Consider the following 113,234-nt stretch of genomic DNA (forward strand, 5'->3'; position numbering starts at 1 on the left):
GCCCGCCGCCACGCCCGGACGGTCATGCGTGTCGGCGGAGCGCTGCTGATCGTTCTGGGCATCCTGCTCCTGACCGGCTGGTGGGACGCCCTGATGATCTGGCTGCGGGCCTGGCTCGGCGCGACGGGGCTCGGCACGTCCTCGCTGTGATCCCCAGCGGACGTCGTCCGCTCGCACGGACACAACAAGCGGCCGTTCCTGCACCGGAAGACCCGACTCAACGGCGCCCACGTGCCCGCCTGGGCCGCACCATTCCTGGCCGGGCATCCAGAACGGTGTTCGGCCCGGGCTCCCGTGGCGAAGCCCGAGCCGAACACCGGATGATCAGGCCAGAGGCGGGCCCCCGGTGCCGGGATTAGTTCCGTCCGCCTGCACGCCCGCAGGCCGTCGAGGAACGCCGTGCGGTGGATGCCGTCCGGAGACTCCTCTGCCAGGACGCAGGCTGGATCGCAGTCCCTTCTCTGCCGCGGCAGAGAAGGGACCCGAGTCGCCATTCCGACCGTCCCGCGACCGGTCGATTGAACATGCGGCAACCAACCGTCGTCGAGAGAAGGGTTGCCGTCGTCGAGGTAACGTCAACCCTTCTCTCGACGACGGCACGCATGCTACCAATGGAGGTAGCCCAGGCCCGGCTTCGCGGGGCCCACCGCCGTTTTCAGGGGTGACGTGTTGGCCATTGTTGGACAGTGTCGGTAATGCACGGCGGGATGAAGGTGTACGCCGGTTCCCCGGCCGCGGCACGGTGCTATGTGGAGGCTGGCCGCAGCCGAGCCGATGATTACTTTCTGGCCGAGGGCACCGGTCTCGCCCGCCGCTACAGCGCCGGGGTCGGCCGTCCGGTCACCGAACTCGTGCCGCTGACCGGGGCCGCCTACGAGGCCTGGGTGGCCGGACACGACCCAGACACGGGCCGGCCACGCGGGCGGCTGCGCACCGACGGGCGGGCGGTGCGGTTCGTCGAAGTATTGGTCAACGGGCCGAAGTCGTGGTCGTTGGCGGCCGCGCTGCACCCGGATGTCGCCGCCGCCTACGACGCGGCCCAGGACCGTGCCGCCCTTCAGGTCATCCACTGGCTGGCGCAACACGCCACCACCCGGGTCGGCCCACGAGGCGGTCAAATGCAACTGCCGGTCGTGCTGCTGGAGGCGGTCACGGTGGCGCACCACACCTCCCGCGCCGGGGATCCGCACCGGCATCTGCACCTACAGATCAACGCTCGGATTCACGCAGCGGGGAAATGGCGCGGGCTGCACACCGTCGGTGTCCGCGACTTCCTTGGCGCCATCAACGGGATCGGGCACGCCGCGGTCGTCTGCGATCCGCGCTTTCGAGCCGCGCTCGCCACCCACGGATACGCGTTGAATCCTGCTGGGGAGATACGGCAGCTCGCGGACTTCGTGGGCGCATTCTCCGCGCGGACGGCGCAGATCGCCCGCAACATCGACAAGTACGAATTGGAGTGGACGCGGGCGCATCCGGGTGAACGCGCGGGGCCGGCGCTGCGTCGGGCGTGGGACGCCCGGGCCTGGGCCGAAGGCCGCCCGGACAAGGTCATCCCCACCTCCGGCGCTGAGCTCAGCACCCGATGGCTGGCTGAGCTGGCCGCTCTGGGCTACCGCGACCCAAGCGGACCGGTCGAGTTGACCCCCACCCCGATCGGTGCGCTGGACCGTGATGAGGCAGTGGGCCGGGTGTTGGCCCGGCTGGCCGCGGGCCGGTCGGCGTGGAACGCTGCCGACGTCCGCGGGGAGGTCGAGCAGCTGATCGCTGCCGACGGGATCATCGCTGCCCCGGCGGCCCGCGCCGAGTTGGCCGAGGATCTCACCTCCCGCGCCCTGTCCCGCTGCGTCTCCATGGTCGACCGCGACGGTGTACCCGAGCACATCCGCGCGTGGACCTCGCAGCCGGTGCTCGACGTGGAGGCCGACCTCGCCGCCCGGCTGGCCGCCCGCCGCCTCGACGCGCATGCAAATCCGCGCCCACCGGGGCCGTTGACCGCCGGACGAGGCGAGGCAGTGGGTGGCTTGGACGTCGGCCAGACGGCGGCGGTCATCGCCCTGGCCGGCGACCGGTCGCTGGTGGTGGTGGAGGGCGCGGCCGGCGCGGGGAAGACCACCACCCTCGCCGCCGCCCGTGACCTGCTCGCGCAGCAGGGGCGGCGGCTGACGGTCGTCACCCCGACGCTGAAGGCCGCGCAGGTCGCCGCCGGCGAGCTCGGCGCTCCGGCGGGGTCGGCGGCGTGGCTCGTGTACCAGCACGGCTGGCGCTGGGACGACCAGCGGACCTGGACCCGGCTGTCGACCGGCGAGGTCGATTCGGTCACCGGCCGGGTGCACACCCAGCCCGAGGAGGGGGCGCGGCTGCGCGCCGGTGACCTCCTGGTGGTCGATGAGGCTGGGATGTTCGACCAGGACACCGCCCGGGCCCTACTCACCGTCGCCGACGAGTCCGGGGTGCGGGTGGCGCTGCTCGGCGACCGGCACCAGCTGCCCGCCGTCGGCCGCGGCGGCGTACTCGACCTGGCCGCCGCCCGCACCGACCCCAACACGCTGCTGACCCTGGACGCGGTGCACCGGTTCACCCGCGCCGACGACGCCGGCGGAACAGTGCCTGACACCGACTACGCCCGGCTGACGTTGGCCATGCGCACCGGGGAGGACCCGGGGGCGGTGTTCGACGTTCTGGCCGCCCGCGGCCACATCCGTCTGCACGCCGACGCCGCCGCGCGGGAGGAGGCGCTGGCCGAGGTCGCCACCGCAGCCCGGGCCGCAGGGACGCTGGTGGTCGTGGTGGTCGACACCCGTGAGCAGGCCGCCGCGCTCAATGCCGCCATCCGGAACCGGCTCGTGGCCGGCGGTCTGGTCGACGACCTCCGCGTCACGAGCACAACCGTGGGGCAGCGAATCGGGTTGGGGGACCGGATCGCCACCCGCCGCAACGACCGCCAGCTGGGCGTCGCCAACCGCGACACCTGGACCGTCACCGCGGTCGCGCCAGACGGCGACCTCGTCATCAGCCCGACCGGCGCCAACGTGGTCACGCCGGCCTGTGACACCCCCGGCGGCGTCACCCCAGGCGCAGGCCAGCAGCGGATACTCCCCCGCGACTACGTCATCTCGTACGTGGAGCTGGCCTACGCCACCACCGCGCACGGGGTGCAGGGTGACACCGTTCCCACCGGGCACGTGGTGATCGGTGAACACACCGGCGCCGCATCGGCCTACGTCGGGATGACTCGCGGCCGCATCGCCAACACCGCCCATCTGGTCGCCGCCGACCTGGCCGATGCCCGCGACCAGTGGATCGCCGTCTTCGCCCGAGATCGAGCCGACCTCGGCCCCGGCCACGCCGCCGAGCTCGCCGCCGCCGAGGCCGCGTGCTACGCCGAAACCCGACCACTGGATCAGGTGCTGGCAGACCTACACCAGGCGTGGGAGGTCGAGCAGCACTACACCGACCGGCTGGCCCTGTCGGAACCACAGCTCGACATCCTGCGCCGGGTCGTGACGGCCGAGGCCGACGACCTCGCCCGGCTGGCAACCCAGGAGCGTCGGGCGGCCCTGGTTGCCGGGCGTGCACTGGACCGAGCCGAGGCCAGCGCGCGGATGGTCGCCGCCGGCGCCGACCGGCTCCGCGACAGCGTGCTCGCCTGCTGGGACGCTGAACGCGACGCGGCCCGCGCCGCTGCTCGAGTCGTGCTCGACGGGCCGGGACGGCTGCGACTGCGACGGGCCGCAGTGACGTCTGCCGGCGAGTATCTGGTCACCTGGGCCGGCCGGTGGCGCCTTTACCTGCCCGACCTGCCCATTGACCCGATCGAGATCGCCAGGGCCGCCGACCGGTCCGACGACCGGCCCACCCTCGAGGCGGCGTTCGCCGCCGCTGCCGGCCGTACCGCCGAACGAGACCACCCCGACCACAGGGACCTGCGCGCCGCCGCCGACACCGCCTGGCACGCCCACCATCGGGCCAAGCGCGCCCTGACCGACGCCGCTCGCCATCACGACCAGCGGCTCGCCGTCCACGGCGCCCTTACCTGCGCAGCGAACCCCCAGCGGCGGCTCGCCGACCTGGAGTGCGACGTCGCCGCCACCCGACAGAAGCTGGGTGCCGCGCAGGCGCGCATCGCCCGACTCACCACTGAGCCGGCGCTGCGCAGCCAACCCGTTGCCCGGTTGGCCGAGGAGCGCGACGCCTGGCACGCCCGCCGCGACGCGCACCGGACCGCCCGCCGAGCGGCGTCCCCGCCGCGACCGACCCAAAGCGTCCGGCCGCCGGAGCCGGTCGCCCATCGGACGCCGCGACCCGGCGTCGGGCCCGGCTTCGGACGATGAGCCGTGGGCCACCGATGCCCGCTCTTCACAGCTGAGGCAAGCGAGACGGGAGAAGAACTGCAGGAGCACCGGAGAAGTCGGCTGTGGGCTGTCACCGATGGCCGTCGAAAGGCGCCTCCCACAAGTGCACCGCGACCACAACCGTCCAGCCTCGGAGTCAGCCATGCCCGACCAGACCGCCGGCCGCAACCACATCAGCGAGCCCGAGCTCGCGCTGCTCACCATCACCGAGGCCGCGCAGCTGTTGCGCGCTCCCGTCGCCACCCTCCGCTACTGGCGCCACCTCGGCACCGGCCCGACCAGTTTCCGTCTCGGCCGGCGTGTCCTCTACCGGCGCGACGACCTCCACGCCTGGATCGACGCCCGCCGCGACCACGGCACACCCGCAGGAACCTGACGCCCGCGACCAGTCATCCGTGACTCGGGAATCGCTCAGCCCAGTTGTTCGAGGACCTGCGCCGCTCCCGTGGCCCTCCTCCTGCGGCCGTAGTAGACGTCCTGCGTGACGGACGGCTTGGCATGCCCGAGCTGGTCGGCCGCGCTCCTGGCGGACAGCCCCGCCTCGTCCATGAGCGTGGCGACGGTCTTGCGGAAGGCGTGGGAGGTGACGCCCGGCATCCCCATCGCGAGGAACGCCTCGCGAAGCGCCCGGCGGGTGTTGTTGGGGTCCCGCAGCTTGCGGCTGCGCGGCGCGGGGAAGACCGGTCCGCTCGACGGCCCGCGCCGCCGCAGGAGCGCGGCACACCAGCTCGGCAGCTCCAACACCCGCTCCCCCGCCGCTGACTTGGGCCGGCTGACCACCAGGCCCTGGCCCTTGACCCGCAGCACCGTCCCGGTGACCGTGACCGTGACGGTGCCGGCGTCGAGGTCCACGTCCGACCAACTAACGGCACATGCCTCGCCGATGCGCAGACCCGTGGCGACCATGAACGCCACGAGGTCCGGCAGATCCCGCTCGCGGGCCGTCGCGTTCTCGCTCAACCACGCCCGCACCGACCTGACCTCGTCCGCGGTCAGCGCCCGCGGTGCCCGCCGGGTCTGACTGGGGATGCGCGCCACGTCCCGACAGGGGTTGGCCTTCAAGGCATCGTGGCGGCAGGCCAGGCCGCACATACCGCTGATCACCGACTTGGTCATCTTCGCCAGCGCCGGGCCGTGCGACGCCCGCACGGCTGCCAGATGCCGATCGAGCAACCCGACGCTGACCTCACGCACCCGCACGCTGCCCAGCGCCGGGAGGACCTGACGATCGAGCCGGTCACGGTAGGCCTGCATCGTCGACGGGCTCTTGCCCTCGAGCTCGCTGAACCATTTCTCCGCGAGGACGGCGATCTTGGTGTCCGGGGTGATCTCCTGGCCCGTCCCCGACCGTCCCCGGTCTCGCAGCGCCACAGCGAGGGCCCGCTCCGCCGCCCCCTTGCTCTTGGCCTGCCGCTGCACCTGGCGGGTGACCCCGTCCCAGTCCCGATACAGGCACACCGCGCGGTACCCGGCCGGATCCGGGTAGACGCGGACCCGGCCGTGGGTGCCGAGTTCCAGATGAGGTCTGGCCACGATCCCCCGCTCGGAATAGTGATCGCGCCGGGGCGGCATTCTTCGGCGAGGCCACAGTTTATCGGCCGGGGCCATGCTTTACCCATCGTTTACTCGTCGATAACGGCCGACGCCTACCGACGAACCTCAGCCCTGAAGACCGAGGAATATGGCCTCTGAGCTGCGGGTTCGCCCCGACGCCCGTCAACAGTCAACGATGGTCAACATCGGCGACTCATAATCAGCGGGTTCGGGGTTCGAGTCCCTGATGGCGCACCCGCTCCACCTTTCCTTCCCTGCTGACCTGCGACCACAGGCTCGATGGGCAGCCGCGCGGCAGCGTCGCGACAGGCCATGGAGCACTGCGGCCACTCAACAGCGCACCCCTCGAGACCCTGCGGACGCGGGGACCTGCGACCTCGCGGCGGTCTGTCGAAACGACGGTCCCGATCCGGCACCGGATCGCAGCCTCTCCACGCCCGCATCCGAGCAGGTCAACCGCCTGTCCGGGGATCTTGCACGAGCCCTGGGGGTTCGGGCGACCGAGGCGCGAAGCCCGGAGGCGGCGGCGTGGCCGCGTCCGGCGGAGTCAGCTGCTCGAAGCCGCCGGTCCACGACTCGAACTCGTCCTCGTCGCGCTCGGCGGCGAAGCCGGGTCCGTCGTGATCACCCAGCTGCTCGCGCTGCGGGACGTGGCGGCCGGCCGAACCGCGGGCCCTGGCGGCGATCGCCCGCAGCGGCGCGTCGCCGGGATCCCAGTGCTCGTTGTCGGGCACGTGCTGATGCCCGCACACGCCGTCGAAGACATGCCACTGCTCCGGGGTCATCCGGCACCCGGAGTTGCGGCCGTAGCAGGACACCCCGCCGGTCGGCTGCACATGATCCAGGTTGATCGGCACCAGCTCGGCCACCGGGCCCAGTAGCCGGTCGGCCAGCCACTCGATCGTCCGCTGGTCCATCTGGCCCATCTTCGCCGCGAACCCCCACATCTCGACCTGGATCGCGCACAACCGGTTGGTCTGCACCGATCCAGGCCGGGCCAGGGCGTACGCCGAGCGGTTCAGCGGGACGGTCTGCAGCAGCAGGTCCGCCGACGGCATCGCCCACAGGTGCGGCGGGTTCGTGTGCTCGGCGGCCAACCGCCGGAACCCGGCCGCGGTCGGCTCGCCCTCGATGGTGTGGAACACGAACCGCCACGGCGCATCCAGGTAGCTGCTGCCGCCCGACCTGGGGTTGGCGATCCGTTGCGCGCCGGGCACCCACAGGTCGGCGCTGCCGACCTCGTCGGCCGCCTGCCGAGGCCCCTCGTGCGCGAGCGGAAGCCGGACCGGATCGGCCGGTGCGAACGGCGACTCGAACGTCTCGTCCAGGCTCCAGGTCGTGGTCGTCCCCGCGCCCTCCCCCTGTTCGAGGTGCACGCCGGCCGGCCGCGCGTTCTCGGCGGCGAGCTTCTGCCCGCACCACGCGCGGAACTGGCTCAAGACCTGCGCCACCTCGCCGGCCGCGGACTCCGTGGACCCACGACGCAGGTCCTCCTTGATGAAGAACGCCCTCGCGAAGCGGGTCGTCTGATCCTGCAGCACCGATCCGGTCAGATGCGAGGCGAAGAGGCGGAAGCGATTGGCGGCATGGACATGGCCCTGGGCGGCCGGCGCCGCCCAGTAGTACCTGGCCAGGACATCGCTGACCCGGCGCCCACCGAGCGAGCCGTTGCTGGCCAGCACACACCCGTCGATGTCGCCGATCAGCTCCGCGTCGGTCGCTTCCGATTGAGGGCCCAGCAAGCTCGACCGCCGTCCGAGGTGGACGAGCACGGCGGACTGGCCCAGATCCCCGGCGATGGTCGTGGCGTAGAGGTTGTCGAGCGTCAGCCCGGCCACGTGCTGCAGGGCCGCCCCCAGCAGCCACCCGCCCAACGTGCCGACGGTCAGGTTGCGATGCTCGCCGGCCGACAGGCCGCACAGGACGTGACCGACGGCGACCTTCTGGCCGAGCGGATCGGTGGCGACTCCCTTCTCGACCACACCCCCGCGGTGCGACGACATCGCCTCGAGGTCGCGGAGGTCATCCGCGGTCAACCCGCCGTCGCCGGCCTTGATCGGGTTCGCTTCGGAGGTGCCGTACAGGATCCGGAACAGAGTCGTATCGTACCCGGCTACCCGGCGCAGAGCGCTCAGGACCTCGTCGGGGGTCCATCGCGGATAGGCGGCCTCCACCCTCCTCACCAGAGAGACGTAGTCAGCGATCGCGTAGGTGCGCGCGCCTTGCGACCCGAACTGCTCGAAGGCACCCGCGGCCTCCCGCTCCTGCCGTCCGCACGTGGAACAGCATCCCTCGCGGCTCTCACCCGCGAAGTCCTCCTCCGAGGGCGCGAGGAGCTGCTCGAACGTCGGTCCCATGCCGCTGGATTCGGCCGGGAGCGGCGCCGGGATCAGCCGGTGGCCGGCCGTGCCCACGATGCCGACGTGCACGTGGTTGTCGTGCGTGGTGCCCTGGGCCTTGTCGGAGGAGAGGCGTCCACCGACGCGCTCGCGAATCGCGGGGTCGTTGTAGATGACCACGCGGGTCAGGGGGTTCTCGACGAAGCAGTCCACGGCGAGGCCCATGAGCAGGCGACTGCATCGCATGTCCTTCCAGGACACGCCCGGCTTCGGGCCGTCATGTGCGAACAGCCGGAGATCGAACTCGAGGCCCTGCTGGTGCCCCAGATGGTTCGTGGAGCAGCCGCCCTGGGGTACGGCGACATAGCTGACGGTCAGCACGATGCGACCGCCGTCGATCGCGGCGACGGTCTCGCCGGCGATGCGGGTGGCGTCCAGCCGGGAGGCCGATGCCGGGTTCACCAGATCGACGGCCACCCGCTGGGCGATCGCTGCGATCCGCTTCGCCTCCTCGTCCGCCGGGCTGGGCGGCCCCGTGCGGGGCAGCGACGGACTCCTCAGTCGTTCGAGGCCGGACGACCCCTGGGACGCGAGGACGGTGAGGACCGGGCGGAACGCCTGCACCTTCCCGCGCAACGCCCGACCGACCTGATCGAGGTACTCCGCCAGCCAGCTCGACATCGCCGGCTCCGCGATGTCGGCGCGGCACCCCGTCTCGGCGCTCCTGTCGTTGCAGCACCAGCCATCGCGCTGGGCCGGGACGGTGCTCAGCCAGCGCGGGGCGCCCATCGACCAGAGCCAGGTCTCCTCGGTGCTGCCGGGCTGGATGGTGCCGCGGTTCTTGCCCACCGGCGTCCCGTAGCACGGGCTGGTTCTCGCCTTCTTGGCCCAGAGCTGCTCGGCTTCCAGCATGGCTCGGAACAACCGGATACCGTGATCGGTCGGGTCGTTGTGGGCGGCGCTGATCGTTCCGCTGTCGGGCACCCAGCTCATCCCGAGGTTGCGCAGCCGCGCCTGCACCCGCCGCACGTCGTCCGGACTGTTGGTCTGCCCCTGGCCGACGGCGGCGGTGATCTGTGAGCCCGGGGCCAGCTGCTCGACGGACGGCTCGAAGTCGAGCTCCCAGCCGACCTCCTTGTCTGCCGACACGCCGAGGAAATCGCAGCGCGCGCGATAGCGCTCGACCGGCACGTCCGACCAGTTCGACCTCGTCTGCATGAGCGCGGCCAGCGCCGGACGGTTGTTGACGGCCGGGCGCAGCAGTTCCCACACCCTCTGGTCCAGGTCCCCCCTGAACCCCAGGTCGACCATGAGCTCGATCGTGGTGACGTCGAGGCTCGCGATGTCCATGGCGGTTGCGGGCGGTCGGGCGATCTCCCAACTGGCCAGCTTTCTGGCGACGGTGTTCGCCTGTCGCACGTACTCCCAGACGAACAGGGTCCACTGCTGCTCGCGGGTGAGCTCGAACGTCCTGTGCTCGCTGTTGAACCTCGTCGTGAACGAGTCGGCGGCGCGCCCCGTCAACGTGGCGGCGCCAGAGAGCTTCGCGATGTACTCGCTCGACACGCCAGCCTGGGTCAGAGCGGAGAAGGTCTCCTCGCGGCTGTGCTGGCCCAGGTCGAAGCCGCGGCCCACCGTCACGCCCGAACTCCCTCCGGGCCAGTGGGGGGTGCGGCTGTAGTACGGATGGCCGGGTACGTCGTTGCCCTCGGCGTTGAAGGTGAACTGACCGAACGGCACGGTCAGCGGATCCCCCATCGTCACCGGGGAGCCCCCAACGAGGTCGGACGGGCCCACGGCCTCCTCGGGCACGATCGCCGCCGGTACGCGGAGCTTCGTCCCGGGCGGCATTCTCGTGAAGTCCACACCGCGGTTCGCCGCCGTGATGAGATTGGTCCACGCGGCGCTGCCGTACTTCTCCCTCGCGATGGCGGTGGGCGAAACGAGCGCGCCGCCGACGGTCACCTCGGCCGCCGCGACGCGGCGGGTCCTGAACCGGATCCGACCCCGGGTCGCGGACGACGGCTCCTCGTGCGCGAACGGGAGCCGGACCGAATCGATCGGTGCGAAGGGCGACTCGAGCGTCTCGCCGAGGTCCCAGGTCGTGGTCATCGCCGTCTCATCGGACCGGGTGGCCGTTGGCGCCGGCCATCGCGGGCGACACCGCCGGCGACACCGATGGCGACATCGCGGGTGGCATCGCGGGTGGCATCGCGGGTGACATCGCGGGTGCGGGCGACGGCAGCCGCAGCGGCTGCGCGTCGGGAGGCGCAACGGCGCCGGACGGCCGGTCCTTGACCCGCTCTCCGGTCGCCGACTGCCACAGGTTGATCAGGTCCCGCATCTCGTTGCCCAGCGTGGTGGTCGCGTTGAACAGCGTGGCAGCGGCCGTCGGGTCGTCGAACAGGCCGAGCTCGATCGAGCGCAGCACGCTGGACATCTTCTCGGCCAGCTCGAACAGTTCCCGCGAGCGCGCGGCCGGGGTGAGCCCGACCCGCTGCGCGATGAGCGCCAGCCGGTCGGCCGGGCTGGTCGCCTCGGCCTTGAGGTCGCGCACGATCGGGCTGTCGGTCTGCAGCGTGAGGTGGAACCAGCTCAGCACGGTGACGTGCACGAACTCCTCGCGGGCCAGCAGCCCGCCGCGGCGGCGGTTGTTCTGCATGTCCTTGAGCGATTCGCACAGGAAGGCGATGTACGACGGGTCGGTCGGGTTGCTGCCAGACGTGTTCGAGAAGTTCTCCAGGCCGTGCCAGACCTGCCGCAGCAGCTCGGCCCACTTGGCCCGGAAGTCCGCGTTCACGCCCAGCCCGACCTGCGCCTTCCAGTCCCGCTGCCGCTCGCCCCCGGGCACCGGCGACGCAGACGGCAGCGGGTGCGGCAGGTCGAAGCCGAACATCCGCCAGTAGGCGTTGCGCCGGGTCACCCGGGACAGCGGCCGCGCCTCGCTGACGATGCCGGCGATCGAGAACAGCGGCGGGTCGCGGAAGAACAGTTCCTCGGTCGTCCGCAGCCAGCGCGCGCCGTCCAGCGACAGGGTGCCGAGGGTCTCACCAGCGACGAGGCGGCGTACCACCTCGGCGAACACCTCGAAGGCGCCGGTGCTCTCGATCAGGTAGGCGTAGATCAGGTGGTGCCAGAGGAGCCCGACCCCGCCCCCGGTCGACGGCTCGACCTGCCCGGAGTAGCTGCCGGCGTCCGGCGGATCGATGCCGGACGGGGCGAGCAGCGCGGACGGCAGCTGCTGGGGCAGGTCGAGCGCGCCGATGATCCCGGCGTCGCCGAGGAACGGCGCGTTGATGGACGCCGTTCCGATCGGCAGCTCCGGGATCAGCGCCGCGCCCGCCCAGGCCTCGTCGAGCCAGCGGCTGAGCTGGATCGGGTGGACCAGCAGGGCGTGGTCGCGGAGGCCACCCGCGTCTTCGAACAGCTTGGCGAGGCTGAGGAACATGGGCGGGAGACCCTTCTCAGGCGAGATCGAGATCGGTGGACACGGTGGACCGGGCGGGAAGCCGCGGGCCGAAGGCGATCAGCGGGCCGCGGCGCGAGCGCAGGAAGACCATCGAGCCGATCGGTTGGTCCGGGCCGAACAGCCGCGGCTGGACGACCCCGCGGTCCGGGCCGTCGTCGGTGCGGCTGATCTGCAGCGACTCGACCCGGGCGCCGGAACGCAGCTCGACCCAGTCCGCGCCCGGCGGCAGCCGGTCGAACTCGATCAGGTCGCGCACCGGCCGGGCCCGCACCACCCGCACATCGAACTCGCTCCCGGAGGCGGTGCTGACCCGCCCGGTCAGCGTCCCGAGCGCCCGGTAGCTGAAGGCCACCCGCTGCTGCACCCGGTCGGCCTCGGTCTGCGCGGGTGTGTCGTCGGCGTCCACGTCGACGATGACCGCGGGCGGGCGCGCCGGCCGCTCGGCGAGGCCCTTGACCGCCTCGGTCAACTCGACCAGCTGCTCCATCAGTTGTTGCTGCATGGTCATCAGTGCTCTCCTCGGTTGCTCACGCGGCATGCGGTACGGCGTCCGCGCCCACATCGCGCAGCCAGTCGCGCAGGCGGGTGTGGTGCGCCGTGGCGTTCGCCGGGTCCAGTACGGCGCGGGTGCTCAACAGGGCGAACAGCGGCAGGGAGTGCCGGCGGCGCAGGTACGACGAGGTGAGCAGGGTGCCGCCGGCCTGCCTCTCCAGCTCCCGCAGCCGGTCGGGGGACACCGCGCGGGGGTCCATCACGGCCGACAGCGGAGCGCCGCGGAAGGCCCGCAGCGGCCGGCGGGTACACACGTCGACCAGGTCGGCGAGCGCATCGACGCTCACCCGCGCGACCTCCCGCGCCTCGGCGTCGGCGGCCCCCATCGGGTGCCGCTGCCTCCAGGCGTTGGCCACGTCGTCCCACGGGCCGGCGCCGTACCAACTGCGGCACAGCGCCGCGTTGAACATCACCCGGATCCAGCCGAACGGGTGCGGGTCGCCGTAGCGGATCCGGAACACCTCGGCCGTCGTACCGTCGACCACAGTGGACAGTGCGAACACCGGGGCCCAGCCGGCCAGGGCGAACGCGTGCACGTCGGCTGCGACCTCGCCGGCCCAGGACCGCCACAGCTGCGCGACATCGACCGATCTCGGCGCGAGTACGCCGTACAGCGCGTCGGCGAGCTCGGCCGTCCAGCCGGTCAGGTGCGCCACCTGGTGCCCGGTCTCGTGCAGGAGCGCGGTCGGGTGCGACAGGTTGTGCCGGGTCAGCTTGATCGCGGCTGCGGGCGAGGGGTGAGCGTGGTCCCACAGCCTGATCCCGGCCCGCAGGATCGAGGCGCCGAGGCCCTTGTCGACGTACACCAGCGCGGGCGGGGCGTCGATGCCGAGCGGGCCGAGGGTGACCGCCATCGAATCGCCGGCCAGCGTGTCCAGCCCGCGCAGGATGCCGCGCAACGCCGGGTTGGAGCGCGAGTTGATCGCGTCGCCGTAGAAGTCCAGGACGACCTCGGCCTGCAGGTAGCGCCTGCGCAGCCGTAGTACACCGGCCCGCTCGGCCGCTGGCTCCGCGCCGTTCGCGGTCAGCCGCTGCACTGCGCGAGCCTCGGCCACCAGTGCGGCGACCATTGCGGCCATCCGGTCGCGCAGCCCGCGCTGCAGGTAGGTCTCCAATCCGGCCCACGCCTCCGGTGCGGCGGCGTCGTCGAGGTCGGCCAGCCCCTGCGCGGCCAGCAGCCAGTGCGCGACCTCGGCCGCGGTCTGCCGGGCCTCGGCGTCCTCAGTCACGGTGCATCCCGGGGTGCACCGACACCTCGGGCGAACCCGCCCGGCCGTGCCGGAGCGCCGCGAGGTCGGCGAAGTCGAACGCGAAGGACATCGTCACCCCTGCCGCGGGGTCCTTGGCCGCCGTGCTCAGTGCGGCCGCGGCGCGCGGCAGGTGGCTCGCGACCGCGCGGACGACCGCCTCGCCAAGGTCGGCGGCCAGCGCCCGGCTGCGCCCCTCGGCCAGCGTGATCCCGTGCTTGCCGAGCTTGCGCAGCAGCCGCTCGGCCAGCGCCTCCCGAACCGGCCCCCCGACGTGGCGGCGTACCGTCCCGACCACCTGGGCCAGCCGGTGCTTGGCCAGGTCGTCGGCGAGTTCGTGCGCGGCCCGCTCGCCGAAGTGCAGGTGCAGTCGAAGCCGCGGCCTCGGTCCGGTCAGATCGAGCCGCACCGAGAACGGCGAGTGCGGGCGCAACGCCAGTCCGGGCACGACCAGCTTGACGACGGTGCGCCGCGGCGGGTGGGCCGGGTGCGCCAGCGGGCGCGGCACCTGCTCGAACTGCTGGGCCGCCTCGGCGTACGGCTGCCCTGGCATCTCGTACGCCGCCAGGTGGCCGAGCTCGGCGCCGGGCAGCAGCTCGTAGTAGTGCGTCTCGGCGGTGACCGGCCACCCGCGGGAGCCAGCGTCCAGCAGCCGGTCCTCCAGAGTCTCGCCGTTGGTGAGGACCACCGACCGGGCCAGCGAGCGGGTGATCTGCACCGGCCGGATCACGGTGTACTTCTTGTACCGGTAGTGCGGCCGGGCCGCGCGCGGGAACATGATCCAGATGCCGCGTTCGCCCTCCTCGCCCTCGCTCGCCTCGGTCAGCTCGGGGCGCAGCAACTCGGCCGGGAAGTGCCGGATCGCGGCGGCCTCGAACGCCTCCTGTACGGCGGCCTCCAGCAGCAGCTCGTTGTCCAGCGACTCCGCGGACATCGACAGGACCTCGCGGACGGTGTCCTCGGTGGCCGCGACCAGGGCCTCGGCGCCGAGCGCCGGGTCGGACCGCTCGGCCTCCAAGCCGAGCAACCGCAGCCCGGCACTGGCGATGTGCCGCGACAGCGTCCGGGCCGCCGGCTCGCCGACCATGCCCTGGATCAGCTTGGCCAGCAGCTTGGCGATGAACCCGACCACCTTGGGCCGGCCTATGACCTTCACGCCGAGCTTGATCACCTTCATCGCGGCCATCACGACCGGGATGAACTCCTCCAGCTCAGCGGTCGGCGGCCGGGACGGATCCGCGGCGATCAGCTGCTGGGTCAGTCGGTGCCGGCCGGCGTCCAGGGCGGCGTACGGTCCGGCCGCAGTGGTGGGCGCGGCCTCTGCCTCATAGCGGGCCAGCAGCTGGTTGGCGGCGCCCTCGTGCCCGGTGAGCAGTATCTCCGCGAGCTGGGCGTCGAAGTCCTCGGCCAGGGTCTGGGCGGTCGGCTCGGCCGCCGCGGCCGGGGCGGCGGTGTCGTCGGTGGGGCTGTCCGGCGTGGGCGCGGCCGGCTCGGCGGGCTTGTCCGGTTGTGCCGCCTTGTCCGGCGACTTGCCACCGAACCGGCCGCGCAGCTTCTCCGCGATCGGACGCTGATCCGGCGGGAGCTTGCCGATCGCACGCTGCAGCACCCGGCTCAGCAGCGGTCGCACCAGCTTGCGCAGTACGCCGAACAGCGGGCCGAGCGCGACCTTGCCGAGCACCTTGCCGACGCCCTTGGCGACCTTGACGACCTTGCCGATCAGCTTGCCCACGAACTGCTCCTGGCCGTCCAGCGCCGACAGGCCGACCACCGCCTCGATCTCGCCGTCGGCGAGCGACTCGACCGGCCGTTGCCCGAAGTGCATCTCCAGCTCGGTGAGCAGCCGGTCCGAGCGGTCCGCGACCGCCTCCATCCACTGCTCGGCCTCCGCGGCGGACAGCTGCATGCCCTGCTCGGACTCGCTCCAGGTCCCGGCTCCGCTCAGGTGGCGGGCCGCGACCTCGTCGGCCAGCGCCTGCAGCGCGGGCACGAAGTCCTCGTCCTCGAACTCCGCCCGCAGCGCCTCGAAGGTCTCCGCCTCCAGTTGCGACTCGTCGTAGGACGCCAGCGCCTCGGCGAAAGGAGAGCTGATCATGGTCGTGGGCGCGACGTACGACTCGGCCTCGGTCGCCGGATCGGACCCGGCCAGCCGAGCGGGCGCGAACGGGCTGGTCTCGTACGAGACGGTCATCGGTGTCCTCCGTGGCTCACAGCCCGGAACCAGGAAGGCCACCGTCTGCGGCGCGTCTGCGGATCGTCGTGCCCGTCGCCGAGCTCGCTCACCCAGCCCTCGACGATCCGGGCGGCAAGTGCCGCGTCGGACGCGGCAGCCTGAACTCGAGTCGGATTCGGCGATGCCATGGCGTTCCAATCCCTTCTGTTCCGTGATCCGTCCCGGACCACGGATGCGTCCCAGACGTCGAACTGTTGCACTCATCCGTCCCGTGCTCGGTCAGCGTGCCAATCCGTTCGACGAAACTGCCGAACGGTCGAATCGCCTCTGGTTCTGCATCCGAAAACAGCAACATGCTCGTCCGCTGCCGCCACGATTTCGACCATCGATGCGACCTCACGCGGGACGCGGACGAGCCCGACACCCAGACGCTCCGCAAGGTGCGTCACCCCACTGTCACCTTCGCGTCACCGGCGGTCCGGAACTCTTGGTTTCTGCCCGAAGAATGTGGACACCCGCTGCTGGATGGTTCTCGTCCCGCGTCAAGCACCTGGCAGATCTCCGGTCCCGGGAAGGTGGGGCCAGCGGGTCGGCCAGGCCGAGGTGGATGTCTCCGGGTCGGTTCCAGGCCAGAGCCTCGGGTGGGCGTTCGGTGTCGTACTCGATGCGGTCGCCCTCGGCGTGAGCGACCACGTCCAGGGCATCGGGGATCTGTCGGGGGATGAGCCTCTCGCACTTCAGCGAGTGGAACCCGCGCTCATGTGAGCCGTTCTGTCCGGGTGTCTCGACGCGGGTGCGCACGTGCCGCAGCTCGGGTGGGGGGCGATGAACGCCTCGAAGCGGAACGACCGGAACGGTCCGCCGTTGTCGGTCACGATCGCAACCAGCGGGACCACGTTGCCCTGCTCGTCGCGCTCGACCAGGCCGGCGCGGTGACGGCGGTGCGATATGGACCTCGTGATGTACATGGAAGATCCACAGCCCTGTGCACGAATGTCCGTGTGACGCGTCATGTATGGCGGGCAGCCTGGACGAGAAGGAGTTTTCCGTGTCGTACGGTCGATCCCTGGGCGCGCACCTGAAGTGTAGGAAGAGTGCCGCAGATCCGACGGGGCTCGAGAAGGCCGCCTACGTCCGAGCCGTCCTGGATCTCGAGGATCCGTCGAAGGCGCCGAGCAGGATCAAGGCTTTCAACGGATTGGCAGCGCGGTGCGCTGATTGCCCTGATGAGCACCGGTCAGCCGCTCGACGGGCCTGTGGCTGCATGAGGCGTGTGGCCCGGCTGATGATGGCGTCGACCAAGAAAGACCCTCATCCGCACGGACCCCCGTGACCACTCAGCAGCGATGGCGCATCGGCCGGTCGGGGTCAGCCGAGGCGCAGCCCGTGCTCGGCCAGCGCCTCGTCGAGGATGCGCAGCGCCTTCGGGCCCACGCCGTGCAGCGCGGCCAGCGTCGCGCGCGGGACGCCGGCGAGCTGCCCCAGACCGGTGTAGCCGGCCAGTTGCAGCGCCCGGGTGGCCGGGACTCCGATCCGGGGCAGCTCGTCGAGCGGGATCACGGCGGGGACCCTGTCAGGAGCGGACGGCGCGCACCAGCCTCCGGCGGTCGCCGCGAGACGGGAGGACCGACGGGGGTCCGCGGCGCCGCCCCGGTGGGATGCTCGGACGATGCCCTCCGCAGCGGCCGACGAGGTCGCGTCGTCGCTCCCGGTCGGGGCCGGCGACCAGCGGTCGCGCCGGGCCGCGGGCCGCGCGGCCCGGGAGCGCGCCCCACGACGCGACGTCGGCCGGGAGGACCCCGAGGACCGCGGACGCGACGCCCTCGCCGTCCTGCTGGCGCAGAACGCGATCCGCGCCGAGGACCTGCTGCCGGTCCGCAACGGCAGGATGGCGGCCAGCCCGTGGACCTACTACCGCGGAGCCGCCGCGGTCATGGCCGCCGACCTGGGATCCCGTCCGCACAGCGGGCTCGTCGTGCAGCTCTGCGGCGACGCGCACCTGCTCAACTTCGGGCTGTGGGCCACTCCCGAGCGGAACCTGTCGTTCGACCTGCGGGACTTCGACGAGACGCTCCCCGGCCCGTTCGAGTGGGACGTCGCCCGGCTGGTGGCCAGCGTCGTCGTGCTGGCGCGCACCCACGGCGTGTCCGCCGGCGGTGCCGAGGAGGCGGTGGCCGCCTGCCTGCGCGCCTACCGGGAGCGGATGAGCGGGTACGCCGCCGCCCGCTGGCTCGACGTCTGGTACGACCTGGTCACCGTCGACCGGTTCCTCGGCGTGTTCTCCGAACCCGACCGGATCCGCGGCGCCGCCCACATCGAGCGCAGGGCCCGCAAGCGGACGCACCGCGGGGCGTTCCGGAAGCTCACCGAGCACCGCGGCGGGCACCTGCGGATCACCGAGGACCCGCCGATCCGGCAGCACCGCGACGACGGCCTCGCAGAGGAGCTGTTCGCCGCCTACCGCGACAGCCTCGCCGACGAGCGGCGCCACCTGCTGGACCGGTTCACGCTCGTCGACACCGTCCGCCAGGTGGTCGGGGTCGGCAGCGTCGGCATGCGGGTGCACCTGCTCCTGCTGGAGGGCCGCGACGGGGGCGATCCGCTGTTCCTGCAGATCAAGCAGGCGGGCGCCTCGGTGTACGAGCCGTTCTGCGGGCCCAGCCGCTACGGCGGGCACGGCCGCCGGGTGGTCGAGGGCAAGCGGCTGGTGCAGAGCGCCACGGACGTGTTCGTCGGCTGGGCCGCGGCCCGCGGGCACGACTACTACGTGCGCCAGTTCCGGGACATGAAGGTCGTCGCCGACGGCGCGCTGGTCGCCCCGCGGCTCCGGGAGTTCGCCACCGCCTGCGGCGCGGTGCTCGCCCGCTCCCACGCGCGCACCGGCGATCCCGTCGCGATCACCGCCTACATCGGGAGGGGCCGGGCGTTCGACGAGGGCATGGGGACCTTCGCCGACGCCTACGCCGACCGGACCGAGCGCGACCACCGCCGGCTGGTCGACGCGCTCGCGTCCGGTCGGCTGCCCAGCGCCCCGGGCTGGTGACCGTGTCCGGGATGTGGTCCCGGGTCGACCGCGCCCGGGTCCGCGAGCACGTCGTCGACACCAACGACGGGATCATCGCCTCGGCGGGCATCGTCGAGGGGCTGCTCGGCGCGGGGGCGGGCAGCCGGATCCTGCTCGTCGCCTCGCTGGCCGCCATGGCCGGGGGCGGGCTCGCCCTGGGCGGCATGCGGTACGCCGAGACGGCCGACGAGCGCGACGCCCGGCAGGCGGTCCTCGAGGCCGAGCGCCGCCGGATCGACCTCGCGCCGGCCGAGGAGGAGACCGAGCTGGCCGGGCTCTACCGGGACAGGGGCCTGTCCCCGCAGCTCGCCCGCGCCGTCGCCGCCGAGCTCAGCGCGGGGGACGCCCTGGCCGCCCACGCCGAGGCCGAGTACGGCCTGTCCACCCGCGACCACCCGCCCGCCCCGTGGACCGTCGCCGTGGTGGCGGGGCTGGGGTTCGCGCTCGGGGCCGGCGTCCCCCTGCTGGTGGTCCTGCTGGCCGCGCCGGCGTGGCGCAGCGTCGTCACGGTCGTGGCGGTCGTCGCGGCGCTGTCCCTCACCGCGCTGGCGATCGCCTCGGTCAGCGGGACGAGCGTCGCCCGCACCGTGCTCCGCACCGTCTCCATCGGCCTGCTCACGATGCTGGTGACGTTCGTCGGGGGCTCGCTGCTGGGGTGATCCCCCGCGCCGTCAGAGCACGACGACGTGGCCGGCGCGCGGGTCGGCGGTCCCGGCCTGCACCTCCCGCCAGACCCGCTCCAGCGCCTCCGGTCCCGCCCCCTCGACGACGTCGACCCAGGTGGCGGCCACCGGCGCGAACGCGCGCCACGACTCGGCGAAGCGCCGGTCCAGACCCGGCCGGCCCCAGTCCCCGATGCGCTTGCGCATCTGGTCGGGGGCGAAGAACATCGCCGGCCCGGTGTCGGCCAGCGTCCCCGCGACCGCCGCCTCCTGGTTCGTGACGCCCACGACGACCTCGTGCACGAGTCGGTCCCCCAGGTGCGCCCGCAGCGCGGCGGTCAGCTCGGGTGAGCCGGCGAGGTCGGCGTAGAGGGCGGGGCGGTCGAGCGGCAGCCGGTCGACCTCGGCGTAGGTCAGCACCCGGTCGTAGCAGCCCAGGCCGCGGACGAACGCGGTGTTGCGCGGCGACGTCAGCCCGACCACCTCGATCCCCTGGCGGTGCAGGCCGAACGCGGCGCCGTAGGCCGTCTTGCTCGACGCCGAGGACAGCACGACGCTCCGCGCCCCCAGGAGGTCGTTGTCGACCAGCCAGTCGACCAGCATGAACGACGTCCAGTACAGCGGGCGGAAGAGCACCTGCAGGTCCTCCTGCGCGGCGTCGTACGCGGGGTCGGCGCCGGTCAACGCGTAGGCGTTGTACGGCGAGGGCAGCGTCGCCCGGTGCGGGCTCGCGTCGCGGAACCCCCGCTCGTCCACGCGTCCCGGCCGCACCCGCAGGTGCGACGCGGTCGGCAGATAGCCGTACAGGCGGGCCCCGACGCCGACACCGTCGGCCTCCGACGCGACGACCTCGGCGAAACCCCAGACCGGCACCGTGCCCCACCCGGGCGGGGCGGGGAAGAACTCCCAGTAGCGGAAGGAGTCCCCGAGCACGGCGTAGGTCACGTTGTTGGCGGTCAGCCCGACCCGCTCCACGCGCAGCAGCGCCTCACCCGGCTGCAGCGGGGCGAGCTCCAGCGCCCGACGGCGCGTCCGGGACAGGTCGTCGCGCGCCACCTGGAGGGTCCAGCCCGGCGGCGTCGGGTCGCTCATGGCCCGGACGGTAGTGCCGGGGACGTGCGCACGGGCTCAGCCGCGGACGGCGCGCACCAGCCTCCGCACGCCGAGGACCGCACCGCCGACGCCGGCGACCCACGGCCCCAGGACGACCACCGGGTCGAGGAGCTGGTGCCGGACGTCGGAGCGCCCGCGCCGCGACCGCACCCCGCCGCGGGTGAACTCCGTCCTCAGCCCGGTGGCCGGCACGTCGGGCCGGCCGGAGGCGAAGGACCGCAGGTGGTGCTCCCACGCGTCCACCCGGTCGCCGACCACCAGCAGCACCCAGTGCGCCAGCCGGCCCTCGCTGAAGCGGGCGTAGGCCAACCGCCGGATCGCCCCGGACAGGCCGCTCAGCGGCTGGGCGGTGCCGAACACCGGCGTGACGAAGGCGTGCTCGATCGAGTGCTCGCGGCCCTCGCCGCCCGGCTGGCGCTCCGGGAAGTCCCAGTGGGCGCCGGTGTCGGACGGGTACTGCAGCCGCGGGTACGACGGCCGGTCGGCCGGGTCGAGGTCGGCGCCCCAGCCGGGGATGCGGGCGCGGAGCTCCTCCCGGCTCGGCGGTGGCGTGCGCTTGTCCCGGACGTACGCGCTCGGGATGTCCGACTGGGTCATCGTGGCTCTCCCTCAGGCCGCGTCGGGCACGATCAGCGGCTTGATGCAGCCGTCGAGCTTGCTGGAGAACACGTGGTAGGCCTCCGCGATGTCCTCGAGCGGGAAGCGGTGGGTGACCACCTCGCGCGGGGTCAGGTGGCCGTTGCGCACGTGCTCGAACATCCGCGGCCACTGCCGCTTCACCGGCGTCTGGTTCATCCGCAGGGTGAGGCCCTTGTTCATGGCGTCGCCGAACTTCACCGCGTTGGGGATCGGCCCGTAGGCGCCCACCACCGAGACGGTGCCGCCCTTGCGGACGCCGTCGATGGCCCAGTTGAGCGCGACCGGCGACCCGCCCTGCACCTTCAGCTTGGTGCCGGTCACCTGCTGCAGGAAGTTGCCGTCGGCCTCCGCGCCCACCGCCTCGATGACGACGTCCGCGCCCAGGTAGTCGGTCTGCTTCTTCATCTCGACGACGACGTCGTCGTACTCGTCGTAGTCGATCGTCTCGGCGTGGGCCATGGTCCGCGCCTTCTCCAGCCGCTCCTGCAGGTGGTCGACGACGATCACCCGGCCGGCGCCCATCAGCCACGAGGACTGCGCCGCGACCAGGCCGACCGGCCCGGCGCCGAGCACCACGACCGTGTCCCCCTCGGCGATCTCGCCGAGCTGGGCGCCGAAGTAGCCGGTGGCGGCGGCGTCGGTGAGGACGACGGCGTCCTCGTCGTGCATCCAGTCGGGGATCTTCGCCGGGCCGACGTCGGCGCACGGGACGCGGACGTACTGCGACTGGCCGCCGTCGTAGCCACCGGTGGTGTGCGAGTAGCCGTAGATGCCGCCGACCGCCGTCGCGTTCGGGTTGACGTTGTGGCAGTTGGAGTACAGGCCGCGGGCGCAGAACCAGCAGGACCCGCAGAAGATGTTGAACGGCACCATCACCCGGTCGCCGACCTGCAGGTTCTGCACCGAGGGGCCGACCCGCTCGACGACGCCGATGAACTCGTGGCCGAACGTGTGTCCGATCCGGGTGTCCGGCATGAGCCCGTGGTACAGGTGCAGGTCTGAGCCGCAGATGGCGGCCAGCGTCACCCGGACGATCGCGTCGTTCGGGTGCTCGATCGCCGGGATGTCCTTGTCCTCGACCCGCACCTTGTACGGGCCCCGGTAGACCATCGCGCGCACGGGATCCCCTTCTCCTGGTCCTGCCGGGCGCTGCTCACCGGCGCCGCAGCAGTGCCCGCGCGCGGGAGCCGGGAAACCGCTCGACCCCGTCCGTAGCGTCGGGCGCATGACCACGTCCCCCGTGCTCGAGCCGGTGCACCGTCCGGAGGACGGCGAGCTCGTCGGTCACGTCTCGGCCGGGGATGCCGTCACCGACGACGGCCGGTGGACGGCGCACGCCGTGTTCGGCGCCCCGCTGCGGACCGTCGGCACCCGCGAGGAGGCGGTGTCCTTCCTGCGCACCCGCGGGCTGGCCCTGCTCGCCGACCGCTGGACCTACACGCCCGCCGACGGCGAGCCGCGCACCGCGTGGCTGGTCGAGGCCCGCCCCGGCGCCGTCGTCGTCCGGTTCGGATACGACCCGGCGTCGGTGCCGCTCACCGGCCCGGAGCTGGCGCGGCTCACCCCGGCATAGCGGACCCTCCCGTCGGCGTTCCGCGGGTGTGAGCAGCCCGCGGGACGTCGACGTCGTGGTGATCGGTGCGGGCCAGGCCGGCCTGTCCGCCGCATACCACCTGGCCCGCCAGGGGTTCGCGCCCGGCAGCGGCTCCGTCGTCCTCGACGGAGACGCCGCGCCGGGCGGGGCCTGGCAGCACCGCTGGCCCTCGCTCACCCTCGCGACGACGCACCGGGTGCACGAGCTGCCCGGCCTGCCCTTCACGCCGGCGTCGGAGGAGCTGCCCGCCGCCGAGGCGGTGCCGGCGTACTTCGCCGAGTACGAGCGGCGCTTCGGCCTGTCGGTGCAGCGGCCGGTGCGGGTGTCCGCGGTCCGCCGCGACGGCGACGGCCGGTTCCTCGTCGAGTCCTCCGCGGGGGTGTGGCGGGCCCGCGGCGTCGTCAACGCCACCGGCACCTGGACCCGGCCGTTCGTGCCGCACTACCCCGGTCAGGAGGCCTTCCGCGGCCGGCAGCTGCACACCGTCGGCTACCGCGGCGCGGCGGAGCTCGCCGGGCTGTCGGTGGTGGTCGTCGGCGGCGGCGCCTCGGCGGTGCAGCTGCTCGGCGAGATCGCCCCGGTCGCGCGCACCACCTGGGTGACCCGCCGTCCACCGGTGTGGCGCGAGGGCCCCTTCGGCGAGCAGCAGGGCCGGGAGGCGGTGGCGCGGGTCGAGGCCGCCGTCCGCGCCGGCCGGATGCCCGGCAGCGTCGTCGGCGTGACCGGCCTGGTGGTGACCCCGTGGGTGCGCCGGGCCCTCGACGACGGCGTCCTCACCCGGCTGCCGGTGTTCGACCGGCTCACCCCCGACGGCGTGGCCTGGGACGACGGCCGGACGGTGCGGGCCGACGTGATCCTGTGGGCCACCGGCTTCCGCGCCGCCGTCGGCCACCTCGCCCCGCTGCGGCTGCGCACCCGCGACGGCGTCATCCCGGTGGACGGCACCACCGCCGTCGACGAGCCGCGCCTGCAGCTGGTCGGCTACGGGCCCAGCGCGAGCACCATCGGCGCCACCCGGGCCGGGCGCAGCGCGGCGGTGGCGCTGCGCCGGGAGCTCGGCGCCGACCTCGCCCGGACCGCCTGACCTCCCCGGGTCCCACCCCGGCCGGTCGTGGGGGACGGTTCAGGGTCCGGTGGGGGGATCGCCCGATGCGGCGTGCACGGCCGCGCCGGGACGCTTCCCGCCATGACCTCCTCGCCCTCCCCCGCCCCGGCGGTGACCCGGTGATCGTCGCCAGCGTCCTCACCAAGCGCTACGGCGAACGGGTCGCCGTCGACCGCGTCTCCTTCACCGTCCGGCCCGGCCGGGTCACCGGCTTCCTCGGCCCCAACGGCGCCGGCAAGTCGACGACGATGCGGATGATCATCGGCCTCGACCGGCCCACCGAGGGCTCGGTCACCGTCGACGGCATCCGCTATCTCGACTGTCCCGCTCCGCTGCGCGCGGTCGGTGCCCTGCTCGAGGCGCGCGCGCTGCACCCGGGCCGCACCGCCTGGGCGCACCTGCGCTGGATGGCCGCGTCCAACGGCATCCCCGCGTCCCGCGTCGACGAGGTGCTCGGCCTGGTCGGCCTGGAGGCGGTGGCCGGCCAGCGGGTCGGCCGGTTCTCCCTCGGCATGGGCCAGCGGCTGGGCATCGCCGCCGCCCTGCTCGGCGACCCGCCGGTCGTCGTCCTCGACGAGCCGGTCAACGGCCTGGACCCCGAGGGCATCCGCTGGGTGCGCACCCTGGCCCGCGACCTCGCCGCCGAGGGCCGCACGGTGCTCGTCTCCAGCCACCTCATGGCCGAGATGGCGCTGACCGCCGACCACCTCGTCGTCATCGGCCGCGGCCGGGTCCTCGCCGACCTCCCGACCGCCGACTTCATCGCCGAGCACGCCGCCTCGTACGTGCGCGTGCGCACCCCGCAGCCGGGCGAGCTCGCCGAGCTGCTGCGGCGCTCCGGCGCCGACGTCACCCGCGAGGGCGACGAGCTGCGCGTGCAGGGCGTCGACGCCGCCGCCACCGGTGAGCTCGCCGCCGGCGCGGGCCTCGTGCTGCACGAGCTCGGCCTCGTCCGCTCGTCCCTCGAGGACGCCTTCATGACCCTGACCGCCGGCAGCGTCGAGTTCGCCGCCGCCCGTCCCGCCGAGGTGACCCGGTGACCGCTCAGACCCTGACCCCGCCGCGCACCGCAGCCGCCCCTCCCGGCGGCGCCGGCCTCCCCCGCGCGCTGCACGCGGAGTGGATCAAGCTCTGGACGGTGCGCTCCACCGGCTGGTCGGTGGCCGCGATGGTGGCGCTCGGCGCCGGGCTGACCACGCTGGTGTGCGCGCTGGTGGCGCCGGAGCTGGCCGGCGGCCAGGAGAGCGAGCCGATCGGGGCGTTCATCACCTGGGGACTGCTGTTCGCGCAGGTGACCGCCGTGGTGCTCGGTGCGCTGACCGTCACCGCCGAGTACGGCACCGGGATGATCCGCGCGACGCTGGCCGCCACACCGCGCCGCGGCACGGTGCTGGCCGCCAAGGCGCTGGTGCTCAGCGGCACGCTGTTCGTGGCCGGCGTCGTCACGGCGTTCCTCGGCTGGCTGGGCGGCAACGCGTTCCTCTCGGCGGAGGGCATCGGCATCTCCCTCGGCGACGACGGGATGCTGCGCTCGCTCCTCGGCAGCGGCCTGTACATGGCCGGGCTCGGGCTGCTGGCGATGGCCGTCGGCCTGCTGCTGCGCTCCACCGCGGCGGCGGTCTCGGTGGTGCTAGCGCTGGTGTTCCTGGTCGGCAACCTGGTGATGCTGCTGCCGGGCTCCCTCGGCGAGTGGCTGACCAAGCTGATGCCGGGCAACGCCGGGTCGCGGATCGCCATGCCGGAGTCGTTCAACCCGCTGCTGCTCGACCCGTGGCCCGGGTTCGCCGTCTTCGCCGCCGAGGTCGCCGTCGTCCTCGCCGTCGCGGCGGTGACCTTCTCCCGCCGGGACGCGTGAGCACCGGCCGGCCGGCACCAGGCACAGTGGAGGGGTGAGCTCCCCCGACCCCACCGCCCTCGGCCGCGAGCGCGCCGACCAGCTGCTGGCCCGACTCGAGGACGGCGACGGCCCCGGTGCCGACGCCGTCCTCGCCGGCGTGGACGAGGTGCGCGACCTCGTCTACGTCGGCGCCGCGCTCACCTCGCGGGCGCGCAGCGAGGCCCGGGCGCTGCCGCCGGCCCAGCGGGCGCAGGCCAACACCCGGCAGCTGAACCTCGGCACCGTCCGCGACGCCGCCCGCGACGACCCGGCCGCGCTGCGGGTCTGGCTGCGCCGTTCGGCCGAGGAGCTGCTCCTGCTGCGCTCGCTGAAGGCGGCCGCCGACCGCATCGCGGGCTGAGGGCTCAGGCGGGGACCGGCGCGGTCCGGGGCTCGAGGTGCACCCCGGCGATCATGCAGCGCACCGAGCCGCCGGCCAGCTCCACGGTCGGCACCGCCACCGGCAGCAGCCGGGCGGAGGCCTCGACCACCCGGCGCTGGTCGGGCCGCAGGCTCGCCGCCGCGCGGGCGGAGAGCGCCAGCACCGGACCGTCGCTGCCCTGCACCTCGATGGCGTTGCCGGCGAACTCGCCCACCTGGGCGGCGGTGAGCGGCACGACGGTGCGCCCGCCCTCGGCCAGCCGCGCCGCCAGCCGCTCGCGGTCGGCGGCCGAGGGCAGCAGGTCCAGGCTGGCCAGGGCGTAGTCGCCGGCCACGCTGAGCAGCACGTTGGTGTGGTAGACCGGCCGCCCGGACGCGTCGACGGCGTCGAAGACGACCGCCTCGTAGCCGAAGCCGCGGCAGAAGCGGTCCAGCGCCACGGGGTCCACCCGCCGCGAGCGGGCGACGTAGGCCACCCGCGCCACGTGGTCGAGCACCATCGCGCCGGTGCCCTCGAGGAAGACGCCGTCGTGCTCGAGGCCGGAGAGGTCGACCACCTCGTGCACGCGGTAGGCGGCCTTGAGGAACTCGACGACGTCGCCGCGCCGCTCCCGCCGGCGGTTGGCCGCGTACATCGGGAACAGCGCCACCCGGCCGTCGGCGTGGGTGGACAGCCAGTTGTTCGGGAAGACGCTGTCGGGCCGGTCGGGCTCGGGGTCGTCGAACAGGTGCACCCGCACGCCGACGCCGGTGAGCGCCTCGGCCAGGGCGGTGACCTCGTCGTGCGCGCGCCGCGCCAGGACGGCGGGGTCCTCCCCCACCACCGCCGCCTGGAAGGCGTTGTCGGCGAGCGTGAGCGGGTTGGGTCGGAAGGCGTGCGGCCGCACCAGGACGACGGCCGCGGGCGCCTGGCCGGGCAGCGACGCCGCCGTCACGAACCGATCGGGGACAGCGCCGAGACCATGCCGAAGAGGTCCTTGGGGTCCTCCGGCTCCGCCACGAGGTCGATGTCGTCGACCCACGGGGTGCCGCGGACGGCGTCGCGCACGTAGCGCAGCGCCGAGAGGTCCTCGATCGCGAAGCCGACCGAGTCGAAGACGGTGACCTGCGACGGCGAGGTGCGGCCGGGCGTGCGCCCGGTGACGACCTCCCAGAGCTCGGTGACCGGGAAGTCGGCCGGCATCGCCTGGATCTCGCCCTCGATGCGGGTCTGCGGCGGGAACTCGACGAAGACCTCGACGTCGTCGCGCAGCAGGATCGTGGGGTCGAGCTCGGTCTTGCCGGGGCAGTCGCCGCCGATCGCGTTGACGTGCATCCCCGGCTCGATCCAGTCGGCCGACAGCACGGTGGCGCGGGCCTTGTCGGCGGTGCAGGTGGTGACGACGTCGGCGCCGCGCACCGCCTCGCGCCCGGACGCGGCCACGTGCACGTCGAAGCCCAGCGGCTCGAGGTTGCGGGCCAGCTTGACCATCGCCGCGGGGTCGGTGTCCCAGACGGAGACCTCGCGGATGCCGAGGGCCGCGCGCATGCCGAGCGCCTGGAACTCCGACTGGCTGCCGGCGCCGATGAGCGCGAGGCGCCGGGAGTCGGGCCGGGCGAGGAGGCGGGCGACCATGGCCGAGGTGGCCGCGGTGCGCAGCGCGGTCAGCAGCGTCATCTCGGCGAGGAACACCGGGTAGCCGTTGTGGACGTCGGCGAGGGCACCGAAGGCGCTCACCGTCTGGAAGCCGCGGGCCGGGTTGCTCGGGTGCCCGTTGACGTACTTGAAGGCGTAGGTCTCGCCGTCGCTGGTGGGCATCAGCTCGATGACGCCGAAGGGCGTGTGGCTGCCCACCCGGGCGATCTTGTCGAAGGACTCCCAGCGGCGGAAGTCGTCCTCGATGTACCCGGACATCCCGGCGATGATCCGCTCGGGACCGGTCTCGGCGGTCCAGCGGACCATGTTGCGCACGTCGACGAACAGCGTCATGGCGGCAGCCCCCTCTCGGCTCACCGGAACGCTATGGCTGGGCGATCTGCACACACAATGAGCGAACAGCGCGCGTTGTGTTCAGAGGGCCACCACCTTGCGAAGATCACCTGTACCTTCTGCGCATGCTCGACCTCAGCGACCTCGACCGCCGGCTGCTCGCGGCCCTGCGCGAGGACGGCCGCGCCCCGATGGCCGAGCTGGCCCGCCGCCTGGGGGTCACCCGGGCCACGGTGACCAGCCACCTCGACCGGCTGGTGGCCGACGACGTCATCGTCGGTTTCACCGCGCGGGTGCGCGACGAGTCGGCGGCCGGCGGCGTGCGGGCGGTGTCGCTCATCGAGGTCGAGGGCCGCTCCACCGACGACGTCATCCGGCGGCTGCGCGGCTTCCCGGAGATCGAGTCGATGCACTCGACCAACGGGGCCTGGGACCTCGTCGCCGAGCACCGCACGACCGACCTCGTCGAGTTCGACCGGCTGCTCAACCGGATCCGGTCGGTGCCCGGGGTGATCAACAGCCAGACGAGCCTGCTGCTGACCTCCGTCCTGCGCTGAGCGCTCAGGCCGGCCGCGTCGCCACCCGCGCCACCGGCAGTCCGGCGAGCAGCAGGCCGGCGACGAGCACGAGCGTCCACGGGAGGCCGACGCCGGCCGCGACCAGACCGAGCACCAGCGCGCCGATGGCGGTGCCCGTGTCGAACGAGGCGTTCCACATCGCGCTGGCCGCCGTCGACCCGCCCTCCCCGGCGCGGGCGAAGGCGGTGACCAGCGTCAGGTTCTGCACCGCGCCGTAGCCGGCGCCGAAGACGGCCGCACCGGCGAGCACGACGGCGTCGGCGGTGCCCAGGCCCAGCGCGACGGCGGCCAGCCCGACCGCTCCGACGGCCAGCGCGGCCGGCATGAGCCGCCGGGTGCCGAGTGAGTCGGCGAGCAGGCCGGCCCGCCAGCGGGTGAGCGCGCCGGTGACGCCGAACAGGAGCAGGGCGGCGGTGGCGAGCACGCCGTCGGGGCGCTCGATCGGCAGGAACGTCATGAGGCCGCCGCCGGCGAGGGTGACCAGCAGCAGGACCGCCGACGGTGCCAGCGCGGCCCGCACCGCCGCGCGGGAGGACCCCCCGGCCCCGCCCTCCCAGTGCACGGAGCGCGCCAGCCGCGGCACCAGCGGCACGGCCAGCACAGGCGCGGCCGCCAGCCACGCGAGCCACCCGGCGTGCCCGTCGAGGACCAGGGCGACGCCGGCGGGCACGGCCAGCAGGTTGGGGACGGCGATCGCCAGTCCGTAGAGGCCGATCGACTCCCCGCGGCGCTCCGGCGGGGCCACCTGCGCGGCGAGCACCGCGCCGAGGACGGTCAGCACCGCGAAGCCCGCGCCGCGCACCGCCGAGACCGCCGACAGCCACACCACGCCGTCGCCGAGGACGTACAGCGGGGACGGCGCGCCGAGGGCGAGCAGGCCCCCGGCGAGCACCGGCCCCAGGCCGAACCGGGCGGTCAGCGCCGGCACGACCGACTGGCCGGCGACGGTGACCAGCAGGAACACGGCGGTGATGACGCCCGCGGTGTCGGCCGAGGCGCCGTGGGCGACCGCGTACGCCGGGAGCGAGGCCAGCGTCAGGCAGTAGCCCGCGAAGCCGAGCCCGGTCGCGCCCACCAGCGCGCGCATCGCCGGCAGCCGCCACAGCGAGCCCCGCGGCGCCGTCGTCCCCCTGGTCACACCACTCCCCTCCGCGGGCGGTCCCGCCCGGCCGCCCAGCATGACCCGGCCCCCGCGGCGCGTGGGTAGGGGGTGCCCGTGCTGCTCACCGTGGGCCACGGGCCCGACGACCGGACCGCGCTGGCGGCCCGGCTGCGCGGCGCCGGCGTGCAGCGGGTGGTCGACGTCCGCCGCTTCCCGGGCAGCCGCAGCAACCCCGACGTCCGCCGCGAGGCGCTCGCCGGCTGGCTGCCCGACGCCGGCATCGGCTACCGGTGGGAGGAGCGGCTCGGCGGCCGGCGCCGGCTGCCGCCGGGGAAGCCGGTGACCGACGGCTGGTGGACCGTCGCCCAGTTCGCCGCCTACGCCGCGCACACCCGGACGCCGGCGTTCGCCGCGGCGCTCGACGAGGTGCTCGCCGAGGCGGCCACGGCTCCGGTCGCCGTCATGTGCAGCGAGAGCGTGTGGTGGCGCTGCCACCGGCGGCTGATCGCCGACGTCGCCGTCCTCGCCCGGGGCGTGCCGGTCTCCCACCTGATGCCCGACGGCCGGCTGGCGTCGCACCGCCCGTCGGAGGGCGCCGTCCTCGGCGAGGACGGCCTCCTCCGCTGGCCGTGACCGGAGCGACCGGGCCGGTCAGCGCGGTCCGGACGAGCGCGCCACCGAGCGGGCCAGCGCCCAGGCGGTCAGGAGCAGGAGCACCGTCGCCTGGGCGGCGAGCACCCCGAGGTCGAGCGCCCAGCGCGCCGCGGTGGGGGTGAACAACGGGTCGGGCTGCGGCCCGGACAGCGGCTGCAGCTGGGACGTGGACGCCATCGCGGCGTAGCCGGCCCGGGCCGGCAGCACCCAGGCGAACTGTTCCAGGCCGGCCCGGCCGGCCACCGGGAACAGGCCGCCGCAGAACACCAGCTGCCCCATCACGAGGGCGACCAGCGCCGGCATGGTCTGGTCGGTGGAGGTCGCCAGGGCCGAGACGGCCAGCGCGGCGATCGCCATCGTCACGCCCACCGCCGCCGCCGCGACGGCGATCTCGACCCGTCCCCAGGGCAGCACCCGCGGGTCGTCGGGCCCCGGCAGCCCGGCGAGAGCCAGGAGCGTGAACGCCACCGACTGGAGCGCGACCGCCCCGCCGACGACGACGACCTTGCTCGCCAGGTACGCGGCGGGCGAGAGACCGACGGCGTGCTCGCGGCGGTAGATCGGCCGCTCCGCGACGAACTCCCGGACGGCGAGCGCGGCGCCCATCAGCGCCGCCCCCACGACCAGCACGATGATCCGCTGCTGCGCCTCGGCGGGGTCCCCGGCGGCCGCGCGCACCGAGAGCCCGGCCTCGCCCGGGAAGGCGTGCGCCATGACCGCGAGGAGCACCGGCATGCCGACCAGCAGGGCGAGGAACAGCCGGTCGGCGGCCACGACGGCGAGGTTGCGCCGGACCAGGGTGACCAGCTGTCGCACCGGTGCCGGGCGCATCGGCGCGGGGGCGTCGCCGGCCGGCGGCGGCATCGGGCTCGCCTGGGACGTCGAGCCGACGTAGTCCCGGCGCAGCGTCGACCCCGCGAAGCGGTCGACCCACCCGGGGTCGTCGAGCGCCCGGAACACCGCCGCGTGGTCGGGCACCCCGAAGAAGGACAGCAGCTTCTCCGGCGGGCCGAAGAAGGCGACCCGGCCGCCGGCGGCGAGCAGCAGCACGCGGTCGCACTGGTCGAGGGCGAGCACACTGTGGGTGACGACGAGGACCACCCGGCCGGCGTCGGCGAGGACCCGCAGCCCCTCCATGACCTGCCGGTCGAGCCCGGGGTCCAGCCCGGAGGTGGGCTCGTCGAGGAAGAGCAGCTGCGGCGCGGTGAGCAGCTCCAGCGCGATCGACGTGCGCTTGCGCTGACCGCCCGAGAGCGAGTCGATCCGCTGGTCGATCTGCCCCGACAGCCCGACCTCGGCGAGGACCCGGCGCACGCGCTCGTCCCGGTCGGCGGCGCTGGTGTCCTGCGGCAGCCGGAGGCGCGCGGCGAACCCGAGCGCCCGCCGGACGGTGAGCTGCCGGTGCAGCACGTCGTCCTGCGGCACGAGGCCGATCAGGTGGCGCAGGTGGTCGTACTCCGCGTAGAGGTCCCGGCCGTCCCACGTCACGCGCCCCATGCCGGCCGGGCGCAGGCCGGTGAGCGCGCCCAGCAGCGTGGACTTGCCGGCACCGGAGGGACCGATCACCGCCACGAGCTGGCCGGCGCGGACGGTGAACGACACGTCGTCCAGCAGGCGCTTGCCGTTCCGGGTGGCCACGGCGAGGTGCCGGGCGCTGAAGGTCGCGGTGCGCGCTGCGGGCAGGGCCGCCGCGCGGCCGTCCCAGGTGACCGTCGTGCTGCCGACACCGATCGCGTCCCCGGCACGCAGGGGCGCCGCCCCGGTCACGCGCGCGCCGTTGAGGTACGTGCCGTTGGAGCTGCCCAGGTCCCGGAGGAACGCGGTGCCGGGCCGGGGGACGTCGATCGCGGCGTGGCGCCGCGACACCATGGGGTCCGCGGCGAGGACGAGGTCGCAGCCGGCGTCGCGGCCGATGACGACCTCCCGGCGGCCGGCGGGGGGAACGGCCGGCGCCGCTCGCGGGTCCGGAGCGGGCGCGTAGTGGACCAGCAGTTCCGGGCCGTCGTCCCCGCCCACCCGCACCCGGTGCTGCGGTCCGGGCTCCAGGGGCCGCTCGACGGTCCCCTCCGGGAGCGCCGTCCCGTCGACGACGGTGCCGTTGCTGCTCCCGAGGTCCCGCAGCAGCCAGGCCCGCCCCTCGCGTCGCAGCGCCAGGTGCACCCGGCTGACCTGCGGATCGGCCAACTGGACGTCGCACTGCGGGTCCCGGCCGACCACCACCGGCCGGGACCCGTCGAAGGTCCACGCCCGGCCGTCGACGGACAGCCGCAGGGCCGCGCCGTCCGGAGGTCCGTCGGGCATGACCGGGACTCCTCGCTGGCGGCGTCGGGTCGGGCCTGGTGTCCCGCGCGCGCAGGGCGGGACCGCCCGGCACGGTCCGCGCCGGTCCCGCTCCCCGTCAACGGCCCGCAGGGCGCCGGTCCCCCCGGCCTGCACGCCGTCACGCTGTGCCCCGGGACGGGTCCGCAGGGGCACCGCGGCCGGCGGTCAGCCCATGTGCGGGTAGCGGTGGTCCGTCGGCGGGTCGAACGTCTCCTTGATCGAGCGGGTCGACGTCCAGCGCTGCAGGTTCTGCGCGGCGCCGGCCTTGTCGTTGGTGCCCGAGGCTCGCCCGCCGCCGAAGGGCTGCTGGCCGACGACGGCGCCGGTGGGCTTGTCGTTGACGTAGAAGTTGCCGGCCGCGAAGCGGAGGACGCGCTGCGCGTGCGCGACCGCAGCGCGGTCCTGGGCGATGACCGCGCCGGTGAGCGCGTAGGGCGCCGCCGACTCCATCTGGGTGAGCACGGTGTCGTAGTCGGCGTCGTCGTAGACGTGCACCGCCAGCACCGGCCCGAAGTACTCGGTGGTGAAGACCTCGTGGCCGGGGTCGGTGCCCTCGATGACCGTCGGGCGGACGAAGAAGCCCTCGGAGTCGTCCTTCTGCCCGCCCGCCACGATCGACAGCGCCGGGTCGTCGTCCACGCGGTCGATGACGCCGGAGAGCCGGGAGAAGCTCTTCCGGTCGATCACCGCGCCCATGAAGTTGCCGAAGTCGGTGACGTCGCCCATCGGCAGCGACTCGGTGACGCCGACGAGGTCGTCGCGCAGCCGGGTCCACACCGACCGCGGCACGTAGGCGCGCGAGGCCGCCGAGCACTTCTGGCCCTGGTACTCGAACGCGCCGCGGACGAGCGCGGTGCGCAGCACGTCGACGTCGGCCGAGGGGTGGGCGACGACGAAGTCCTTGCCGCCGGTCTCGCCGACGATCCGCGGGTAGCCGCGGTAGTTCGCGATGTTCTCCCCCACCGTGCGCCACAGGTGCTGGAACACCGCCGTCGACCCGGTGAAGTGGATGCCGGCGAGGTCGCGGTCGGCCAGCGCGACCTCGGAGACGGCGATCCCGTCGCCGGTGACCATGGTGATGACGCCCGGGGGCAGCCCGGCCTCCTCGAGCAGCCGCATGAGGAAGTGCGCGGCGAACTGCTGGGTGGGCGCGGGCTTCCACACCACGGTGTTGCCCATGAGCGTCGGCGCGGTGGGCAGGTTGCCGGCGATCGCGGTGAAGTTGAACGGCGTGACGGCGTAGACGAAGCCCTCGAGCGGGCGGTGGTCGCTGCGGTTCCACACGCCCGGCGCGGACTCCGGCTGGGCGGACAGGACCTCGCGGGCGAAGTGCACGTTCCAGCGCCAGAAGTCCACGAGCTCGCACGCGGAGTCGATCTCGGCCTGGTGGGCGGTCTTCGACTGCCCGAGCATCGTGGCGGCGTTGAGCGTCTGCCGCCACGGCCCGGCCAGCAGCTCGGCCGCCTTGAGGAACACCGCGGCGCGGTCGTCGAAGGAGAGGTCCCGCCACTCGGGCGCGGCGGCCTTGGCGGCGGCCACGGCCTCCTCGGCGTCGGCGTGGGTCGCGTTCGCGGCGGTGCCGAGGACGGCGGCGTGCCGGTGCGGCTGGACGACGTCGAACCGCTCGCCGCCGGCCATCCGCTGCTTGTCGCCGATGGTCACGGTCAGCTCGAGCGGCTCCGCGGCCAGCTCGGCGAGGCGGGTCTCGAGCGCGGCGCGCTCCGGCGACCCGGGTGCGTAGGTGAGCACCGGCTCGTTGCTCGGCGGGGGGACGCGGGTGGTGCCGTCCATGGGGGTCCTCCAGACAGGTGCGGCAGAAATGGCCATTTCCGCCGGGGACGGGGTCAGCGGGAGACGAGGGCGCGGAGGAAGAAGCGCAGGTTGGCCGGGCGCTCGGCCAGCCGGCGGACGAAGTAGCCGTACCAGTCGACGCCGTACGGGACGTAGGCCCGCACGCGGGTGCCGGCCGCGGCCAGGCGGCGCTGCTCGTCGAGGCGGATGCCGTGCAGCATCTGCACCTCCCACGAGTCGGCCGTGCGCCCGTACTCGGCGGCCAGCCGCTCGGCCAGCGCGATCATCGCCGGGTCGTGGCTGCCCACCATCGGGTACCCGGGCCCGCGCATGAGCACGCCGAGGCAGCGGGCGTAGGCGGCGTCGACGTCGCGGCGGCCCTGGTGGGCCACCGACGGCGGCTCGTCGTAGGCGCCCTTGACCAGCCGCACCCGGGAGCCGGGCGTGGCCAGGGCGGCGACGTCGTCCTCGGTGCGGCGCAGGGCGGCCTGCAGGACCGCACCGGTCCGCGGGTGGTCGCGGCGCAGCTCGGCGAGGACGGCGAGCGTGGCGTCGACGGTCGAGGAGTCCTCCATGTCGAGGGTGACCGTGGTGCCGATCCGCGTGGCGCACTCGACCACCGGCCGGACCAGCTCCAGCGACAGGTCCTCCCCGCCCGGCAGCGCCTGCCCGAAGGCCGACAGCTTGACCGACACCTCCGCGCGCGGGCCGAGGTCCAGCGGCGCGAGCGCCTCGAGCAGGGCCAGGTAGGCGTCGCGGGAGGCGCGGGCCTCGCCGGGGTCGGTCACGTCCTCGCCGAGGTGGTCGAGGGTGACCGCGATGCCCTCGCCGGTCAGCCGCTCGACGACGGGGAGCGCCTCGGCCAGCGTCTCGCCGGCCACGAACCGCTCGACCACCCTGCGGGTGACCGGGGTGCCCACGAGCGCGCGGCGCAACGCGGGACGGCGGGACGCCCCGAGCAGCAGGGTCTTCGTGGAGAGCACCGGCCCACCTCCGTCGTCGTCCGTGACCTCAGACGCTAGGAGCGTGCGGCCCGGCCCACCACCGACGGACGTACGGACTCCCGGGGACCGCTCTCATACAGTCGTATGGTGCGCGACGACCTGCAGGACGTGGTGGACGAGGTCGCCCGGCTGCTCGGGGCCCCGGCCACGCTCGAGGACGTCGACTTCACCCTCCTCGCCTTCGCCGCCCACCCGCTCGACGACGGCGAGACCGCGATGGACGCCGTCCGCACCCGCTCGATCCTGGGCCGCGGCTCCACCCCCGCCACCCGCCGCTGGTTCGAGGACCTCGGCATCGCCCGAGCGGAGCGTCCGGTGCGCACGCCCGCCGACCCCGCCGCCGGGATCCTCACCCGCCTGCTCCTGCCGGTCCGGTCCGGCGGCCGCACCCTCGGCTACCTCTGGCTGCTCGACGGCGGCCGCACCGACCCCGGCGACGACGCCGACCCGGCGCTGGCCGCCGCGGTCGACCTGGCCGCGCGCGCCGGCCGGCTGCTGGCCGGCCGGGACGACGACGGCGAGGTGGGTGACGCTCTCGCCGCGGCGCTGACCGGGACCGGTGGCGCACGCGAGCGGGCGGCGCGCACCCTGGCCGCCCGCCTCGGCGAGGACACGCCGCTGGCGCTGGTGGCGCTGCGCCCGCCGGCCGGCGGCCTGCCCGAGGGGTGGCGGCTCCCCCCGGCCGCGGCGGTGGTGGACGACGGGGACCCCGCCGTCGCCGTCCTCGTGCGGCTGGCCCGCCCCGGCGACCTGCGCCCGGCCGCGACCACCGCGTCGGCCGCGCTCGCCCGGCTGCCGGGCGCCTCCGCCGGGGTGTCCGAGCCGGCCGCCGGCCCCGCCGGCCTGGCCGCGCGCTGGGCGCAGGCGCACACCGCGGCGCGGGTCGCGGCCGTGGCGCCGGGGCTCGCGCCGGTGGCCCGGTGGAGCGAGCTCGGCGGCTGGCGCACCGCCGCGGCCCTGCCCGCGCCCGACCCGGCGGTCGCGCCGCTGCTCGCGGACCCGGTCATGGCCGCCACCGCCGAGGCCTACCTCGACGCCGCCGGCAGCGTGGCCCGGACGTCGGCCGCGCTGTCGATCCACCGGCAGACGCTGTACTACCGGCTCGGCCGGATCACCGCGCTCACCGGCCTCGACCTCGCCGACGGCGACACCCGGCTGCTGGTGCACGCCTCGCTGCGCCGCGCCCGGCTGCCCTGACCCTCAGGCGCGCAGCCGGCGCTCGGCGTCGCGCAGCACCCGGGGCACCAGCCGGCGGTGGACGGCCGACGCCGGCGGCCACACGACGCGGCCGCGCACGCCCGCGTGGTGCAGGCACGTCGTCCACGACACGCGGCCCGGCCCGGTCTCGACGTGCATCTCGGCGCGCAGCGACGGCCCGGCGGTCTCCAGCCGGACGGCGTCCGCGGTGCGCGCGCCGACCCGCCACCCGCCCACCGTGTCCGGCGCGCGCCCGGAGGTGAGCCGGAACCCGAGCAGGCCGCGCCAGATGAGGACCTCGGCCGCGCTCGGGACGTCGCCGAACATCGCCCGGGCCCACCGCTCGGGTGTCGCCCGCACGTCGGTGGCCAGGTCGAGCCGGTCGGCGTAGTCGATGGAGGGCAGGGCGCTGCCCGCCAGGAGGGACGCGGGGACCCCGCGCACCACCCCGGCACTGCTGAGGACGTCCACGGCACTGTCTCCCGCCTCGTATACGGTCCCGTACAGACGAGGCTAGCGGTTGCATACGGTGGCGTACAGACGGCAGGAGGTCCCGTGGCCAGGATCCGGACGACGCGCGAGGCGTGGATCGAGCAGGGCCTGCGCGCGCTCGCCGCCGGCGGGCCCGACGCGGTCCGCGTCGAGGCGCTGGCCAAGGACCTCGGCGTCACCAAGGGCGGGTTCTACGGGTCCTTCGCCGACCGCGACGCGCTGCTCGGGGCGATGCTCGACACCTGGGAGCGGGAGGCGACCGACGAGGTGCTCGCCCGCGTCGAGCGCGAGGGCGGCGATGCCCGGACCCGGCTCACGCGCGCCGGCGTGCTCACCTTCTCCAGCGACCGCCTGCTGCCCCTCGACCTCGCCGTCCGCGAGTGGGCCCGGCGCGACCCGGCGGTGGCCGAGCGGCTGCGCCGGGTCGACGAGCGGCGGATGGGGCTGCTGCGCGAGCTGCTCGGCACGCTGAGCGCCGACCCCGACGAGGTCGAGGCCCGCAGCCTGCTCGCCTTCTGCCTGGCCATCGGCGAGCACCTCCTCACCACCGGCCACGGCGACCGCACCCGGGCCCAGGTCCTCGCCCGCGCCGCCAACCTGCTGTTCCCGCCGTCCCCCTGACCGGCCGGGACCGTTGCCCGATGCACCCGTCTGCCGCGACGCCGTCCCCCGGGTGACCTACCCTCGGGGAGCTGATGGCTGCGGGAGGAGAGGCGTTGCCTCGAGACGCGGGCGGCGCCGGCGACGTCCTCCGGGACCTCCGCACGGCCACCGCCGCAGAGCACGAGCAGGTCGAGGCCCACCTCGACCTGATGGACCCCACCCTGGACCGCGACCGCCTGGCCGGCGTCCTCGGCCGGCTGCACGCCTTCTGGGCCGCGGCCGAGGCCGGGCTCGACGACTGGGCCGCGCGGCACCGCGCCGACGCCGCCGCCCTCGACTGGACCCGCCGCCGCCGCAGCGGCCTGTACGCCGCCGACCTGGCCGCCCTCGGCGGCGCCGCCGTCGACGACCGGCCGGACCTCCCCGCCGTCGACGGCACCGACGAGGCGCTGGGCCGGCTCTACGTCCTGGAGGGCTCGACCCTCGGCGGCACCTTCATCGACCGCCACCTCGCCGGCCTGCCCGGGCTCGCCGGCGGCCCGCGGGTGCGCGCGTTCAGCCCCTACGGCGAGGACACCGGCGCCATGTGGGCAGCGTTCCGCCGGTTCACCCGGGCGCACGTCGAGGCCGGCGGTGACGCCCGGCGGGTGGTCGACGCCGCCCGCCAGACCTTCGCCGTCCTCGCCGAGTGGTGCGTCCCGGCCGCCCGGGCGCAGGAGGCTCCCGCGTGACCGACGTCGACGCCACCTCCGGCGCCGACACCACCGGGGCAGACACCGCCGGGGCAGATGTCGCGTGGCTGTCCCCCGGTGAGCCGGTCTCGCTCGACAACTGCGCCCGCGAGCCGATCCACGTCCCGGGCAGCATCCAGCCGCGCGGCGTCCTGCTGGCCGTCAGCGAGCCCGACCTCGTCGTCGTGCAGGCCTCGGAGAACCTCGGCGGGCTGACCGGCGTCGTCTGGTCCGACGCGCTCGGCCGGCCGCTGGCCGACGTGCTCGGGGTGGCCCAGACCGGGGCCGTCGTCCGCTCGGCCAGCGCCTTCGGCGACCTCCGCGAGCGCAACCCGGTGGAGATCACCCTCGACGTCGACGGCGACCCGGTGCCGGTCGACGCGATCCTGCACCGCGCCGTGCTCTCCGGCGGCCGCGACGAGCACGGGCAGCCGACCGACCTCGACGCCCCGCTGACCAACCTCGTCGTCGAGCTGGAGCCGGCGCGGGGGCCGCGGCCGTTCTCCTTCCCGAACACCTACCAGGCGGTGCGCGGCACGGTCACCGAGCTCAACCGGGCCTCGTCCCTGCAGGACCTCTACGACATCACCGCCCGCGCGGTCCGCGGCCTCACCGGCTTCGACCGGGTGATGGTCTACCGCTACGACGCCGACTACAACGGCGAGGTCGTGGCCGAGGCGAAGGCGGAGCACCTCAACTCCTTCCTCGGCCTGCACTACCCCGCCTCCGACATCCCGGCCCAGGCGCGGGCGCTGTACGAGAAGAACTGGATCCGGCTGATCAGCGACGTCGACTACGTCCCCAGCCGCCTGCAGCCGGTCGCGCACCCGGCCACCGGCCGCCCGCTGGACCTGACGTACTCGACGCTGCGCAGCGTGTCGCCCATCCACGTCGAGTACCTGCAGAACATGGGCGTGCGCGCCTCGATGTCGATCTCACTGCTGCAGGGCGACCGGCTGTGGGGCCTCATCGCCTGCCACCACTACGCCGGGCCGCACCAGCCGCCCTACGCCACCCGGGCCGCCGCGGAGTTCCTCGGCTCGACGCTGTCGCTGCGGCTGGTCGACCGCACCGCCGAGGACGAGGTGCACCGGGCGCTGCAGGTCCGCTCCACCCTGGCCTGGCTGACCGCGGCCACCCTCGACGAGGACCGCCCGCTGGCCGACACGCTGCTCGGCACCACCAGCCTGCTCGACGTCCTGCCCGCCGACGGCGTCACCGTCTGCCTGCAGGGCAGCACCGGCACCCGGGGCACCGCGCTGCCGGCCGACGTCGTCGAGCGGCTGGTCGCCTGGGCCGTCGCGCGCGGCGGCGAGGTCGTGGCCACCGACGCCCTGCAGCGCGCGGCGCCGGAGCTCGGCATCCCGGTCGACGTCGCCTGCGGCGTGCTGGTGCTCCCGCTGCCCGACGGCCAGCACGTGCTGTGGCACCGGCGCGAGGCCGTGCGGCACGTCGACTGGGGCGGCGACCCGCACAACAAGGCGCTGGCCGAGCGCGAGGGCGACGACGTCCGGCTCAGCCCGCGCAAGAGCTTCGACCGCTGGCGGGAGACCGTCCGCGACCGCTCGCTGCCGTGGACGGAGCAGGAGCGCGCCGAGGTGCTGCAGCTGCGCGGCAACCTGCTCGAGGCGCTCTACGCCCGCTCCCGCAGCATCGTGCGCGCCGCGGAGACCCTGCAGCGCAGCCTGCTGTCCGAGCCGCCGCAGCCGGACTCCCTGGAGATGGCGGTGCGCTACGTGCCCGCCACCCGGGAGGCCCAGGTCGGCGGCGACTGGTACGACGTCTTCGTCCAGCCCGACGGCTCCACGATGCTGGTCATCGGCGACGTCGTCGGCCACGACGTGCAGGCCGCCGCGTGCATGGCGCAGCTGCGCGGGCTGCTGCGCGGGATCGCCTACGACAGCGGCCAGAGTCCCGCGCAGGTGCTCACCCGGCTCGACGCGGCGATCGACGGGCTGCGCCTGGGCGCCATGGCCACCGTGCTGGTCGGCCGGCTGGAGCAGACCGACGACGAGCGCGCGGCCGGGGTCAGCCGCCTGCGCTGGGCCAGCGCCGGCCACCTGCCGCCGCTGGTCGTCGAACCCGACGGGAGCAGCACCGCGCTCACCGGCGGGCGGCCCGGCCTGCTGCTGGGTGTGAGCCCCGAGGCGGTCCGCGCCGACGCCGAGGTGGTGCTCGGGCGCGGCTCGACCGTCCTGCTCTACACCGACGGCCTGGTCGAGCGCCGCGCCGAGGGTTTCGACGACGGCGTCGCCCGGCTGGGGCAGGCCCTCGCCGAGTTGCGCGACCGGCCGGTCGGCGAGGTGTGCGACGAGGTGCTCGCCCGGATGGTCCCCGACGGCGGCGAGGACGACGTCGCGCTGGTCGCCGTCCGCCTGGTCGGCTGAGCGGCCCCTGACCGTGCACTTCCGCGGATCTGCACCGTGCAGATCCGCGGAAGTGCACCGGCTACTCCGGGTCGGAGAACTCCGCCTCGAGGCCGTCGTCCTGCGCGCCGCCGTCGTCGGGCAGCGGGGCGTCGTCCTCGGCCGCCCGCACCTCGGCGTCCGAGGCGTCGGGCGAGGGGTCGTCGACACCGCGCTCGAGCTCGGCGAGCAGGCGCTCCTCGTCCGGGCGCAGCTCGCCATCGCCGAGGTGCTCGCCCGGCTGGCCGGCGTCCGAGCCCGAGGCCATGCCACTGTCGGGGAGGCCGCTGTCGGGGAGGTCGGGATCGGTCATCGCGGGAAGTTGGGCTCGAGGCGCGGCACGATCTGCATCTCCGGCACGAACGCCGCCGGGTGGAGCAGCAGCAGCGTGCGCACGGTGTCGGCCACCGCCGAGGGCGGCATCATCAGGTGCCCGGGGATGCCCCACTGCTCCATCATCGGGGTGTCCATGGCGGCCGGGATGACGGCCTGCACCCGGCACGGGAAGGGCCGCTCGCTGCCGTCGGCCTGCTTCACGGCCTTCTCCCGGAGCTCGCGCTGGATGCAGCGGGTGGCGTTGAGGAAGCCGGCCTTGGAGCCGTTGTAGGCGATCGCGCCGCTGCCGGAGGTGATCGCCGACAGCGACACGATGTGCACGACGTCGGCGCTGCGGCCCTCGGGCAGGTGCTGGACCCGCTTCATGAACTCGCTGGTCAGGAAGACGGGCCCCTCGCAGTTGACCGCCATGACGCGGCGGTAGTCGTCGAGGTCGATGTCGGTGACGTAGCCCGGCCGGTCGATGCCGGCCACGTTGACCAGGACGTCGAAGGCGTCGCCGTGCTGCTCGAAGAGCTGGGCCACCACCGCCCGGCGGCTGGCGTCGTCGGTCACGTCGAGCGCGACGACGTCGGCGCTGCCCCCGGCGTCGGCGACCAGCGCGCGGGTGCGCTCGCTGCCGTCGGCGTCGATGTCCGCGACGACGACGTGCGCCCCGGCCTCGGCCAGCGACACGCACGTCGCCCGGCCCAGCCCGCTGGCCCCGCCGGTGACCAGCGCCACGCGGCCCTTGAGCTCCCCTGCCACCCGTTCCTCCGTCCTCCGGCCGCATGGGGCCGTGATCACGATGCGTCCCCGCCACTCTCGCCGAGACCGCCCCGGCGCGCAGGTCGGGACGCCGCTCAGGCCGGGGAGGACCAGACGTCGGCGAGCGTCACCGTCTGCAGCTGCCGCGACTCCACGAGGCCGAGCAGCTGGTCGAGCACGGTGGTGAGGGCCGGCTGGTTGGCGTGGCCGACGACGATCGCCTGCGCGGCGAACCACTGCTGCGCCGCCGCCATGAGCTCCCCGGCGCCGATCGCCCGGCCGTCGTCGAACGTGCCGTTCCACAGCACGGTGGTGGGGTGGCCGACATTGGCGGCGATCGCGTCGGTGCGCTGGTCGTGCGACCCGAACGGCGGCCGCCAGAACGGGGTGGCCGTCACGCCGAGGGTGCGGCGCATGAAGTCCTGGTTGTGCTGCAGCTCCTCGGCCACCTCGGCGTCGGACAGCGTGGTCACGTCCGGGTGCGACCAGGTGTGGTTGCCGAAGGCGACCTGGCCGGACTCGATGAGCGGCCACAGGTCGCGGGCGTTGTCGCCCCAAGTGCGGTAGCTGCCGTTGGGGAAGAACGTCAGCCGGGTGCCGGTCTCGCGGGCGAGGGTGACCAGCGCCGCGACCACCTCGCCGTTGCTGCCGTCGTCGATGGTCAGGGCGATCTGGTTGCCAGTGCCCGGCAGCCGGTCGACGACGCCGCGGGGCGCGGGGACGGCGACCAGGCCGCCCGGGCCGGTGGGGGTGGCCGGCGCCGCCGGCGGCGGGGCGACGGGATCGGGGGCGCCGAGGTCCATCGTGGCGGCGCCGCGGCCCACGGCCGCACCGGCGAGCCCGGTGGCGAGCAGGAGGAGGAAGCCCCGGCGGTCCACGCGGCGGACGCTAGGTCGGCGTCCCGGCGCGTCCGGTGCAGCGACACGGGGCGGCGGGCGCGCCCGCCACGGTCCGTGGCCTGCCGACTACCGCCTCCTGCGCGGCGGCGGCTCAGGCGGCCGGGACGAGACCGGCCTGCTCGAGGAGGCGCGCCTGCTCGCGGCACCACGGCGACCACTCGTCGCGCTCGGAGTCCTCCTGGCGGCGGCGGAAGTCGGCCCACTCCAGCAGCTCCCACTCCCCCACCTCGCTGGGGTCGGGGTCCGGCGTCCCGCTGAAGCGGCCCAGGTAGACCGGGCAGACCTCGTTCTCGACGACGCCGCGGAACTCCGCGCGGTAGCGGTAGCCGGGCAGCGCCGGGCGCAGGTCGGCCACCTGCAGGCCCAGCTCCTGCGAGGCGCGGCGGGCGATCGCGGCGCCGTCGTCCTCGCCGGGGCCGGGGTGCCCGCAGACGGTGTTGGTCCACATGCCCGGGAAGGTCTGCTTGTCCGCGGCGCGGCGGGTGACCAGCAGCCGGCCGTCGTCGGCGAACAGGTAGGCGGAGAACGCGCGGTGCAGCGGGGTCTCGCCGTGGTGGACCAGCGGCTTGGGCATGGTGCCGATCGGCGTCCCGTCGTCGTCGACCAGCACGATCAGCTCCGCCGCGGTCACCGTCACGTCGCCATCCTCCCCGACGGCGGGGTTCGGGCACGCCCCCGGCCGGGCAAGGGCCGGACATGGAGCGGTTCGAGCGCGACGGCCTGGTCTTCGACGTGCGGGACGGCGGCCCTCCCGACGGCGAGCCGGTGGTGCTCCTGCACGGCTGGCCGCAGGACTCCTCGGCCTACGACCGGATGGCCCCGCTGCTGCACGGTGCGGGCCTGCGGACGCTGGCGCCCGACCAGCGCGGCTACTCCCCCGGCGCGCGGCCGCCCGGGCGGTCGCCCTACCGGCTGCGGGAGGTCGCCGACGACGTCGTGGCCCTCCTCGACGCCGCGGGCCTGGGCAGCGCGCACGTCGTCGGGCACGACTGGGGCGGCATCGTCGCGTGGGCGCTGGGCGCCTGGTACCCCGAGCGGCTGCGCACGCTGACCGCGCTGTCGGTGCCGCACCCCGGCGCGATGGCGCGGGCGGTCCTCACCAGCGACCAGGGGCTGCGCTCGGCCTACGTGGCCGCCTTCCAGGTGCCGGCGCTGCCCGAGCGGCTGCTGCTGGCGGGGAACGGGCGGGCGCTGCGGCAGCTGCTGGCCAGCAGCGGGCTGCCCGACGACGCCGCCGAGCGCTACGTGGCGCACATGCTCGAGCCGGGCGCCCTGTCCGCCGCGCTGGCCTGGTACCGGGCGCTGCCCTTCGGCGCCCGCGACCGGGTCGGCACCGTCACCGTGCCGACCCTGCACGTGTGGAGCACCGGCGACGTCGCCCTCGGCCGCACCGCCACCGAGGCCACCCGCGACCACGTCACCGCGCCCTACCGGCTCGAGGTGCTCGACCGCGTGCCGCACTGGATCCCCGAGGTCGCCGCCGAGCGGACCGCGGAGCTGGTCGTGGCCCACACCCGGACGGCGGCCTGAGGATCAGCCCGGCAGCGGCACCTCCGTCAGCGGCAGCCGCACGAGGAAGCGGGTCTCCCCGGGCCGCGACCGCACCTTGAGCACCCCGCCGTGCCGGGTGGTGACGATCCGCCAGGCGACGTCGAGCCCCAGGCCGGTCCCCTGACCCACCGGCTTGGTGGTGAAGAACGGCTCGAACACCCGCCGCCGGAGCGGCTCGGGGATGCCCGGGCCGGTGTCGACGACCTCGACCACCGCGTTGTCGCCGTCCACGGCCGTGCGCAGGGTGAGCGTGCCCTCCCCCGCCATCGCGTCGAGCGCGTTGTCGATGAGGTTGGTCCACACCTGGTTGAGCTCGGCGGCGTAGGCCGGCACCGGCGGCAGCGACCGGTCGTACTCCTTGACCACATGGATCCCCGGGCCGGTCTTCGCGCTGAGCATGACCAGCGTCGCGTCCAGCCCCTCGTGCAGGTCGGTCGGCTGGTGCGGCGTGCGGTCCAGCTGCGAGTACTGCTTGGCCGCGCCCACCAGGTGGGAGATCCGCGAGGTGCTGTCGAGGATCTCGCCCAGCAGCAGCTCGGTCTCGACGGTGTAGGACAGCCACCGCAGCGCCGGCTCGAGGAAGTCGGCGTCGACGGCGTCGGCGACCAGCTCCAGGGCCGCCGGGTCCAGCCCGGCCGGGACGAACACCGCGGCCAGCTCCCACGGCCGCTCGACGTCGTGGTCGTCGAGCCAGTCGCCGAGCTCGTCCTCGCGGTCTGAGCGCTCCAGCGCGCTGAGCTCGGGCACCGCGCCGATGCCCGCGACGAAGCGTTCCTGCAGCTCGGTCAGCCGCCGCAGCTGCTCGCCGTCGAACCGGCCCTCGGCCAGCAGCGCGAGCTTGTGCCGCATCCCCGCCACCCGCTCGCGCAGCGCGGAGGTGGCCCGCGACGCCGCCGCGGCCGGGTTGTTGAGCTCGTGGGTCAGCCCGGCGGTGAGCTTGCCGAGCGCCAGCAGCCGCTCGCGCTGGCCGACCAGCTCGTCGGAGTTCCGGGTGCCCAGGAACAGTCCCTGCAGCAGGTGGACGGCCATCGGGTACCAGCGGCGGAAGACGGCGGCGAACTCGGCGGCCGGCAGCGCCAGGAAGGTGCAGTCGGTGACCGCGCGCACGGTCGCCGGGTAGACCTGGGTGACCTGGTCGCCGAGGTAGAACTGCACGGCGCCGCTGAACACCCCCGGCTGGTCGGTGCGCACGGTCTCCACCTCGTCGCGGCCCACCCGCCGGGACATGCGCAGGGTGCCCGACAGCAGCACGTAGAAGCACTCGGCCGGCTCCCCCTCGGTGGACACGTCGCTGCCCTCGGGGAAGGTGACGACGTCCCCGGTCTCGGCCACCCAGGCGAGCTGGGCGGGCTGCAGGTCGGTGAAGAGGAACAGCTCGCGCAGCTCCGCGGGGCCCAGGCGGGCCGGCGCGCTCACCGCTCCTCCAGGTACCGGTGCACGAGGGTGACGGCCATGGCGCCCTCGCCGACGGCGGAGGCCACCCGCTTGACCGACTGCGAGCGCACGTCCCCGGCGACGAACACCCCGGGGACGCTGGACTCCAGGAAGTAGGGGTCGCGTTGCAGCCGCCAGCCCGGCGGCCGCTCGCCGTCGACGAGCAGCTCCGGCCCGGTGAGCACGAAGCCGCGGGCGTCGCGTGCCAGCACGCCGTCGAGCCAGTCGGTGCGCGGCTCGGCGCCGATGAAGACGAACAGGTGCGACGTCGGGACGGTCTCGGCCCGGCCGCTGCCGTCGAGGAGCTCGATCTCCTCGAGGTGGTCCCCGCCCCGCGCGGCGGTGACGGTGGTGCCGGTGCGGACGACGACGTTCGGGATGTCGGCGAGCTGCTGCACGAGGTAGTGCGACATCGACGCCTCCAGTGACGCGCCGCGGACGACGAGGGTCACGCAGCTGGCGTGCCGGGAGAAGAACACCGCCGACTGTCCCGCAGAGTTGGCCCCGCCGACGACGTAGACGGGCTGGTCCTTGCAGGCGGCGGCCTCGGTGAGCGCCGAGCCGTAGTAGACGCCGCGGCCGGTGAACCCGTCGGCGCCGTCGGTGGGCAGCGTCCGGTAGGCGACGCCGGTGGCCAGGACGACGGCGTGCGCGGCGATGCTGCCGCCGTCGGCGAAGTGCACCACCCGCGCCGGGCCGCGGACCTCCAGCGCGGTCACCTTGCGGGCGGTGAGCACCTCGGCGCCGAAGCGGGTGGCCTGCCGCCGGGCGCGGTCGGCCAGCTGCCCGCCGGAGACGCCGTCGGGGAAGCCGAGGTAGTTCTCGATGCGGCTGCTCTGCCCGGCCTGCCCGCCGGTGGCCGAGCGCTCGACGAGCACGGTGCGCAGCCCCTCGGAGGCGGCGTAGACGGCGGCGCCGAGACCGGCCGGGCCGCCCCCGACCACGACGAGGTCGTAGAAGTCGGTGCTCGGCTCGACGGTGAGCCCGACCGCGGCGGCCAGCTGCGCCTCGCTGGGCGCCAGCAGGGCGGGACCCCCGGGCGGGACGACGACGGGGACGTCGTCGGGGCCGGCACCGGCCGCGGACAGGATCCGCCGACCGTCGTTCTCCTCGACGCTGTACCAGCGGTACGGGACGGCGTTGCGGGCCAGGAAGTCGCGGGCGGCGAAGGACGGCGCCGACCAGTGGTGCCCGACGAGCTTGACCTCCTCGACGGCGGTGTCCGGGCTGGCCGCCCAGGTCTCGATCATCGCGTCGACCACCGGGTAGAGCTTCTCCTCGGGCGGCTCCCACGGCTTGAGCAGGTAGTGGTCGACGTCGACGAGGTTGATCGCCTGGATGGCGGCGTCGGTGTCGGCGTAGGCGGTGAGCAACGCCCGGCGCGCCCGGGGGAAGAGGTCCATCGCCTGCTCGAGGAACTCGATGCCGTTCATGCCGGGCATCCGGTAGTCGGCGAGCATCGCCGCGACGCGGTCGCCGCGCAGCGTGAGCTCGCGCAGCGCCTCCAGCGCTTCCTCGCCGGAGGACGCCCGCACGACGCGGAAGCGCTCGCCGTAGTGGCGGCGCAGGTCGCGGGCGACCGCCCGGGACACCCCGGGGTCGTCGTCGACGGTGAGCAGGACGGGACGGGCCCGCGCACCGGCCTCGGGGATCTGGGTCATGTGTCCTCCTGGGGCGGGGTGGGCGGGACGGAGCGGCCGTGTCCGTCGCCGTGGCCGTCGCCGACCAGGGCGGCGAGCTCGGCGTCGGTGGGACGGCGCAGCACCCGCCCGGAGCGCCACACCACCACGGGCAGGTCGTCGTCGGTCACGCCGAGGTCGGCGAGCAGGGCGCGGGCGTCGTCGTCGGCCTCGACGTCGACGACGACCGCGGTCAGCCCGGAGCGCTCGGCGAAGCGGCGCAGCCGGGTCGTCTCCCCCGAGCCGCCCCGCCCGACGACGCGCAGGTCGGCCGCGAGCTCGAGCAGGATCGAGCGGCGGACGAGGAAGGCGCGCAGCACGAGCTCCTCCAGCGCCCGGTCCGCGGCGAAGGCCTGCCGGATGCGCGCGTCGGGGACGGTGACCACCTCGGCCGGCCGGAGCACGACGGCGGTGAGGAAGACCGGGCGGTCGCTGAAGAGGTCCAGCTCGCCGAGGAAGCGTCGCGGGCCGTGCACGGACACCACCCGCTGGTCGGCGGAGCCGGAGTGCTCGACCACGGCGACGGCGCCGGAGAGCACCAGCTGGAACTCGTAGCCCGGGTCGCCCTCCCGGAACAGCGTCTCCCCCGGCTGCCACGTGCGGCGGGTCCCGTACCGCGCCAGCAGGGCCACCTGCGCGTCGTCCAGGCGCGGGAAGGCGCCGTCCCGGTCCGGCGTCTCCGGCAGGTCCGGCGGTAGCGGGGGCGCCGCGGGGCGCGCCGGGTCCTCGCCACGTCCGCCCATGGCCGGCAGGACCCGCGCCCCCACGCCGTTCCCCGTGGGGACGGGTAGGGGCCCGGCGTCGGTGCCCGCGAGCAGCGCCGCGGCGAGGGAATCGGCGTCGTGCGGACCGGTGTGCCGGCGCCCGTGCACGAAGAACGTCGGCGTGCCCTCGACCCCGCTGGCCTCGGCGGAGTCGACGTCCTCCTGCACCCGGCGGGCGTGGCGGCCGGCGCCGAGGTCGCGGGCGAACCGCGGGACGTCGAGGCCGATCGCCGCGGCGTGCTCGAGCAGGTCGCCCGGGGTCAGCCGGTCCTGCGCGGCGAAGAGCCGGTCGTGCATCTCCCAGAAGCGGCCCTGCGCGGCGGCGGCCTCGGCCGCCTCCGCGGCGAGCCGGGCGTGCGGGTGGACGTCGACGAGCGGCAGGTGCCGGAAGACGTAGCGCAGGCGGTCGCCGAACCGCTCGCGCACCTCCTCGATCGCGCCCGTGGCCCGGCCGCAGAAGGGGCACTCGAAGTCGCCGTACTCGACCAGCGTGAGCGGCGCGTCGGCCGGCCCCCGGACGTGGTCGCGCGCCGGATCGACGGGCGGGTCGAGCAGGGACGGGCGGGCGGGACCGGGCGGACGGCGGAGGTCGGCGACGCGGAACAGCGCCCAGCCGAGCAGCGCGGCCAGCACGGAGGCGACCAGCACGCCGACCCGCGCCTCGTCCCCCAGCCGATCCCGGCCGCGGAAGGCGAGGTCGACGATGAACAGCGAGATGGTGAAGCCGATGCCCGACAGGGCGGCGCCGCCGGCCAGCTGCAGCCCGGTGAGGCCGGGTGCCAGCGACCCGAGCCGCATCCGCACCGCCAGGGCGGTCCCGGCGAGGATGCCCACGAGCTTGCCGAGGACCAGCGCGGCGACGACGCCGAGCGTCACCGGCGAGGAGGCCGCGGCCCGCAGCGTCTCCGCCGTCAGCGGGACACCGGCGTTGGCCAGCGCGAAGACGGGCAGGATGACGAAGCTCGTCCACGGCTGCCACAGCTGCTGCAGCCGCTCGCCGGCCGACACCGAGCGGTCGATCGACAGCCGCGCCGCGCGGGCGAACCCCGGGTTGGGCGACTGCTGGTAGGCCCGCACCAGCCGGGCGGCGTCGGCCACCTCCTCGCGCCGGGCGCCGTAGGCGGGGGTGAACAGGGCGATGACCACGCCGGCGAGGGTCGGGTGGACGCCGGACTCGACCATCGCCAGCCACACGCCCAGACCGAGGACGAGGTAGGCCGGTCCGCGCCAGACCCGCAGGTACCGCAGCCCGAGCATCAGGGTGAGCCCCAGGACGGCCAGCGCGAGCGGGAGCAGGCGGAGCTCGTCGGTGTAGAAGAGCGCGATGACGGTGAGCGCGCCGACGTCGTCGGCGATCGCGAGCGTGAGCAGGAACAGCCGCAGCGGAGCCGGGCAGGCCGGCCCGACGAGCGCCAGCACGCCGAGCAGGAACGCGGTGTCGGTGGAGATGACCACCCCCCAGGCGGAGGCCGCCTCGTCGCCCAGGTTGAACAGGACGTAGACCAGCGCCGGCACCGCCAGACCGGTGACGGCGGCCAGCGCCGGCACCGCGGCCCGCCGCCGGTCGGTCAGCTCGCCGATGACCAGCTCGCGCTTGATCTCCAGCCCGACGACGAAGAAGAAGAACACCATCAGCCCGTCGTTGACCCAGTGCCGCAGGTCCAGGGCCAGCTCGGCGCCACCCCAGCGGAGGGCGAACTCGGTGTGCCAGAAGGTGGAGTAGCTGTCGCCCACCGGGGAGTTGGCCCACACCAGCGCCGCGACCGCGGCCGCCAGCAGGAGCCCGGCACTCCCGGCCTCCGTCCGCAGCGAGCGCCGCAGCGGCGCGACCCGCGCCAGCAGGCCGCGGCCGCCCGGTGACGACTGCCCGTCCGGGTCCTCCGTCCCCCCGGGTGCGCGCACGGCCGGGACGCTGTCCGCGCTCACCGGCTGGGCTCGCGCGGGTACAGCTGGGGAGCGGCGATCCCGCAGTGCAGGCAGTCCTCTACGGCCAGCCGTTCCCCGACCGCCGGCTCCCCGACGGCCGCCGGCGCCGCGACGAGCGGCCGGCGGACAGAGGCGGCCGCGATCGCCGCGCCGGCGAGCAGCAGCGCGGCGCAGATGGACATCGCCGTCCGGAAGCCGGCATCCAGGGCGGTCGGGTCGGTGTAGTCGTCGCCGCCGATGCCGGCCGCGACGGGGACCACGGCCACCGCGAGCAGGCTCGCGGCCCGTGCGACGGCGTTGTTCACCCCGGACGCGACGCCCGCGAACCGGGTCTCGGCCGAGTCGAGCACGGTCGCGGTGAGCGGCGCGACCAGCAGGGTCAGCCCGGCGCCGAACACCACTGAGGCGGGCAGGACGTCCCGCAGGTAGGACGCGTCCTCACCGACCCGGAGCATCAGCAGCACGCCGGCGGCGGCCAGGACCGGTCCGACGGTCATGGGCAGCCGCGGCCCGATCCGCTGCGCGAGGGCACCGGCCCGGGACGAGAACAGCAGCATCAGCACGGTCAGCGGGAGCAGCGCGGTCCCGGCCAGCAGCGGGCTGTAGCCCGCCACCACCTGCAGCTGCAGGACCAGCAGCACGAACACCACGCCGAGCGGCGCGTACACCAGGAAGGTCACCGCGTTCGCCGCGGTGAACTGCCGGTTGGCGAACAGTGCGGGCGGCACGAGCGGGTGCCGCGACCGGCGCTGGACGACGGCGAAGGCGACCAGCGCCGCCACCCCCGCGACCCCCGACACCGCGACGGCCGCGCCCTGTCCGGTCCCCCCGGCGGCGGTCAGCGCGTAGGTCAGCCCACCCAGGCCGGCGACGACCAGCGCCGTCCCGGTCCAGTCCAGGCCCGGCGCGGCGGCGGGGTCCCAGGTCTCGGGGACGTGCTTCGCGGCGACGACCACGATGAGGACGGCGACCGGGAGGTTGACGAGGAAGACCGCCCGCCAGCTCCACTCGACCAGCCAGCCGCCGAGGAAGGGGCCCACGGCGCCGGCGACGCCGCCGAACCCGGACCACGCGCCGATCGCCGCGGCCCGGTCCTCGCCCGCGAAGGACGCCGAGATGATCGCCAGGCTGCCCGGCGTCAGCAGCGCTCCCCCGACGCCCTGCAGCGCCCGGGCCAGCACGAGGGTGGTCACGTCCGGCGCGAGGCCGCACAGCAGCGAGGCCGCGGCGAACCAGACGACCCCGATGACGAACACCCGGCGCCGGCCGAACCGGTCGCTCAGGGACCCGCCCAGCAGGATCAGCGAGGCGAGCGTGAGCGTGTACGCGTTCACGGTCCACTGCAGGCCCGTGAACCCAGCGTCCAGGTCGGCCCCGATCCGCTCCAGGGCCACGTTGACCACGGTGCCGTCCAGCAGCGCCAGGCTCGACCCGAGGACCGTGGTCAGCAGCACCCAGCGTCCCTGCGGCGTGCCCATCCGCAGCCCGCCGGCCGGGGCCGGCTGCACCCGGGACGTCACCTGAGCGCCACCTCGTTCCCTGCCCGTGCCGGGCAACGGGAGGTCCGCTGCTCCGAGGCCCGGCGACGTCGGCGGATGCCTGTGGACGCGAGCCTCGTCCCGGGGTTCTCGGCCTGTCAATCACCGCCCCCGGGCGGCGACCTCGTCCTCGTGGGTCAGGCCCGCGGCGGGAAGCGCGGCGGGCAGGCCCTCGTCGTGCCGCCGGTAGCGGGTGACCGCACCGTCGGCGACCCGGAAGGACGACGCGACGACCGCCCGGCCGCGCTCCGCGCCGGTCGCCGGGTCGGTCCAGGTGGCGTCCTGCTTCACGACGACCGCGCCGTCGGCACCGCAGAACCAGCGGAGCGGCCGGGACGTGAAGCCGGCGCGCGCCATCCACGGACCCAGCACCTCACGCCCGCGCACGCTGCCGCGCGGGCCGGCGATCTCCAGGTCCGGCGCCGACAGCGCCGCTGCGGCGCCGGCGTCGGCCCGGTCCACCGCGTCCAGCCACGCCTCGACGACCGCCAGCTGCCCCCTCATACCGGCGACCGTAGCGGCCGGTCACCACCCGATGCAGAGATGTCTTTGCAAAGACACCTCTGCACCCGTAGCCTCGGGCCATGGCCGAGCCGCCTCCCGAGGAGACCGTCGACGTCACCGACCCGCGCACCCTGCGCGCGCTCTCGCACCCCCTGCGGACGGGCCTGCTCGCACTGCTGCGGTCCGAGGGCCCCTCGACGGCGTCCCGGCTCGGCCAGCGCCTCGGCGAGAGCAGCGGGACGACCAGCTACCACCTGCGCCAGCTGGCCGCCCTCGGCTTCGTCGAGGAGGTCGCCGGCCAGGGCACCGCGCGGGAGCGCTGGTGGCGGGCGAGGCACCGCAGCACCCGGTGGCGCACCGAGGACCTGGTGGCCCAGCCCGGCGGCCGGGAGGTCGTCGAGGAGCTGACCCACCAGTCCCTGGGCCGCCAGCGCCGGATGCTGGCCGCGCACGCCGAGCAGCGGGAGGACCTCGAGCCGGTCTGGCGCGACGCCGTCTCGCTCAACGACTGGGCGCTGCACCTCTCCCCCGCGGGCGTCGCCGCGCTGACCGAGGAGCTCAACGGCGTCCTCGCCCGCTGGCGCGCCGAGCGCGAGGAGCCCGGCCAGCCCCTCGTGCACGTGCTCCTGGACCTGTTCCCCCTGACCGAGGACCCGGCGTGACGGCGCCGCTGACGGTCGCGGCCGCCGGGCGCCGCTTCGTCGGCCTCACCGCGCTGCGCTGGCTGCCCATCGGCCTGGCCGCGCCGGTGTCGGTGCTGCTGGCCGCCTCGCGCGGGCTCTCCCCCGCCGACATCGGGGTCGTCGTCGCCGTCTACTCGCTGGTCACGCTGCTGCTCGAGCTGCCCACCGGCGGGCTGGCCGACGCCATCGGCACCCGGCAGGTGCTCGTCCTCTCCGGCCTGGCCACCACCGCCGGGCTGCTGACGTCGGCGGTCGCGCAGAGCACGGCGGTCTTCGCGGTGGCCTGGGCGCTCAAGGGCGTCGGGCGGGCGCTGGACTCCGGCCCGCTCGAGGCCTGGTACGTCGACGCCGTCCGCGCCGCCGACCCCGACGCCGACGTGACCCCGGGGCTGTCCCGTGCGGGCGCGGCCGACGGCGCGGGCCTGTGCCTGGGCGCGGTGCTCGGCGGGCTGCTGCCGCTGCTCGGCGGCGGGCTGCTCGTGCTGCCCGTCCTGGTGGCGGCGGCGCTCGCGCTGGCCGGGATGGCCGCGGTGGCGCTGCTCGTCGTCCCGGTCGGTGCGGCCCGCGGGTCCGGCGTGGCCGCGCTGCGGGCCGGGATCGCACTGGTCCCGGCCGTCGTCCGGGACACCGCCCGACTGGTCACCCGCGACGCTCAGCTGCGGCGGGTGCTGGCGATCTCGCTGCTGGTCGGCTGCACGCTGAGCACCCTGGAGCTGGTGGGGCCGCTGCACGTCGCGGCGCTCACTGGCAGCGGGACGGAGGGCGCGGCGGTGTTCGGCGTCGTCATGGCGGTCTCCTACGCGGCCGCCGGCGTCGGCGCGCTGCTCGCGCCGCTCGCCCGGCGCGGCGCCCGCGGGTCGGCCGGCCGGGCGACGGCGGGCCTGGCGGTGCTCGGCGCGGTCGCCGTCGCGCTCGTGCCGCTCGGCGGTGCGCCGGTCCTGGGCTGCCTGTTCGCCGTCTTCTACGTGTCGAACGCCGCGGCCTGGCCGCTGTGGAAGGACGTCCTGCACGCGCGGGTGGCCGCCGGACAGCGGGCGACCGCGCTGTCGGCGTCCTCGCTGGCCCTGCAGGTCGGCGGGCTCACCGCGAGCCTGCTGGTGCTGCGGCTCGCCGACGCCGTCGGCACCTCCGCCGGCTTCGGGGTGGCCGCGGGCGCCCTGGTCCTCGTCGGGCTGGTGTCGCTCGGCCTCCGCTCGCGCACGGAGACGCCCGCCGCGGTGGCGTGACCGGGCTCGCCGGTTGCCGTCCGGCGACGCGGGTAGCGCCTGGGCATGGCTGATCTCCCCAGCGCCCATCTCCGCGGCCTGAAGGTCGCCGTCACCGGTGCGAGCGGCAACGTCGGCACGGCCCTGCTGCGGCGGCTGACCGCCCCGGGAAGCGGCGTGGCCGAGGTCCGCGGGCTGGCCCGCCGGCAGCCACCGGACGTCGAGCCCTACACCTCGGTCACCTGGTACACCGCCGACCTCGGCGAGACCACCAGCGAGCAGGCGCTGACCAACCTGTTCGAGGACGTCGACGCCGTCGTCCACCTCGCCTGGGCGCTGCAGCCGGGGCGCCGGACGAACGAGCTGCACAAGGCGAACGTCGACGGCACCCGCCGGGTCATGCGCGCCGCGGTGGCCGCCGGGGTGGAGCACGTGGTGCACATGTCGTCGCTGGGCGCCTACGCCGCCGGTGGCGGCGACCGGCCGGTGGCCGAGGACTGGCCGGTGACCGGCATCCCGAGCTCGCAGTACAGCCGGCAGAAGTCCGAGGCCGAGCGGGTCGTGCGCGAGGTCGTGGGCCGCAGGCAGGACGTCACGCTGACCGTCGTCCGGCCGACGCTGGTGCTCCAGCCGGAGGCCGCGAGCGAGATCGGCCGCTACTTCCTCGGGCCACTGCTGTTCGGCGCCGCCCGGCTGGTGCCCGGCCAGGTCGCCTCGCTGCTGCCGCTGCCCCTGCCGTCGCTGCGGGTCGGGTTCGTGCACGCCGACGACGTCGCCGACGCGATCACCCGCATGCTCGACCGGCGCGCGCCGGGCCCGTTCAACCTCTCCGCCGACCCGGCGCTCGACGCCGACGGGATCGCGCGAGCACTGGGCACCACCCGGGTCCCGGTTCCGGCGATGGTGCTGCGCGCCGGGCTGAGCGCGGCGTTCCACGCGCGACTGGTCCCCACCGAGCCCGGCTGGCTGGACCTCGGACTGCAGTCCCCCGTGCTCGAGACCGCCCGCGCCCGCACGCAGCTGGACTGGCAGCCGGCCCACCGCGGCGACGACGTCCTGCGCCAGTTCGTGACCGCGCTCGGCCGTGGCGACGGCGGCCCCGGCCCACTCCTGGCCGCGAACGGCGGCCGCGAGCACGACCCGGCCGGCGACCCGCGGAACGTGCCCAACCCCCGCTGACGCTGCTTCCCTGTCGGCCCGAGCCGCGGCCCGGCCCCACGGGGTCGGGCCGCGGCCTCCGTCTCGTGGGCGCTCGTCCGGCGGACGCAGGTCCCGCTGGCTCCCACCCCTCCCACCCCCACCACCAGCTGCGCCTCTGACCTGCGGTTCTTCCGTCCACAGCCGTTGTGCGACGTTCTGTTCGAACGTATGATCGAGTGCGTGACGGGATCCTCGACGGCGGTGCTCGACCCGCCGGCCACGACGCCTCCGGGCGTGGGCTGGGCGTCCGGTCCGCTGGCTGAGGTGCAGGCCGCCAGCCGGGAGATCTCGCGTCAGACGGCGCTGCGGTACCGGGCGATCGCCGCGTTCGCCGCCACCCGCCCGGCCTCGGCCGACCGGGCGCCGGGCGAGCCCGGGACGATGTCGGCCGAGCGGTGGGCGGCGCGGGCCGACGTGCTGCGGCCGGTGAGTGAGTGGGCCACCCAGGAGCTGGTCATCGCACTCGACGTCACCAGCCAACGCGCCGAGGACGAACTCGAGCGCGCCCTGCTGCTCGACCAGCGACTGCCCCTCGTCCTCGACGCCCTCGAGGCCGGGGTGCTCCACCCCGGGCACCTGTGGTGCCTGCTCGAACACGTCGCGCCCATCGGCGACGACGCGCTGCGCACCCGGATCCAGGCCGAACTGCTGGACTGGATGGGCGCCCGGCACCGGGTCACCACCCCCGCCCAACTCGGCGACCGGGTGCGCCGCGTGGTGGCCCGGCACAACGCCCGCGACGCCGCCCGCCACCTCACCGACGCGATCCGCCGCCGCGGCGTGACGGCCCGGCCCGACCGGTGCGAGGGCATGAGCGTGGTCTCGGCGCTGCTGACCACCCCGGAGGCCGCGGCCCTGGTGGCCGCACTCGGCGCCTACGCCGACGCACTGCCCGCCGACGGGCGCAGCCGCGGGCAGACGATGGCCGACTGCCTGCTCGACCTGGTACTGCGCCCCAGTGAGACCGACCTGCCGCCGGTGCAGGTGGTCCTGTCGGTGATCGCACCGCTGGGGGCGCTGCTCGGCGGGGACCAGCCGTGCGAGATCGACGGACAGGTGGTGCCCGCCGAGACGGTCCGCGCGCTGCTGGCCGCCCTCACCGGGCACCCGCTGGTCACCACCACCGCCCCCGCCTACGACGACGCCACTGAGGACGCCACAACCGACGCCGCCGCGACGGACGAGGATGCGGCCGGCTCCATCCCCGACGGTGCCGTCCTCACCGAGGACGAGCACTTCGCCCGCTGGGCCGAGGACCTCGAGCGCCGCATCCTCGCCGGCGAGTTCGACGACCGGCCCGCACCCTGCTTCCCCGACGAACCACTCCCCGATCCCGGCGCCCGTGACCCCGGCGCCTCACCCGGCCCCGACTCCTCACCACCTCCGCACCCAGCCGGTCCCCCGGATGGCTGGTGGGCGCGCGCCGACCGCGCGATCGAGGACGCCGGGGATGCCGTCCTCGCCGCCCAGCAGGCCCTCGGCCGCGCCCACCGGCTGGTGGCCACCGCCGCCCGGGCCGACGCCGCCGACGAGACCGCCTGGGCGCACAGCGCCGCCGGGCGGGTCACCGCCGCCCCCGACGCCCTCACCGCCCTCGGTGCCGTCACCGACGAGGCCCGCCAGGCGCTCGCCGACCTGCTGGCCACCACCGGCGGCGGCGGGCTGGCCGACCGCCCCCGCCTGGTCCTCACCGACGCGCTGACCGGCGCCCTGCTCGGCCTCACCGACCTGCCCGAGCTCCGCCGCATCGGCACCTGCGGCCGCCCCGCCTGCCGCCGCCGGCCCGAGCACTGCGACCACGACCTCACCGGCCGACCCGGACTGCGTCCGCCGGCCGAGAGCCCCGGCTACCGCCCCGGCGCCGCCCTCGACCGACATGTCCGCGCCCGCGACCGCCGCTGCCGCTTCCCCGGCTGCCGCCGCCGCGTCCCCCGGACCGGCGAACTCGACCACGCCGTCGCGTGGCCGGCCGGGCCCACGTCCGCCGCCAACCTCACCGGCTACTGCACCGGCCACCACCGCGGCAAGCACCAGGCACCCGGCTGGCGGCACACCCTCGCCCCCAACGGCACCCTCACCGTCACCACCCCGAGCGGCCTGACCGCGAGCACCGAGCCACCGCCCTACTGACCGGGAGTGACGGGCGGGCCGGGCGCTACGGGAGGTTGAGCTGCCAGGACACCCCGAAGCGGTCGTTCACCCACCCGAAGCGACGGCTGAACCCGTAGTCCCCGAGCGGCATCAACACCGCACCGCCATCGGAGAGACCCGCGAACAGCCGGTCGAGCTCCTCCTCCGACACGACGTCGACGAACAACGAGAGGGACGGCGTGAAGGTGAAGTCGTGCACCGGCGGGCTGTCGAAGCAGCGGAAGACCTGACCGGCGATGGAGAAGGTGGCCTGCTGCACCGTCCCCTCGGGTCCCTGCCCGTCGGGGCCCCACCGGTCGAGGGTGAGGACGCGCGCGTCGTCGAACAGCGAGGTGTAGAGCTCGATCGCGCGTTCCGCGTCGCCGGTGAACATGAGGAAGGGCGTCACCTGCTGGGGCATGACGGCAGGCTAGGGCAGTCCCCGCTCAGGCATCCGAGGACGACGTCCACGCGCCGACGCTGCGGCCGGTGGCAGCGAAGACCTCGGCCGCCCGCTCGGCACGCAGGGCCACGAACAGGCCCTCGGCCTCGGCGAGCACCACCTCGGGGCTGTCCTCGGCCACCAGCCGGGCACGGGCGGTGGTCCGCCGGCCGACGGTCTCGCCCATCTCGGCGGTGAGCAGCAGCGGGACCCCGAGGTGTACCGGGCGCCGGTAGGTCACCGTGAGCGTGGCGGTCAGCCCGCCGCGGCCGGCGGCACGGAGTGCACGGGCCAGGACGTGGTCGAGCAGCGTGGCCACCACGCCGCCGTGCACCAGCCCGGGCGGCCCCTCGTGCGGCTTGCCCACGGTGACCCGCCCGGTCGCCGTCCCGTCGGGGGTGTCCGAGGCGACGAGCGGCGGCGCCACCGGGCTGCCGGGGCCGTAGACCGGGCTGTACCAGCGCTCGCCGGTCTCGGGGTCGTCCACGCGGGCGATCTCGTGCAGGTCCCGGCCACGCGCCCGCAGCCGCGCGGCCAGCTCCCGCGCGGCGACGGCCGCGGCGGCCAGCTCGGCGTCGTCGACCTCGGTGCGGACGGCGGCGTCGACCAGTTCGCGCAGCGCGTCGCCCAGTTCCCCGACGGCGGCCCGCCGGGCGGCCCGCTCCTCCGGGGAGAGCTCAGCCACGCGGCATGCCGGCCGCGCGCAGCAGCCCGCCGCCGACGATCACCCGCTGCACCTCGCTGGTGCCCTCGTAGAGGCGGTACAGCCGGGCGTCGCGGTAGAAGCGCTCGACCGGCGTGGTCCGCAGGTAGCCCAGCCCGCCGTGCACCTGCACCGCGCGGTCGGTGGCCCGGCCGACCATCTCGCTGCACCACAGCTTCGCCGACGACGGCCCGATCGAGGTGTCCTCGCCGGAGTCGTAGCGGGCGGCCACCTCGCGCACCATCGCCCGGCCCGCGAGCCACTCGGCGTGCATGTCGGCGATCAGCGCCTGCACCAGCTGGAACCGCCCGATCGGTGCGCCACCCTGCTTGGCGGTCGCCGCGTAGGCCACCGACTCGTCGAGCACCCGCTGCGCCATCCCCACGCACAGCGCCGCGATGTGCAGCCGGCCGCGGGAGAGCACGGTGAGCGCCTTGGCGTAGCCGCGGCCCTCCTCGCCGATCAGCGCGTCGGCGGCCACGTGCACGCCGTCGAAGAACACCTCCGACGTCCAGGCGCCCGACTGGCCCATCTTCTTGTCCTTCGGCCCGAGCGTGACCCCGGACGCCTTCGCGTCGACGACGAAGCTGGAGATCCCCCGGCCGCCCTTCTCCGCCGGGTCGGTCCGGGCGAAGACGACGAACAGGTCGGCCAGCGGCGCGTTGGTGATGTAGCGCTTGGCGCCGCTGATCACCCAGCCGTCGCCGTCGCGGCGGGCGCTGGTGCGCAGGCCGGCGGGGTCGGAGCCGGCCTCGGCCTCGGTGAGGGCGAAGGAGCCGATCAGGTCACCGGCGGCCAGCCGCGGCAGGTAGGCCTTCTTCTGCTCCTCGCTGCCGAAGCGCGCGATCACCTGCCCGGCGATGCCGTTGTTGGTGCCGAACAGCGAGCGGAAGGCCGGCGTCGTGTACCCGAACTCGAAGGCGAGCTCGACGTCCTCGCTCATCGAGACGCCCAGGCCGCCGTACTCCTCGGGCAGGGCGTAGCCGAACAGGCCCATGTCCGCGGCAGCGCCGCGCAGCTCCTCGGGGATGCGGTCGTCGAGGTCGATCTCCTCCTCGCGCGGGACGACCACCTCCCGCACGAGCTGGCGAACCGCGTCCCGGATCTGCGTGAAGTCCTCGGCGTCCACGTCCCCATGGTGCCGCCTCCAGCGGCTCCTCGACGACCCGGGGGTGCAACACCTGGCCGTTGGTGTTGCAGATCAGGACCGCGGACTGACGGTCGCCGGTCGAGCACTCCCCGTTGCCGGTCACCGTGAGCCGCACTAGCGTCACCCACGGCACCCGAACCAGCGGCGCCGCGTCCACTCCCGGAGTACCCGTGCACCTCTCCGTCGCCGTCGTGCCCGCTCCCGGCCAGGTCGTCGTCCGCATCACCGGCGACGCCGGCCGCCCGACGCTCCCCCGCCTCGCCGCCGGCCTCACCCGGGCCGCCGAGCACGGCACCGCCAGCGTCGTGGTCGACGTGGCCGGCGCCCGGTTCCGCGACGGCGCCGCCCTGCGGACCCTCGCCGGCTTCAGCGACACGCTCACCGCCGCGGGACGGCAGTGCCGCGTCGTCGGCGCCCCGGCGGTCACCCGGCGCCTGGTGGCCGAGGCCGGCCTCGCCGGCGTCCTCGAGCTCGACGGCCCGCTCACCGGCGCGGACCCGGTGCTGCCGCGGTCGCGGCCGACGGCCGACGTCCCCGCCGCGGCGGAGTGGCGGCCGCCGGCGCGCGAGGAGGCCCGGCGCCCCCGTCCGGCGGCGCACCCCATGCGGGGACCCGCCGGAGTGGCCCTCCGGCGGATCCCCGTCCCCCTCGACCGCTGGCGCTGACGCCGGCGGCGGGACCTCAGGCGAGGGCGTCCAGGCGGGCCATGTCCTCGTCGGACAGGGTCAGGCGCGCCGCGCCCATGTTCTCGGTCAGGTGGTCCACCGACTTCGTGCCCGGGATGGGCAGCACCACCGGGGACTTCCGCAGCAGCCACGCGAGCGCGACCTGCGCGGGGGTGGCGTCCAGCTCACGGGCGACGTCGGCGACCGGGCTGTGCGGCGCGGCGAGGTCACCGGTCGCGATCGGGAACCACGGGATGAACGCGATCCCGTTCTCCGTGGCGTAGTCGAGGACGTCCTGCGACTGCCGGTTGGTCAGGTTGTAGAGGTTTTGGACGCTGACGACGTCGACGATGTCCCGCGCCGCGCGCAGCTCGTCGACCGAGACCTCGGAGACGCCGATGTGGCGGACCTTGCCCTCGTCCTGCAGGTCCTTGAAGGCGCCGAGCTGGTCGGCCAGCGGCACGTCGGTGTCGATGCGGTGCAGCTGGATGAGGTCGATCCGCTCGACCCGCAGGTGGCGCAGCGACAGCTCGACCTGCTGCCGGAGGTAGGCCGGGCGGCCGACGGGCGTCCAGATGCCGGGGCCCTGGCGGGTCAGGCCGGCCTTCGTCGCGATGACCAGGCCCTCGGGGTACGGGTGCAGGGCCTCGGCGATGATCTGCTCGCTGACGAACGGCCCGTAGGAGTCGGCGGTGTCGATGAGGTCGACCCCCTGCTCCACGGCGGCCCGGACGACGCGGACCGCGCCGTCGCGGTCGGCCGGCTCGCCCCAGACGCCGGGGCCGGGCAGCTGCATGGCGCCGTACCCCAGCCGGTGGACGGTGAGGTCGCCGCCGATGGCGAAGGTGTCGGCAGGTGCGGTCGCGGTCATGGACCCTCCCGGGTGCGCGGTGGCCCCCGGCCGGCTGCCCGGGGCCTCGTCGTCGCCAGCACGACGGTCCGCGCCGCTCTTCCCGGAGGGCCGGGATGTGACCGGCGACACGCAGACGAGAGGACGGCGATGGGCGAGATCCTGGTGCTCCGGCACGGCGCGACGGAGTGGAGCAGGAGCGGTCAGCACACCGGCGTGACCGACCTGCCGCTGCTGCCCGAGGGCGAGGAGCGGGCCCGCTCGCTGGCCCCGGCCCTGGCGCAGCGGCACCTCGTCGAGGTGTGGGTGAGCCCGCGGCAGCGGGCCCGGCGCACCGCCGAGCTGGCCGGGCTGACCGCCACCGCCGTCGACGAGGACCTCGTCGAGCTCGACTACGGCGGCTACGAGGGCCGCACCACCGCCGAGATCAGCGACGAGCTCGGCCGCGAGTGGTCGGTCTGGCGGGACCCGGTCGTCCCGGGCGAGACGCCCGGGGAGACCCTCGAGGGGGTCGGGAAGCGGGTCGACCGGGTGCTCGAGCGCGCCCGCGCCCGGCTCGACGACGGCGACGTCGCCCTCGTCGCGCACGGCCACGTGCTGCGGGTCCTCACCGCGCGCTGGCTGGGTCTCGAGCCCGCGGCGGGGGCGCTGTTCGCGCTGCCGGCCGGCGCCTACGGCGCGCTCGGCCACGAGCACGCGCGCCCCGTCCTCACGGGGTGGGGACTGGGCTGACCTCCACCGGCCCAGCGACGGCGGGCGCCGCGGGCCGGCCGAAGAGCCACCCCTGGGCGAGGTCGGCGCCGAGCGCGGCGGCCTCCTCGGCGACCTGCTCGGTCTCCACCCCCTCCGCGACGACGACCGCCCCGAGCCGGTGCGCGTGCTCGGCCACCGTGCGCACCACCGCGCGGGCGCCCTCGTCGGGCAGCGCGGACACCAGCGCGCGGCCGAGCTTGACGACGTCGGGACGGACGACGTCGAGCAGCGAGCGGCTCGACCACCCGGCGGCCACCTCGTCGAGGGCCACCCGCCAGCCGTGCGCGCGGTAGGACTCGAGGACGGCGAGCAGGTGCCCGCGGTCGGCGACGGCGGCCCGCTCCCCCACCTCGAGCACCAGCTGCCGCGGCCGCAGGCCGGCGGCCTCCAGCGCCGCGGCGGTGCTGGCGAGGTCGGCGTCGGGGTGCAGCACCGAGGTCGGCTGCGTGTTGACGAACAGGTCGGCCTCCCCCAGCCAGCCGGCCGCCCCGGCGATGGCGCACTCGCGGCCCACCCGGTCCAGCCGCGGCAGCCACCCGGCGGAGTCGGCGACGAAGAACAGGTCGCCGCCGTCGACGGTGCGCCCGTCGGAGTCGCCCCGCAGCAGCGCCTCGTGCGCGACGACGGCGCGGTCGGCCAGCGCGACGACCGGCTGGTAGGCCGACCACAGCTCCGCCTCGGCCAGCACACCGACCTCCGCGGTGACCGCCCGGCGCGCCAGCTCCTGCGCCAGCGTCGGCGCGGTGAGCAGGCCGGTCACGAGCGCGGTGTACTCCCCGGCCGGGTCGGTGGCCACCCGCACCGCCTCGGCCTCGGCGCCGGTCAGCGCGCGGGAGAGCCGGTCGAAGAACAGCTCGACGCCCACGCCCTCGCGCTCGTCGGACAGGTCGAGCAGGCCCGGCGCCGAGAACACCGACAGCCCGACCGAGCGGGCCACGGCGGCCACGGCGGGCAGCACGTTCTCCTCCGCGGTCGCCAGCAGCACGCGGGTCGCGGCCTCGGGCAGGGGCCACTGCTCGCGCCGCCGCGCCGCACCGATCGGACTCGCCACGCGCAGCAGGATGACCGACCCGCCGAGCGGGGGCGGGCAGGCGCGCGGACCGGCTCCGGCCGGGATCGGTAGCGCGTCGCGGACCTGCCTCAACGGGCGCCGGAAGCCCTAGTGTCGGTCCATGACCGCACTCGTCACCGAGCCGCCGACGCGCTCAGGCCGCGGCGGCCGCCCGCGGGACCCGAGCCGCGACGACGTCATACGCGCAGCGATCCTGCAGCTGCTCGGCGAGGTCGGCTACGGCGCGCTGACGATGGACGCCGTCGCCGCGGAGGCCGGCGTCGGCAAGGCGACGATCTACCGCCGCTGGCGCACCAAGCAGGACCTCGTCGTCGACACCGTCTCCGACCTCAACCGGGCCTGGACGGTCACCGCCGACACCGGGTCGCTGGAGGGTGACCTCCGCTCGCTGGTGCACCGGATGGTGGAGATGATGGCCAGCCCGGTCGGGGCGGCCACCCGCTCGCTGCTGGCCGCGATGCAGCACGAGCCGGCGCTGATCGAGGCGTTCCGGGACGGGCCGCTGGCGGTGTGGCGGCGGGCCTACGACGAGCTGTGGGCCCGGGCGCAGGCCCGCGGCGAGGTCGGCCCGGGGCTGCCCCAGTCGATCCCGGCCGAGGCCACCACCGCGCTGCTGGTGCAGCGCTGGCTGGTCACCCGCGAGCCGGTGGACGCCGCCTACGCCGACGCGGTGCTCGAGACCATCGTGCTCCCGCTGGTCCGCCGGGCCGGCTGAGCCCCACCGGCAGGCCGGTCACCAGCACGCCCCTCACCAGCCCAGCGTGCCCGGCTCGCCCTTGAACGGTCCGACGACGTCGCCGGTGATCCAGCCGCCGTAGAAGTCCCCGGCCTGCGCGCGCACCTGCTCACCGTCGACCAGCGCCCGCTCCACCTTGCTCGGGTAGAACGCCACCGCGCCGCGCAGGTGCTCGTAGCCCGGCGTCGGCTGCTCGTAGGACCAGCCCACCGACGGGTACCGCCGGCCGCCGACGACGGCGTCCCAGTAGGTCGCCTGGCCCTTCCACTCGCACCACGACGAGCCCCGGCCGCGCTCCAGCACCCCGGGGACGACGTCCTCGCGGGGCACGTAGTAGACCGGCGGGTGGCTGGTCTCGCAGACCCGCACCGCCCGGGTGGTGTCGGCGACGACCTCTCCACCGAGCTCCACGACGACGCGGCGGGGCGTGACCTCGGCCGAGGGCGGGCGCGGGTAGTCCCACACCGACTCCTGGCCGGGACCGACGGGATCCCGCCCGGGTGCGCGCACGGGGTCGCTCAGTCCCCGCGGTGGCGGACCTTCTGGACGACGACGAGCGTCACCAGGAGGCCGAGGGCGCCGATGGTCGCCTTGCCGGCGGTCGAGGTCAGGAACCGCTGGACGGCGTCCCTGCCCTGGGCCTTGAGCCGCGTCGGGCTGCCCCGGTAGGCGAGGTGGTCCAGGGTCGCCGCCAGCGACTCACGGGCGGCGTCGATCTCCAGCTGGATCTCTCGAGGGTCGCGAGGCACGGGCGACAGCCTGCCAGACAGCGCGCCGACCGGCCCGTTCCGCGGATCCCGGGCACCCGGCCGGGCGACCGGTCCTACACTCGGCGGCCACGCGGGAGTGGTGTAACGGCAGCCACGCCAGACTTAGGATCTGGTGCCCTCGGGCGTGCGGGTTCGACTCCCGCCTCCCGCACTCGACGGGTCCTCAGCGCAGGGAGACGGTCAGCTCGACCTGCGGCGAGGGCAGCTCCGGGTCGTCGGCGTCGACGACGGCGAGCAGGTCCACCCGGTCGCCGTCGATCCCGCGCAGGGCCAGGCCCTCGACCTTGACCACGCGGCCCTCCACCTCCGGGACCGGCGCGACGTCGAGCACCCGCCCACCGTCGGCCAGGACGAGGGCGGTGGCCACCACGGGGCCGTCGTCGACGGCGTTGGGCGTGTCCTCCGCCGCGGCCGACAGCAGCTCCCGCCCGTCGGGCAGCGCGACGGCGTCGGTGACCGCCAGCCCGACGCCGGCCACCTCCCCGAGGTCGAGCACGTGCACCGCGCCCAGCCGCACCGACCCGGGATCGGCCCGCCCCAGCAGCACCGCGACGAGGTCCGCGAGCGAGACCTCCACACCGGCGCTCGGCACCCCGGCCGCGAGGTTGCCGCGCTGGTACCAGCGGAGGACGTCGCCGGCGCGGCTGGCCCCCTCGAGGTTGAGCTGCCCGGCCGGCACACCCAGGCGGCCGGCGACCGCGGCGTGCAGCGGCCCGAGCTCGGCCGCCCGCACCGAGGGCCGGTCGCCGTCGAGGGTGACCAGCACCCCCCGCGTGCGCCGGGCGGTCGAGCCCGAGCCGAGCAGCAGGACCGCCTCCCGCCCGTCGGCCTCCACGGGGCAGGCGGTCTCGAGGTCGGGCTTGAGCGACTTGGTGCCGGCCGCCTCGGAGAAGCGGTCGTGCCCCTCGACCGGCGGGAACAGCCGCACCGGCACCACACCGGCCGGGCGCTGCCAGGCCGCGGAGGTGGCGTCGTCCTGGGCCACCAGCCAGCCGTCGCCGAGCGGCGCCAGCCCGGAGGCGGCGGTGACGGGCGTCCCGTCGTCGAAGCGCAGGCCGCGCACAGCGGTGAGGTCGACGCGCACGGACCTCCCGTGCCCAGCGGAGGACCGGGTCACGCCGGTCAGATCACACGACTGTCTTTCCGCAGGTCAGCACGCTGGGACCGGGGGAACGCGGCTGCACGGCCGCCGGGGCCGACGTAGTCTCGGGAACGGTCGGCCGGCCGCACGACGGGGTGCCCGGGGCCGGCCCTCTTCCCCGCACGCCGTCCCCGGACACGACCCGTCGGAGCTCATGACCTCCCCCCGCACCGAGACCAGCACGTCCCCCGGCAGCACTCCCGAGCCGGTCCCCGACAAGCCCCGCACCTCGCTGACCGTCACCCAGGTGGCCGCCGGCGCCCTCGCCGCGGTGTCCGCGGCGGTGCTCGCCTCCTTCTTCGGCGTCGCCGGCACCGTGATCGGCGCGGCCCTCGTCAGCGTCGTCAGCACGGTCGGCTCCGCGCTGTACAGCGCGTCGCTCAACCGGACCAGCGAGAAGCTGCGGAAGACCCGCGAGCAGCTGGCCACCCGGCCGGCCCCTGCGCCCACCCGTGAGCTCCCCGCCTCGGGCGGTGCGCCGACCCGCGAGCTGCCCGCCTCCCTCGACCCGCGCCGGGCCCCGGCGCCGAGGCGGCGGATCCGCTGGCCGCGGGTGGCCGTGTACGCGGTCGCGGTGTTCGGCCTCGCCATGGGCATCGTCACCGGCATCGAGCTGGTCGGCCGGCAGCCGGTCTCGGCGCTGGTCGGCGGGACCGACACCTCGTCGTCGTCCACGACGATCGGCGAGCTGTCCAACGCCTCGTCCTCGCGCGACGTGACGCCGTCGGACCCGACCGACCCTGCCGACACCCCCACCGAGGCACCCGCCTCGGACACGCCGGAGGACGGCGCGGAGGAGTCGGCTCCCCTCAGCGACGGGCCGGAGGAGTCCGCGCCGGCCACCGAGAGCGGCAGCGAGGACGACGACTCCGAGGAGTCCGCGCCGGCCGAGCCGTCGACGCAGGCGCCGCAGACCGGGTCGGGCAGTGACACGGACACCGGCTCGGACAGCGACTCGGGCGGGAACCCGGGCAGCGACGCGGGGAACGGCGCGGGCAGCAGCCCCCAGGCCGACTCCGGCAGCGGGGCCTCGCCGACCGCCTGAGCCCCGGTCGCGGCCCTACGGTGGCGCGGTGGGCCTCTACGCCGAGCGGCTCCGGCCGCGACTGCACGACTCCGCCCTCGGCCCCCGGGTCACCGCGGGCATCCGGTCGCGGGTCTGCGCCGGCCTGGCCGGCGACGTCCTGGAGATCGGCTACGGCTCCGGGCACAACCAGCCGCACCTGCCCCCGGAGGTCACCGGGGTGTGGGCGGTCGAGCCGTCGGCGACCGCGCTGCGGCTGTCCGGACCGCGGCGCGCGGCGTCCCCCGTCCCCGTCGTCGTGGCCGGCGACGACGCCCGCTCCCTGCCCTTCCCCGACGACCGCTTCGACGCCGCCCTCTGCACCTGGGTGCTGTGCGGCATCCCCGACGCCCCGGTCGCCCTGGCCGAGGTGGCCCGCGTCCTGCGCCCCGGCGGTGTCCTGCACCTCGTCGAGCACGGCCGGGCGCCGGACCCGCGGGTGCTGCGCTGGCAGCGCCTGGGCAACCCGGTCAACCGGCGGGTGTCCGGCTGCGTCCTCGACGACGACGTCGAGGCGCTGCTCGCCGCCTCGCCGCTGACCGTCACGCGACTGACCCACTGGTACGAGCCGGGCGCGCCGCGGGTGCTCGGCTCGATGTACGAGGGCCGGGCGACCGCCTGACCCTAGGAGCCGACCAGCGCCCGGTGCAGGACGGCGACCAGCTCGGCGCGCGTGACGATCCCGGCCAGCCGCCCCTCGCCGTCGACCACCGGGAGGTGGCGCAGGCCGCGGTCGGCCATGAGCCCGACCAGCTCCGAGACCGGGGTGTCGACGCCGACGGTGGTGACCGGGCTGCTCATCACCTTCGCCACCGGGTCGAGCGCCACGACCTCGAGGTTGAACAGGTCGTGCACGGTGACGATGCCGACCACCCGGCGGTCGTCGGTGACCACCGGCAGCGCCTTCACGGCGTGCTGGTTCATGAGCATCCGCGCCCGGTAGAGCGTCTCCTGCGGCTGCACCGTGCGGACGTCCTGCTCCATCAGCGCGCCCACCTTCAGCTGCCCGAGCCGGCGGTCCAGGGCGTGCGCCTCGGCGTCGCGGACCAGCTCCAGCACGTCGCCGGGCAGCACGTCGAGGCCGCGGTCCAGCCGCTGCATCGCCGCCCGGACGTCCTCGGCCTGCAGCCCGACCCGCTCGGTGGGCGGCGCGTCCGGCCCGGCGCGCGGCGGCTCGGGCACGTGCGGATAGGGCCGGCCGGTCAGGTTGTTCACCAGCGCCGCGACCAGCAGCAGCACGACGGTGTCGACGCCGACCGGCCACAGCGCGAACGCCCAGCCGTGGTCGGCCACCGCCGCCCCGCCGACCGCGGTGAACAGCGCGCAGGCGCCCCCTGGCGGGTGCACGCAGCGCAGCACCATCATCACCGGGATGGCCACGCCGACGGCGACCGCGGCGGCCAGCGTGACGTCGTCGACGAGCTTCCCGGCGGCCACGCCGACCAGCGTGGACACGACGTTGCCCACCACCACGGGGTAGGGCTGGGCCAGCGGGCTGGCCGGGGCGGCGAAGAGCAGCACCGCCGTGGCGCCCATCGGCGCGACGATCCACGGCAGCCCCGCCGGCCCGCCCGGGACCGCCTGCGCGGTGACCGCGGCCAGCGCGATGCCGGCCAGGGCGCCGAACCCGCCGCGCAGCACCTCCGAGCGGCGGTAGCCCACCGGCCCGGGCCGCATCCCGGCCCTCCACGCCCTGACGTCCGCGCGCACCCCGCTCCCCTCCCGCGGACCCCGCTGCCCGCGCGGGCGCAGACAGTACGTCCTCACGGGCCTCCGCGGGGGCTGCCGCTCGGGCGCCGGCTCAGGCTCCCGCGAGGGTCCGGGCGACCACCGGGACCAGCGCGGCGAAGGCCTGGCCGCGGTGACTGCGGGCGTCCTTCTCCGCCGGCTCGAGCTCGGCCGAGGTGAGCTGCAGGCCGTCGGGCACGAAGACCGGGTCGTAGCCGAAGCCGTTGCCGCCGCGCGGCTCGCGGACCACCCGGCCCCGCCACTGCCGCTCCACGACGGACTCGGCGCCGTCGGGAGTGACCAGCGCGGCGGCGCAGACGAACGCCGCGCCGCGCCGCTCGTCGGGGACGTCGGCGACCTGGCCCAGCAGCAGCGCGGTGTTGGCGGCGTCGTCGCCGTGCCGGCCCGACCAGCGCGCCGACAGCACGCCGGGCATGCCGTTGAGCGCGTCGACGGCGATGCCCGAGTCGTCGGCCACCGCGGGCAGCCCGGTGTAGCGGACGGCCTCGCGGGCCTTGAGCAGCGCGTTCTCCGCGAACGTCGCGCCGGTCTCCGGGGCCTCGGGGTACTCGGGGACGTCGCGCAGGCCGACCACCTCGACGCCGGGGACGGCGTCGGCGAGCAGCCGCTGCAACTCGGCGAGCTTGCCGGCGTTGCGGGTGGCGAGGAGCAGCCGGGTCATCGCTGCAGGGCCTCGTCCTGGACGCGGGTGAGCTCGGCGCACCCGGCGACGGCGAGGTCGAGCAGCCGGTCGAGGGTCGGCCGGTCGAACACCGCGCCCTCGGCGGTGCCCTGCACCTCGACGAACCCGCCCTCGCCGGTGCAGACGACGTTCATGTCGGTCCCCGCCTTCACGTCCTCCTCGTAGGCGAGGTCCAGACGCGGCTCGCCGTCGACGACGCCCACGCTGACGGCGGCCACCGACTGCGCGAGGGGGTTCTTCCTCGACAGCTTCTTCCGGTCTCCCAGCCACGCGACGGCGTCGGCGAGGGCCACGTAGGCGCCGGTGATGGCCGCCGTCCGGGTGCCGCCGTCGGCCTGCAGGACGTCGCAGTCCAGGGCGATGCTGTTCTCCCCCAGCGCCGACAGGTCGATCGAGGCGCGCAGCGAGCGGCCGATCAGCCGGCTGATCTCGTGGGTGCGGCCGCCGATCCTGCCGCGCACCGACTCGCGGTCGCCGCGGGTGTGGGTGGCCCGCGGCAGCATCGCGTACTCGGCGGTCACCCAGCCCAGGCCCGAGCCCTTGCGCCAGCGCGGCACCCCCTCGGTGACGCTGGCGGCGCACAGCACGCGGGTGCGGCCGAACTCGACGAGCACCGAGCCCTCGGCGTGGTCGAGCCAGTTGCGGGTGATGGTCACCGGGCGGAGCTGGTCGGCCGCGCGGCCGTCGGGGCGGGTCACGGACGCCGAGCCTATCGACGCCGGCTCGCCGTCTCCCCCGGGAGCGGCCACGATCGTCCCCGTGCGATCGGAGCTGCGGACGGTGCGGACCGGCGGGGTGCCGGTGGTGGTCGACCTGACCGCGGAGTGCGAGGACTTCGCCGGCAGCGAGGGCGACGGCCTGCTGCACGTGTTCGTCCCGCACGCGACGGCCGGGCTGGCGGTCATCGAGACCGGCTCGGGCAGCGACGACGACCTGCTCGCCCAGCTCGACGAGCTGCTGCCCCGCGACGACCGCTGGCGGCACCGGCACGGCAGCCCCGGCCACGGCCGCGACCACGTGCTGCCGGCGTTCCTGCCGCCGTCCCTGAGCGTCCCGGTGCTCGGGGGCCGGCTGCAGCTGGGCACCTGGCAGCGGATCTGCCTGGTCGACCCGAACCGCGACAACCCGCAGCGGCAGGTGCGGCTGTCGTTCCTCCGCGGCTGACGCCCCGCCCGCACCCGCCGTCGTCCCGGCACGGCATCATGCCGGGCATGACCGAGACCGTGCCCGCTCCCGTCCGCCTGGCGCCCGGTGACCCGGCGCCGGACTTCACGCTGCCCGACGCCGAGGGCCGTCCGGTCTCCCTCGCCGACCACCGCGGCCGGCGCGTGATCGTGTACTGCTACCCCGCGGCGCTCACCCCCGGCTGCACCACCCAGGCCGTCGACTTCACCGCCGCGGCCGGCGAGCTGGCCGAGGCCGGGCTCGACATCATCGGCATCTCCCCCGACCCGCCGGAGAAGCTGCAGCGCTTCCGCGAGCAGGAAGGGCTGGGCATCACGCTGCTGTCCGACCCGGACAAGCGCGTGCTGAGCGCCTACGGCGCCTTCGGCACCAAGAAGCTGTACGGCAAGGAGGTGCAGGGCGTCATCCGCTCCACCTTCGTCGTCGACGCCGAGGGCCGGATCGAGCGGGCCGCCTACAACGTCAAGGCCACCGGGCACGTCGCCAAGCTGCGGCGCGACCTCGGCCTGGGCTGACCTAGTTGGCGCGGATCCCCAGCACGCCGGTCACCAGGGCGTCGACCACCGTCGTCGCGGCCTTGAGGTCGGGGTCCCGGGCCACCATGACGTCGGAGTAGAGGAACGACTCCCCCAGCCGGACGACGGCGTAGGACAGCACCGGCAGCGGGACCTCCGAGGCCAGCCCGCGCGCCTCGACGTCGCGCTCGAACAGGTCGGTGTAGGCCTCGACCAGCCGCGGCTGGACCCGTCCGCGCGGGTCGGTGAGCACGCGCAGCGCGGTGGTCGGCTCGTCGTCGATGAAGCGGCGCAGCGACGTCGCGGTGCCGAGCACGTTGCGGTAGTCCTCCATGATCGCCAGGCTGCGCAGCCGGCCGGCCGGCTCGGCGCCCTCGGGGCGGGCGTCGTGCGCCTCCACGGCCCGCTGCAGCGTCCGCTCGGCCAGCCACCACATCGCCTCGCCGAGGATGGCGTCGCGGTTGCCGACGCGGCGGAAGAGCGTCACCCGCGAGATGCCCAGCTGGCCGGCGAGCGTGGTGGTGTCCAGCCGCTCGCCGTCGAGGAGGGTGCGCGCCGCCCGTCGGACGACCTCTTCCCGGGGCGCGATCACGGGCCGAGCCTAGGCGCGGCCGACCTGCCGGTACACGGCCGCGCCGCTGCGCTCACCCGCGCGCAGGAGGGCGGCCACCGTGCGTGCACGGTGGCCGCCCCTGCTGCGGGACTACCCGGGATCAGACCGGGCAGGTGTTCCGGTAGTCGGACACGTCGCCGAACAGCGAGACCGACGGGCCGGGGCAGATGAACTGCGAGTACCGGGTGTCGGTGTCGACGAACCGCTTGAGCCAGGCGATCGTGGTGGCCGCGATCACCGTGTTCGGGCTGTTGGGCGCGAAGTGGCTCGCGTTGTTCAGCTCGAGGTAGGCCCGCTCGGGTGCGTTGGTCAGCGAGTTGTAGAACGGGATGGAGTGGCTGCTGACCGGGGCGACGCTGTCGCTCTCGGCCCCGATGACCAGGGTGGGCGTGCGGACCTCGGGCCAGGTCTTGTCGGTGTTCCAGCCGGTCAGCGGCACCGCGGCGCGCAGGCTCGGCCGGTCCTTGGCCGCCTCGAGCGTGCCGCCACCGCCCATGGAGTGGCCGACGACGGCCAGCCGGGAGGCGTCGACCCGGGTGCGGACGGCGCTGGACCCGGTCAGGTAGTCGAGCGCGGCGAGCAGCTGGTCACCGCGGGAGGCGGGCTGGTCGTAGCGCGAGTTGGTGTCGATGACGATGACGACGAAGCCCTGCGAGGCCAGCCGCGGCCCGAGCCAGGCGACGGTGTCCCGGCCGGCGGTGTAGCCCGGCGAGATGGCGACGCCACCGAAGGTGCCCTGGGTGGTCGTCGTCGGGTAGTAGATGGACGCGGCGCCGAAGCCCGGGGTCGAGAAGTCCGACACCGTCGTCGACGCCGTGGCGAACGGGCCGGACGTGGCCGAGATGCTCGCCTGCGTCGGGGCCGGCCCGCGCCACCAGGACTCGTCGGCGCCGGCCGGGGAGGCGCCGGCGACCACGGTCGCCAGTGCGGTGACGGTCGCCGCGAGCGCGCCCGTCAGGAGACGTCTGATTCGCACGGATGTCCTTTCGACCGGACCGCGGGCACGCAGCACCCACCGCGGGAGGAGAGGGGCCGCTCCGGCGTCGGGTCCACGGGGTGTGGTCTGCGTCACGCCGTTGCGTGTTCGTAACGTAACTGGTGGCGACTGCCCTGATCAATGCCTGGATGGAACATTTTCCGTTCCTGTTGCATCCGGGCGTGTCGCCACTTCCCGTGCGTTCACCGGGACACCGTGGACGGCGGTGGTGCACCAGCATCGACGGGCATGACCGCAGCGACGACACCTGCCCCCGACGGCGACATCGGCGTCACCGGGCTGGCCACCATGGGCGCCAACCTGGCCCGCAACCTCGCCCGGCACGACTGCCGGGTGGTGGTGCACAACCGCACGAGGGCGCGCACCGACGCGCTGGTGGCGGCGTACGGCGACGAGGGGGCGTTCGTGCCCACCGGCTCGGTGGCGGAGTTCGTCGCGGCGCTGGCCCGGCCGCGGAAGGTCGTGGTCATGGTGCAGGCCGGCGCCCCGACCGACGCCGTCGTCGAGGAGGTCGCCCTGCTGCTGGAGGCCGGTGACGTCCTCGTCGACGGCGGCAACGCCCGCTACACCGACACCATCCGGCGGACGCGGGCACTGGCCGAGCGCGGCGTGCACTTCGTGGGCTGCGGGATCAGCGGCGGTGAGGAGGGGGCGCTGCTCGGGCCGAGCATCATGCCCGGCGGCTCGGACGAGGCCTACGCGATCGTCGGCCCGCTGCTGGAGTCGATCGCGGCCGTGGTCGACGGGACGCCGTGCTGCGCCCACGTGGGCACCGACGGCGCCGGCCACTTCGTGAAGATGGTGCACAACGGCATCGAGTACGCCGACATGCAGCTGATCGCCGAGGCCTACGACCTGCTGCGGGCGCGGCTGGGCCTGTCCCCCGCCGAGATCGGCGAGGTCTTCGCCGGGTGGAACGCCGGCGACCTGGAGTCCTACCTCGTCGAGATCACCGCCGAGGTCCTGCGCCACGTCGACGCCGCGACCGGGCGGCCCTTCGTCGACGTCGTCCTCGACGAGGCCGAGCAGAAGGGCACCGGGCGGTGGACGGTGCATTCGGCGCTCGACCTCGGGGTGCCGGTGAGCGGCATCGCCGAGGCGGTCTTCGCCCGGGCGCTGTCGGGGCACACCGCGCAGCGCGAGGCGGCGCGGGCGGTGCTGCCCGGCCCGGCCGAGGACCCGGCGCCGGTGGCCGACCGTGACGCGTTCGTCGAGGCGGTGCGCCGGGCGCTGTACGCCTCGAAGGTGGTCGCCTACGCGCAGGGGTTCGACCAGATCGCCGCCGGCGCGCGGGAGCACGGCTGGGACATCGACCTCGGGGCGCTGGCCACCATCTGGCGCGGCGGGTGCATCATCCGCGCCCGCTTCCTCGACCGGATCCGGCAGGCCTACGCCGACGAGCCCGACCTCACCACGCTGCTCACGCACGGCTACTTCCGCGACGCCGTCGCCGACTGCCTCGAGGGCTGGCGGACGGTCGTGGTCGAGGCCGCGCGGGCCGGCATCCCGGCGCCCGGGTTCGCCACCGCACTCGCCTACTACGACGGCCTGCGCGCCGAGCGGCTGCCCGCCGCCCTGGTGCAGGGGCTGCGCGACCTCTTCGGTGCGCACACCTACCGGCGGGTCGACCGCGAGGGCGTCTTCCACACGGTGTGGTCGGAGGACCGGCGCGAGGTGCAGGCCGGCTGACCATCAGGCCGTCCAGGTGCCCGGGCGCGGCTGCCCGTACCGGCCGCCGTCCCAGCCCGGGTCCCACGGGAAGCAGCCCACCGGCGAGGCCCAGGTGAGCACGCACGCCGGCACGGAGTACTCCGCCGGGCGCCGGTACCAGCGGTTGGCGCCCAGCAGCACCTCGCCGGGGTTGGGGCACTCCTCCACGACCAACTCCTCCCGGCCCACCTCGAGCAGCTCCCCGGGCACCACCGACCGGCCGGCGACGACGTCGGCGGCGACCGCGTCGAGCAGGGTGTGCGTGGCCGCCGACCCGCGGCCGACGACCACCAGCTCGGGGGAGCCCAGGCCGAACAGGCCGATCGTGTAGCCGAACGCCGGCTCGTCGGGCCGCTCCCCGGGCCCCACGTACTGCACGGCGTAGCGGGCGCGGCGGATGACCGCGGCGAGGTGGGCGTCCTCCTGGTCCAGCCAGGCGGTGGTCTGCGGGTCGTGCGTCATGCCCGGGAGCCTGCGGGCCGGCACCGACAGGACGCGCCCGCGCACACCCGGTGGTGGACGGCCGGGCTCCCTGTGGACGGCGGCGGCCGGACCGTCGGCCCCCCGCTCAGCCCTCGGTGGCCCGCTTCGCCCGCGCCCGCCGCTTGCCCTCGTGCATCGCGGCCACCCGCGCGACGGGGATGGCGTGGCCCTCGGCGAGCAGGTCGGCGGGCAGCTCCTGCGGCTCGGGCAGCAGCGCCGTCCACGGGTCGCCGTCGCCGAGCCGCTCCGGCGCCGTCCGCACCGTGACGTCGCCCGGCCGGACCGAGGCCAGGTCCTCCCACGCGACCGGGGCCGACACCGGCAGCCCGGGGCGGATCCGCGGGCTGTAGGCGGCCACGATCGTCGAGGAGCCCGAGCGGGTCGAGTCCAGGAAGACGCGGCCGTGCCGGTCCTCCTTGATGTAGGCGGTGGTGGCGAGGTCGGGGTCGAGCGCCGCCGCGCGGGCGGCCAGGGCCCGGGTGGCGGCCGCGGCGTCCTCCGGACCGACCCCGCGGACCGGGACGACGACGTGCACGCCCTTCGACCCGCTGGTCTTCACCGCGCCGGCCAGCCCGGTGTCGGCGAGCGCCCGCCGCACGAGCTCCGCGGCCTGCACCACGACGGCGAAGTCGGCGCCCTCCGGCGGGTCGAGGTCGAGCACGATGCCGGTGGGCTCGGTCTCGGCGCCGGCGCGGAAGAACGGGACGTGGAACTCCACCGCCCGCTGGTTGGCCAGCCACAGCAGCGTGCGGCGGTCGTCGCAGAGGACCTGCTGCACCTCGCGGTGCGCGCCGAAGGACCAGACCGGCACGGTGCGCACCCACTCCGGTGCGCCCTTGGCCACGTTGCGCTGCATGAAGGGCTCCTGGCCGGGGCGCACGCGCTTGACCGACAGGGGCCGGCCGGCCAGCTGCGGCGCCAGCCGGTCGGCGAAGGCGTCGAGGTGGTCGACCAGGTCGCCCTTGGTCACCTCGAGCCCGTCGCCCAGCGGCGCGTCGAGGCTGGTCAGCCGGACGCCGTCCCGTTCGTCGTCGACCACCGGCCCACCGTGCCCGTCACCGGCGGGCGGGGCAACACCTGCCTAGACCTCGTAGGTGGCGCCCGGGTGGACCAGCTCGGCGCCGGGGAACGCCGTCCGGGCGCCGGCCAACTGCGCGGCGGGGTCCACCCAGGGCGGCACGTGGGTGAGCAGCAGCCGGCGCACGCCGGCCGCGGCCGCGGCCTCCCCCGCCTGGCGGCCGGTGAGGTGCAGGTCCGGCGGCAGCCCGTCGCGCTCGGGGTGGGCGGCCTCGGCCAGGAGCACGTCGGCGCCGTGCGCCAGGTCGACGACGGCCTGCGACGGCCCGGTGTCGCCGGTGTAGACCAGCGAGCTGCCGTGCGCGGTCAGCCGGATCGCGTGGCACTCGATCGGGTGCGCGGTGCGCGCGGTCTGCACGGTGAACGGGCCGAGGATCGCCGACACCGGCGTCACCGCGAAGTCGAAGACGTCGGTCAGCGGGGCACCGCCGGCGTCGTACACCAGCGCCAGGCGCCGGTCGGCCCCCGCGGGCGCGATCAGCGGCAGCCGGCGTCCGGACGCGCGGCCGGAGTACCGGTGCCACACCACCAGCGGGGCGACGTCGAGGCAGTGGTCGGCGTGCAGGTGCGAGAGGTACACCGCGTCGACCGAGTCGGGGTCGGCGAGCGCCTGCAGCGCCCCGAACGCGCCGCTGCCGAGGTCGAGCAGCACCCGGAAGCCGTCGTGCTCAACGAGGTAGCAGGAGGCCGCCGACGCCGGGCCGGGGCCGCTGCCCGAGCAGCCCACGACCGTGAGCCTCACGCCGCGTTCTCCGTCCGGCCGCATCCCCATCCGCTGTCCATCGCGGGCGCCAGGCTAACCGTCGCGCAGGACCGCCCCGGCGGGCACCGTCAGGACGCCGTCGTGCCAGCACAGTCCGGTGAGGTCCCGGACGACGACGTCGGCACCGGCTCCCAGCGCCCGCTCCCCCACCCCGACGACGCGCGCACCCGCGCCTCGACCGGCGGCGATGCCCGCGGGGGCATCCTCGAGGACCACGGTCTCCTCCGGCCGCAGCCCGAGCAGCCGGGCGCCGAGCAGGTAGCCCTCGGGGTCGGGCTTGCCGGTGCGCACGTCGTGCCCGGTCACCATCCCGCCGGGCAGCGGCAGGCCGGCGGCGCGCAGCCGCGCGGTGGCCAGCACCGGGGTGCCGGAGGTGACGACCGCCCACACCTCCCGCGGCAGGGACGCCAGCAGCTCGGCAGCACCGGCGACGGCGGGCGTCGTCTCGGCGTCCTCGAGCTCGTAGCGGTCGATGAGCGCGGCGGCCTCGGCGCGCCGCGGCCCGGTGACGAGGTCGGCCACCGTGTCGGCGGCCCGGCGCCCGTGCACCACGGCCAGGACACCGGCGGGGTCGAGGTCGTGCTCGACCGCCCAGCGCGACCAGGAGGTGACGACGGCGGCGTCGGAGTCGACCAGCACGCCGTCGTTGTCGAACAGCACCCCCCGGGCCGGCACGGTGAGGTCACTGGAACGGCCCTGCTGCAGGGACCCGCCACGAGCCTGCGAGTGGTGGGGGGCAGCAGGGTCCTTCGTCATGCCCAGAGCTGGCCCTCGAGCGCCGAGGTGGCCTCCTCGACGGTGCCCGCGTACGCGCCGGTGGACAGGTACTTCCACCCGCCGTCGCAGACGATGAAGACGATGTCGGCCTTGCGCCCGGCGGCGACCTCGCGGTCGGCGATCCCGAGCGCGGCGTGCAGGATCGCGCCGGTCGAGATGCCGGCGAAGATGCCCTCGCGCTCGACCAGCTGCCGGGTGCGGTGGACGGCGTCCTCCGGGCCGACGGAGAAGCGCGAGTCCAGCAGCTCGGGGTCGTAGAGCTCGGGGATGAAGCCCTCGTCGATGTTACGCAGTCCGTAGACCAGCTCGCCGTAGCGCGGCTCGGCGGCGATGACCTGCACGCCGGGCTTGTGCTCGCGGAAGTAGCGCGAGCAGCCCATCAGCGTGCCGGTGGTGCCCAGGCCCGCGACGAAGTGGGTGATCGACGGCAGGTCGGCGAGGATCTCCGGGGCGGTGCCGGTGTAGTGCGCCTCGGCGTTGGCCGGGTTGCCGTACTGGTAGAGCATCACCCAGTCGTCGTGCTGGGCGGCCAGCTCCTTGGCCATGGCCACGGCCTGGTTGGAGCCGCCGGCGGCCGGCGAGCTGATGATCTGCGCGCCGTACATCTCCAGCAGCTGCCGGCGCTCGACCGAGGTGTTCCCCGGCATGACGCAGATCAGCCGGTAGCCCCGCTGCCGGGCCACCATCGCCAGCGAGATGCCGGTGTTGCCGCTGGTCGGCTCGAGGATCGTGGCGCCCGGCGTGAGCGTCCCGTCCTTCTCGGCCGCCTCGATCATCGAGATCGCGGCGCGGTCCTTGATCGACCCGGTGGGGTTGTGGTCCTCGAGCTTGGCCCACAGCCGCACGTCGGAGGTCGGCGACAGGCTCGGCAGCCCGACGAGCGGGGTGCCGCCGAGGGAGTCGACGAGGGAGTTGAAGCGGGCCATGGCAGAGCTCTTCCCGGGGACGAGGGGGGACGGTCGGGGCGGCTGCCTCAGCAGCCGCCGGCGACCGCCGGGAGGATCGTGACCGAGTCGCCGTCCTTGACCGCGGTGTCCAGGGACCCGGTGAAGCGCACGTCCTCGTCGTTGACGTAGACGTTGACGAAGCGGTGCAGCTTGCCCTCCTCGGTCACGAGGCGGCCCTTGAGACCCGGGTGCTTGGCGTCGAGGTCGTCGACGAGCGCGCCGAGGGTGTCCCCGCTGCCCTCGACGGTCTTGTTGCCGCCGGTGTGGGTGCGCAGGATGGTCGGGATCCGGACCTCGATGGCCATGGCGTGCGGTTCTCCTCGGGAGGGTGGGGACGTGCGGGAGCGCTCGACGTGAGCGCGTGTCGGTGCGGGCAACGCCCGCTCGCCGCCGGGGATTCCGTGCCCCGCGGCCGGCCCCGTCCAGGGCCCCGCCCCGAGCGTGCGAGGGGTGGGGAGGACGGGGTCCTTCTTCAGTCGTAGACGACGGTGGTCGGCGAGTGGCCGAACAGGTAGGACTCGACGACCTCGACGTCCTCCTCGCTCACCTCGCCGTCGACGATCCGGAAGCTGCGGAACTCGACCTCGTCGTCGGCCAGGCCGGTCTCCCGGCCGTGGTGCCGGGTGGAGACGAGCACGTAGTGGGCGTTCGGCTCCGACGCGTAGCTGACGTCGGTCCGCGACGGGAAGGCCTCGGTGGCGGTGTGCGAGTGGTAGATCACCACCGGCTCCTCGTCCCGGTCGTCCATGTCCCGGTACAGGCGCAGCAGGTCGGCCGAGTCGAACTCGTAGAACGTCGGCGACCGGGCGGCGTTGAGCATCGGGATGAACCGCTCGGGACGGTCGCTGCCCTCGGGACCGGCGACGACGCCACAGGCCTCGTCCGGGTGGTCCTCCCGGGCGTGGGCCACGATGGCGTCGTAGGTCGCGCGGTCGATGCGCAGCACGGTCCCAGTCTAGGCGGCGCTCGCGGGAGGCCGGGCGACGGCCGCCCGACCGGGGGCGGACACCCGCCGGTTCCCCACCGGCTACGGTGCGGACCCGTGGTGCTCGAGCTGATCGTGGTGGCCGGCGTGGTCGTCGTCGCGCTGCCGGCGCTGTGGCTCGGCGTGCGGGGACTGACCACCCGCAGCGGGCACTACAGCAGCGACGCCGGCGCCGACCGCCGCTCGCTCGCCCTGCTGGTCACGCTGCGCGGGCTCCTGCTGCTGCTGGTGCTGGCGCTGTCGGCCGTCAGCCTCGTCTCCGCCGTCGGCGCGATCGTGCGCGACCTGGAGCTGCCCAGCCTGGTGCCGGTCTTCTTCGTCCTCGACCTGCTGCTCGCGACCCTCGTGGTGCTCACCTTCGGCCGGCGGCGACCGCGTCGACGAGCGACCCCTGCAGCGCGGTGAGCCAGTAGTAGACGGCCAGCTGCTGGCCCTCCTCGCCGGCCGGGTCCTCCGGCGGCTCGGTCTCCTCGGTGATGCCGATCCGCTCACCCAGCGCTAGCCGCAGGTCGTTGGTGGTGCGCAGCCACGCGGCGGCCTGGTCGCGGTCGAGCCGCACGTCGCCGCCGCCGGCCGGCAGGCTCGCCCGGACGGCGGCCAGGTCGTCGGTCTTCCCGGACCGCAGCGCCGCCTCGGTCAGGTCCCGGTAGTCCGCGGCGATCGCGGGGTCGCTGCGGTGCCCGGCGGGCAGCAGCCGCGCCATCACCGGGTCGCCGTCGACGTCGTCGGCCGTGAGCAGCTGCTCGAGCTGGTCGAGCAGCAGCCCGAGGACGCCGGCCTCGGCCGCCTCGAGCCGCGCGACGACGGCCCCGCCCTTCCGCCGGAACGGTCTCATGCGTCCTTCTGGTAGGTGGCCCACAGACCGTAGGCGTGCAGCCGGCTGGTGTCGTGCTCCATCCGCTCGCGCGGACCGGAGCTGACGACCGCCTTGCCGTCGTTGTGCACCTGCAGCATGAGCGTGGTCGCCGTCGGCTCGTCGTAGCCGAACAGCTCCCGCAGCACGTGGGTCACGTAGGTCATGAGGTTCACCGGGTCGTTCCAGACGATGGTGACCCAGGGCCGGTCGAGGTCGGCGGTCTCCTCGACCGTGGATTCGGGCGCCCGTGTCGGCGCCTGGGGTCCGGCCACCCGACCACTCTAGGACGGCCGCCGCCCGGGTTTCCCGGGTGGAGACACGGGGGCCGACCTAGAGTCCCGTGCCATGTCGACGGGTCCCGCCCTGCTCACCGACCGGTACGAGCTGACGATGGTCGCCGCGGCCCTCGCCGACGGCACCGCCGGCCGCGACTGCGTCTTCGAGGTCTTCGCCCGCCGCCTGCCGCACGGCCGCCGCTACGGCGTCGTCGCCGGCACCGGCCGCCTGCTCGAGCAGCTGCCGTCCTTCCGCTTCGACGACGACGAGCTGGCCACCCTGCGCGAGCAGGGGGTCACCGACGCCCGGCTGCTGGACTGGCTGGCCGACTTCCGGTTCACCGGCGACGTCGACGGCTACGCCGAGGGCGAGCTGTTCTTCCCCGGCTCGCCGGTGCTCACCGTGCGCGCGCCCTTCGCCGAGGGCGTGCTGCTCGAGACGCTGGTGCTCTCGGTGCTCAACCACGACAGCGCGATCGCCTCGGCCGCCGCCCGGATGGTCGGCGCGGCGTGCGAGCGGCCGTGCATCGAGATGGGCTCGCGCCGCACGCACGAGCAGGCCGCCGTCGCGGCGGCGCGGGCCGCCCACCTCGTCGGGTTCGTGGCCAGCTCCAACCTGGAGGCCGGCCGGCGGTACGGGGTGCCGACGACGGGCACCAGCGCGCACGCGTTCACGCTGCTGCACGACGACGAGTCCGCCGCCTTCCGGGCGCAGGTCGACACGCTCGGGGTCGGCACCACGCTGCTGGTGGACACCTACGACGTCGCCAAGGGCATCGCCACGGCCGTCGAGGTCGCCGGGCCGCAGCTGGGCGCGATCCGGCTGGACTCCGGTGACCTGCCGACGCTGGCCACCGCCGCCCGCCGCCAGCTCGACGAGCTCGGCGCCACCGGGACGCGGATCATCGTGACCAGCGACCTCGACGAGTACGCGATCGCCGGGCTGATGGCCGCGCCGGTCGACGGCTACGGCGTGGGCACCTCGCTGGTCACCGGCTCGGGCGCCCCGACCGCCGGGATGGTCTACAAGCTCGTCGAGCGCGACGGGATCGGAGTGGCCAAGCGCTCGGAGGGGAAGAACTCCGTGGGCGGCCGCAAGTCCGCCGTCCGCCGGCACGACCCCGACGGCACGGCGACCGCCGAGGTGGTCACCAGCGGGACCGTGGCGCCGCGCGAGGGCGACCGGCAGCTCGTCGTCCCACTGGTGCGCGGTGGCGAGGCGGTGGCGCCGTCGTCGCCACGCGAGGCGCTGGCCGCCGCGGTCGCCCACCACCGCCGGGTGCGGGAGGCGCTGCCGCCGGAGGCATGGGCGCTGTCCCGCGGGGAACCGGTCCTGGAGACGGTGACGGCGTGAACGGAGGGTCCGAGGTGAGGCGCGCACTGCTGGTCGTGGACGTGCAGAACGACTTCTGCGAGGGCGGCAGCCTGGCCGTGGCGGGCGGCGCCGCGGTGGCCGGGGCCATCAGCGAGCACGTGCGCTCGGGCGGGTACGCGCACGTCGTCGCCACCCGGGACCACCACGTCGACCCCGGCGGCCACTTCGCCGAGCAGCCGGACTACCTCGAGACCTGGCCCCCGCACTGCGTCGCGGGCACCGGCGGGGCCGAGCTGCACCCGTCGCTGGACCGGGAGCCGATCGAGGCGGTGTTCGACAAGGGCGAGTACGCGGCGGCCTACTCCGGCTTCGAGGGCCGGGCCGGCAGCGTGCAGCTCGCCGACTGGCTGCGCGAGCGCGGGGTCGACGCCGTCGACGTCGTCGGGATCGCCACCGACCACTGCGTGCGCGCCACGGCCCTCGACGCCGTCGCCGCGGGGTTCGACACGCGGGTGCTGCTGTCGCTGACCGCCGGGGTGGCCGAGGCCTCGACCGACGCCGCCCTCGACCAGCTGCGCACCGCCGGCGTCCAGCTCGAGGGAACGGTCCACCGCCCCTCGAGGTGACCCGCCCCGCGGGGCAGTTCTGCTGAGTGAGCCGCCCTGCGAGGCGGCGTGAGGAGTGGGGGCCGGAGGCTCCCGCGATCGAGCGCCGGGAAGGGCTCAGCGCAGGTCGGGGACGGCACCTGGCCGCGGTGTCATCCGGAGGATGACGGTGTCGTCGCGTCCATCACCTCGTCCCTCGTGAAGCCGAGGACCTGCAGGACGGCGTCGAGGTAGGGCTGGTTGAGCGCGGTGTGCGCCTGCTCGCGCACGACCGGCTTGGCGTTGAAGGCGATGCCCAGGCCGGCGGCGTTGAGCATGTCGAGGTCGTTGGCGCCGTCGCCCACCGCGACCGTCTGCTCCATCGGGATGCCGTGCTCGGCGGCGAAGCGCGCCAGCGCCCGCGCCTTGCCCGGCCGGTCGACGATCTCGCCGACCAGGCCGCCGGTGAGCCGGCCGTCGGCGACCTCGAGGGTGTTGGCCGCGGCGAAGTCGAGGCCGAGGGAGGCCGCGAGCGGGTCGGTGATCTGGCTGAAGCCGCCGCTGACGATGCCGCAGCGGAAGCCGAGGCGCTGCAGGGTGCGGATGAGCGTGCGGGCGCCCGGGGTCAGCTCCAGGTGCTCGCGCACCTCGTCGAGGACCTCGACGGGCAGGCCGGCCAGCGTGGCCACACGTGCCCGCAGCGACTCGGCGAAGTCCAGCTCCCCGTTCATGGCCGCGGCGGTGATCCGGGCGACCTCGGCGGCCCGCCCGGCGCGGGCGGCGAGCTCGTCGATGACCTCGCCGCGTACGAGTGTGGAGTCGACGTCGAGGACGATCAGCCGCTTGCTGCGCCGGGCCAGCCCGACCTGCTCGACGGCGATGTCGGCCCCGGTGGACGCGGCGACGGCGGCCAGGGCGGTGCGCAGCTCGGTGGCGCCGGCCCCGGAGACGGTGAGCTCCAGGCTGGTGACCGGGTAGTCGGACAACCGCCGGATCGCGTCGATGTTGCCGCCGACGCCGGCGATGGCCGTGGCCGCGCCGGCGACCGCGGACGGTGGCACCGGGCGGCCCAGCAGGATGACGTGGTGTGGGCGGCCGGCGGCCACGGCCTGCACACCCCGGCCGGAGGCGGCCTCCACCTCGACGCGGACGCCGGTGGCCCGGGCGACGCCGTCGACGAGGCGGCCGAGCCCGGCGAGGAAGGCGGCTCCGTCCACCGGTCCCTCGGCCGTCGGCAGGGCGCCGACGACGACGCCGAGGACCAGGTGCCCGTGCACGACGACCTGCTCGACGTCGACGACCTCGACCGGCGGGACGCCGTCGCCGCCCTGCGCCAGCGCGCCGAACAGGCGGGCGGTCACGCCCGGCCGGTCGGCGCCGGTGACGGTGAGCAGCGCCCCGGGCCGCGGGTCGGCGGTCTCCGGCGGGACGCGGTGGGCGGGGTCGAGCGGCACGGCCGCCATCGTGCCGCACCGCCCCGTCCCCTCCCCCGGCCGGTCGGGGGTGGGGTCCGTGGACGCGGCGACGCCCCGCCGGCCGGAGCCGACGGGGCGTCGCTGGTGACGTCGCGGGTGCCCTCCCGGAGAAGGACCGGACCTCAGAAGGGGTCGGGGTCGTTCGGACCCTGACGGGGACCGGTGCCGCCGGCCAGTTCGCTCACGCCGCCGTACGGCTCGTGCCGCTTGCCGACGTGCGCCTCGCGGTGCAGCCGCTCGATGAGGTGCGGGTAGTGCGCCTCGAACGCCGGGCGCTCCGACCGGATCCGCGGGATCTCGGTGAAGTTGTGCCGCGGCGGCGGCGAGGAGGTGGCCCACTCCAGCGAGTTGCCGTGGCCCCACGGGTCGTCGCGCAGCGCGAGCCGGCCGTACTTCCACGACTTCGCCACGTTGTAGAGGAACGGGATCGTGGAGGCACCGAGGATGAACGAGCCGATCGTCGAGATGACGTGCATCGTCGTGAACCCGTCGGTGGGCAGGTAGTCGACGTACCGGCGCGGCATGCCCTGGGTGCCCAGCCAGTGCTGGATCAGGAACGTCGCGTGGAAGCCGATGAACGTCAGCCAGAAGTGCAGCTTGCCCAGCCGCTCGTCCATCATCCGGCCGGCCATCTTCGGGAACCAGAAGTAGATGCCGCCGTAGGCGGCGAACACGACGGTGCCGAAGACCACGTAGTGGAAGTGGGCGACGACGAAGTAGCTGTCGTTGACGTGCCAGTCCAGCGGCGGGCTGCCCAGCAGCACGCCGGTGAGGCCGCCCAGGAGGAAGGTCACCAGGAAGCCGACCGCGAACAGCATCGGCGTCTCGAACGTCAGCTGGCCGCGCCACATGGTGCCGATCCAGTTGAAGAACTTGATGCCGGTCGGGACCGCGATCAGGTACGTGAGGAAGGAGAAGAACGGCAGCAGGATCGCGCCGGTGGCGAACATGTGGTGCGCCCACACCGTGACCGACAGCGCGGCGATCAGCAGGGTCGCGCCGACCATGCCCTTGTAGCCGAACAGCGGCTTGCGGCTGAACACCGGGATGATCTCGGTGATGATGCCGAAGAACGGCAGCGCGATGATGTAGACCTCGGGGTGGCCGAAGAACCAGAACAGGTGCTGCCACAGCATCGCCCCGCCGTTCTCGTCGGAGAAGACGAGGGCGCCGAGGTTGCGGTCGGCCAGCATGGCCATGATCGCCGCGGTCAGGATGGGGAACGCGAAGAGCACCAGCAGGCTGGTGACCAGCGTGTTCCAGGTGAAGATCGGCATCCGGAACAGGGTCATGCCCGGCGCCCGCAGGCAGGCGATCGTGGTGATGAAGTTGACCGCGCCGAGGATGGTGCCCAGACCGCTGACGGCCAGGCCCGCGAACCACATGTTGGCGCCGACACCCGGGCTGTGCACTGCGTCGGAGAGCGGGGCGTAGGCGTACCAGCCGAAGTCGGCCGCGCCGCTGGGGGTGAGGAAGCCGCCGACGGCGATCGCGCTGCCGAAGAAGAACAGCCAGAAGGAGAAGGCGTTCAGCCGCGGGAAGGCGACGTCGGGAGAACCGATCTGCAGCGGCATGATCAGGTTGGAGAACGCGAAGAACAGCGGCGTCGCGAACATCAGCAGCATGATCGTGCCGTGCATGGTGACCAGCTGGTTGTACTGCTCCGGGGACAGGAACTGCAGCCCGGGCTGGCCCAGCTCACCGCGGATGAGCATGGCCATGAAGCCACCCACGACGAACCAGGCGAACGAGGTGGCCATGTACATCAGGCCGATGGTCTTGTGGTCCGTGGTCCGCAGCAGGTTGGAGAGCCGCGCACCCCGCTGGACCTCGCGAGCCGGGCTGGGCCGGCTCACGATCGGTGCAGGCGCGATCGTCACGGCCGCAGCTTAGACCGTGCGCAGCGGGCCCGTCGGGCCCGACCGGGCAGGCGCGCCGGTGCCCGGGGGTCCCACCCGGTGACCCCCCGGCGCGTCGCCGGGCACCCGTACGGGCGGGTCTAGATCAATTCGGGTTTCCGCCCTGCTCAGAGGGGGAACAGGAACGTCCGGCCCTGGAGATCCCAGGGCCCAGGCCACCTCGGCCACCTGCTCAGGAGGTCCACCGTGGAGCTTCTCTGGAACATCATCGTGCTGATCGTGGTCGGCGCGATCGCCGGCTTCCTCGCACGGGCCATCGTCCCCGGCAAGCAGTCGATGAGCGTCGGGATGACCATCGTCCTCGGCATCATCGGGTCCTTCGTCGGGAACCTGCTCGGCAGCCTGATCTTCGACGGCAAGTTCGAGATCGGTCCTGCCGGGATCATCGGCTCCATCATCGGCGCCATCGTGGTGCTGCTCGTCTACGTCTTCGCCACCCGGGGACGCAGTCGCGCCGTCCGCTGACGCAGCCTGCTCCAGCGCCTCGGGGGACGGTGGAGCAGTGAGCAGGCCCAGGAGGGGCCCGGCCGTCACGGCCGGGCCCCTCCTGCGTCTCCCGGGACCGTCCAGGTCGTGACGTCGACCGCCAGGGTGGTGCGCACCCGCTCCGGCAGCCCGGCGACGGCCGCCGCCAGCCGCTCGGCCGTGAGGTGCCGCGCGTGCGGGCCCATCCCCACGACCGTGCCCACCGTGCGGCGGTCGAGGTCGAGCTCCTCGCGGTGGCGCACCCGCCCGGCGGGGACCAGGTGCGGCTCCAGGGCCGCCGCCAGCCGGGCCTCCTTGTCCGGGTCCACCCGCAGCAGGCCCAGCGGCCCCACCAGCTCGGCCAGGTGTTCCGGCGCGGGGGTGACCACCACGAGCCGGCCGCCGGGGCGCAGCACGCGTGCCGTCTCCGGGCCGTTGCGGGGGGCGAAGACCACCGTCACGCGGTCGACGGCGGCGTCGCGGACGGGCAGCCGCGCCCACGTGTCGGCCACGACCGCGAGCACGCGCGGCGAGATCCCGGCGGCGCGGCGGGCCGCGTAGCGCGAGGAGTCGAGGACCACCCCGACGGCGTCCGGCAGCCGGTCGAGGACCCCCGCCAGGTGGTGCCCGGTGCCGCCGCCGAGGTCGAGGACGGCGTCGACCGGCCCCTCCCCCGCGGCGACGGCGTCGGCCAGGACCCGGGTCAGCCCGGCGTAGGTGCCGGCGGAGAGCACGTCGGCGCGGTCGGCGACCATCGCGGCGCTGTCGCCGGTGGGCGGGGTGTGCCCGGGCGGCAGCAGCGTCACGTGTCCCTGCCGCGCCCGGTCGAAGGAGTGCCCGGCCGGGCAGCGCAGGCCGGCGTCCCCGGGCAGGGCCGCCAGCCGTGCCCCGCAGGCCGGGCAGGCCAGCAGGGCCACCGCCCGCGGCGGCCACGGACGCCGGCTCACCGGGCGCCCGCGGGAGCCGGTGCCCGCTCGGCCGCCCGGCCGGGGACGACGCCGACGGCGACCGCCGCGGCGACCGCGCCGAGGGCGAAGGCCGCCGGGTAGCCCGGGCCGCCGTCGACCAGGAGCGCGGCCAGCGGGAGGGTCAGCGCGGCCGCCAGGTTCTGCACGGTGTTGTGCGCGCCGAGCGCCCGCCCGGCCCACGCGCTCCCGGCCTGCTCGGCCACGGAGGTGAACGCCACCCCGTTCGGGCTGACCGTGGCCACCGCCGCCAGCGCCACCGCCGCTGCGGCGGCCGCGGGCCCGAGGACGTCCGGCGTCAGGGCGGCGACGACGGCGAGCAGCCCCACGACCCCTGTCACCGCGACCGCGACCTGCCGCAGCGGCCCGAGCCGGCTGCCCACCCGGTCCGACCACACCCCCGCGCCCAGCCGGGCGGCGACGCCGCCGACCTGGGTGACCGCCAGCAGCGTGCCCGCCGCGGCGACGCTCCAGCCCGCCTCGCGCACCAGCCAGTCGAAGGCGAGCCCCGCGACGGCGAACTGCGGCACCACCAGCAGCGTGCTGGCCGCGTGCACCCGCCACAGCACGGGACCGCGGTAGGGCGAGGCCGGGCGCGGGCCGCCGTCGGTCCGCGGCGGGCGGGCGGGGTCGCGGACGAACAGGCCGACGAGCGCGGCGGTGAGCCCGCAGCCGGCCGCGAGGAACGCGAACGCGCCGCCGGGGCCGTCGGCCGCGAGCCGCGGGAGCACGAGCGCGGCCAGGCCGACGCCCAGCGGCTGCCCGGCCTGCCGGATCCCCATGGCCAGGCCGCGCTGCTCCGGCGGGAACCAGCCCAGCACCAGCCGGCCGCTGGCCGCGTGCACCGACGCGCTGCCCGCCCCGGCCAGCAGCAGCCACAGGCCGGTGGGCAGGGCGGCGTCGGCCAGGGCGGCCCCGGTCAGGGCAGCGGCGGCCACGGCCAGCCCGCAGGAGAGCACCAGGCGCTCGCCGTAGCGGTCGGCGAGGACGCCCCACGCGAGCAGCGCGCAGACCAGGCCGGCGGCGGGTGCGGCGACCAGCAGGCTCACCTGCGGCAGGGTCAGCCCCTCCCCGCGCAGCGCCACGGTGAGGAAGGGCAGCCCGTTCTGCGCCGCGCAGGCGGCGACCAGCCCGGTCAGGCCGACGAACAGGTGGCGCCAGCGGGCGGTCGGCGGGGACGCCGTCGCGACGGCCGTCACCGGGGAACCGGGTGGAGGACCACCTCGGACAGCACCCCGCCGTCGGCCACGGCGGTGAGGAAGGTGCCGTACGGCTGCCGGCGCCGGTCGGTGGGTGAGCCGGGGTTGAGCAGCCGCAGGCCGGTCGCGGCGGTGGTGTCCCACGGGATGTGGCTGTGCCCGAAGAACAGGACGTCGGTGTCGGGGAACCGGGCGGCACAGCGGCGCTCCCGGCCCTTGGCGTCGCCGGTCTCGTGGACGACGGCGACGCGCAGGCCGCCCACCTCGGCCCGGGCCACCTCCGGCAGCCGCTCGCGCAGCGGGCCGTGGTCGTTGTTGCCGTACACGGCGAGCAGGCCGCGGGCGCGCGACTCGAGGGCGTCGAGCAGGGCGACGTCGACCCAGTCCCCGGCGTGCACGACGAGGTCCGCGGCGTCGATGGCGGCTCGGAGGGGATGAGGTAGGTCACGTGCCCGCTTGGGTAGGTGCGTGTCGGCGGTCACGACCAGCGAAACGGGCACGATCCCATGGTCGCAGGGGGCTAGGTTGCTGCCTCGGCCGACGATCTCGGCCCCCTCTCTCCACTCCCCGAGGACCTCATGACCCACCCGTCGTCCACCCCTGCCGCCGGGCCGGACACCCCGGCCGCGGAGCCCTACGAGAAGCGCTGGCTGGCCCTCGGCGTCATCGCGATGACCGTCCTGCTGGTCATCCTCGACGCCACGATCGTCAACATCGCGCTGCCCGCCGTGTCGGCGCCCGAGTCCGAGGGCGGACTCGACATCAGCGCGGCGACCCAGCAGTGGATCGTCACCGCCTACACGCTGACCTTCGGCGGCTTCCTGCTGCTCGGCGGGCGCATCGCCGACTTCTGGGGCCGCAAGCGCACCTACCTCGTCGGCGCCGCCGGGTTCGCCGTCGCCTCCGCGTTCGGCGGGCTGGCCCAGAACGAGGCCATGCTCTTCGGCGCCCGCGCGCTGCAGGGCGTCTTCGGCGCACTGCTCGCCCCGGCGTCGCTGGCGCTGCTGACCGTGCTGTTCACCGACCCGAAGGAGCGCGCCAAGGCCTTCGGCGTCTACGGCGCCATCGCCGGCGGCGGGTCCGCGGTCGGCCTGCTGCTCGGCGGCGTCCTCACCGAGTACGCCGACTGGCGCTGGTGCTTCTGGGTCAACCTGCCGGTGGCGCTCCTGGCCATCGCCCTGGCCATCCCGTTCGTGCCGGAGAGCAAGGCGCCCGGCGACACGAAGTACGACATCCCCGGCGCGATCGTGATCACCCTCGGGCTGGCCGCGATCGTCTACGGGTTCACCCGGGTGGCCGAGGCGTCGCAGACCAACGCCGCCGAGGCCGCGGCGGCCAACCAGCAGGCGGCCGCGCAGGGCAACCCGGCCCTGGTCACGCCCGAGAGCGGCTGGACCGACGGCCTGGCCTGGCTGTTCATCGTCGGCGGGCTGGTGCTGGTGGCGCTGTTCGTCGTGCTGGAGCTGCGCACCCGCAACCCGCTGCTGCCGATGCGCATCGTGCTCGACCGCAACCGCGGCGGCGCGTACCTGACCTCGACGCTGGTCGGTGCGGGGCTCATCGGGGCCTTCTTCTTCCTCAGCCTGTACTTCCAGCTGGTGCTCGGCTACGAGCCGCTGGTGGCGGGGTTGGCCTCGCTGCCGACCACGCTGGGCGTCTTCATCTCCGCCGGTGCGGCCAGCGCGCTGGTGCCGCGGGTGGGGCCGAAGCCGCTGATGGTGCTGGGCGGCCTGCTCGCCGCCGGCGGGCTGTTCACGCTGTCGTTCGTCGGCCTGGACACCGGGTTCTGGGAGCTGCCCTTCCCCGGCCAGCTGCTGCTGGGCCTGGGCCTGGGCTTCACCTTCGTGCCGCTGTCCAACCTGGCGCTCGTGGGCGCCGGGGAGCACGACGCCGGGGCCGCGAGCGCGATGCTCAACGCCACGCAGCAGGTGGGGGCCTCGATCGGCACCGCGGTGCTGGTCTCCCTGTCGGTGGGGGCCGCCAGCGCGTACACGGCCGACCTGTTCTCCTCGGGCGCGCCCCCGCAGGACCCCGCGACCGCCGGTCTCGCCGCGCAGGTCGAGGGCTACACGACGGCGTTCACCTGGGCCGCCGCGCTCTTGGTGGTCGGCGCGATCGTCGCCGGGCTGCTGATCAAGGCGACCAAGGACGACGTCCCGACCGGCGACACCGTCGTCCACGTCGGGTAGTCCCGCCCGCCCCGGCGCCCGCGTCCCCGCTCGGGGGCGCGGGCGCCGTCGCGTCAGCAGGGTCGCGTCAGGAGCCGGAGCGGGCGGCCATCGCCCGGAGCCGGGCGTTGTAGGCCTCGAGCTCGGCGTCGTCGGTGCGCACGGCGGCGCGGTCGAGGCGCCGGCCGCGGCGGTCCTCCGAGCCCATCCAGCTGAAGAGCACGACGGCCAGCACCAGCACCGTCGGCAGCTCACCGAAGGACCAGGCGATGCTGCCGGCGGTGTTCTGGTCGGCGAGCGGGTCGACGCCCCAGCCGGCGGGCGGCTCGGCGAAGGTGCGCACCACCAGCGACGACGACATCATGATCGCGACGCCGAAGAAGGCGTGCAGCGGCATCGGGATCAGCAGCTCGAGCATCCGCCCGGCGTGACCCACCTGCCGCGGCCACGGGTCCTGGGCGAGGATCGGGCCGAAGAACAGCAGCCCGGTGACGGTGAAGTGGGCCAGCATGAACTGGTGGCCCACCGGGTCGTCCATCAGCGCGTCGAAGACGGGCGTGAAGTAGACGCCGTAGAGGCTGACCAGGAACAGCGGCAGCGTGAAGAACGGGTTGGACACGAAGCGCGCGAGCCGGCTGTGCAGCGCGTCCAGCAGCAGCGCCCGCGGGACGCCGGCCAGTCCCCTCCCCCGCGGCAGCGACCGCAGCGCCAGCGTGACCGGCCGGCCGAGCAGCAGGAGCAGCGGCGCGACCATCGACAGCACCATGTGCTGGGCCATGTGCACGCTGAACAGCACCATGCTGTAGCCGTTGAGCCAGGTGCCGGTGACGGCGAACAGCGACAGGCACCCGGCGACCCAGGACGCCGTCCGCCACCACGGCCAGGCCACCCCGGAGCGGCGCAGCCGGACGAGGCCGACGGCGTAGGCCAGCACGCCGAGCAGCGCGAGGACCGGCAGCACCGACCACGCGTCGAGGTGGGGCAGGAACACCCGTCCCCACGTGGGTGGCTCGCCGGGCACCCACATGCCCGAGTGGTGCCCGTGCTCCACCGCTACCTCCGGTCCGGTCGGTCGTGCGCTCCCCACTGTCCCACTCGGGACCCGACTGGGCGGCCCCCTCGCAGGGGCCCGGCCCGAGCGGAGCGAGGGATGGGGGGCGAGGGGGTCCTTCGTCAGTCGTGGACGGGAGCCTCGTGGCCGGCGTGCGCCTCGGCCTCGATCTGGAAGGTGCAGTGGGCGACGTCGAAGTGGTCGCCGAGGCAGGTGCCGAGCGCGTCGAGCACCCGGCCGCCGTGCCCGGCCGCGAGCGCCTCGTCGGTGACGACGACGTGCGCCGACAGCACGGGCAGCCCCGAGGTGATCGTCCAGGCGTGCAGGTCGTGGACGCCGATGACGCCCTCCACGCCGAGGACGTGCGCCCGGACCTCGTCGAGGTCGACGTCGCGCGGCGCGGCCTCGAGCAGCACGTCGAGGGACTCCCGCAGCAGCGCCCACGCCCGCGGCAGCACCAGGCAGCCGATGAGCAGCGCGGCGATCGTGTCGGCCGGCGTCCACCCGGTCAGCGCGACGACGCCGGCGGCGACGAGGACGGCCACCGAGCCGAGCGCGTCGCCGAGCACCTCCAGGTGCGCGCCGCGGACGGCGAGGGAGCCGCGGCGGCCGCGGTGCAGCAGCGCCAGGCCGGTGAGGTTGGCGGCCAGCCCGACACCGGCGACGGCGAGGACGACCCCGGAGGTGATCTCCGGCGGGTCGGCGATCCGGCGCACCGCCTCGACCAGCACGACCACCGCGACGACGGCCAGCAGCAGCCCGTTGGCGACGGTGGCGAGGATCTCCACGCGCTGCCAGCCGAAGGTCCGGCGGCCCCGCGCGGGGCGTTGCGCCAGGGTCACCGCACCGAGCGCCAGGCCCACGCCGAGCGCGTCGGTGGCCATGTGGCCGGCATCGGCCAGCAGCGCGAGCGACCCGGACACCAGCGCCCCGACGACCTCGGCGACCAGCACGGCCAGCGTCAGCCCGAGGACGACGGCCAGCCGCCCGCGGGAGGCCCCCGCGACGGTGGCGTGCCCGTGCGCGTGACCGTGCGCATGGCCGTGCGCATGGCCGTGCGCATGGCCGTGCGCGTGCCCGGCTCCCATCGGCCCACCTCCCCCTGCAGTGTCCTCCGGACGGCGGCGCCCCCGCCCGGACCTGCCGGGAGGGGGCGCGCCGTCGGGTGCGTGCGGGGACGCTAGATGGCGACGCCGCGGTCACGCAGCCACGGGATCGGGTCGATCTTCTCGCCGCCGATGCCGCCGACGTGCACCTCGAAGTGCAGGTGCGGGCCGGTCGACTGACCGCGGTTGCCGAGCAGCGCGATGGTGTCGCCGGCGCGGACCACCTGGCCGGGCTGCACGAGGATCTCCTCCATGTGCCCGTAGACGGTGACGTCGCCGTTCTCGTGCTGGATGTAGACCACGTTGCCGTAGCCGCTGGCCGGGCCGGCCTCGAGCACGACCCCGTCGGCCGCGGCGTACTCGGGCGTGAGCATGGGAGCGGCGAGGTCGATGCCGGCGTGCAGCGTGCCCCAGCGCGCACCGAAGGTGCTGCTCAGCCGGGCGCCGGCCACGGGCAGGACGGTCCGCGGGCGGGCGGCCTCCGCGGCCGCGGCGGCGGCGGCCTCCTGGGCGGCGCGGTCGGCGTCGGCCTGGGCCTGGGCCGCGGCGGCCTCCTGCGCCTCGCGGGCGTTGCGGCTGGCGGTGACCTCGCCGAGCAGCACGGCGTCGGAGCGCAGGGTCGCGGCCTCGGCGGCGGCGGGGAGGTCCTCGTCGCCGATGCCGAGCTCCTCGGCCACGCTCACCGAGTGGCTGACCGCCCCGGGGCCGTCGGCCTGGGCGACGCGGTCGCCGATGGAGAAGGAGCCGATGCCGACGGCGCCCACGAGCGCGGCGGCGAGGTAGAAGGCCGGCCGGCGGCGCGGCAGCCGCAGCAGCCGGGCGATCTCCCGGTGCCGGCCGTGCCCGGCGACGACGGTGACGGGGACCCGCTCGGCGTCGCCGGCGTCCGCGGTCTCGTCGGCGGCGTCCGCGGGGAGCTCGACGGGGTCGGCCGCGACGGCGGCCAGGGCCTGGGCGTCGGCGGCGCCGCTCAGGCCGGCGAGGTCGGCGACGGCGGCCACCGGCTCGGCGGAGCGCAGCTCCTCGGCGACGTCGGTGCCGGCGGGGTGGCCGACCGAGGTGTCGACGACGTTGCCGGTGACCACGACGGTCCGGACCTCGAGGTCGGCTGCGGGTGTCGCCGCTGCGGCCGCGGTGCGCCGGGAGGGCGTCGGGCGGGGGCTGGGACGGCGGGCGGGACGGGACTCCCCGGTCGGCGACGTCTCCCCCTGACGTCGGTACGGGGTGGGCCTCGAGGCCTCCGCGGCGCCGGCGGGTCGCCGTTCGGGCGACGCCACCGCTGCCTTCCGGAGGGGAGTACCGGCCGCGGGGTGCGCTGCCGTCCCTCCGTCGAGGAGGCGGTCGGGGTGGAGCTCGGTCATGCACCTGACTTCCGTCGGGGACAGGGACGTCGTGCTGTGCCCGGGGGAGCGGGCGGGGCCATGTGGAGGCGAGGCCCATGTAAACACGCCGTGACCGTTACGTGATCTGGAGACCTGGGTACGGCGGACCAGATGTGTGACGCGGGCCACGGACCTGCACCGTTGTCGTTCGACGCCACGTCGAACTGATGTCACTCAGCGTGAGGGACGCGCCGGTTGAGCGTTGAACCAGGAGCGATCAGGCCCACAGCGGGCACGAGGGCCCTGGACACCCCGTCCGACGCCGTTCCCCGCACTCGATCCGAGGAGAGGTTCTCGTGCGCGCAGTCACCTGGCACGGACGTGCCGACGTACAGGTGGACACCGTCCCCGACCCGACGCTGCAGGAGGACACCGACGTCATCGTCGAGATCACCTCGAGCGGCATCTGCGGGTCCGACCTGCACCTGATCGAGGTGATGGCGCCCTTCATGACGAAGGGCGACGTCATGGGCCACGAGCCGATGGGCGTCGTCCGCGAGGTCGGCTCCGCGGTGACCGCCGTGAAGCCCGGCGACCGGGTCGTCGTGCCGTTCAACATCTCCTGCGGGACCTGCTGGATGTGCTCGCAGGGCCTGCAGTCGCAGTGCGAGACCACGCAGAACCGCGAGCAGGGCTTCGGCGCCTCGCTGTTCGGCTACACGAAGCTCTACGGGCAGGTGCCCGGCGGGCAGGCCGAGTACCTGCGGGTCCCCTTCGGCAACACGCTGCCGATCAAGGTCCCCGAGGGCGCGCCCGACGACCGCTTCGTCTACCTCTCCGACGTCCTGCCCACCTCCTGGCAGGCGGTCCAGTACGCCGCGACGCCGCCCGGCGGCACGCTCCTCGTGCTGGGGCTCGGGCCGATCGGCGACATGTGCACCCGCATCGCTCACCACCTGGGCATCGAGCACGTGTACGCCGCCGACGTCGTCCCGGAGCGGCTCGCCCGCGCCTCGGCACGCGGCACGAACGTCATCCGCTCGACGAAGAAGGACGACGTCGTCCAGGCGATCCAGGACGCGACCGCCGGCCGCGGCGCCGACGCCGTCATCGACGCCGTCGGCATGGAGGCGCACGGCTCGCCGCTGGCGCAGATCGCGCAGAAGGCGACCGCCGTCGTGCCCGACGCGGTCATGGAGAAGGTCATGCAGGTGGCCGGCATCGACCGCCTGGCCGCGCTGAACACCGCCATCGACGCGGTGCGCCGCGGCGGGACGATCTCGCTGTCGGGCGTCTACGGCGGGGCCACCGACCCGTTGCCGCTCATGCGCATGTTCGACAAGCAGGTCCAGCTGCGGATGGGCCAGGCGAACGTGTGGCGCTGGGTGCCCGACATCCTGCCGCTGCTGGTGGACGACGACCCGCTCGGCGTCGACGACTTCGCCACCCACCGCGTGCCGCTGGAGCAGGCGCCACAGGCCTACGCGAACTTCCGCGAGAAGAAGGACGGCGCGGTCAAGGTGCTGCTGCAGCCCTGACCCGGCTGTGACCACACCCACCGGCGGCGCCGGGCATGTCCCGCGCCGCCGGTGGCTTGCCCCTGGGTAGGACATCCCCGGACGACGACGTCCGCGCTCCCCCGTCCGTCTCGTCGTCCCCCTGGAGTCCCCCGTGCCCCGTGGCCTGCTCGCGCTCGCGATCGGCGCCTTCGGCATCGGCACCACCGAGTTCGTCGTCATGGGCATGCTGCCCGAGATCGCCGACGGCCTCGGCGTCTCGGTGTCGGCCGTCGGCCTGCTCATCTCGGCCTACGCCGTCGGTGTCGTCCTCGGCGCCCCGACCCTCACCGCGCTCGGCGTGCGGTTCTCGCCCCGCCAGACCCTGGTGGCGCTCATGGTCGTGTTCGTCGTCGGCAACGCGCTGTCGGCGGTGGCGCCGACCTACGAGACCCTCGCCGCGGCGCGGGTGCTCACCGCGCTGGCACACGGGTCGTTCTTCGGCGTCGGCGCGGTCGCCGCCCGCAGGCTGGTGCCGCCGGAGCGGGCCACCCAGGCGATCTCGCTGATGATGGTCGGGCTGACGCTGGCCAACGTCGTCGGCGTCCCGGTGGGGACGTTCGTGGCGCAGCAGCTGAGCTGGCGGCTGGTGCTCGGCGGGATCGCCGTCATCGGCCTGGTCACCATCGCCGGGCTGCTGGCCTGGCTGCCGGCGGGCACCGGGGAGCGCGGCGACCTGCGCGCCGAGCTCGCCGCCTTCCGCCGCGGGCAGGTGTGGCTGGTGCTCGGCCTGACGATGGTCGGCTTCGCCGCGCTGTTCTCCGTCTACAGCTACGTCAGCCCGATCCTCACCGACCTCGCCGGCCTCCCCGAGGGCTGGGTGACGCCGGTGCTGGCGCTGTTCGGCGTGGGCACGACCGTGGGCACGCTGGCCGGCGGCCGCCTCGGCGACCGGTTCGGCTGGTCCTTCGTCGTCGCCGGGCTGCTCGCCACCGCGGCGCTGCTGGCCACCTTCTCCTTCCTCGCCCGCTCCGCCGTCGCCGCGGTGGTCCTGCTCGTGCTGTTCGGCACCGTGGCCTTCGCGATGGGCCCGGTGGTGCAGAACGGCGTCATCGAGGCCGCGCGGGTGCGCGGCGGCAGCCTGGTGTCGGCGGCCAACCAGGCGGCGTTCAACGTGGCCAACGCCGTGGGTGCGGCCCTCGGCGCGCTGGTCCTCTCCCTCGGCCTGGGCTACACCGCACCCATGTGGGTCGGGGCCGTCCTCGCGCTGGCGGGCAGCGGGCTGGCGCTGGTGGCGCTGCGGTCCGACCGGCGGGAGACCGCGCGGGTCGCGGCGGACGTCGGGGTCTGGCGGTCGGAGGTCGGGACCCGGCTCACCGCGGGTTCGATCGCGCACGACGGGTAGGAGTCGGTCATGACGACGACGACCGCCGAGAGGTCAGGACAGTTCGCACTCGGGGACCGCACGGTCCACCGGCTCGGCTACGGCGCGATGCAGCTGGCCGGCCCGCACGTGATGGGACCGCCCGCCGACCGGGACGCCGCCGTCGCCGTCCTGCGCCGGGCCGTGGAGCTCGGCGTGGACCACATCGACACCAGCGACTACTACGGCCCGCACGTGACCAACGAGGTCATCCGCGAGGCGCTGCACCCCTATCCCGAGCAGCTGACCATCGTCACCAAGGTCGGCGCGCGGCGGACGCCCGAGGGCGAGTGGCCCGAGGCCCTCTCCCCCGACGAGCTGCGCCAGGCCGTGCACGACAACCTCGACCACCTCGGCGTCGACGTCATCGACGTGGTGAACCTGCGGATGCCCGGCTTCGCCGCGCCCGTGGAGCGCTCGCTGGCCGAGCCGTTCGAGACGCTGGCCGAGCTGCAGCAGCAGGGGCTCATCCGCCACCTCGGCGTCTCCAACGTGACGACGCAGCAGTTCGCCGAGGCGCGCGCCATCGCGCCGGTGGTGTGCGTGCAGAACCACTACAACCTCGTGCACCGCGACGACGACCCGATGGTCGACGCGCTGGCCCGCGAGGGTGTCGCCTACGTGCCGTTCTTCCCGCTCGGGGGCTTCACGCCGCTGCAGTCGGCGGCGCTGGAGACGGTGGCGCGGCGGCTGGAGACCACGCCGATGCAGGTGGCGCTGGCCTGGCTGCTGGCGCGCTCGCCGAACATCCTGCTCATCCCGGGGACGTCGTCGGTGGCGCACCTGGAGGAGAACCTGCAGGCCGCCGCGCGCGTGCTCGGGCCGGCCGAGCTGGAGGAGCTCGACCGCATCGGCGGCACCGGGGAGCCCGACGTCGACCTCTGACCGCGGGGCCACGGACCCCCGCCGGCGGTGGCCGGGGGGGACGGCCGGGAACCGTCGGGGTGTGCGATCGAGGCCCGATCGGGGCCTGGAGCTGCTACTTTGCGCCCCTCCCGGGTGCAGCGTCGCACCTCCGGTCCTGGTCGTCCCTGCACCCGAGAGGCACGCATGCCGACGCCGCACAACGCCACGAGCCCGTCCGCCGACGTCGTGATCTGCGCCTACACCGAGGACCGGTGGGACATGCTCTGCCGGGCGGTCGCCTCGGTGCAGGCGCAGTCGGTGTCCCCCCGCACCGTCCTCGTGTGCGTCGACCACAACGACGCCCTGCACCGCCGCTGTCTCGAGCGGTGGGGCGGCGAGCCGCAGGACGGGCAGCCGCCGGTGCGGGTGCTGCGCAACCGGTTCGCCGGCCGGCTGGGGTCCGCCCGCAACACCGCGGTGGAGCAGGTGACCGCCGACGTCGTCGCCTTCCTCGACGACGACGCGGAGGCGGCCCCCACCTGGCTGGAGACCCTGCTGCGCGTGTACGAGGACGACCCCGCCGCGATGGCCGTGGGCGGCGCTCCCCTGCCGAACCACACCGTCGACCGGCCGGGCTGGTTCCCCCACGAGTTCGACTGGGTGTTCGGCTGCCACTACCGGGGGCTGCCCGAGGAACTGGCGCCGGTCCGGCACCTGATCGGCGCGAGCATGTCGGTGCGCACCGACGCCCTGTGGTCGGTGGGCGGGTTCCACTCCGACAAGCACGACGACATGGACCTCTCCCACCGGATCGCGGCCACCTACGGCGCGGAGTCGGTCCTCTACGAGCCCAAGGCGCAGATCTTCCACGTCGTCCACCCCGAGCGGCTCACGTGGAGCTACTTCTGGCGACGGTGCTACTGGATCAACCGCGGCAAGGTGCGGGCCTTCGCAGACATGGGCGCCGCCGGCAACATCACCGCCGAGCTGCAGTTCGCCCGCGCGATGGCCACCAGCGTCGTCCGCGAGCTGCTCCGCGGGATCCGCGGGGACGCCGACGCGCTGCGCCGTGCGGGGGCGATCGTCGCCGGACTCGGCACGGCCGGCCTCGGCCACCTGCGGGGCAGGATCGAGCTGCGGACCGGCCGGCTGCCGGCGTCCCTCACCACCGGCCTCGACCCGAGGTGAGCTCCGGGAACACCCACCTGGTCGTCGGCTCGGGACCCTCCGCGGCAGCGGTGGCCCTCGCCCTCTCCGAGCGGCCGGACCAGCAGGTGGTCGTCCTCGACCTCGGAGGGCGGCTGGAGGAGGAGCGTCAGGCCGCCCGGGCCCGGCTCGCGGCGACCGGCCCGGACGGCTGGGACCCGGCCGACCTCGCGGTCGTCACCGCCCGCACCGCCCCGTCCGGGTCCGCCACCGCCGTGCCGCAGAAGCGCACGTACGGCTCCGACTACCCCTTCCGGGACCTCGGCCAGACCCGTGGGACCAGCGGGCCCCCGGGGACGAACCTCGACGTCGCCTCCTCCGCCTACGGCGGCTTCTCCACCGTGTGGGGCGCGCAGGTCATGCCGTTCTCCCGGAGCACGTTCGACCGCTGGCCCGTCTCCTGGGCCGACATGGAGCCCCACTACCGCGCCGTGCTGGCGGAGGTCCCCCTCGCCGGCGAGCCCGACGACCTGGCGGAGCTCTTCCCGCTCCTGGCCCCGACCAGCGGGCTGCCGCCCCTCGGGCCCCGGACCGCGGCGGTGCTGCGGCGGTACGAGCGGTCCCGGGACGAGGTGCGCACCCGCGGGGTCACCGTCGGGCGTGCCCGCCTGGCCTTCGCCGCCCGCGACTGCATCCGCTGCGGCCTGTGCATGAGCGGCTGCCCGTACGAGCTGATCTACAGCGCCGCGCAGACCATGGACCGCCTGCGACGCCGACCCAACGTCCGGGTCCTCGACTCGCTCCTGGTCGAGCGCATCGGCCAGGTCGGCGACCAGGCGGTCGCCTCCTGCCGGGACCTGCGGACCGGGCAGCGCTCCGAGTTCACCGCCGACCGGCTATTCGTCGGCGCCGGCGGGCTGGGGACCACGCGCCTGGTGCTGGGCTCGCTCGCCACGCCGCCACCTCGCCTCGAGATGGCGGAGTCGATCCAGTTCGTCCTCCCGTTCCTGTCCACCCGACCGGTCGAGGACCCCCGCGGGCCCGGCGCCCGCGACTTCACCCTGAACCAGTTCAACCTCCTGCTCCCCTTCGACGACGAGGGGTACACGACCTCACAGGTGCACTGTTACCCCTACAACCCGGCGTTCCTGGACGCGCTGCCCGCCGCGCTGCGGGGGCGCTGGGCCGCTCCGGTGTCGCGCCAGGTGCTGCGCCGGCTCTCCGTGGGCTTCGGCTACCTGCCGTCGTGGGCCTCACCGCCCGTCCGGGTCGTCCCCCGTCCCGGTGCGGCCGGAGGGCTGCCCGAGCTGGACCTCGGCCACCCGCCCGGGACCGGGCGCCCCGAGCTCCTCCGCGCGGTCCTGCGCCGGCTGCTGCGCGTGGCACCCCGGCTGGACCTCTGGCCCCTGCTGACGCACGTCACCCTCTCCGGGGCCGGCAAGAGCTACCACTTCGGCGGGTCCTTCCCCCACCGGCACGGGGACGCGGGGGCCGGCTCCCCCGGCACCGACCGCTGGGGCCGGCTGCCCGACTGGGACCGCATCCACCTCGTCGACGGATCCGTGCTGCCCTCGGTCCCCTCGACCACCTTCACCCTGACCGTGATGGCCAACGCGCACCGCATCGCCAGCGGGGTCCTCACCGGGGAGGCGCCCGTCGACCTCCGTCTGGGGTCCGCGGTCAGCTGAGCGGTCCCCCTCCCCAGGTCGCTGCGACGCCCGCCCCGACCGGACCGAGCACCCGGTCGAGGTGGGCGTTGGCGAAGACGCCGACCGGGTCGAGCCGCTCCCGCAGCGCGGTGAACTCACCGAACCGCGGGTAGCGGCCGGCCAGGGCGGCGGCGTCGAGGCCGTGCAGCTTGCCCCAGTGCGGGCGCCCGCCCGCCGCACCGGCGATCGCCTCGAACGCGGCGAACCAGCCGCCCGAGGGATCCCGGGCGGGCACGTGCACGGCGACGTAGGCGGTGTCGCGGCCCGAGGCGGTCGACAGCGGGACGTCGTCGGCGGCCGCGACCCGCACCTCCACCGGGAACGGCACCCGCTCCGCCCCGGCGTCGACCACCCGCCGCAGCTCGGCCAGCACCTCCGGGGCCGCCTCCCGCGGGACCGCGTACTCCATCTCGCGGAACCGGACGCGGCGGCGGGAGACGAACACCCGGTGCGCGACGTCGGTGTAGGTGCGCGCGCCGAGCGCCCCGGCGGAGAATCGGGCCAGCGGCGGCACCAGCGCGGGCACCCGGCGGCCGGCGGCGACGACGGCGGCGAAGCCCGCGTTGGCCAGCACCTCGTCGTCCCAGAACGCCCGGCCCCGGCCCAGGGGCGCGACCTCGTCCAGCGGCACGCGGGTGTTGCGCTTGGTCAGGCACCGGTCGGTGTGCGGGAACCAGTAGAACTCGACGTGGTCGGTGGCGGTCATGACCTCGCCGAAGGCCTCGAGCAGGTCCGGCAGCCGGGCCGGTCCCTCCTCCGCGCGCAGGGCGAACGCCGGCACCGCCTGCAGCGTCACCGTGCTCAGCACGCCGAGCGCGCCGAGCCCGACGCGGGCGGCGGAGAACACGTCGGGGTGCTCGTCGGGTGAGCAGCGCAGCACGGTCCCGTCGGCGGTCACCAGGTCCAGCGCGCGCACCTGGGTGGCCAGGCCGCCGAAGCGGGCGCCGGTGCCGTGCGTGCCGGTGGACAGCGCGCCGGCGACGGTCTGCCGGTCGACGTCGCCGAGGTTGGTCAGCGCCCACCCGCGCGCGGCGAGCTCGGCGTTCAGCCGGTGCAGCGGCATCCCCGCCTGCACGGTCACCAGACCGTCGTCGTCGACCCCGACCAGGCCCGCGTGGCGGTGCAGCGCCAGCGCGACGTCGTCGGGGCGGCCGATGCCGCTGAAGGAGTGCCCGCTGCCGAGCGCGGTGACCCGCCGGCCGACCGCCGCGGCCGCCCGCACCTCGGCGGCGATCCCCTCCGTCCCGGCCGGGGCGAGCACGGTCAGTCCCGTCGCCCGCTGGTTGCCCGCCCAGTTGCGCCAGGTGCCCGTCACGGTCGTCCTCCTCCGGTGTCGGCGGCAGTGTGTCGGCTCGCGGGGAGCGCGTCGAGGCCACGGCGCTTGCCCTCCCGCGCGGCCGGACGGGAGGCTCCGGGACCGTGACCCCGGCCCGCACCCGGCTCGACGCCGCGACGGCGGACCTCGACCCGCCGCTCGCCGTCCTCGACCTCGACGCCCTCGACGCCAACGCCGCCGACCTCACCCGGCGCGCCGGCGGGCGGCCGATCCGGGTGGCGAGCAAGTCGGTGCGCAGCCGCGCCGTGCTGCGCCGCGTGCTGGCCCGCCCCGGGTTCGCCGGCGTGCTCGCCTACACGCTGGCCGAGGCGCTGTGGCTGGCCGGCGGGGACGACCCGGTGTCCGGCGACGTCGTCGTCGGCTACCCGACCGTGGACCGCACGGCGCTGCGCCGGCTGGTGGCCGACCCGGCGCTGGCCGCCCGCGTGACGCTGATGGTGGACTCCCCCGACCACCTCGACGCCGTCGACGCCGTGGCCCGCCCGGGCCGGCGCCCGCCGGTGCGGGTGTGCCTCGACCTCGACGCCTCGCTGCGCGCCGCCGGCGGCCGGGTGCACGTGGGGGTGCGCCGCTCCCCCGTGCACGACCCGGCCGGCGCGGCGGCGCTGGCGCGGACGGTGTGCGACCGCCGCGGCTTCACCCTCGCCGGGCTCATGGCCTACGAGGCGCAGGTCGCCGGCGTGCCCGACGCGCCGCCCGGCCGCCCGCTGCGGGGCCTCGCGGTGCGCGGCGTGCAGGCGCTGTCGCTGCGCGAGCTGGCCCGCCGGCGCGCGGCGGCCGTGGCCGCGGTGTCGGCCGTGGCGCCGCTGGAGTTCGTCAACGGCGGCGGCACCGGCAGCCTCGAGCGGACCGCCGCCGACCCCGCCGTCACCGAGCTCGCCGCGGGCTCGGGCCTCTACCAGCCGACGCTCTTCGACGGGTACCGCGCGTTCCGCGGCCGCCCGGCGCTGCTGTTCGCGCTGCCGGTGACCCGCCGACCGGCGCCCGGCACGGTGACCGTGGCCGGTGGCGGGTGGATCGCCTCGGGCCCGCCCGGCGCCGACCGGCTGCCCCGCCCCGTGCACCCGCCGCGGCTGCGGCTGCTCGGCACCGAGGGCGCCGGGGAGGTGCAGACGCCGCTGCGCGGGCCGGACGCCGACGCGCTGCGGGTGGGCGACCGCGTGTGGTTCCGCCACGCGAAGGCCGGCGAGGTGTGCGAGCACGTCGACGCCCTGCACACCCTCGAAGGCAACGCGCTCACCGGCGCCGTGCCCACCTACCGCGGCGAGGGCCACGCCTTCTGAGCGGTGGAAATGGCCATTTCTGCCGCTCTGGGCCGGTCAGTCGGCGTCGTTGGCGAGCAGGGCGCGGGCCTCGGCGGCCTCCTCGTCGTCGAAGCCCATGTGGGCGGCCTCGCCGCGGCGGGCGACCTGGGCGTCGATCCAGCGCCGGTGCGCCTCCCACGCCGACTGCCGGGTGGCGCCCGTCGCGCGGCCGATCTGCGCCCACGAGGCCCCCGCCGTCCGAGCGGTGCGGACGGTGAGCTGCCGACCCTGGGCCGCGCGCCGGGCGATCACCTCGCCGAGCGCCAGCAGCTCCAGGGCCTCGTCGCGGGTGAGCGGGCGCAGGCCCTCCGGGTCGTCGGGGTCGGCCAGGGAGTCCCGCGTGCGCAGTTCCTCGTACCGGCGGACGGCGCTGCCGAGGGTGTGCTGCCGTTCGAGGTCGTCGACGTCCATGCCCCAGCGTCCGTCAGGCTGCCCTGACTGTCAAGGCAGCCTGACAGGTACTCAGCGGGCGCGGGCCACCCGCGTCTCGTCGAACACCGGCTCGGCGGACTCGTACACCCGCCCGTCGGCGCCGAAGACGAGGAACCGGTCGAAGGACCGGGCGAACCAGCGGTCGTGCGTGACGGCGAGGACCGTGCCGTCGAAGGCGGCCAGGGCCTCCTCCAGCGACTCGGCCGACAGGACGTCGAGGTTGTCGGTGGGCTCGTCGAGCAGCAGCAGCGTGGCGCCGGACAGCTCGAGCATCAGCACCTGCAGCCGCGCCTGCTGCCCGCCGGACATGGTCCGGAACGGCTGGTCGGCGGAGTCGGTGAGCCCGTAGCGGCGCAGCGCGGCCATCGCCCGGCCGCGGTCGACGCCCGGGCGGCCGGGCTCGCCGTGCCACAGCAGGTCCACCGGCGTCCGGTCCAGCCACTCGGGATGGGCGTGCGTCTGGGCGAACATCCCCGGGACCACCCGCGCCCCGAGCCGCCAGGACCCGGTGTGCGCGACGTCGGCACCGGCCAGCAGCCGCAGGAAGTGCGACTTGCCCGCGCCGTTGGCACCGAGGACGCCGACCCGGTCGCCGTACCAGACCTCCAGGTCGAAGGGCCGCATGAGCCCGGTCAGCTCCAGCTGCTCGGCCATGACCGCCCGCACGCCGGTGCGCCCGCCGCGCAGCCGCATGGTCACCTTCTGCTCCGGCGGACGGTCCGGCGGTGGCCCGGCCGCCTCGAACTTCGCCAGCCGGGTCTGCGCCGCGGAGTACCGGCTGGCCATGTCCGGGGAGTTGGCCGCCTGCTGCTGCAGCGTGCGCACCAGGTCCACCAGCCGCTGGTGCTCCTCCTCCCAGCGCCGCCGCACCTCGGCCATCCGTTCGTGCCGGGCGGCCCGCGCGTCGGGGTAGCCGGCCCACCCGCCGCCGTGCACCCACGCCGTCCGGCCCTCGACGGTGACCACCCGGTCGGCGACGGTCGCGAGCAGCTCGCGGTCGTGGCTGACGAACAGCACCGTCTTGCGCGTCTCGAGCAGCCGCTGCTCCAGCCACCGCTTGCCGGGGACGTCGAGGTAGTTGTCCGGCTCGTCGAGCAGCAGCACCTGTTCGGGCCCGCGCAGCAGCGCCTCGAGCGCCAGCCGCTTCTGCTCACCGCCGGACAGCGTGGACAGCTCCCGGTACTTGCACCGGTCGTAGGGGACGCCGAGCGCCGCCACGGTCACCGTGTCCCAGGTGACCTCGGCCTCGTAGCCGCCGACGTCGCCCCACTGGGCGAGCGCCTCGGCGTAGGCCAGCTGCGCGGGCTCGTCGTCGGTCTCCATGAGGGTGAGCTCGGCGGCCTCGACGGCGTCCCAGGCGGCGCGCACCGCCGGGGCGGAGAGGTCGACGAGGAAGCGCTGCACCGTGGTGTCGTCGCGCACCGAGCCGATGAACTGCCGCATCACGCCGAGGCCGCCGCTGCGGGCGACGGTCCCGGCCTCGGGCACGAGGTCGCCGGAGACGATCCGCAGCAGCGTCGTCTTCCCGGCGCCGTTCTCGCCGACCAGCGCCGCCCGGGCGCCGTCACCCACCCGGAACGAGACGTCGTCCAGCAGCACCCGGCCGTCCGGCAGCGTGTGCCGGACCCCGCTCACGTCGACGTAGCCCACCCGCTCATCGTCCGGGGTGGGGCAACCGGATTCGGCGGGGGGCTAGACCGCCTGCAGGCGGGTGCGCGCGAGCCGCTCGACCATCTCCGGCAGCGCGGTCGCCGGCACGCCGCTGAGGTCGCTCCGGGCGGACCGGACCACGCGACCGACGACCTGGGGTCGCAGCCGCGTGCCGAACTCGTCCACCAGACGGGTGACGGCCTGCTCGACGGCGGGGTCGACGGTGAGCTGCTCGGGAAGCGTCATGGGCGCGCGGGACTCCTCGTGCGGTCCGGTGCGAGGGGGGACGGCGTCCACGGTGGCCTGCCGGGCCGCGGTGATCCAGGGACCTAGGTCCCAGCCGTGGGCGTTCCCGGCGTGTCGGTCAGGAGACGAAGAACGCGTTGCCGCCCGACGTCGTGACCGCCGCGGCGTCGCGCACCAGCGCCGCCAGTTCCCCCGCGTCGACGCGGTCGAGGGAGGAGAAACGGATGCAGCTCTTGCCGCAGGAGACCCTCCCGAGCCGCTCGGCGCGGGCCTCGGGCAGGTACTCCCCGTCGACGACGGCGCAGACGTAGAGCGACAGGTGCCGCTTCTGCGCGGCGAGGGCGACCAGCGGCCAGCGCGTGGTCTCCCGCGCCGACCGCGGCCGGTAGGGCAACAGCCCGTAGCCGAGCATCTGCCCGGCGCCGGCCGTGACCAGCTCCCGGTCCAGGCCGGGCGCGGCGTCGCGCACCAGGGCGTCGACCCGCCGCAGCTCGGCCTCGCGCGGCCCGGCCGCGGCGAACCACTCCTCGATCGCGTCGGGCACGGCCGCCTCCTCAGTCCAGGACGAGGGAGAGCACCGTCGCGCCCGCCGCGAGCACCATGGCGAGCACGATCACCGCGGCCACCAGCCGCCGTCGCCGCTCGGCACCGGGGCCGCCGGCCCCGCCCATCCCCATCACGGCTCAGACGCTAGCCCCGGGGGACGACGGTCGGCGTCCCCACAGCACGGTGTCCAGCGCGGTCCCGGCGGGCGTCTCCCGGGGCACCGTGGCGAGCCGGTCGACCTCGAGCAGGTCGGCGACCGGGGCCAGCCGGCGCGGGCTGTGCAGGATCGCCGGGTCCTGCGGCCCGCCCACCCCGCGCGCGAGGTTGTCGACGTCGTGGCCGAGCAGCAGGAAGCGCCCGCCCGGCCGCAGCCAGCCCACCGCGCGGCGCAGCAGGTCGGTCATCGGCGGGTCCGGCAGGTGCAGGTAGGCGACGAGTACGAGGTCCTGCGAGCCCGGCGGCGCCGACCACCCGGTCACGTCGGCGGTCACCCAGGTGACGGCGCCGGCGCCCGGCTGGGCACGCCCGCGGGCCAGGCCGGTGGCCGAGAAGTCGACGGCGGTCGCCCGCCAGCCGAGCCGGGCCAGCCACAGCGCGTGCCGTCCCTCCCCCGCGGCCACGTCGACGGCGTCACCCGGCGGGAGGTCCCACACCAGCGCGGCGACGAGCGGGTTGGGCTCCCCCGACCACTGCTGCCGCTCCGCGTAGCGCGCGTCCCAGTCCCCGGCCTGCACGCGCAGCAGTCTCTCAGCGCCGGGGTGCGCGCGGCCGGGGCCGGGCCCAGGCTGGTCCGGTGCCCGCCGTCCGGCTCGTCCCCTTCCAGCCGGAGCACCTGCCCGCGGTGCTGCCCTGGTTCGACGACGCGGAGACGCAGCGCCGGCTGGGCGGGCGGGACTGGCCGGTGCGGGAGATGGCGCTGCGCACCACGCGGTGGACCGAGGAGTTCCGGGGACGGCGGGTGCTGCGCAGCCACTCCTTCGTCGCGCTCGACGACGCCGACCGTCCGGTGGCCCAGATCGGCGGGGACGTCTACGACCGCTGGACGCTGTGGGACCCCGAGGCCGCGCGGGTGGTGCGGGTGTTCGACCACCGCACGATGGGCTCGGCCTACGTCGTCGCCCCGGCGTGCCGCGGGCACGGGTACGGCAGCGCGGCCCTGCGGGCGCTGGTCGCCGCTCCCGAGACCGCCGACGTCGAGCAGTTCGTCCTGGGCATCGAGCCGGACAACGCGGCGAGCCTGCGGGTGGCCGCGGCGGCGGGCTTCACCCCGCTGACCACCGAGCCCGACGCCGAGGACATGGTCTACGTGCACCTGCTGCGCTGACCCCGGAGCGCGCCGTACCGCAGGATGTGCCGGTGGCCGCACACGTCTCCGCGCCCGACGACCTCGTGCTCCACGGTCCCCGCGTCCTCGGGTTCGCCTCACCCGGCCGGATCGCGGACCGCTTCGGCCTCGACCGCGACGAGGTGGAGGACCGGCTGATCGAGTTCGCCGCCCGCGGCTGGGTGACCCACACCCGCTTCGCCGACACCGGCGGGTGGTCGCTGACCGAGGAGGGCCGGGCCGAGGACGAGCGCCGGATGGCCGCGGAGCTGGAGCTCACCGGGGCGCGCGAGACGGTGGCGGAGGCCCACACGCGGTTCCTGCCGCTGAACAAGCGCTTCGGGAAGGTGTGCACCGACTGGCAGCTGCGGCCCACGCGCACGGAGCCGATGGCGGCCAACGACCACACCGACTGGCGGTGGGACGAGCGGGTCCTGCGCGCGCTGGCGACCCTCGGCCGCGACCTCGCCGCGGTGACCGACCCGCCGGCCCGCTGCCTGCAGCGCCTGGACGGCTACTCCGCCCGCTACCTCGCCGCGCTCGCCCGGGTCGACACCGGCGAGCGGCGCTGGGTGGACTCCCCGGAGGTCGACTCCTGCCACACGGTGTGGATCCAGCTGCACGAGGACCTGCTGGCCACGCTGGGGATCGCCCGCGGCGCGGACGGCTGAGCGTCGGTGGCGAGTGGCACGCTCGCGCCATGACGACGGCGACGCCCCGGGAGGTCGCGCTGCTGCGCCTGGTGGCCCAGCGGGTGGCCGGCCCGCCGTTCCCGGACGCCGCGGCGGCGGTGCGCGGGCTGCTCGCCGTGCAGGGCCAGGACTGGCCGGGCGCGGTCACCTCGGTGGCGCTGCGCACCGCCGACCGCTCGCGCGCCGGCGTCGAGGCCGCGCTGGACGCCGGGGACGTCGTCCGGTCCTGGCCGATGCGCGGCACGCTGCACCTCACCCCCGCCGAGGACCTGCCCTGGATGCTCGACCTGCTCGGCCCCCGGGTGCTGGCCGGTGCGGCCAAGCGACGGGCCGTCGTCGGGCTGACCGAGGACGACCTCGAGCGCTCGCGCGCGGTCGCCGTCGCCGCGCTCACCGGCGGCCGGCGGCTCGGCCGGAAGGAGCTGCTGGCGGTCCTCGCCGACGGCGGCTGCGACGTCGCGGGGCAGAAGGGCTACCACACGCTCTGGTACCTCTCCCAGACCGGGACGCTCGTGCTCGGCCCCGCCGAGGCCGGTGACCAGGCCTTCGTGCTGCTCGACGAGTGGGTGCCCGCGCCGCGGCGGCTGGACCGCGAGGAGGCGCTGGCGGAGCTGGCGCTGCGCTACTTCACCGGGCACGGGCCGGCCACGGTCGCCGACCTGGTGCGCTGGGCCGGCACTCCCGTCCGCGACGCCCGGGCCGGGCTGGCGGCCGTGCGGGACCGGCTCGCCGCGGTGGACGTCGACGGCACCGAGATGCTCATGGACCCGGCCACCCCCGAACGGCTGGCCGCGTGCCGCGACGACGCCGAGGGGCTGCACCTGCTGCCCGGGTTCGACGAGGTCGTCCTCGGCTACGCCGACCGCACGTGCACGGTGCCGGCGGAGCACGCCGACCGGATCGTGCCCGGCGGCAACGGCGTCTTCCGCCCCACCGTCGTCACCGGCGGGCGGGCGGTCGGCACCTGGCGGTGGTCGGGCAAGGGAGCGAGGCGGACGGTGACGGCCGAGCCGTTCGACGCCTTCCCCGACGGCGTCGCCGAGCGGGTGCCCGACCTGGCCGCCGCCCTGCCCTGAGCCCGCCGTCCCCCGCCGCCCCTGGAGCTCTCCTCCGGCTCGTGAGGTGCTGCAGGACCCCACGAGCACGTGGTGGACCCCAGTGGCGGCGCGGTGGCCGGGCGCGTGGCACGGACGCAGGGTGGGGACATGGAGTACGTGCGCCTGGGCGCCACCGGCCTGGAGGTCTCGCGGATCTGCCTGGGGATGATGAGCTTCGGCGAGCCGGGGCGCGGGATGACGCCGTGGAGCCTGCCCGAGGACGAGGCGCTGCCGCTCATCCGCAAGGCGCTCGAGGCCGGCGTCACCTTCCTCGACACCGCCAACGTCTACTCGGCCGGCGGCAGCGAGGAGATCACCGGGCGGGCCATCCGGGAGTTCACCACCCGCGACGACGTCGTCCTGGCCACCAAGGTGCACGGCCGGATGCGCCCGGGCCCTAACGGCGGCGGGCTGTCGCGCGTGGCTGTCCTGCGCGAGCTCGAGGCCAGCCTGCGGCGGCTGCAGGTCGACCACGTCGACCTCTACCAGATCCACCGCTGGGACCCGGCCACGCCGATCGAGGAGACCCTCGAGGCGCTGGACGCGTGCGTGCGCAGCGGCAAGGTCCGGTACCTCGGCGCGAGCAGCATGTGGGCCTGGCAGTTCGGCAAGGCGCTGCACCTGGCCGGCGAGCACGGCTGGCACCGCTTCGTGTCGATGCAGGACCACTACAACCTGCTCAACCGCGAGGAGGAGCGGGAGATGCTGCCGCTGTGCGCCGACCAGGGCATCGGCGTCGTCCCGTGGAGCCCGCTGGCCCGCGGCCGGCTCACCCGCGACTGGGAGGAGACGACGCACCGGTCGGAGAACGACGCGTTCGGCGGCCGCCTCTACGACGAACGCAGCGACCGCGCGATCGTGGAGCGGGTCGCCGAGGTGGCCCGCGAGCGCGGCGTCCCGCGGGCGCAGGTGGCGCTGGCCTGGCTGCTGGCCAAGCCGGTGGTGACCGCGCCGATCGTCGGGGTGACGAAGGCCGCCCACCTCGACGACGCCGTCGCCGCGGTCGGCCTGTCCCTCACCGACGACGAGGTCAGGCGTCTCGAGGAGCCGTACCGCCCGCACGCCGTCGTCGGCTTCTGAGCCGCCGGTACTCGCGCAGCACGAGCACGACCACCACCAGGTCGAGCACGGCGGCGGCCCACATCGACCACGCGTCCCGGTCCACCGCCCGGTAGACCTCGAAGGCCCAGAACACCGCGAGGACGCCGGCGGCGACCGGGTAGGCGGGCAGCACCTCCCGCAGCAGGGCGACGACCAGGCCGAGCTTCACCAGGCCGTGCAGGGTCAGGTAGACGACGGCGAAGGTCCGGTCCCCACCGCTGAGCGCGGCCTCGCCGGCGGCGACGCGCTCGGCGAGGGCGCCGTGCGGGCTGCCCAGGAGGTGGTGCTCGACGACCCGGCGGGTGACCCCGTCCAGTGAGCGGGGACCCACGGCCAGCAGCGCCAGACCCGCGAGCAACTCGACCGCGCCGTCGAGTCCCTTGAGGAACAGCGCGGCGCGCAGCAGCCGGTCGGTGGTCGTGCCGGGCATCGTCCCGGAGCCGGGCGGGGCGCGTCCAGGACCGGCAGGAGGATGGCGGCGTGCCCGCTGCCCCCTCCCGCACCCGCCGGGTGGGCACGCACCTGGTCGGCCCGCCGGTCCCCGCACTGTCGGCGCTGTGGCAGGGCGGCGGGCGGCGGGGCGTCACCGCCGCGGCCTGTCTCGCCCTCGCCCTGGCCACCGGCACCGCGCTCGGGCGCCCGGACCTCGGCTCCGCGGCCGCGCTGGCGTCGTTCACCGCGGTGTACGGGCACGCGCTGCCCTACCGACGGCGCGCGGCCGTGGTGGCCGCCGTCGGCGTCGTGCTCACGGGGAGCAGCACGCTCGGCGCGCTGGCCGGCCGGCACCCGGTCCCGCTGGTGCTCATCTGTGCCGGGCTCGCCGCCGCGGCGGCCGCGGCGAGCGTCGTCTGGCGGGTCGGCCCGCCCGGGCCCCTCGGGGTGGTGCTCGTGGCCGGCGGCTCCAGCGCCCTCGGCACCGCGCCGGGCGGGCTGGGCGGCCACGCCCTCGCCGCCGCGGCCGGGGCCGCGCTGGCCTGGGCCGGCTGCATGCTGCCGTGGCTGTGGGACCCGACCGGTCCCGAGCGGCGGGCGCTGGAGACGGCCGAGGCCCTGGCCGGCGGCAGCCCGGCCGGCGCGGCCCGGGCGGTGCGGCTGGCCGACGTCGCCGTCCGGGGCGGCAGCACCCGGGACGACGGCGGGCTGCGCACCCGCCTCGACGAGCTGGAGCGGCGCTTCCTCGCCGCCCTGCCCGCCGCACCTCCGGAGGCACCGGCGCCCGCGTCCGCTCCTCCCCCACCGCCGGCGCGGTGGTGGCACGCCCCCGCGGCGGCGACCGCGCTGCGGCTGGGCGCCGGGGCGGCCGCCGCCGGCCTGGCCGCCGTCGCGCTCGGGCTGGCCAGCCCCTACTGGGCGGCGACCACGGCGGTCGCCGTGCTGCTGGGCACCGACGCCCGGGCGACCCGCGCCCGCGGGCTGCAGCGCGCGGTCGGCACCGCCGCGGGCGTGCTGGTCGCGGGGCTGCTCGTGGCGCTCGACCCGCCGGTGGCCGTGGCGATCGCCCTGGCCGCGGCGCTGCAGCTGGCCGTGGAGCTGCTGGTCGCCGCCCAGTACGTGCTCGCCGTCTCCTGCATCACGCCGCTGGCGCTGCTGCTGGTGCACCTCGGCAACCCCGGCGCGACCGCCGCGGACCTGGTGACCGAGCGGCTGGCCGAGACCGGCGTCGGCGTGGTCCTCGCCCTCGCCGTCGGCCTGGGGCTGCTGCCCCGGGCGGCGAGCCGGCGGCTGCCCGCCGCGGTGCGGGAGGTCACCGCCGCGGCGGCCGCCGGGGACGACCGGCGGCTGGGCGAGGCGCTCCCCCACCTGGCCGAGGTGTCGGCCGCCGCCCGCGCCGAGCTGCTGCCCACCCCGGCGGGAACCAGCCGGGTGCGCGCGGCCCGCGCGGTGGCCGACCTCGGCTGGGCGCTGCTCGGCGCCCGAGCCCGCGGCGACCACGCCGTGGCCGCGGAGCTGGCCCGGCGGCTCGCCGCGGATCAGCCGGCCAGCTGACCGGCCAGCTCCTCGAGGTCGTCGAGCACCAGCCCGGCGCCCAGCGGGCCGAGGCCGAGGAACCAGCGGTCGTCGTCGACGGCGACCGCCCGGCCCTCCGCGACCGCGGGGATCGACTGCCACAGCGGCCCGGCGGTGACCTGCTCGGCCGCCGTCGTGCCGTCGGCCCCGTAGGCACCGAAGAAGAGCAGGTCGCCGTCAGCGCGGGGGACCTCCTCGGGCGAGATCTCGACGAACGTCTCCTGCGTCCGCTGCACCTCCGGCCGGGCGAAGCCGACGTCGGCCAGCACCGAGCCGATGAACGAACCCTCGCCGTAGAGCCGCAGCACCGAGCCGTCGAGGAAGCGGGCGACGCTGACCTCGGTCTGCGCGGGGTCGCCGTAGAGGTCGCCGACCTCCTCGGCCCGCGCGGTGTAGTCGTCGAGGAGCCGCTGCGCCTCGTCCTCGCGGCCGAGCGCCTCGCCGGCCAGCAGCAGGTTCTCCTGCCAGCTCTCACCGATGCTCTCGGCGAACACCGTCGGGGCGATCTGGGTGAGCTGCTCGTAGACGTCGGCGTGCCGGACGGAGTTGGACAGGATGAGGTCCGGCTCCAGGGCCGCGATGGCCTCCAGGTCGGGTTCGGCGATCGTGCCGGCGTCGCCGATGTCGGCCGGGTCGACGCCGGCGGCCGACACGAAGCCGGGCAGCTCGTCGCTGACGTCGGTGCGGACGGCGCCCACCGGGGTGACGCCGAGGGCCAGCGTCGCGTCGAGCTCGCCGGTGTCCAGGACGACGACCCGCTCGGGGACGCCGGTCACCTCCGTCT

109 protein-coding genes and 1 tRNA gene (1 of these 110 running past the window's edge) are annotated in these 113,234 nt (G+C 75.3%); 45 read left to right on the forward strand and 65 right to left on the reverse strand.

Annotated features, from left to right (window positions below):
• Positions 1 to 695 precede the first annotated feature (695 nt).
• Together mobF and FN207_RS05010 are read left to right on the forward strand one after the other, a co-directional pair.
• Complete coding sequence (gene mobF / locus FN207_RS05005; protein ID WP_246065788.1) at positions 696 to 4,334, forward strand: MobF family relaxase; 3,639 nt, start codon at positions 696 to 698, stop codon at positions 4,332 to 4,334.
• A 163-nt stretch (positions 4,335 to 4,497) separates the two neighbouring features.
• A complete protein-coding gene (locus FN207_RS05010) occupies positions 4,498 to 4,731 on the forward strand; it encodes a helix-turn-helix transcriptional regulator (protein WP_142457268.1) in 234 nt (77 codons plus the stop codon).
• A 35-nt stretch (positions 4,732 to 4,766) separates the two neighbouring features.
• Here the strand turns inward: FN207_RS05010 and FN207_RS05015 are convergent, their stop codons facing one another.
• The 7 genes from FN207_RS05015 to FN207_RS05050 all read right to left on the reverse strand — a co-directional run bounded on the left by FN207_RS05015 (position 4,767) and on the right by FN207_RS05050 (position 17,249).
• Positions 4,767 to 5,963, reverse strand: coding sequence for a tyrosine-type recombinase/integrase (locus tag FN207_RS05015; RefSeq protein ID WP_246065790.1), 1,197 nt, complete (start codon positions 5,961 to 5,963; stop codon positions 4,767 to 4,769).
• A 398-nt stretch (positions 5,964 to 6,361) separates the two neighbouring features.
• On the reverse strand, positions 6,362 to 10,360 hold the full coding sequence (locus FN207_RS05020) for a hypothetical protein (RefSeq protein ID WP_142457269.1): 3,999 nt from the start codon (positions 10,358 to 10,360) through the stop codon (positions 6,362 to 6,364).
• 7 nt (positions 10,361 to 10,367) lie between these two features.
• A complete protein-coding gene (locus tag FN207_RS05025; RefSeq protein WP_142457270.1) occupies positions 10,368 to 11,696 on the reverse strand; it encodes a hypothetical protein in 1,329 nt (442 codons plus the stop codon).
• 16 nt (positions 11,697 to 11,712) lie between these two features.
• A complete protein-coding gene (locus FN207_RS05030; RefSeq protein ID WP_142457271.1) occupies positions 11,713 to 12,225 on the reverse strand; it encodes a hypothetical protein in 513 nt (170 codons plus the stop codon).
• Positions 12,226 to 12,244: 19 nt separating this feature from the next.
• On the reverse strand, positions 12,245 to 13,498 hold the full coding sequence (locus FN207_RS05035) for a hypothetical protein (protein ID WP_142457272.1): 1,254 nt from the start codon (positions 13,496 to 13,498) through the stop codon (positions 12,245 to 12,247).
• Entirely contained in the window at positions 13,491 to 15,707 is a 2,217-nt protein-coding gene (locus tag FN207_RS05040) for a hypothetical protein (protein ID WP_142457273.1), read from the reverse strand. The genes FN207_RS05035 and FN207_RS05040 overlap by 8 nt, the downstream gene beginning before the upstream one ends.
• A gap of 1,350 nt (positions 15,708 to 17,057) precedes the next feature.
• Positions 17,058 to 17,249 carry a helix-hairpin-helix domain-containing protein gene (locus FN207_RS05050; RefSeq protein WP_142457274.1) on the reverse strand — a complete coding sequence of 64 codons (192 nt, stop codon included), beginning with the start codon at positions 17,247 to 17,249 and terminating at the stop codon, positions 17,058 to 17,060.
• A gap of 109 nt (positions 17,250 to 17,358) precedes the next feature.
• On the opposite strand from FN207_RS05050, the gene FN207_RS05055 reads away from it, so the two are divergent.
• A complete protein-coding gene (locus FN207_RS05055; RefSeq protein ID WP_142457275.1) occupies positions 17,359 to 18,732 on the forward strand; it encodes a DUF2252 domain-containing protein in 1,374 nt (457 codons plus the stop codon).
• 11 nt (positions 18,733 to 18,743) lie between these two features.
• Entirely contained in the window at positions 18,744 to 19,412 is a 669-nt protein-coding gene (locus FN207_RS05060) for a VIT1/CCC1 transporter family protein (protein ID WP_142457276.1), read from the forward strand.
• Positions 19,413 to 19,424: 12 nt separating this feature from the next.
• Here FN207_RS05060 and FN207_RS05065 read toward each other — a convergent pair whose 3' ends face one another.
• Genes FN207_RS05065 through FN207_RS05075 form a run of 3 tightly spaced genes read right to left on the reverse strand, consistent with a single transcriptional unit; the run spans position 19,425 to position 22,277 of the window.
• Positions 19,425 to 20,507 (reverse strand): DUF2855 family protein, encoded by a 1,083-nt coding sequence (locus tag FN207_RS05065; protein WP_142457277.1) that lies wholly within the window; start codon positions 20,505 to 20,507, stop codon positions 19,425 to 19,427.
• Positions 20,508 to 20,543: 36 nt separating this feature from the next.
• Entirely contained in the window at positions 20,544 to 21,125 is a 582-nt protein-coding gene (locus tag FN207_RS05070; RefSeq protein WP_142457278.1) for a hypothetical protein, read from the reverse strand.
• A 12-nt stretch (positions 21,126 to 21,137) separates the two neighbouring features.
• Positions 21,138 to 22,277: a zinc-dependent alcohol dehydrogenase gene (locus FN207_RS05075; protein ID WP_246065900.1), complete on the reverse strand. Its 1,140-nt coding sequence runs from the start codon at positions 22,275 to 22,277 to the stop codon at positions 21,138 to 21,140.
• 115 nt (positions 22,278 to 22,392) lie between these two features.
• Here FN207_RS05075 and FN207_RS26860 point away from each other — a divergent pair, with 115 nt between their 5' ends.
• The 5 genes from FN207_RS26860 (at position 22,393) to FN207_RS05100 (ending at position 26,103) form a co-directional block, all read left to right on the forward strand.
• A complete protein-coding gene (locus FN207_RS26860; protein WP_142457280.1) occupies positions 22,393 to 22,740 on the forward strand; it encodes a hypothetical protein in 348 nt (115 codons plus the stop codon).
• Between the two features lie 28 nt (positions 22,741 to 22,768).
• The gene (locus FN207_RS05085; protein ID WP_142457281.1) at positions 22,769 to 23,845 is read left to right on the forward strand and encodes an NAD(P)-binding domain-containing protein; all 1,077 of its coding nucleotides are present in this window, start codon (positions 22,769 to 22,771) and stop codon (positions 23,843 to 23,845) included.
• Positions 23,846 to 23,985: 140 nt separating this feature from the next.
• Positions 23,986 to 24,906, forward strand: coding sequence for an ABC transporter ATP-binding protein (locus tag FN207_RS05090; protein WP_110906083.1), 921 nt, complete (start codon positions 23,986 to 23,988; stop codon positions 24,904 to 24,906).
• On the forward strand, positions 24,903 to 25,721 hold the full coding sequence (locus FN207_RS05095) for an ABC-2 transporter permease (RefSeq protein WP_246065791.1): 819 nt from the start codon (positions 24,903 to 24,905) through the stop codon (positions 25,719 to 25,721). The genes FN207_RS05090 and FN207_RS05095 overlap by 4 nt, the downstream gene beginning before the upstream one ends.
• A gap of 34 nt (positions 25,722 to 25,755) precedes the next feature.
• The gene (locus FN207_RS05100; RefSeq protein WP_142457282.1) at positions 25,756 to 26,103 is read left to right on the forward strand and encodes a hypothetical protein; all 348 of its coding nucleotides are present in this window, start codon (positions 25,756 to 25,758) and stop codon (positions 26,101 to 26,103) included.
• A 4-nt stretch (positions 26,104 to 26,107) separates the two neighbouring features.
• On the opposite strand, the gene ctlX is transcribed toward FN207_RS05100, so the two are convergent.
• Both ctlX and FN207_RS05110 read right to left on the reverse strand, forming a co-directional pair.
• Positions 26,108 to 27,058, reverse strand: coding sequence for a citrulline utilization hydrolase CtlX (gene ctlX / locus FN207_RS05105; protein WP_142457283.1), 951 nt, complete (start codon positions 27,056 to 27,058; stop codon positions 26,108 to 26,110).
• Positions 27,055 to 28,116, reverse strand: coding sequence for an ornithine cyclodeaminase (locus tag FN207_RS05110; RefSeq protein ID WP_246065792.1), 1,062 nt, complete (start codon positions 28,114 to 28,116; stop codon positions 27,055 to 27,057). Before FN207_RS05110 ends, ctlX begins: the two co-directional genes overlap by 4 nt.
• A 101-nt stretch (positions 28,117 to 28,217) precedes the next feature.
• Between FN207_RS05110 and FN207_RS05115 the strand changes: the two genes are divergently transcribed.
• A complete protein-coding gene (locus tag FN207_RS05115) occupies positions 28,218 to 28,649 on the forward strand; it encodes an Lrp/AsnC family transcriptional regulator (RefSeq protein ID WP_142457284.1) in 432 nt (143 codons plus the stop codon).
• 4 nt (positions 28,650 to 28,653) lie between these two features.
• On the opposite strand, the gene FN207_RS05120 is transcribed toward FN207_RS05115, so the two are convergent.
• Positions 28,654 to 29,808 carry an MFS transporter gene (locus tag FN207_RS05120; protein WP_142457285.1) on the reverse strand — a complete coding sequence of 385 codons (1,155 nt, stop codon included), beginning with the start codon at positions 29,806 to 29,808 and terminating at the stop codon, positions 28,654 to 28,656.
• Between the two features lie 78 nt (positions 29,809 to 29,886).
• Between FN207_RS05120 and FN207_RS05125 the strand changes: the two genes are divergently transcribed.
• Positions 29,887 to 30,405, forward strand: coding sequence for a DUF488 domain-containing protein (locus FN207_RS05125; RefSeq protein WP_142457286.1), 519 nt, complete (start codon positions 29,887 to 29,889; stop codon positions 30,403 to 30,405).
• A gap of 18 nt (positions 30,406 to 30,423) precedes the next feature.
• Here the strand turns inward: FN207_RS05125 and FN207_RS05130 are convergent, their stop codons facing one another.
• From FN207_RS05130 to FN207_RS05140, 3 genes are all read right to left on the reverse strand, one after another.
• Entirely contained in the window at positions 30,424 to 32,727 is a 2,304-nt protein-coding gene (locus FN207_RS05130) for an FHA domain-containing protein (RefSeq protein WP_221888058.1), read from the reverse strand.
• Positions 32,728 to 32,913: 186 nt separating this feature from the next.
• Complete coding sequence (pruA, locus tag FN207_RS05135; protein ID WP_142457287.1) at positions 32,914 to 34,539, reverse strand: L-glutamate gamma-semialdehyde dehydrogenase; 1,626 nt, start codon at positions 34,537 to 34,539, stop codon at positions 32,914 to 32,916.
• Positions 34,540 to 34,592: 53 nt separating this feature from the next.
• Entirely contained in the window at positions 34,593 to 35,522 is a 930-nt protein-coding gene (locus tag FN207_RS05140; RefSeq protein ID WP_142457288.1) for a proline dehydrogenase family protein, read from the reverse strand.
• 105 nt (positions 35,523 to 35,627) lie between these two features.
• On the opposite strand from FN207_RS05140, the gene FN207_RS05145 reads away from it, so the two are divergent.
• Positions 35,628 to 36,740 carry a helix-turn-helix domain-containing protein gene (locus FN207_RS05145; RefSeq protein ID WP_185938198.1) on the forward strand — a complete coding sequence of 371 codons (1,113 nt, stop codon included), beginning with the start codon at positions 35,628 to 35,630 and terminating at the stop codon, positions 36,738 to 36,740.
• Positions 36,741 to 36,743: 3 nt separating this feature from the next.
• On the opposite strand, the gene FN207_RS05150 is transcribed toward FN207_RS05145, so the two are convergent.
• Entirely contained in the window at positions 36,744 to 37,211 is a 468-nt protein-coding gene (locus tag FN207_RS05150) for a DUF2867 domain-containing protein (protein ID WP_142457290.1), read from the reverse strand.
• An 84-nt stretch (positions 37,212 to 37,295) separates the two neighbouring features.
• Between FN207_RS05150 and FN207_RS05155 the strand changes: the two genes are divergently transcribed.
• The 3 genes from FN207_RS05155 to FN207_RS05165 all read left to right on the forward strand — a co-directional run bounded on the left by FN207_RS05155 (position 37,296) and on the right by FN207_RS05165 (position 40,953).
• Entirely contained in the window at positions 37,296 to 37,853 is a 558-nt protein-coding gene (locus FN207_RS05155; protein WP_142457291.1) for a TetR/AcrR family transcriptional regulator, read from the forward strand.
• Positions 37,854 to 37,948: 95 nt separating this feature from the next.
• The gene (locus FN207_RS05160; protein WP_246065793.1) at positions 37,949 to 38,566 is read left to right on the forward strand and encodes a biliverdin-producing heme oxygenase; all 618 of its coding nucleotides are present in this window, start codon (positions 37,949 to 37,951) and stop codon (positions 38,564 to 38,566) included.
• Positions 38,563 to 40,953 (forward strand): SpoIIE family protein phosphatase, encoded by a 2,391-nt coding sequence (locus FN207_RS05165; protein ID WP_246065794.1) that lies wholly within the window; start codon positions 38,563 to 38,565, stop codon positions 40,951 to 40,953. Before FN207_RS05160 ends, FN207_RS05165 begins: the two co-directional genes overlap by 4 nt.
• Before the next feature lie 61 nt (positions 40,954 to 41,014).
• Here the strand turns inward: FN207_RS05165 and FN207_RS05170 are convergent, their stop codons facing one another.
• The 4 genes from FN207_RS05170 to idi form a co-directional block, all read right to left on the reverse strand.
• A complete protein-coding gene (locus FN207_RS05170) occupies positions 41,015 to 41,284 on the reverse strand; it encodes a hypothetical protein (RefSeq protein ID WP_142457293.1) in 270 nt (89 codons plus the stop codon).
• Entirely contained in the window at positions 41,281 to 42,054 is a 774-nt protein-coding gene (locus FN207_RS05175; RefSeq protein ID WP_142457294.1) for an SDR family NAD(P)-dependent oxidoreductase, read from the reverse strand. Before FN207_RS05175 ends, FN207_RS05170 begins: the two co-directional genes overlap by 4 nt.
• 95 nt (positions 42,055 to 42,149) lie before the next feature.
• Entirely contained in the window at positions 42,150 to 42,932 is a 783-nt protein-coding gene (locus FN207_RS05180; RefSeq protein ID WP_142457295.1) for a polysaccharide deacetylase family protein, read from the reverse strand.
• A gap of 112 nt (positions 42,933 to 43,044) precedes the next feature.
• Positions 43,045 to 43,590, reverse strand: coding sequence for an isopentenyl-diphosphate Delta-isomerase (idi, locus tag FN207_RS05185; RefSeq protein WP_142457296.1), 546 nt, complete (start codon positions 43,588 to 43,590; stop codon positions 43,045 to 43,047).
• A 59-nt stretch (positions 43,591 to 43,649) separates the two neighbouring features.
• Between idi and FN207_RS05190 the strand changes: the two genes are divergently transcribed.
• Positions 43,650 to 44,483: an alpha/beta fold hydrolase gene (locus FN207_RS05190; RefSeq protein ID WP_142457297.1), complete on the forward strand. Its 834-nt coding sequence runs from the start codon at positions 43,650 to 43,652 to the stop codon at positions 44,481 to 44,483.
• Between the two features lie 3 nt (positions 44,484 to 44,486).
• On the opposite strand, the gene FN207_RS05195 is transcribed toward FN207_RS05190, so the two are convergent.
• From FN207_RS05195 to FN207_RS05215, 5 genes are all read right to left on the reverse strand, one after another.
• On the reverse strand, positions 44,487 to 45,920 hold the full coding sequence (locus FN207_RS05195) for an ATP-binding protein (RefSeq protein WP_142457298.1): 1,434 nt from the start codon (positions 45,918 to 45,920) through the stop codon (positions 44,487 to 44,489).
• Positions 45,917 to 47,599, reverse strand: a complete 1,683-nt coding sequence (locus FN207_RS05200; protein ID WP_142457299.1) for an NAD(P)/FAD-dependent oxidoreductase — start codon at positions 47,597 to 47,599, stop codon at positions 45,917 to 45,919. Before FN207_RS05200 ends, FN207_RS05195 begins: the two co-directional genes overlap by 4 nt.
• Positions 47,596 to 50,283 carry a Na+/H+ antiporter NhaA gene (nhaA, locus tag FN207_RS05205; RefSeq protein WP_142457300.1) on the reverse strand — a complete coding sequence of 896 codons (2,688 nt, stop codon included), beginning with the start codon at positions 50,281 to 50,283 and terminating at the stop codon, positions 47,596 to 47,598. Before nhaA ends, FN207_RS05200 begins: the two co-directional genes overlap by 4 nt.
• A 20-nt stretch (positions 50,284 to 50,303) precedes the next feature.
• Positions 50,304 to 51,827 carry an MFS transporter gene (locus FN207_RS05210; protein ID WP_246065795.1) on the reverse strand — a complete coding sequence of 508 codons (1,524 nt, stop codon included), beginning with the start codon at positions 51,825 to 51,827 and terminating at the stop codon, positions 50,304 to 50,306.
• Between the two features lie 120 nt (positions 51,828 to 51,947).
• Positions 51,948 to 52,349 carry a nuclear transport factor 2 family protein gene (locus FN207_RS05215; RefSeq protein ID WP_142457301.1) on the reverse strand — a complete coding sequence of 134 codons (402 nt, stop codon included), beginning with the start codon at positions 52,347 to 52,349 and terminating at the stop codon, positions 51,948 to 51,950.
• An 80-nt stretch (positions 52,350 to 52,429) separates the two neighbouring features.
• On the opposite strand from FN207_RS05215, the gene FN207_RS05220 reads away from it, so the two are divergent.
• The 4 genes from FN207_RS05220 (at position 52,430) to FN207_RS05235 (ending at position 57,567) form a co-directional block, all read left to right on the forward strand.
• On the forward strand, positions 52,430 to 53,011 hold the full coding sequence (locus FN207_RS05220) for a winged helix-turn-helix domain-containing protein (RefSeq protein WP_142457302.1): 582 nt from the start codon (positions 52,430 to 52,432) through the stop codon (positions 53,009 to 53,011).
• On the forward strand, positions 53,008 to 54,258 hold the full coding sequence (locus FN207_RS05225; protein WP_185938199.1) for an MFS transporter: 1,251 nt from the start codon (positions 53,008 to 53,010) through the stop codon (positions 54,256 to 54,258). Before FN207_RS05220 ends, FN207_RS05225 begins: the two co-directional genes overlap by 4 nt.
• 45 nt (positions 54,259 to 54,303) lie before the next feature.
• The gene (locus tag FN207_RS05230) at positions 54,304 to 55,416 is read left to right on the forward strand and encodes an NAD-dependent epimerase/dehydratase family protein (protein WP_142457304.1); all 1,113 of its coding nucleotides are present in this window, start codon (positions 54,304 to 54,306) and stop codon (positions 55,414 to 55,416) included.
• Positions 55,417 to 55,617: 201 nt separating this feature from the next.
• Complete coding sequence (locus FN207_RS05235) at positions 55,618 to 57,567, forward strand: HNH endonuclease signature motif containing protein (protein WP_246065796.1); 1,950 nt, start codon at positions 55,618 to 55,620, stop codon at positions 57,565 to 57,567.
• Between the two features lie 25 nt (positions 57,568 to 57,592).
• On the opposite strand, the gene FN207_RS05240 is transcribed toward FN207_RS05235, so the two are convergent.
• The 3 genes from FN207_RS05240 to FN207_RS05250 are packed head-to-tail and all read right to left on the reverse strand — an operon-like array spanning position 57,593 to position 59,841.
• Positions 57,593 to 57,988: a VOC family protein gene (locus FN207_RS05240; protein WP_142457305.1), complete on the reverse strand. Its 396-nt coding sequence runs from the start codon at positions 57,986 to 57,988 to the stop codon at positions 57,593 to 57,595.
• Positions 57,989 to 58,013: 25 nt separating this feature from the next.
• Positions 58,014 to 58,694, reverse strand: a complete 681-nt coding sequence (locus FN207_RS05245; RefSeq protein ID WP_142457306.1) for a PaaI family thioesterase — start codon at positions 58,692 to 58,694, stop codon at positions 58,014 to 58,016.
• Positions 58,687 to 59,841 (reverse strand): acyl-CoA dehydrogenase family protein, encoded by a 1,155-nt coding sequence (locus FN207_RS05250; RefSeq protein WP_142457307.1) that lies wholly within the window; start codon positions 59,839 to 59,841, stop codon positions 58,687 to 58,689. The genes FN207_RS05245 and FN207_RS05250 overlap by 8 nt, the downstream gene beginning before the upstream one ends.
• Before the next feature lie 191 nt (positions 59,842 to 60,032).
• On the opposite strand from FN207_RS05250, the gene FN207_RS05255 reads away from it, so the two are divergent.
• A complete protein-coding gene (locus FN207_RS05255) occupies positions 60,033 to 60,527 on the forward strand; it encodes an STAS domain-containing protein (RefSeq protein ID WP_185938200.1) in 495 nt (164 codons plus the stop codon).
• A gap of 16 nt (positions 60,528 to 60,543) precedes the next feature.
• Here the strand turns inward: FN207_RS05255 and FN207_RS05260 are convergent, their stop codons facing one another.
• Complete coding sequence (locus FN207_RS05260; RefSeq protein WP_110906114.1) at positions 60,544 to 61,398, reverse strand: aldo/keto reductase; 855 nt, start codon at positions 61,396 to 61,398, stop codon at positions 60,544 to 60,546.
• A 129-nt stretch (positions 61,399 to 61,527) separates the two neighbouring features.
• Here FN207_RS05260 and FN207_RS05265 point away from each other — a divergent pair, with 129 nt between their 5' ends.
• Positions 61,528 to 62,109, forward strand: a complete 582-nt coding sequence (locus FN207_RS05265; protein WP_142457309.1) for a histidine phosphatase family protein — start codon at positions 61,528 to 61,530, stop codon at positions 62,107 to 62,109.
• Here the strand turns inward: FN207_RS05265 and FN207_RS05270 are convergent.
• Complete coding sequence (locus FN207_RS05270; protein ID WP_142457310.1) at positions 62,087 to 63,181, reverse strand: EAL domain-containing protein; 1,095 nt, start codon at positions 63,179 to 63,181, stop codon at positions 62,087 to 62,089. The genes FN207_RS05265 and FN207_RS05270 overlap by 23 nt on opposite strands.
• Before the next feature lie 121 nt (positions 63,182 to 63,302).
• On the opposite strand from FN207_RS05270, the gene FN207_RS05275 reads away from it, so the two are divergent.
• Entirely contained in the window at positions 63,303 to 63,917 is a 615-nt protein-coding gene (locus FN207_RS05275) for a TetR/AcrR family transcriptional regulator (protein WP_142457311.1), read from the forward strand.
• A gap of 33 nt (positions 63,918 to 63,950) precedes the next feature.
• Here the strand turns inward: FN207_RS05275 and FN207_RS05280 are convergent, their stop codons facing one another.
• The gene (locus tag FN207_RS05280) at positions 63,951 to 64,448 is read right to left on the reverse strand and encodes a DUF427 domain-containing protein (protein ID WP_142457312.1); all 498 of its coding nucleotides are present in this window, start codon (positions 64,446 to 64,448) and stop codon (positions 63,951 to 63,953) included.
• An 8-nt stretch (positions 64,449 to 64,456) separates the two neighbouring features.
• Positions 64,457 to 64,687 (reverse strand): DUF3618 domain-containing protein, encoded by a 231-nt coding sequence (locus tag FN207_RS05285; RefSeq protein ID WP_110906118.1) that lies wholly within the window; start codon positions 64,685 to 64,687, stop codon positions 64,457 to 64,459.
• A gap of 91 nt (positions 64,688 to 64,778) precedes the next feature.
• On the opposite strand from FN207_RS05285, the gene FN207_RS05290 reads away from it, so the two are divergent.
• Positions 64,779 to 64,859, forward strand: a tRNA-Leu gene (locus FN207_RS05290).
• A gap of 12 nt (positions 64,860 to 64,871) precedes the next feature.
• Here FN207_RS05290 and FN207_RS05295 read toward each other — a convergent pair.
• The gene (locus FN207_RS05295; RefSeq protein WP_142457313.1) at positions 64,872 to 65,792 is read right to left on the reverse strand and encodes a DUF6910 family protein; all 921 of its coding nucleotides are present in this window, start codon (positions 65,790 to 65,792) and stop codon (positions 64,872 to 64,874) included.
• 211 nt (positions 65,793 to 66,003) lie between these two features.
• Here FN207_RS05295 and FN207_RS05300 point away from each other — a divergent pair, with 211 nt between their 5' ends.
• On the forward strand, positions 66,004 to 66,894 hold the full coding sequence (locus tag FN207_RS05300) for a hypothetical protein (RefSeq protein WP_142457314.1): 891 nt from the start codon (positions 66,004 to 66,006) through the stop codon (positions 66,892 to 66,894).
• A 28-nt stretch (positions 66,895 to 66,922) separates the two neighbouring features.
• Positions 66,923 to 67,534 carry a class I SAM-dependent methyltransferase gene (locus tag FN207_RS05305; RefSeq protein WP_142457315.1) on the forward strand — a complete coding sequence of 204 codons (612 nt, stop codon included), beginning with the start codon at positions 66,923 to 66,925 and terminating at the stop codon, positions 67,532 to 67,534.
• Positions 67,535 to 67,536: 2 nt separating this feature from the next.
• Here the strand turns inward: FN207_RS05305 and FN207_RS05310 are convergent, their stop codons facing one another.
• From FN207_RS05310 to rph, 3 genes are all read right to left on the reverse strand, one after another.
• The gene (locus tag FN207_RS05310; RefSeq protein ID WP_142457316.1) at positions 67,537 to 68,589 is read right to left on the reverse strand and encodes an HPP family protein; all 1,053 of its coding nucleotides are present in this window, start codon (positions 68,587 to 68,589) and stop codon (positions 67,537 to 67,539) included.
• A gap of 124 nt (positions 68,590 to 68,713) precedes the next feature.
• Complete coding sequence (gene rdgB / locus FN207_RS05315; RefSeq protein ID WP_142457317.1) at positions 68,714 to 69,322, reverse strand: RdgB/HAM1 family non-canonical purine NTP pyrophosphatase; 609 nt, start codon at positions 69,320 to 69,322, stop codon at positions 68,714 to 68,716.
• The gene (rph, locus tag FN207_RS05320; protein ID WP_142457318.1) at positions 69,319 to 70,041 is read right to left on the reverse strand and encodes a ribonuclease PH; all 723 of its coding nucleotides are present in this window, start codon (positions 70,039 to 70,041) and stop codon (positions 69,319 to 69,321) included. The genes rdgB and rph overlap by 4 nt, the downstream gene beginning before the upstream one ends.
• A 61-nt stretch (positions 70,042 to 70,102) precedes the next feature.
• Here rph and FN207_RS05325 point away from each other — a divergent pair, with 61 nt between their 5' ends.
• Both FN207_RS05325 and bcp read left to right on the forward strand, forming a co-directional pair.
• Entirely contained in the window at positions 70,103 to 70,507 is a 405-nt protein-coding gene (locus tag FN207_RS05325; RefSeq protein WP_185938201.1) for a YjbQ family protein, read from the forward strand.
• A gap of 47 nt (positions 70,508 to 70,554) precedes the next feature.
• On the forward strand, positions 70,555 to 71,043 hold the full coding sequence (gene bcp, locus FN207_RS05330; RefSeq protein WP_142457319.1) for a thioredoxin-dependent thiol peroxidase: 489 nt from the start codon (positions 70,555 to 70,557) through the stop codon (positions 71,041 to 71,043).
• 1 nt (position 71,044) lies between these two features.
• Here bcp and FN207_RS05335 read toward each other — a convergent pair whose 3' ends face one another.
• The gene (locus FN207_RS05335; protein WP_142457320.1) at positions 71,045 to 71,635 is read right to left on the reverse strand and encodes a QsdR family transcriptional regulator; all 591 of its coding nucleotides are present in this window, start codon (positions 71,633 to 71,635) and stop codon (positions 71,045 to 71,047) included.
• 121 nt (positions 71,636 to 71,756) lie between these two features.
• Positions 71,757 to 72,632 carry an alpha/beta hydrolase family protein gene (locus tag FN207_RS05340; protein ID WP_142457321.1) on the reverse strand — a complete coding sequence of 292 codons (876 nt, stop codon included), beginning with the start codon at positions 72,630 to 72,632 and terminating at the stop codon, positions 71,757 to 71,759.
• Between the two features lie 249 nt (positions 72,633 to 72,881).
• Between FN207_RS05340 and gndA the strand changes: the two genes are divergently transcribed.
• Positions 72,882 to 74,342: an NADP-dependent phosphogluconate dehydrogenase gene (gndA, locus tag FN207_RS05345; protein WP_142457322.1), complete on the forward strand. Its 1,461-nt coding sequence runs from the start codon at positions 72,882 to 72,884 to the stop codon at positions 74,340 to 74,342.
• Between the two features lie 3 nt (positions 74,343 to 74,345).
• On the opposite strand, the gene FN207_RS05350 is transcribed toward gndA, so the two are convergent.
• From FN207_RS05350 to FN207_RS05380, 7 genes are all read right to left on the reverse strand, one after another.
• Positions 74,346 to 74,825 (reverse strand): DUF4262 domain-containing protein, encoded by a 480-nt coding sequence (locus FN207_RS05350; protein ID WP_142457323.1) that lies wholly within the window; start codon positions 74,823 to 74,825, stop codon positions 74,346 to 74,348.
• A gap of 106 nt (positions 74,826 to 74,931) precedes the next feature.
• Positions 74,932 to 75,885, reverse strand: a complete 954-nt coding sequence (locus tag FN207_RS05355; protein WP_142457324.1) for a DNA polymerase domain-containing protein — start codon at positions 75,883 to 75,885, stop codon at positions 74,932 to 74,934.
• 42 nt (positions 75,886 to 75,927) lie between these two features.
• Positions 75,928 to 76,665 (reverse strand): MBL fold metallo-hydrolase, encoded by a 738-nt coding sequence (locus tag FN207_RS05360; protein ID WP_142457325.1) that lies wholly within the window; start codon positions 76,663 to 76,665, stop codon positions 75,928 to 75,930.
• Between the two features lie 54 nt (positions 76,666 to 76,719).
• Positions 76,720 to 77,361 (reverse strand): HAD-IA family hydrolase, encoded by a 642-nt coding sequence (locus FN207_RS05365; protein WP_221888059.1) that lies wholly within the window; start codon positions 77,359 to 77,361, stop codon positions 76,720 to 76,722.
• 77 nt (positions 77,362 to 77,438) lie between these two features.
• A complete protein-coding gene (locus FN207_RS05370; protein WP_142457327.1) occupies positions 77,439 to 78,389 on the reverse strand; it encodes a PLP-dependent cysteine synthase family protein in 951 nt (316 codons plus the stop codon).
• A 47-nt stretch (positions 78,390 to 78,436) separates the two neighbouring features.
• A complete protein-coding gene (locus FN207_RS05375; RefSeq protein WP_110906135.1) occupies positions 78,437 to 78,715 on the reverse strand; it encodes a ubiquitin-like small modifier protein 1 in 279 nt (92 codons plus the stop codon).
• Positions 78,716 to 78,882: 167 nt separating this feature from the next.
• Positions 78,883 to 79,356, reverse strand: a complete 474-nt coding sequence (locus FN207_RS05380) for a M67 family metallopeptidase (protein ID WP_142457328.1) — start codon at positions 79,354 to 79,356, stop codon at positions 78,883 to 78,885.
• Positions 79,357 to 79,452: 96 nt separating this feature from the next.
• Here FN207_RS05380 and FN207_RS05385 point away from each other — a divergent pair, with 96 nt between their 5' ends.
• Complete coding sequence (locus tag FN207_RS05385) at positions 79,453 to 79,800, forward strand: hypothetical protein (protein ID WP_142457329.1); 348 nt, start codon at positions 79,453 to 79,455, stop codon at positions 79,798 to 79,800.
• On the opposite strand, the gene FN207_RS05390 is transcribed toward FN207_RS05385, so the two are convergent.
• Both FN207_RS05390 and clpS read right to left on the reverse strand, forming a co-directional pair.
• The gene (locus FN207_RS05390) at positions 79,748 to 80,230 is read right to left on the reverse strand and encodes a DUF2017 family protein (RefSeq protein ID WP_142457330.1); all 483 of its coding nucleotides are present in this window, start codon (positions 80,228 to 80,230) and stop codon (positions 79,748 to 79,750) included. The two genes, FN207_RS05385 and FN207_RS05390, sit on opposite strands and share 53 nt — an antisense overlap.
• Positions 80,227 to 80,523: an ATP-dependent Clp protease adapter ClpS gene (gene clpS, locus FN207_RS05395; protein ID WP_110906139.1), complete on the reverse strand. Its 297-nt coding sequence runs from the start codon at positions 80,521 to 80,523 to the stop codon at positions 80,227 to 80,229. Before clpS ends, FN207_RS05390 begins: the two co-directional genes overlap by 4 nt.
• Before the next feature lie 73 nt (positions 80,524 to 80,596).
• On the opposite strand from clpS, the gene FN207_RS05400 reads away from it, so the two are divergent.
• Both FN207_RS05400 and FN207_RS05405 read left to right on the forward strand, forming a co-directional pair.
• Positions 80,597 to 81,880: a nicotinate phosphoribosyltransferase gene (locus FN207_RS05400; RefSeq protein ID WP_142457331.1), complete on the forward strand. Its 1,284-nt coding sequence runs from the start codon at positions 80,597 to 80,599 to the stop codon at positions 81,878 to 81,880.
• Positions 81,881 to 81,894: 14 nt separating this feature from the next.
• Positions 81,895 to 82,467 carry an isochorismatase family protein gene (locus FN207_RS05405; protein ID WP_142457332.1) on the forward strand — a complete coding sequence of 191 codons (573 nt, stop codon included), beginning with the start codon at positions 81,895 to 81,897 and terminating at the stop codon, positions 82,465 to 82,467.
• Between the two features lie 131 nt (positions 82,468 to 82,598).
• Here FN207_RS05405 and serB read toward each other — a convergent pair whose 3' ends face one another.
• A complete protein-coding gene (gene serB / locus FN207_RS05410; RefSeq protein WP_246065797.1) occupies positions 82,599 to 83,879 on the reverse strand; it encodes a phosphoserine phosphatase SerB in 1,281 nt (426 codons plus the stop codon).
• A gap of 143 nt (positions 83,880 to 84,022) precedes the next feature.
• Positions 84,023 to 85,780, reverse strand: coding sequence for an aa3-type cytochrome oxidase subunit I (gene ctaD, locus FN207_RS05415; protein WP_142457334.1), 1,758 nt, complete (start codon positions 85,778 to 85,780; stop codon positions 84,023 to 84,025).
• A 225-nt stretch (positions 85,781 to 86,005) separates the two neighbouring features.
• On the opposite strand from ctaD, the gene FN207_RS05420 reads away from it, so the two are divergent.
• Complete coding sequence (locus tag FN207_RS05420) at positions 86,006 to 86,284, forward strand: GlsB/YeaQ/YmgE family stress response membrane protein (RefSeq protein ID WP_142457335.1); 279 nt, start codon at positions 86,006 to 86,008, stop codon at positions 86,282 to 86,284.
• A 65-nt stretch (positions 86,285 to 86,349) separates the two neighbouring features.
• On the opposite strand, the gene FN207_RS05425 is transcribed toward FN207_RS05420, so the two are convergent.
• Genes FN207_RS05425 through FN207_RS05435 form a run of 3 tightly spaced genes read right to left on the reverse strand, consistent with a single transcriptional unit; the run spans position 86,350 to position 88,948 of the window.
• Positions 86,350 to 87,201, reverse strand: coding sequence for a putative RNA methyltransferase (locus tag FN207_RS05425; protein WP_425459847.1), 852 nt, complete (start codon positions 87,199 to 87,201; stop codon positions 86,350 to 86,352).
• 26 nt (positions 87,202 to 87,227) lie between these two features.
• Positions 87,228 to 88,448, reverse strand: coding sequence for an MFS transporter (locus FN207_RS05430; RefSeq protein ID WP_142457337.1), 1,221 nt, complete (start codon positions 88,446 to 88,448; stop codon positions 87,228 to 87,230).
• Positions 88,445 to 88,948, reverse strand: a complete 504-nt coding sequence (locus tag FN207_RS05435; protein WP_142457338.1) for a metallophosphoesterase family protein — start codon at positions 88,946 to 88,948, stop codon at positions 88,445 to 88,447. Before FN207_RS05435 ends, FN207_RS05430 begins: the two co-directional genes overlap by 4 nt.
• A 78-nt stretch (positions 88,949 to 89,026) precedes the next feature.
• Here FN207_RS05435 and FN207_RS05440 point away from each other — a divergent pair, with 78 nt between their 5' ends.
• Entirely contained in the window at positions 89,027 to 90,637 is a 1,611-nt protein-coding gene (locus FN207_RS05440) for an MFS transporter (RefSeq protein WP_142457339.1), read from the forward strand.
• A 67-nt stretch (positions 90,638 to 90,704) separates the two neighbouring features.
• On the opposite strand, the gene FN207_RS05445 is transcribed toward FN207_RS05440, so the two are convergent.
• The 3 genes from FN207_RS05445 to FN207_RS05455 form a co-directional block, all read right to left on the reverse strand.
• Positions 90,705 to 91,667, reverse strand: a complete 963-nt coding sequence (locus FN207_RS05445; protein WP_142457340.1) for a cytochrome c oxidase assembly protein — start codon at positions 91,665 to 91,667, stop codon at positions 90,705 to 90,707.
• Between the two features lie 122 nt (positions 91,668 to 91,789).
• Positions 91,790 to 92,755 (reverse strand): cation diffusion facilitator family transporter, encoded by a 966-nt coding sequence (locus FN207_RS05450; RefSeq protein WP_142457341.1) that lies wholly within the window; start codon positions 92,753 to 92,755, stop codon positions 91,790 to 91,792.
• A 92-nt stretch (positions 92,756 to 92,847) separates the two neighbouring features.
• Positions 92,848 to 93,858, reverse strand: coding sequence for a M23 family metallopeptidase (locus FN207_RS05455; RefSeq protein WP_246065799.1), 1,011 nt, complete (start codon positions 93,856 to 93,858; stop codon positions 92,848 to 92,850).
• A gap of 593 nt (positions 93,859 to 94,451) precedes the next feature.
• On the opposite strand from FN207_RS05455, the gene FN207_RS05460 reads away from it, so the two are divergent.
• The 5 genes from FN207_RS05460 (at position 94,452) to FN207_RS05480 (ending at position 100,694) form a co-directional block, all read left to right on the forward strand.
• A complete protein-coding gene (locus FN207_RS05460; RefSeq protein WP_142457343.1) occupies positions 94,452 to 95,633 on the forward strand; it encodes an alcohol dehydrogenase catalytic domain-containing protein in 1,182 nt (393 codons plus the stop codon).
• Positions 95,634 to 95,766: 133 nt separating this feature from the next.
• On the forward strand, positions 95,767 to 96,996 hold the full coding sequence (locus FN207_RS05465; RefSeq protein WP_142457344.1) for an MFS transporter: 1,230 nt from the start codon (positions 95,767 to 95,769) through the stop codon (positions 96,994 to 96,996).
• 9 nt (positions 96,997 to 97,005) lie between these two features.
• Complete coding sequence (locus FN207_RS05470; protein ID WP_142457345.1) at positions 97,006 to 97,899, forward strand: aldo/keto reductase family oxidoreductase; 894 nt, start codon at positions 97,006 to 97,008, stop codon at positions 97,897 to 97,899.
• 165 nt (positions 97,900 to 98,064) lie between these two features.
• Positions 98,065 to 99,048, forward strand: coding sequence for a glycosyltransferase family 2 protein (locus FN207_RS05475; RefSeq protein ID WP_142457346.1), 984 nt, complete (start codon positions 98,065 to 98,067; stop codon positions 99,046 to 99,048).
• Entirely contained in the window at positions 99,045 to 100,694 is a 1,650-nt protein-coding gene (locus FN207_RS05480; RefSeq protein WP_221888060.1) for a GMC family oxidoreductase, read from the forward strand. Before FN207_RS05475 ends, FN207_RS05480 begins: the two co-directional genes overlap by 4 nt.
• On the opposite strand, the gene FN207_RS05485 is transcribed toward FN207_RS05480, so the two are convergent.
• Positions 100,687 to 102,030, reverse strand: coding sequence for a D-arabinono-1,4-lactone oxidase (locus FN207_RS05485; RefSeq protein ID WP_142457347.1), 1,344 nt, complete (start codon positions 102,028 to 102,030; stop codon positions 100,687 to 100,689). The two genes, FN207_RS05480 and FN207_RS05485, sit on opposite strands and share 8 nt — an antisense overlap.
• 104 nt (positions 102,031 to 102,134) lie before the next feature.
• On the opposite strand from FN207_RS05485, the gene FN207_RS05490 reads away from it, so the two are divergent.
• On the forward strand, positions 102,135 to 103,334 hold the full coding sequence (locus tag FN207_RS05490; RefSeq protein WP_142457348.1) for an amino acid deaminase/aldolase: 1,200 nt from the start codon (positions 102,135 to 102,137) through the stop codon (positions 103,332 to 103,334).
• Positions 103,335 to 103,370: 36 nt separating this feature from the next.
• On the opposite strand, the gene FN207_RS05495 is transcribed toward FN207_RS05490, so the two are convergent.
• The 6 genes from FN207_RS05495 to FN207_RS05515 form a co-directional block, all read right to left on the reverse strand.
• Positions 103,371 to 103,766, reverse strand: coding sequence for a hypothetical protein (locus FN207_RS05495; protein WP_142457349.1), 396 nt, complete (start codon positions 103,764 to 103,766; stop codon positions 103,371 to 103,373).
• A 51-nt stretch (positions 103,767 to 103,817) separates the two neighbouring features.
• A complete protein-coding gene (locus FN207_RS05500) occupies positions 103,818 to 105,437 on the reverse strand; it encodes an ABC-F family ATP-binding cassette domain-containing protein (protein ID WP_142457350.1) in 1,620 nt (539 codons plus the stop codon).
• 42 nt (positions 105,438 to 105,479) lie between these two features.
• Positions 105,480 to 105,683 (reverse strand): three-helix bundle dimerization domain-containing protein, encoded by a 204-nt coding sequence (locus FN207_RS05505; RefSeq protein ID WP_142457351.1) that lies wholly within the window; start codon positions 105,681 to 105,683, stop codon positions 105,480 to 105,482.
• 118 nt (positions 105,684 to 105,801) lie between these two features.
• Positions 105,802 to 106,227, reverse strand: a complete 426-nt coding sequence (locus FN207_RS05510) for a DUF1801 domain-containing protein (RefSeq protein ID WP_142457352.1) — start codon at positions 106,225 to 106,227, stop codon at positions 105,802 to 105,804.
• A gap of 10 nt (positions 106,228 to 106,237) precedes the next feature.
• Positions 106,238 to 106,363, reverse strand: a complete 126-nt coding sequence (locus FN207_RS27250) for a hypothetical protein (protein ID WP_275582099.1) — start codon at positions 106,361 to 106,363, stop codon at positions 106,238 to 106,240.
• A 3-nt stretch (positions 106,364 to 106,366) separates the two neighbouring features.
• Positions 106,367 to 106,963, reverse strand: coding sequence for a class I SAM-dependent methyltransferase (locus FN207_RS05515; RefSeq protein ID WP_142457353.1), 597 nt, complete (start codon positions 106,961 to 106,963; stop codon positions 106,367 to 106,369).
• 59 nt (positions 106,964 to 107,022) lie between these two features.
• On the opposite strand from FN207_RS05515, the gene FN207_RS05520 reads away from it, so the two are divergent.
• From FN207_RS05520 to FN207_RS05535, 4 genes are all read left to right on the forward strand, one after another.
• Positions 107,023 to 107,553, forward strand: coding sequence for a GNAT family N-acetyltransferase (locus FN207_RS05520; RefSeq protein WP_142457354.1), 531 nt, complete (start codon positions 107,023 to 107,025; stop codon positions 107,551 to 107,553).
• Positions 107,554 to 107,585: 32 nt separating this feature from the next.
• A complete protein-coding gene (locus tag FN207_RS05525; protein ID WP_142457355.1) occupies positions 107,586 to 108,224 on the forward strand; it encodes a transcriptional regulator in 639 nt (212 codons plus the stop codon).
• Positions 108,225 to 108,253: 29 nt separating this feature from the next.
• On the forward strand, positions 108,254 to 109,321 hold the full coding sequence (locus FN207_RS05530; protein ID WP_142457356.1) for a winged helix DNA-binding domain-containing protein: 1,068 nt from the start codon (positions 108,254 to 108,256) through the stop codon (positions 109,319 to 109,321).
• A gap of 129 nt (positions 109,322 to 109,450) precedes the next feature.
• Positions 109,451 to 110,422: an aldo/keto reductase gene (locus FN207_RS05535; RefSeq protein ID WP_142457357.1), complete on the forward strand. Its 972-nt coding sequence runs from the start codon at positions 109,451 to 109,453 to the stop codon at positions 110,420 to 110,422.
• Here the strand turns inward: FN207_RS05535 and FN207_RS05540 are convergent.
• Positions 110,373 to 110,873, reverse strand: coding sequence for a DUF2127 domain-containing protein (locus FN207_RS05540; protein WP_142457358.1), 501 nt, complete (start codon positions 110,871 to 110,873; stop codon positions 110,373 to 110,375). The two genes, FN207_RS05535 and FN207_RS05540, sit on opposite strands and share 50 nt — an antisense overlap.
• A 50-nt stretch (positions 110,874 to 110,923) precedes the next feature.
• Here FN207_RS05540 and FN207_RS05545 point away from each other — a divergent pair, with 50 nt between their 5' ends.
• Positions 110,924 to 112,429, forward strand: a complete 1,506-nt coding sequence (locus tag FN207_RS05545) for an FUSC family protein (protein WP_142457359.1) — start codon at positions 110,924 to 110,926, stop codon at positions 112,427 to 112,429.
• On the opposite strand, the gene FN207_RS05550 is transcribed toward FN207_RS05545, so the two are convergent.
• Positions 112,414 to 113,234, reverse strand: partial view of an ABC transporter substrate-binding protein gene (locus FN207_RS05550; protein WP_221888061.1) — the 3' portion only. 112 nt of this gene lie beyond the right edge of the window; the window shows 821 of its 933 coding nt (coding positions 113-933); the start codon falls outside the window, past its right edge — the gene reads right to left on this strand; it ends in the stop codon at positions 112,414 to 112,416. The two genes, FN207_RS05545 and FN207_RS05550, sit on opposite strands and share 16 nt — an antisense overlap.

This window comes from Geodermatophilus aquaeductus, assembly GCF_900182545.1.
In the GTDB taxonomy this organism is placed as follows: Bacteria; Actinomycetota; Actinomycetes; order Mycobacteriales; family Geodermatophilaceae; genus Geodermatophilus; species Geodermatophilus aquaeductus.

Coding starts and splice junctions, on each gene's coding strand:
- FN207_RS05010 (WP_142457268.1), top strand. CDS start 4,498: ATGCCCGACCAGACCGCCGGCCGCAACCACATCAGCGAGCCCGAGCTC.
- FN207_RS05265 (WP_142457309.1), top strand. CDS start 61,528: ATGGGCGAGATCCTGGTGCTCCGGCACGGCGCGACGGAGTGGAGCAGG.
- FN207_RS05060 (WP_142457276.1), top strand. CDS start 18,744: ATGTGGTCCCGGGTCGACCGCGCCCGGGTCCGCGAGCACGTCGTCGAC.
- FN207_RS05075 (WP_246065900.1), bottom strand. CDS start 22,277: ATGGTCTACCGGGGCCCGTACAAGGTGCGGGTCGAGGACAAGGACATC.
- FN207_RS05145 (WP_185938198.1), top strand. CDS start 35,628: ATGGTGCGCGACGACCTGCAGGACGTGGTGGACGAGGTCGCCCGGCTG.
- FN207_RS05530 (WP_142457356.1), top strand. CDS start 108,254: ATGACGACGGCGACGCCCCGGGAGGTCGCGCTGCTGCGCCTGGTGGCC.
- FN207_RS05130 (WP_221888058.1), bottom strand. CDS start 32,727: ATGCCCGACGGACCTCCGGACGGCGCGGCCCTGCGGCTGTCCGTCGAC.
- bcp (WP_142457319.1), top strand. CDS start 70,555: ATGACCGAGACCGTGCCCGCTCCCGTCCGCCTGGCGCCCGGTGACCCG.
- FN207_RS05070 (WP_142457278.1), bottom strand. CDS start 21,125: ATGACCCAGTCGGACATCCCGAGCGCGTACGTCCGGGACAAGCGCACG.
- FN207_RS05065 (WP_142457277.1), bottom strand. CDS start 20,507: ATGAGCGACCCGACGCCGCCGGGCTGGACCCTCCAGGTGGCGCGCGAC.
- FN207_RS05025 (WP_142457270.1), bottom strand. CDS start 11,696: ATGTTCCTCAGCCTCGCCAAGCTGTTCGAAGACGCGGGTGGCCTCCGC.
- FN207_RS05040 (WP_142457273.1), bottom strand. CDS start 15,707: ATGACCGTCTCGTACGAGACCAGCCCGTTCGCGCCCGCTCGGCTGGCC.
- mobF (WP_246065788.1), top strand. CDS start 696: ATGCACGGCGGGATGAAGGTGTACGCCGGTTCCCCGGCCGCGGCACGG.
- FN207_RS05055 (WP_142457275.1), top strand. CDS start 17,359: ATGCCCTCCGCAGCGGCCGACGAGGTCGCGTCGTCGCTCCCGGTCGGG.
- FN207_RS05275 (WP_142457311.1), top strand. CDS start 63,303: ATGACCGCACTCGTCACCGAGCCGCCGACGCGCTCAGGCCGCGGCGGC.
- FN207_RS05535 (WP_142457357.1), top strand. CDS start 109,451: ATGGAGTACGTGCGCCTGGGCGCCACCGGCCTGGAGGTCTCGCGGATC.
- FN207_RS05215 (WP_142457301.1), bottom strand. CDS start 52,349: ATGAGGGGGCAGCTGGCGGTCGTCGAGGCGTGGCTGGACGCGGTGGAC.
- FN207_RS05390 (WP_142457330.1), bottom strand. CDS start 80,230: ATGAGACCGTTCCGGCGGAAGGGCGGGGCCGTCGTCGCGCGGCTCGAG.
- FN207_RS05020 (WP_142457269.1), bottom strand. CDS start 10,360: ATGACCACGACCTGGGACCTCGGCGAGACGCTCGAGTCGCCCTTCGCA.
- FN207_RS05540 (WP_142457358.1), bottom strand. CDS start 110,873: ATGCCCGGCACGACCACCGACCGGCTGCTGCGCGCCGCGCTGTTCCTC.
- FN207_RS05115 (WP_142457284.1), top strand. CDS start 28,218: ATGCTCGACCTCAGCGACCTCGACCGCCGGCTGCTCGCGGCCCTGCGC.
- FN207_RS05450 (WP_142457341.1), bottom strand. CDS start 92,755: ATGGGAGCCGGGCACGCGCACGGCCATGCGCACGGCCATGCGCACGGC.
- FN207_RS05470 (WP_142457345.1), top strand. CDS start 97,006: ATGACGACGACGACCGCCGAGAGGTCAGGACAGTTCGCACTCGGGGAC.
- FN207_RS05240 (WP_142457305.1), bottom strand. CDS start 57,988: ATGCCCCAGCAGGTGACGCCCTTCCTCATGTTCACCGGCGACGCGGAA.
- FN207_RS05015 (WP_246065790.1), bottom strand. CDS start 5,963: ATGGCCCCGGCCGATAAACTGTGGCCTCGCCGAAGAATGCCGCCCCGG.
- rdgB (WP_142457317.1), bottom strand. CDS start 69,322: ATGACCCGGCTGCTCCTCGCCACCCGCAACGCCGGCAAGCTCGCCGAG.
- FN207_RS05300 (WP_142457314.1), top strand. CDS start 66,004: ATGACCTCCCCCCGCACCGAGACCAGCACGTCCCCCGGCAGCACTCCC.
- FN207_RS05350 (WP_142457323.1), bottom strand. CDS start 74,825: ATGACGCACGACCCGCAGACCACCGCCTGGCTGGACCAGGAGGACGCC.
- FN207_RS05170 (WP_142457293.1), bottom strand. CDS start 41,284: ATGACCGATCCCGACCTCCCCGACAGCGGCCTCCCCGACAGTGGCATG.
- FN207_RS05260 (WP_110906114.1), bottom strand. CDS start 61,398: ATGACCGCGACCGCACCTGCCGACACCTTCGCCATCGGCGGCGACCTC.
- FN207_RS05370 (WP_142457327.1), bottom strand. CDS start 78,389: ATGGCCCGCTTCAACTCCCTCGTCGACTCCCTCGGCGGCACCCCGCTC.
- FN207_RS05200 (WP_142457299.1), bottom strand. CDS start 47,599: ATGACCCAGATCCCCGAGGCCGGTGCGCGGGCCCGTCCCGTCCTGCTC.
- FN207_RS05220 (WP_142457302.1), top strand. CDS start 52,430: ATGGCCGAGCCGCCTCCCGAGGAGACCGTCGACGTCACCGACCCGCGC.
- FN207_RS05505 (WP_142457351.1), bottom strand. CDS start 105,683: ATGACGCTTCCCGAGCAGCTCACCGTCGACCCCGCCGTCGAGCAGGCC.
- FN207_RS05190 (WP_142457297.1), top strand. CDS start 43,650: ATGGAGCGGTTCGAGCGCGACGGCCTGGTCTTCGACGTGCGGGACGGC.
- FN207_RS05375 (WP_110906135.1), bottom strand. CDS start 78,715: ATGGCCATCGAGGTCCGGATCCCGACCATCCTGCGCACCCACACCGGC.
- FN207_RS05310 (WP_142457316.1), bottom strand. CDS start 68,589: ATGCGGCCCGGGCCGGTGGGCTACCGCCGCTCGGAGGTGCTGCGCGGC.
- FN207_RS05400 (WP_142457331.1), top strand. CDS start 80,597: ATGTCGACGGGTCCCGCCCTGCTCACCGACCGGTACGAGCTGACGATG.
- pruA (WP_142457287.1), bottom strand. CDS start 34,539: ATGGACGGCACCACCCGCGTCCCCCCGCCGAGCAACGAGCCGGTGCTC.
- FN207_RS05230 (WP_142457304.1), top strand. CDS start 54,304: ATGGCTGATCTCCCCAGCGCCCATCTCCGCGGCCTGAAGGTCGCCGTC.
- FN207_RS26860 (WP_142457280.1), top strand. CDS start 22,393: ATGACCACGTCCCCCGTGCTCGAGCCGGTGCACCGTCCGGAGGACGGC.
- FN207_RS05495 (WP_142457349.1), bottom strand. CDS start 103,766: ATGGACGTCGACGACCTCGAACGGCAGCACACCCTCGGCAGCGCCGTC.
- FN207_RS05475 (WP_142457346.1), top strand. CDS start 98,065: ATGCCGACGCCGCACAACGCCACGAGCCCGTCCGCCGACGTCGTGATC.
- FN207_RS05030 (WP_142457271.1), bottom strand. CDS start 12,225: ATGACCATGCAGCAACAACTGATGGAGCAGCTGGTCGAGTTGACCGAG.
- gndA (WP_142457322.1), top strand. CDS start 72,882: ATGACCGCAGCGACGACACCTGCCCCCGACGGCGACATCGGCGTCACC.
- FN207_RS05440 (WP_142457339.1), top strand. CDS start 89,027: ATGACCCACCCGTCGTCCACCCCTGCCGCCGGGCCGGACACCCCGGCC.